The sequence below is a fragment of the Endozoicomonas sp. ALB032 genome (assembly GCF_049310125.1).
Taxonomy (GTDB): domain Bacteria; phylum Pseudomonadota; class Gammaproteobacteria; order Pseudomonadales; family Endozoicomonadaceae; genus Endozoicomonas_A.
This window is the reverse complement of the sequence record NZ_JBLYNW010000001.1, coordinates 3,897,501-4,012,843: the sequence shown is the minus strand read 5'-3', so window position 1 is coordinate 4,012,843 and position 115,343 is coordinate 3,897,501. Positions and strand designations below refer to the sequence as shown.

Genomic DNA, 115,343 nt, shown 5'->3' with positions numbered 1-115,343 from the left:
ATAAGTCACTATGACATCGGCATTAGCGACAATTGCCGCTGCAACAACATGCCGGTCATCCTGATCTGGTAGTTGAACTGAATCAATCAAGTGCTCAAAACCTTCAACCACTGCATCCCGGACATGAGCGTTCATCAGCTGTCGGGTTTTATTGAGGTAATTCTCATCAATGTCTGGACGATTGGCTTTCAGATTGCGAGTCCACTCATCATGAATTTTGTCTGTCCACTTGGCGCGAAAAGTGTCTGTTATCGCCAACCTTAACAACACGTCTCTTAACACCGAAGGATAAAGAACACAGGCATCAAAAACAGCAGTAAATTGAGAAGCCATTAATACTCCGGATCGTTCATCTGGGAGAGGGATGACAACTCATCCAAAGCTGAGAGTCGTTTAGCATCTATAGCTGCTCTGTAATCCATTAAATCCTGATACCGGACTCTGCGATGCCGACCAACCTTGTGGTGAGGGATTTCCCCCTCATCCAGCATTCTGACCAGATAAGGCCGGGAAACATTGAGAATATCAGCGGCTTCCTGAGTGGTCAGTTCCGCATGGATCGGGATGATTTTTACCGCATTGCCCTGTCCAAGTTGCGCCAGAATATCAACCAGCAGGCTCAACGCTCTGGTTGGAATCGACAACGCATGCTTTTCCCCATCCTTAGAGCTGATATCAATTTGCTGAGATTTAGCACCCGTCTCAAGAAAGGCTGAAATTTCCCGGCTGCACTCTTGTGCAATCGCAATCTCTTCAGCAGTAGGCAGAGTCAGTTTGTCTTTTGTAGTCATAGGTATTCCCTGATCGAATATTTACTAAGTTTTTTCCTTAACTGCAGTTTAATCGAAATAAACGAAATAGCAATAAACGAAATATTCGAACAAACCCGAACATTCTGAGAGACATCATGGAAATCCCCCGCACCATCAACGACCCCATCCAGTTCCTGTTCTGGTCTCTGGATGAAATCTACCCCGTAGCCGTGGGTCTCATCTGGGGTATCTGGTTTGACCAGCTGCTTCTGGGCATGCTCCTGGGCTGGATGGCGATTCGTGTCTATCGACGATTTCGGGACCGTCACCCTGACGGCCACCTGAGCCATCGGCTTTACTGGCTGGGCTTTTATTTTGTAAAAGCCAGAACCTTGCCCAACCCTTATGTTCGGGTCTTTTACCCTTCCCGAAAATGACCATTCAAAACTATCTGCGTCGTCTGAAGCAATGGCGTCAGCAGCTCTGTATGGACAGGCTGATGTTGCTGGTACTGGTGCTGACGAATGCACTGCTGCTTTTCCACTGCCTAAGTCGCAAACCGGCTGTTGAGTTGAGCTTGCCGTTTATGGATGGACAGGTTGGAATTCAGTCTGGTGGAGCATCACGGGTCTATTACGAATGGTGGGGGCTGTCTCTGGCTGAATTGTTGGGCAATCTCAATCCGCAGAATCTGTCGTTTGTTGAGTCCAGGCTGCAAAGTCTGCTTTCACCCAATCTGCACCGGCAAGTCCATGAAATATTGAATCGGCAGTTCCACCAGTTACGGGAAGACAATGTTTCCCTGAGCTTTGAGCCATTGCAGCTTGACTTTGATGAAAACACTCATGAGGTCAGAGTGACGGGGAACAGTGCTCTCTCATCGGGCCATCAACGCCTGTCTGGGCAGAAAACCTTTACCTTTCAGTTCAGTCTGACCCGTTATCGCCCTGTGCTTGCTGTTATTCAGATTGAATCTGATCTCAAGTAACCCTTCCTTTATTCAGAGATTCCTCGATGAACAAAACGCTTTTTGTTGCTGTCTGTTTTTACTGTTCATTGACTCTGGCAGCTGCACCAGTCAAGTTGCAGGTATCACCGGGTCAACAGCAACCCGTAACCCTGAGTCGTCTACACCTGAATCGAATTGTCACGCCTTTTGCGGCTCCCCAGATTCGAACCATTGATCAGGCTGATATTCAGATTGAAGGTTCAGTGATCTATCTCTCTTCGCAACAAGAAGAACCTTTTGTCGTGTACATCACCCCTCATGACAATGAGACTCATGCCCTTTCTTTGCTGGTAACGCCACTGGATGTGCCTCCTAAAGAAATTCAGCTGTCACTATCAAAACCATGGCAGCAAAAAATCAACCATAACAAGGCATTAGCAAAACGATTCGAAGAAGCCTCGGACTATCAGCAGGCTATCACGGAAGTGCTTGCTGCGCTGGTGAATATTGCAGTGGAATCAGTACAGTCAATCACCAACAACCCAATACAACGAAACTGATTACTATGACACATCTCCTCAACCACCCAGACCTATCCGGGTATTAGGAACTACCAACCCTCAGGCAGTCACCCTAAATTCAAAACCAGAGGATAAACCAAAGCTTTTGCGCTTACCGGCCGGAAGTCTGCTATCCGGCCAGTTAATCACCGGGCTGGATGTTCCGACAGGGCAAGGCGCAAGACGTGAACCTTATCCTGTCCTTATCCGCATCAAAGCTTCTGCCATTTTGCCCAATCGCTATCGCACTAACGTCAGGGAATGCTTTGTTCTGGCATCGGGCTACGGCGACCTGAGTTCCGAGCGGGCTTATCTTCGCAGTGAAACCCTGTCGTGCATCCTCAAATACAACGATAAGGAAGAAGTGATTGAACGACCTCTAGAAGGTTATATCGCCGGAGAAGATGGCAAAGCCGGATTACGTGGCAGGCTGGTCAGTAAACAGGGGCAGGTTATGGCCAAGGCGGCTATGGCAGGCTTTCTCAGCGGTATCAGTGAGGCCTTTGATACCAAACCCGTCCCAGTCTTGTCTGTAATCCCCAACCAGAACGGCCAGATTCAGTCTCCTTTTCAGTCTGGCTTAAAGGGCAGCCAAGCTCTGCAAAGCTCTTTGATTAAGGGCAGTAACAAAGCATTGGAAAAGCTGGCAGATTTTTACCTGCAGCTGGCTGACCAGATGGTGCCCGTCATTGAAATCAGCGCCGAACGTAAGGTGGACCTGATTCTCACCCGTGGTCTTAAGAACTAATCTTTCGAGGCTTTTTCTATGTGTAAACACGATACCAGAGCATTGCTTCTGATGGTTTCGCTGGTACCTGTTATTCAGGGCTGCTCACTGTTTGGTGTTGGTGAAGCTGAGTATGCCCGCCCGGAACCCGGCAAAGGCGTATGTAAATCGGCAAGACAAGTCTATCAGGATACCGGTTCAACGTCTGCTGAAAACCTGTTTTCTTCAGCTCCCAAAAACTATTCAGAACCCGATCTTCGTTTTGTAACGCCCGAAGCGATACCCAACCGCACACCCGCTCAAATCCTGAAAATCTGGATTGCACCCTGGGTTGACAAGCAGGGCAATTGGCATAGCGGCGGAGTTGTGATGACCGATATCGCACCAAGAGACTGGCAGTCTGCCATTCCCGTCTATTTACCGTCTGATGATTAATGGAGTCATTGACCATGTCTGTACTTCTTGTTGATAGACCACCATTTATTATGAAGCTGCAGAAACTGATGGTGTCGCTGGCACCTCTGATCATTCTTTCTCTACTACCACAGGAGCTGCAGGCGGCCAATCCTGTCAATGTGACAGGTTCCACTGACTTTGCAGAAATTTATGGTCGTTTGGTGGGTTGGATCAAGGGAGACCTGGGGCGAACACTGTCTATCTCTTTTGTCCTGATCGGACTGGCCTACGGCATGGCTCGAAACTCATTAATCGGCTTTGCTACCGGTGTGGGGGCCGCTGTCGGATTGCAGGTCACTCCCACCATTATTAATTCCATTTTCGGGCTTTAACCATGTTCACCTCAAAGGCTTTAGCCATTATCAATCACTGGTTACACCCGCATCACGCTGATGAAAAAATCCTATTACCAATCAATCTTCCAGAAGCTGATCAGCCTATACAACCAGGTTCAGGTTGCGCTGGGTATCAGGTAGGCACAGGAACAATCCTGCATCAGCAACAACAGCTTGTGGAACAGGTAAACGAGCAGCTGAATTTGCCAGCAGGCCTTCAGCGCTTGTTTGACCAGACACTGGATAATCTCACCCACTGGCTCCATCTCTTACCTGCTCACCCTCAGCACCACTGTGAACCAGCAGGCGCGATCCGCCATGCTCTGGAAACGGCCTTCTGGTCCGTCACAGCCATGCAGCAGATTCACAGAGACCACGACTTGTATCCAGATCAACGCAGAGCGAGGGAACCGCTATGGCGGTTAATGGCAGGGATCGCCGGACTTTTATATGACAGTGGGAGAATGACCTCTTGTCTTGTTGTTCAAACATCATCCGCAGAGCAATCAGCAGAGCAATGGCCAGCGTTCCAGCAACCTCTTGGAAGCTGGTTGCAACAACACCGCATTAGCCATTACTCACCCCATTGGAAACAGTGTGATACCGATCCCAGGAAACCATTAGGACCAGAATATACGGCCATCAATCTGTTACTTTTGCCGCTGCTGACTCCTCAGGCATTCCGCAATGACCTGCAACCCGACAACAGTAATGGTGCTCTCTGGCAGACTTTTATCGGTGCGCTTACCGGACAAAAAAGCGGCCATGGCGTATCGCAAATCATCGATGCCGTTGAGCTGGCACGTCTGAAAAGCATCAAATTGCATTTCGAAAATGGGGAGGCGCTTAACCAGATCACAAAACCGTCCAAAACTGAGGATCAGCCAACAGAGGAAAAGGATAATGAACTCGGTTGGCTTGAGCTGGTTATAGGTAACCTCCACGCAGAGGATATCAAATGGGCGAAAGACAGCCTTCTGCTGCCTTGGCCTAATGCGGTCAAATCCAGGGAAACTCCAGAACCAGATATCCTGCTCAAACAATGGAACCAGAGAGGTTGGATCAGACCTGTTGGGAATCAGATTATTTTTCGACGTAATGGCCGACTGGTCATTGCTCTGCAACCTGTCATTTCCGAACAGTGCAAACAATGGTTGCCAACAAAAAACATCACGGGGACACAGCATGATCAGTGATCGCCCATATCTGCAAAACTGGCGACCCATTTATGAGTTGAGTTCTTCTGCCGTATGGTTCTCCGCCATGATTACAGCCTATACCTTGTCGTTTTTCAGTTCACTGCCACTGATTGGTTTTGTCCTGACCTCTGCTTCCTGCGGAGTCATGATGTTCATTCGGCTGAGACAGGCTTTGCCAAGATGGCAACAGCATCGGCGGCTTAAGGGGAAAAAGCTGGCTCTGTTAAAACTAACGGAAAAAAAATGCCATTCATTGCAAACAAAGAATCAGGAGCAAGGCGTCTGGTTAGGCTGGGGCTTTGAATGGCAACGACACCACGGGCAAAGAGCCTGGGACCTATTACGAAGTGATAACCTGCCAACCAAATCAGAAAAAAACATGGGAGCAGGCTGGATTCACGGTATGGAAGAACATGAGGAGCCGTTATATCAGCCTCTTGAACAGACTCAGATGCATACCATGGTGATCGGTGTCCCGGGCAGCGGTAAAACCCGACTCTTTGATTTGTTGGTGACACAAGCCGTATTACGCAATGAGCCCGTTATTATCGTCGACCCAAAAGGCGACCATGATCTTGCTAGCCATACCCTCAGAAGTTGCGAGCTGTCAGGCAATCAATATCGGTTTATGAAGTTCCATCCGGGCTTTCCTGCAAATTCCATTCGTATCAACCTGCTACAGAATTTCAACCGTTCCAGCGAGCTGGCTAGCCGGATTTCTGGATTGATGCCTTCCGGTGGTGATAATGCGCCCTTTCAGGCTTTTGCCCAATTAGAAGAAACCGGAGACTTGTTTCCGCTGCAACTGCTTGGTGAGCTGCCCAATCTGGAATACGTTGCACGATTGGGCGGCGGACGTTTATTGAAAGGCAGAATCCCGATTCTTTGCTCGCCAAAATCCTGAACATCCGATTCCATCTTTCTTATGACAACATCTCAAAAACAAGCCAGTCCATTCGCAATCTGGTGTTTCGGGCTTGGCCTGATATTGCTCTGGCTTGCTTTTTCTGGCCAAAAGATGAACCAGTATCTGTACAAAGAGCAGCAACAATATGCCCAGAGGCTGGGGCGAGAGAATGCTCTATGGATTATGCGAACAGGCGACCAATTATATGCGACAACCATTGTAAAATCCGGCATTCAGCACTTTCTTATGGAACACACGACTACAGATCGAAGCTCGGGTGAAGGGTTGGCAAAGGCCATGGAGCTCTTTCAGGGTGTGGTTAAGAACTTCCTTAGTCTGATACGACAGCTGTTTTATCGGATCTCCGTATTGCTGGCCTGCCTGCCATTCTGGGGCGTGATGTTTATTGCAGTCATTATCGACGGCCTTTTGATCCGAAAAATCCGTTATCACGATTTTCACTATACCAGTCCATTGCAAAACCTCTGGAGCCGACGGGCATCAAAATGGATTCCAGGTTTATTTCTTTATCTAATCATCATCCCTTTGCCGGTTCCAGTATTGCTGATTCCTGCCGCCGCCTGGCTGGCTGCACTATGTCTGGGATGGTGGACAGCCAACTGGCAGAAGAAAGTCTGATGCCCTTTGTTTTGCTATTAGTCGGAATATGTTCAGCGACTGTTTCAGCTGAACAACAATGGTTTAGCCGCCACTCTGAAGGCTGGTTCTGGTATGAGCAGATTGCCGAGCCAGAAACCGACGAAAATGAAGCCAACGATCCAAACGAAAGACACCAGCCACTCACAACCGCATGGATCAGAAATAACATCGGTCTATACCTGGACAAAGCCATCGACCTTCCGAGCAAAGAAAACGTGAGTAACTACCTCTATCTCGACAGGCTGATAAAAGAAAAAGCAGAACGGTTTGCCTATGTTGGTAAACAAATCATCGAAAGCGACCCCATGCTGGATGAAAATGTCCGTCGACCAATCTCTCCGGCAGCGGCAAAAATCAAAGATGATATGGCTCATAAGGCCAGGGAAATTATTTTGAGAAAAGTTGCCCGGATAGCCGGCCTGGTTTTCTACTACCAGGGCAGCTGCAGACTCTGCCATATTCAGGCCAGGACAGTGCAGCTCCTGAGCATGGAATACGACTTTGAACTGATCACCATCTCTACCGATGGACAGTTGATACCAGCATTCCCAAACAGTCGAATAGAAAGGTCGCCACCTGCATCTCTGAACATTGCCACATACCCTGCCCTGTTTCTTATGCAGCCTCCCGACAACATCGTTCTTATACGACAAGGCTCCACATCTTTGACTGCCCTGACGGAACGTATTGTTGATGTTGCCTATCAACAAGGCTGGATCAATAAAAGCGAGTACCAGAAAACCAGAATCACCAATGAAGTCTGGAGTGACAGTTTGCTACCTGAAAATATAAACCTGTTCAATAAAGGTGAACTCAATGAACCACCATACCGTTAAAGAACTCTCACCTGCCGTCCTGAATACAGCACAAGCAACAAAGTACATCGGCCTGTCAAAATCTGAATTGGATAAAGCAAGGATTTCGGGAGAACTTTGCGGGGAAGCTCCCCCAAAATTTTTCAGGGTGGGCAAAAAATTAGTCAGGTATCGGGTAGAAGATCTGGACAACTGGTTGAACAATCAAAAAAGCTATGAAAGTCTGGCTCAGCAATATTCTGACAATGTGTAATGCATCCGACCTATTGACGACCCATCGCAAGGATAAAAAAGGCTCAAAATCTGGAGCCTTTACTCTATCTGGCGCTCCCTGGAGGATTCGAACCTCCGACCTGCCCCTTAGGAGCACCTTATAACCAGTCGCTATAAATATTATAGCGTCCCATTATTAGCTTGAAAGCATTGATATTACTGAGCTATCGCCTATTATAGTGTCTCAGTGCATCTCATAAAGTACCACCAAAGCGCAAGAGAAACCTACACCCATACCTACACCTCTTTTGGGTGAAAAAGTGATATAACAATGAGTAATATAACTGACATGGAAGCCCGAAGCCTGAAGGACGGGCAGACAATTACAGAGAAGCTTGGCCGTAATCGTGGCACTTTTCTCATACGTCGTCGAGGGCAGAGTTATATTGCTTTCTATCGCTACTTTTCTGGAAAAACCAAGCGGGAGATCTCTCTTGGCTCCTATCGCTATTCAACATCAGCGGCTGGTTTCTCTCTCAAAGAGATACGGGAGAGAGCCGTCAACCTGGCCAACATTCGTCAGGCGATATCACCTGCAGACCTTAAATCCCACCTTGAGAAACAAGCTGAAGAACAACAGCAACAAGCACAGGTAGAGGCGCAGAAAGGCTCTTTCGCTGACCTTCTTGATGCTTACGTAGATGATTTACGAAAACGGGGCAAAGACAAAGAGCGGGAATACAGCCGTATTGTCCAGAAAGATATTAAAGATCCCTATCCAAACCTTGCCGGGAAAAAAGCCAAGGATGTTACAGCAGACGACATTGTGACCATCCTGGCCAAAGTCCATAACCGAGGCTCAGAAAATCAAGCCAACTGTGTCAGGGCCATGCTGCATGCAGCCTTCTCTTTTGGATCAAAGAGCGACTATGACCATACCCGGGTCGGAGAGAAGCGGTTCTACCTCACTCACAACCCGGTAGCTATGACCAAGAAAAATACCCAGGTAGAAAAGAGCCGAGTTCGGGTATTAAATAACCGGGAAATCCACCAGCTCTGGCATAACATCAAAGATGCACCTGAAGTGGGTATTGTCATCAGCCTGTGTATTCAATTCCTGATTGCAACCGGTGGCCAACGCCCCAGCCAGTTACTCAGGGCAAAGTGGGTAGACTACGACTTTGAAAGAAACTGCGTATCCTTTGAAAACAAAAAACGGAAAGGTGAAGCACTGATTCACACCATACCTCTGACTCCCCGTGCCCTTGATATCATCGCCGAAGTCAGAGAGTACACATCCCACCTGCCTTGGCCTTTTGCATTTCAAGAAGCAGCCCCTGTCAGAACCGATAGCCTGTCAACGGCACTTGACCGCTGGCATCGCTACCGGACCAGGCTATGTGAACAGAGTGGAGATTTACTGACCGCAAGATACACACCGAGTTGCCTGAGGGATACAGCCAAGTCCCTGATGATAGATGCAGGCATTAACCGAGAAGTACGCAACCTGATCCAGAGCCACCAACTGACTGGAGTCGACTATGAACATTACGATCGTCACGAACACCTGTCAGAAAAACGTGAGGGAATGGAGCGTTATGATGGGCTTCTATCCAACATTCTCACAACTCCAAAGCCCCCAAGATACTAAAGGCCAAATTTGCTCTGCAAATAGGCTAAAACTTTTGAAGATCGCCACTTATAGGCAATAGACCAACAATCTTCACTCTTACCATCAATCACGACAGCTTGATAAATATTGCCTTTGTTTTGGTTTGACTCAGCCATCATCCTAAAAGCGTCAACGGCATCAATCTCAGCAGCGAGCATAAAGGGCGTATACCCTTTCACTGGAGACATTTGGGACGCATTTGGGTTTGCTCCGTTTTCCAATAAAATAGAAACTATCTGAAGCAATTTTGCCCTATTTAACCTATCGATAAGCTTTTTATAACCCGAGACCAGAAGCGCATTGAGAAGATTTCTTTCCCAAGTCCCGTCAGCTTCAAGCAATGAGTTTTTAAAATCAGCTACGTCTCTGTGGTCAACTCCTGAAGCCCCAGCTGCATGCCTGCGAATAGACTCCAAAGTGGCCGAATGATTTTCAAATAGTCGTTTTATATCGAGACCAATACAGTACTCAGGCCTCTCCAGCATAGAAAAATACGTCATACATTGATAAAGAGGTGTCTGCAACACCGTTTGAGCCCTCATATCAGGCTCCGCCCCCATCAAAATAACCTGCCGAACTATGTCAGGATCAGAAGTTTCAACCGCACAGCTTAAAGGTGTCATGCGCTTCTTATCCGTTCTTGCATTAATGGTACTTTTATCGTGCTTTACATCTTTGAGCAATTCATAACAGCTCCTATCACCCGTTTCATTGATTTCAGCGATTGCAGACAGAATAGGTGAATCATTTGAGTCAGAAAGAATATCAGGAGAGGCCCCTTTATTGATCAGTTCCTTAACATATTCTGGTTTATTAATCTCAACAAACCAGTTCAACTGAGACATCTTTTTCTTCCAGGTAGCACCCACTTTTATCTTACGATCAACAGTTTTCAAATAAGGTGTTAGTTCCAGCTCCTCTTGCCCAACAATAAGTGGTCCCAATCGAACATTTGATTCTTCCTCTGAATTATCCTCAGAAAAGTGTGCTGTCTTTGGAAATATCTGTTGGTATTGGTCTGCCCATTGCTGCATCTCCCAATCCTCAACCACACAATTTTTTACCTTATTAAAAGAGTCAGCATCGACCAGCAATTGAAACAAATTAAAAGAAATTGCCTGCTGTTTAAGCTTTTTTAGTAAAGCTTTTTTACCACCAAGTTTGGCTGCAGCCACCAGTGCTTCTTTAATTATTGCTACCTGATTCTCACCAGCACAGTAAATAGACTTGTGAAACGCTTGTTTATAATGCTCTACAGCTGAACACAGATCCCCTGTGAACAAATACCATCTTGCATAATGCCAATCGAACCAGTAACTCGTAATAGATCCAGGGTCAAAATGATTGAGGATGCTTTCAAATTCTTCCAACTTACGTAAAGCAATCTCCTTATCGCCTGCCTGTCGTTTAACAGTCAACGATAAGAGTGCTGCCAACTCAACACCAGCCACTGCCAATGGCCTTAAGTGAAGAACCTTCTGACAATGCTCATCCTTTATCAATCGGACATAATTTAGATTTGTTCGTCCAGCCCACAAATATTCCCTGAGAATTTCAAGCAAATTAATCTCTTTCAATGCTTTAGAAAACCAAACGATACTCCTGGCTATTAACATCCAAACTATGAAACTTTCTAATAACACCTTCTGGTTAGCGCTTGTGACCAATTTGCCAATACGACAAATACTTCCAAGCAACGGCAGCTCATCTCCAGACTTCCATTTTCTTATCTGATCCTTGTCTCGTTTATCAAGCTTTTGAATACGCGCTGACACTTCATCATCACATTGCTCAAGCCACTCAAAAATCATCTCTATAGGCCTTGCACCGGATGCAACCAAAAAATGAGGCCTTGGCCCAGTCCATTGTTCATAGAGCTTTACCAGAAAACAAGCCCCTTTCCATGCAAAGAAATGTTTGGTCAAAATTGGTAATGCCTGATCTCTGGAAATACCATCCAAACCGACTTCAAGCACCAGAGCAACATATTCGTTAAGGAAGCAATTTACCTCTTCTGCGATCATGATCCCAAATCCGGGTGTAACCTTAGCTCCCAACACATTCTTAAAATTATTATCTATAAATCTGTCTTTCAGCCCTGCATCATACTCGCCTTCACGAGCAAACTTATCCAGCGCCCTTTCGGATGCTTTCGCATCCAGCGATACAGCCAGTCCCCTGAGAACCTCCCCCAGGTTTGGGTATGGGCTTTTAAAATTGAATTCTTTATCTTTACTTCCCACTGCAAATAACCTGCCTCTATAGTCAACTCAAACCACGAATACGACTTCTGAAATTGAAATAAGCTCTCACATCACTGGGGGTGCCCGGCACAGCGAGTTTTTTACCTGCTGGTGAAATCACTTTGCCGTGTTTTTTACCACCTTGGTAAATCCAACCGAGCTCCAATAGATCCATAACCAGCTTTTCTATTCTTCTGTCTTTACTGATATGCTTCATACCTTCATCCCTGATGGTGAGCGTCCCTGCCCACGCTACATCAAACGACTACGCCTATTTTTTATCTGCGCCGGAGTTCCTTGTTGCTGCCCGCTGAGCTCTGGACGAGAAACTATCTTTCGATACCCCACCACCATTAGCCTTAGCCTCACTGCTCTGAATTCTTGCAGCAGCTTCAGAAGTCATCGGTGTCTTTTGCTTTGAGTTAGCCATTGTAAAACCTCTATCAGTTCAAATAAAAATTGCTCAAAGGAGCAGGAATCACTCTACTCAAGAAGTCACATACTGTCGGCAAGGCAAATGGTCCAAAAACTTTCAAAAATGCAACGCCCAACATTGAGCCCACAGCACGTAGGGCTTCAGGCAGATTACCTCAAAGGTTTTCCAACTCTGGAAACATGATCAAAGCTGAAAACATGCTCAACCGGGTTTTCATCACACCGGCCCACGAGCCTTCCAGGAAAATGAAAACCACCTCGAGCCACCCGAACCGTCCCATTGCATACAGGGCAGTCACCGCTATAAGAGCTATCCGGCGATGGCTATAAATCCCATCCTGATCCTTCTCCCGACGATATTCCAATAGCCAGTACTCACGACATGTCAGAGTCATCCAGTCCGGGGCCATAGCCACTCGTTTATCAAACATCCGATAAAGAAAGCCAAAGTAGCGGCTGAACAAGGCAATAGCACAAAAAATAATCGTCCTGCAAAACAGAAACAAGGGAAAAAAAGCCAGCCAGATGGACCTGCAAATGATCCGCTGGTACAAACAGGACATGCTGGACCTGTTCTGGGAGTGGCAGCAGTGGAAACTGGAGGCGATCCACATCCAGAGGCTGGAGCAGGAGGCGGAAGGGTTACACCTAATGATGGAGGAGGAAAGAGAAAGGCGGCGGAAAAGGGACAGAGAAAATGGCTGAACAGGGAAGAGTATGTTGCCAAACAACTCAAAGAAAAAGGGATAGAACTCCCTAAGCCACAGCCAAAAACGAAAAAAGACTGGCTCAAAGAGTTACCTAATGGATGGGTGATCCCAGCAAAGGCCAAACAACCATGGTATAAAACCGAGCAGTCAGCAAACACCGCCAGAAAGATTAAAGAAAAACAAGGTCAACTTTTTGAGGTTGATACCTTTGGTGAGGGGTATGCATTGGTTCCTGTTGCAGCCAAAGAAGAAACGGGTAAACTTAAACTAGCACCCAACGGTAAACCATGGATTACCTATAAAGGTGCCCAGTCCCAGGCGGATATTTATAACCGCAGCGATAAATACCCTAATTACCGAGCAGTCGAACTTAATAACAATAAGGGCTTTGCTCTCAGGGAGGTAACCCACCTTGTCGAAGGAAAAGAACCCCAAACCACCAACGTTTCATCTAAGCCTAAGAGCGATGGCGGCGTGGCGGGCGGACAGCCTGAGAAAAGAAATAGTGGGCGAGGAACCTCTGCCGCCGGACGTGTTTCTGAAGCTGTGGCGGGAGAAGCTGAAAAAGAAAGCGGAGGAAAGCAGCAGAGGGATGGACGACCTTCGGCAACTTCTCTCCAACGTAGATTCGCCCAAGCAGGAATAGCAATTCCAGAAATCAGTGATGCTCAGCTTGCGGCAATGGAGTCTGCACGAGGTAAAGACTCTGACTTAGGCTGGCGCGTTGACTCGATTTATGAGCGGGCAGAAGCAATAGCTGATGAGACAGGGTTTTCCCAGCGTATGGCCCTGCGTTATGCCTTGGAAGCTCAGCTAAACGAAGGAACAAATAAGGATATTGAGAGCGAAGAATCCACCCGAGAGGAAGAAATAGAACAGTACCTCACAGAGCAACGCCAGCAAGAACTTCAGGCCGACGAACAACTCAGCGACGATACTAACCAGTTTTACGACGATGTATCTGCCAGCTTTGTTGACCAGCTAACGCTCGACCAGAACGAGCAAAAACAAGACCTTGACGGGTATGAGAAGGTTTTACCTTTTATCAACAGTGCCTCCAAGTTCAGGGCCTCTGCTTATGAAAAAATCCAGCAGCTTTATCTCAAGTGGGCATCCGCCTCGCACCCTACTTTTGAATTCCACTTAACCCCCAAGGATGACCCTAAGCTCGGAGCATTCAAGGAACTGCCCGCCAAACGGGACCGCGACGGTCGTATTATCCGCAAAGCAAAAAAACTGCCGTTTATGGGGGTTACCGGAACCAAACGTTTTTTTGATTCTACGGATCAGGCCCAACAATGCGCCGAAAAACCAACCACAACTGCCAAGACAGGCGATTCACTAGAAAATAAACTTTGCGTTCAACTGGACAAGCTCAAGGGAAAAAATCAATAGACCACTACTCCCACCAAAGACATACGACACCCAGATAATTTGAGATTATTTCCGTGTTCCGTGCAGCTTAAATACTGGCTAACCCTTTCTAATTGTGGCCTTTTCAAGCATTGGCTACCATTCAAAACAGTGAGCAAAAGCTGATCGATGCAAATGAATTATGACAAAGGTCGGTTACCATACTCGTTGTCCGGCTGGTAGTCCTGTAATAGAAAAACCAGCATCACAATCCAACCAATCACTGGAATTAAATAGATCAACTGCCACCAACCTGAACGATCTGTGTCTTGAAGCCTGCGAGCGGTAATGGCAATGCCGGGAACCAGTACAGTCAAACAATACAAAGCAGAAAACAGCCCGGCCCCACCAAAGGCGTCCAATCCCCCTGCTACCAGATAGAACAACAAATAGAACAAGTAATACATCCAGTAGGCATTTCTGGAGGCTCTACCATTAAATTCTGCGTACTTACGGAATGCGTCGATAAAATATTCCATCATCTTTCTCACTATGGACAGGAATATGTACGAAATTTTATCAAAAAAATGTCGTTCAAAATGATCGCCCGTCAAAGGCATATACATATTTTCATACAGGTAATTTTATCTACGATTCCAATGTCGTAAGATGACACGTTAGAATCATCCCTACCAGTCAGAAACAACGATAAGACCAATTCGCCTCAATGGGCTGCGGGCAATCAGGAAGACAGTGATATGGCAGCAAAACCAGGTGCTCAACCTTCAAACTTCCAGTTTCTGGCAGAGCATGACTCGCTTTTTCTGGAGCTGGCAACAGCAGCCGAGCGCTCTTTCTCAAGCGATCCCAACACCACTTTGATCAAACTTCGCCAGCTGGGTGAAGCCCTGGCTCAGCATATTGCCTCACTTTGTGGTATCACATCAGAGGAGCCCCTGAGCCAGAATGACCTGCTCTACCGCCTTAACAGGGAGCTTAGTCTTGCCCCGAAAGTACGGGAGATGTTTCATATCCTCCGGAAGGAAGGGAACAAAGCAACGCATCAGTTCCAGACCAGTCACCGGGAAGCGATCAGTGGCTTACGGGTGGCCCGTGAGCTGGCAATCTGGTTTCATCGTTCCCTGACAAAAAACGCCCGCTTTAATCCAGGCCCGTTCCTTCCTCCGCCTGATCCCAGTCGACAACTGCGTGAACTGCATGAACAGATTGAGAAGCTGAAAGCTGATCTCAGTGCTGCAAACGTTGAGCTGGAATCCAGCCAGCAATACAAAGAACTGGATCTGAAAGAAAAGGAAGAATATAAGGCTCTTGCCTTTGAGATGGACAAAGAAGCCCGGCAGCTTCAGGAGCAGGTCAAACAACACGACCAGGCTCTGGAAGATTTGCGTAAATCTTACGAAGCAAAACTGGCCGAGGCTGACGCCAGAGTCAAAGCGTTAACTGAGAAGGAACAGGCTGACGAACGGCAAACTATTGCCTTCCAGACAGCCACCGCTGGTCAGCAGGTCAATCTTGATGAAGAAATGACCCGAATCCTCATAGATAACATGCTTACCGAAGCCGGTTGGAAGACTGATACACAGGAACTGACCTGGCAGAAAGGTGCACGGCCCGAACACAATCAGTTCAAGGCCATCGCCGAGTGGCCAACAGTAAAAGAGAATGGCAAAAGAGGTTGGGCTGATTACGTTTTATTCCATGGTTTGACGCCCATTGCCGTGGTGGAAGCCAAACGTGAGAACGTCAATGTCTCCGGTAAAATACCTCAGGCAGAAGGCTACAGTCGTGGTTTACAAATCGAACCTCCCCTGAAAGCAGCCTTTGAACTGGCGGGTCGCAGTGAACCCTGGTCCGATGGTATGGGCGGACAGTTCATTGTGCCATTCGTATACTCCTGCAATGGTCGCCCCTATGTCCCCCAAGTAAAGGAACAATCTGGCATCTGGTTTCGTGATGTTCGTATGCCAAGCAATATCAAGCGTGCACTGCCTCAGTTCCACACGCCACAAGGGTTAAAGGATCTTCTGGATCGAAGCCGTGAAACCGCAGAAAAAGCACTGCAAAATGAAAGCTACGATTACCTGAACCTGCGGGATTACCAGCAAAGGGCCATTGAAGCGGTTGAGTACACCTTGTCGAAAGACATTCGTACCGCACTACTGGCCATGGCCACCGGAACGGGTAAAACCCGCACGGTTCTTGGCCTTATGTACCGCTTCCTCAAAACAGAGCGTTTCAAGCGCATTCTCTTCCTGGTAGACAGAACCGCCCTTGGCAAGCAGGCCAACGATACCTTTATGGAAGCCAAGCTGGAGCAGAACCAGTCGCTTACCCAGATCTACGACGTGCTGGCGATGAAGAACGTACAGGTTGAACCGGAAACCCGCGTCCAGACCGCCACCGTACAGGCCATGGTGCAGCGAATCTTTGCCTCCGACAATCCGCCGCCAATAGATCAGTACGATTGCATCATTATTGATGAAGCACACAGGGGTTATACCCTCGACCAGGAAATGACCGAAGGGGAGATGACCACGCGAGATGCAGCCCAGTACCTATCCAGTTACCGACGAGTGCTGGACTACTTCGATGCTGTCAAAATCGGTCTGACGGCGACCCCGGCAGCCCATACCAAAGATATTTTCGGCCCACCCGTCTACACGTACTCTTACAGGGAGGCGGTCGCCGACGATTGGCTGATTGATTACGAGCCACCCATTCGCTACATCACCCAACTGGCACAGAAAGGCATCCGCTTTGAAGAGGGCGAAACCATCTCTGTGATCAATACCCAGACTGGCGAAGTGGAGCAGGAAGACCTGAAAGATGAGCTGAATTTCGAGATCGAAGCCTTCAACCGGCGGGTCATTAACCAGAACTTTAACAGGGTAATCTGCGATGAACTGGTAAAAGAGCTGGATCCCCTGGGAGAAGAGAAGACCATGATCTTCTGTGCCACGGACAGACATGCCGATATGGTCAAAAGGCTGCTTGACGAGGCCTTTGAAAGAGAGTTGGGCACTACCTACAACGAAGCTGCCGTGAAAAAAATCACGGGTGAAAGCAACAATCCGACAGAGTTGATCAAACAGTTCAAAAATGAGCGCTACCCGAATATCGCTATCACTGTCGATCTGCTAACCACTGGCATTGATGTGCCGAAAATATGTAACCTGGTATTTATGCGTCGGGTGAAGTCTCGCATACTGTTTGAACAGATGATTGGCCGTGCTACCCGTCGCTGCGACGAGATTGGTAAAACCGTCTTCCGCATCTATGATCCCGTAGATATCTTTGCAGCCTTTGATCGGGAAAATAAAAATGCCAACAGCATGAAGCCGCTGGTGAAGGAACCCAACATCACGATTGAGCAACTGGTTGAGGAACTCACTGATCCCGCCAGACTGGAACAATCACTTAATATCTCCGGCGATACTGAACAGGAAACACAGGCAGACTCCAATCTCAGTCAGCTCAGTCAAAAACTGATGCGTGTGCTGCGCAAGGCGGAACATAAATCTGAGTACAACCAATCACTCAAAGAGAAACTCCAACAACTGGAAGAACTCTGGGGCGTAGAACCGAAAAAACTACACACCCATCTGCATCAGCTGGGCCCAAAACAGGCAGCAGAATTTATCCGCAAACATACTGGTCTGATTAACCAGATTAATGATGTAAAGGCACTGTCAGGCAGCGACTATCGACCTGTGATCTCTGAACATCAGGATGAAGTCCGCGAGCGGATGCAAAGCTACGGCACCCGCCAGCGCCCGGAAGACTACATAGACAGCTTCAACGACTTTATCATCAATCAGCTGAATGAATCCGCTGCCCTGAGTGTGGTGGTCAACCGGCCAAAAGACCTTACCCGTGAACAGCTTAAAGAGGTGAAAATGCTGCTGGACGCTGCCGGTTATAACGAAGCGGGCCTGCAGGCCGCCGTGCGTGAGCAGAGCCACAGGGACATTGCGGCCAGCATCATCGGTCATATTCGCCGTGCCGCCCTGGGTGAAGCTTTAATGCCCTTTGAGCAGCGAGTCGCCCTGGCAATGGATCGCATCTATACCAGCCACAAATGGAACACCAACCAGCGCAAATGGCTGGAGCGGCTGGCCAAGCAGCTGGTCTTTGAAGTGGTGGTAGACCGACAGTTTATCAATGAACGTTTTGCCCAGCAGGGTGGGGTCAAACAGTTCAATAAAGTACTGGATGACCAGCTCGATAATGTGTTGGACCTGTTGGGTGAGAGTCTATGGGAGCCAGCACAGGCAGCAAATAGTTGACACTTTAAGCAGGCAACAACCACTGCAAAGAGGTAAACTTAGCCACCCTGTTTCACAGCTCTCACTCAACGAGAGCTGTTTTGCTTTAACGATAGAGAAGTTAGATGACCAGCGATAATATCGTCCAGAAGCTCTGGAACCTCTGTGATGTCCTGCGGGATGATGGCATTAATTACTCGGACTACGTCACCGAGCTGGTTCTGCTGCTGTTTATCAAGATGGTCCATGAGAATACCGAAGCCGGTACGCTGGAACGCCACCCATTGCCAATAGGTTGCCGCTGGACCGATCTGAACAATAAATCCGGCATCAATCTGATGAACGACTACCGTCAGATTCTGCTGACCCTCTCTACCGGTAAGCGCACGGTAGCCGATGCCAATGATCCTGGCAAAACCACCGAGATTCGGGTTCATCATGACCCTTTAATTACCGCCATTTATGCCGATGCCCAGACTCGTCTGCGAGAGCCTCGCCACCTGGAGCAGTTAATTAAATCCCTTGATCGGATCAACTGGTTTGATGCCCAAAAAGACGGTCTCGGTAATCTCTATGAAGGTTTGTTACAGAAAAACGCCAATGAAACCAAATCTGGTGCGGGCCAGTACTTTACCCCTCGCCCGTTGATCGACTCTATGGTGCGTTGCATCAAACCTCAGTCCGGTGAACTGGTTCAGGACCCGGCAGCAGGCACCGCTGGCTTTTTGATTGCCGCTGACCGTTACATCAAGGAACAGACCGACGATCTGTTTGACCTTACGCCAGCCCAACAGCGCTTCCAGAAAAATGATGCCTTTGTCGGTATCGAACTGGTGCCCTCCACCCGTCGACTGGCACTGATGAATTGTCTTTTGCACGGCATGGAAGGGGATGACGACGGTGTCGTACATCTGGGCAACGCCCTTGGTCAGGTAGGTACGGAAGTTAGCGCGGCGGATATTATTCTTGCCAATCCACCCTTTGGTACCAGCAAAGGCGGCGAAGCTTCCATTACCCGCACCGACCTCACCTACCCGACCAGCAATAAACAACTGGCTTTCCTGCAGCATATTTATCGCAACCTAAAACCCGGTGGCCGTGCGGCTGTAGTGTTGCCAGATAACGTGCTGTTTGAAGCAGGCGTGGGTACAGAGATTCGCCGTGATTTGATGAACAAATGTAACCTGCACACCATCCTACGACTACCGACGGGTATTTTTTACGCTCAGGGCGTAAAGACCAATGTGCTGTTCTTTACCAAAGGCAGTACTGCTGATCCACGAGCCACTGAGAACTGCACCGAGAATGTCTGGGTTTACGATCTGCGGACCAATATGCCCAGCTTTGGCAAGCGAACTCCCTTTGGCTCAACACATTTGGCACCGTTTGAAAAGGTTTACGGTGACAATCCCGATGGCAGCAGCCCGCGTACCGAAGGCGATTACAGTTTCAATGCTGATAAGATCGACCAGGTGGCGACAACGGGTGAAAACGATGGGGTTAGCGATAAGCTGGCCCATAGCCGCTGGCGTAGTTTTTCTCGTCAGTGGGTTAGTGAGCATAAATCCGACTCTCTTGATATCAGTTGGCTGAAAGATGCGGATAGTATTGATGCTGCCAATTTGCCGGAACCGGGTGTGCTTGCGGGTGAAGCGATGAGTGAACTGGTGCAGGCATTAGGAGAGTTGGATAGCCTGATGCGGGAGTTGGGTGAAGGTGATGTGGCGGATGGGCAGAAGGCGTTGTTGGCGGAAGTTATGAGTGGTATTAACCAATGAGTTCTTCAATGCTCCCCGATGGTTGGATAGCCTGTGAGTTATCTGATTTAGGTAATGTTGTTACTGGAAAAACACCTAGTACCAAGGTGAAGGATAACTTTGGTGGCAATATTCCATTCATCAAACCTGGTGACTTAGATCATGGCGGCGTCATAAAACAAACTGCGAACACCTTAAGTGAAGCGGGCCTACAGTCTGTTCCAGCAATACCCGCAAACTCTATACCTGTTACTTGTATTGGTAATCTAGGTAAGGTTGGTATCACAACTCAATTATCAGCCACTAACCAGCAAATAAATACCTTAATTCCACATGCGGATTTGAATACAAAATATCTGTATTACCAAGCATGCACCATAAAGCCGTGGTTGGAATCTGAATCATCTGCTACAACGGTAGCGATCATCAATAAAGGGCGTTTTTCAAAAGCTCCAATCAGCCTGGCTCCATTAACCGAACAAAAAATCATCGCCCAAAAACTCGATACCCTGCTGGCACAGATAGAAAGCACCAAAGCCCGCCTTGAACGCACCCGCGAAACCCTGAAGCGTTTCCGGCAATCGGTACTAATTGCGGCGGTGAGTGGGAAGTTGACAAAAGCATGGCGAAGTAATCATCCCGAATTCACTACCGAAAAAATGCTCACCAATCATGTGCCACTGAAGAAGCCAGCCCGCTGGAAATCCCGCTCTGAGCAATTCATCATGGGCGTTTGCGCTACTTCTGTTGGTTTACCTCAAGAAAATATTGTACCAACTTGGGAATGGGTGCCTATTGTTGACGTGGCAGCCATGGAGTCAGGTCATACACCAAGTCGTTCAAAGCCTGAGTATTGGGGCGGTGATGTTTGTTGGATAGGTATCAAAGATGCCCGCAACAATCATGCCGGTACAATCCAAAATACTGAGCAAAAAACCAACGATCTTGGGTTGGCCAATTCGGCAAGCAGACTCTTGCCGAAAAACACTGTCTGCATTAGTAGAACCGCTTCAGTGGGCTATGTTGTCAAAATGGGAAAGTCGATGGCAACAAGTCAGGATTTTGTGAATTGGGTTCCTGCTGCTGTTATAAATCCAGACTGGCTTAAATGGCTCTTTGTTGCCGAAAAGGAATCGTTGTTCAAATTTGGCAAAGGCTCAACACACACTACGATTTATTTTCCTGAATGGTTGGCTATGCACATTGCCTTGCCACCACTCGAAGAACAAACCGAAATCGTCCGCCGTGTAGAACACCTCTTCACCCACGCCAACACCATCGAAAAACAAACCGAATCAGCACTGGCAAAGGTAAACAACCTCACCCAATCCATCCTCGCCAAAGCCTTCCGTGGCGAACTCACCGCCCAATGGCGTGCCGAGAACCCGGAACTGATCAGCGGCGAAAACTCCGCCGAGGCACTACTGGCAAAAATCAAGGCAGAACGTGCTACATTGACAACAAAAAAGGGCGGCAAGCCCCGAACCCCAAAAGCTTGGAAAACCGCCGGAGCATAAACCGTCCATGAAGATCGACAAACTCTACTTAACCCATTTTCGCTGCTTTGAGCAGGCCGAGCTTGAGCTTGGCGAGCGCATGTCCTGATCATTGGCGACAATGCCAAGGGTAAAACTACGATTCTTGATGCACTCTCTGTGGCGATGGGCGGGTTTATTCTGGGCGTTCCTAATAGTTACATGGGTGAAACCAAAAAAGCATTTGACCGGAACTTACATGCAGGCGATGTACAGCGTTATTTTTTACGCAACCGCGAAAAAATCACCACGGAATTTCGGGAAAATTGCTCGGTAGAAGCCTACAGAACTGTTGGTAAGCATACCAGCCTCCACTGGCGGCGACTGTTAAAAAAGGCAGAGGGTCACACCAACAACGATCATTGCCGAAAACTCAAGGATGAAGCCAGCCGACTTTACAACACCCAGGCACAGGCTGACGATAACACCCAGTCAGAGAATCTGCCAGTCTTGATTTATTACGGTACGGGGCGACTATGGGCCGGGCAAAAGACCCAAAAGTCAAATCAGCTCAAGAGTGCCAATATCGCCTTTGGTTACTATTATGCGCTGAAACCCGATGCCCAGAATAAAACATTAATGCCCTGGCTGGAGCATGCTGATCGCATCGCTTATCAGGAGCGGACAGAAAGCAGTGGCCTGGCGGCTGTGTTGGACACGATTATCAAGATGATTCCGGGAGCCAGCAACAGCTATTACTCACCGAACTATAGTGAACTGGTCGTTGAGTTTGAAGATAAAGTTTTTCCGTACTCTGACCTGAGTGATGGTCAGCGCAATATCATTACCCTGGCGGGTGACCTGGCCATGCGATGCGCCCACCATATGGATTGTACAAATAACCCCGGCCAGGATGCCGACCAATGGAATCGAGGCGTTGAGGATATTGTTACTGAAGTAATGGGGGTTGATAATCCACGCAGTGATCTCTGCCAAAAAATGATGGAGACGGCTTAACGAACTTCATGACGAGCATAATCGGCTGGTTGACGAGTTTAAAGGCAGAATGACTGCATCAATCGTGCTAATAGTCTCAAAGAAGTCAAGATTGACTTTTATAATTTCCTGAAGTAGGAATACGCTTTGAAAACTAATAGGAAATAAATATGAGTAAAAACAACACCATTCTAATTTCATCAGCACTATTGATCATTTCAGCATGGCTTGGGTCCGGCATCCTATTGTATAAAACCCCAAATCATGCAGAACTTGGTGACATGTTTGGAGTCATTAACTCACTCTTTTCAGGGCTTGGACTTGCGGGTTTAATCTACACACTTTTACTTCAGAGAGAAAGTCTTGAGACCCAGAGAAATGAGCTGAAAAAGCAAGAGTCAGAACTCAAAAATCAAAGTGAGGAATTAGAGAAACAAAGATTCGAGAGTAGTTTTATACAAATACTTCAGATCCATAACAACCTTACCCGTTCTCTGCGAATATTCGATGAAAAAAGTGACAAATTCATCCATGGCGTTGATTGCTTCTCATATCTGTTACAAGAACTATACGCCACGAGTCCTGACTTTACAGGAGTGACCTCTGGAATTTACCCAAGAGATAAAGAATCCTTCCAAGAAGCTTATAATAAACTGAGAAATAAATATGATAATAATTTCAGCCATTACCTCCGTTCAATCTACCACTTACTTAAATTTATAGACAGTTCAAGCATTGATGAAAAAAGCAAGCCTCCATTCTATAAAATGGTCCGGGGACGACTGACCTCAGACGAACTCAGGGTTATTTTTTATAATTGCATCTACCATGAAAAAGATGACTTTAATAACCTGATCGCAAATACCGCACTCTTGAAATATATACCTAACAAAGAGTGGAGTGCCGAGTCAGAAAAGTACAACCTGAAACCAGAGTCCTTTGGCTGAAGATACGCCGAATAAGTCACTCATCGGGTTAAGAGCCACGGGATGAACTTAACCCCATCACCATCGGGCCATAAGCCCGAACCAGTCAATTCAGACCGGCTGGGCATTTTTCTCAGCCAACTTCCCCAGCCAGTTTTTGGGCGACGAAGTGCTCTCAAGGCAAAACTCAACCTCTGGCTTGCCCCTCATTTGTCCATAGACTTTAGAAAAAGATTGAAGCTCTAATATTGATACTGACTGTTGGCTACCATCAGCGAACAGCAGATTAATGTCTGATCGACCTGCCGCTTTGTAGACAACCGCAGCCTGATGGTTTTCAGCCATTAATTTCTTCAACAGCCCTTTCATATTGCCACTGTCAGAACCATTACCCACCAGCAGAATGGCTTTTTCAACTACTGGCTCATTATGGTCAGATACCTGCCACTTCCCTTCTATGATCTTTTGTCCGTAGTTCATTTTGCGAATCTCACTGCTCAGCTGACTATGGGCTGCTGCATTTTCTTGGGTACTCCTCCCCTCCCGATAGGCTGAAACAATACCTGCAGCGCCCTCTGACGTGAAATTCGCGACATCCAGAGTTTCACCCTGTTGGTGATTTTTATTCCTGCCCATAACCCTCACCTTATTACTTTTCTAGCAGTTTATAACAATGCTGCAGTCAGATAATCACAATTTTAAGCTACTGTTGACGGCCTTTGCTAACTTTTCTGAAGCAAACAGTTGATACCCCGTCAGTTCTGGGTGCTTTTGGTCCTCACGGGGGACAACATAGTACTTGTATGTCTGGTTTTTTTGCTTTGGTTTCTTAGGCAGGGCCTGTTTCTTGAGCACCGCTGCTTTGTGTGGGAATTGTAGCCTGAGTTCTTTTATCCACTGTTTGGCTTCATTGATCTGTGTTGTAAAACCTTTGGCTAAGGTGGCTTCCGTGAAGCGTGCTTCGGTAGGTTGCTGGTCACGGGGGTCAACAACTTGAATGCCTTCTTGGTACTTGGCTACCTGTGTTTCGCCTGATTCAGTGTCGGTGGTTGACTGAGAAATTTGGAAGGCTGTGGCGTTGGATTCGGCGGCGGTATTACGTAGATCGCGGGCGGCATTAACTGCATCCTCAAAAGCATCCAAAGCAAGGGCTGTAGCCTGCTCATCGGTGAATGCTCTGAAGATCACAGCATCAAAAAAAATATTAACCGCCAAACTGAAAGGCTCATAGTCCTGTTGGCCCCGAGTGAAGGTTTTATATGCCTGTCGGAGTATTTCAGGGCTTTGGCTATTGTAATACTGTACTAGGAGCCTGACCGAGAACAGCGCAACCAGACCAACAGAAGTTTTCCCAAATCTTAAAATGAGCAAAAAATATCCAATTATTAGTGGGATTTTGCTCATTTTTGCATATTTATGCCTTCTCACAGCCTCTATGCTGCCTTTTTAGCCTCTTTCAAATCTTCAAGACGGATTGACCTCGTGGAAGCCGCTTTTACAAATTTTTTGATATTATGCGCAGTGCATACCAGTGAAAATTCCGCTGAAACTTTTTCTTTGCCGCGGAGACTGAACCCTCGGAAACCAGATTCTTTTATCTGTCCAAATGGTGGCTCCGCAATAACTTTACGACGCTCATATATGGCTTTCGCACCGGCTGTCTCCATTTTCTTATTCATAGCCTGACGTGCTTTTTCAAACTTATCGGTACGGATAACCCTGCCAGCCTCTTTCTTTGAATCACTGCAATTCCGACGATAAGGGCATTCCCTGCATACCGTCTTGTTTGCCCGGTAGCTTTTTCTTTTGCTTTTGCTGGCCGGGTTCGTTACCAGCTTTTCCCCTGCCGGACAGATAAATACATCAGCTTCGGAATCATACGCAAAATCCGCTTTGACAAACTTCCTGTCAGAGCTTTCAAGGTCGTCAGCGGCAGGCTTCTCCGCCTTGTCGGTTGCGATATAGGCATCAATCTCATGTCGCTCGACTGTATGTAAGTTTGACCCTGAAAAGTAACCATTATCCATACTCCACTTATCTACAGCCGCGCCATCAGTGGCTCCTGATAATGCCCTCAGCGCCGGCTCCACTTCCTGTACATCGTTGGCGTGTTGGCTGACATGCTGGCCAACAATGATCTGGTTATCGGAATCAACTGTAATTTGAGCATTGTAGCTGTACTCACAATACCCCTTCTTGCTCATCACGCGGGCATCGTGATCTGCAAAACTGATCTGCTTTTTGTCGTCTATTGGTTTGTCTGGATTTAAAGCTTTTTCACGTTCTTCAAGTGCTTTCTTGGCCTCTTTGATTTTTTTCAGGCGCTCTTCTTTAAACTGGAGGTCTTCAGGAATGCTGTAACCATTGGTTGCTTTGTAGGCGTCATCTTCTTCCTGATCACACTGACTGGCTTTTTTGATCAGCTCATCCACTTCGGCACTGAGTTCTGCCTCTTTCGCTTTGAGCCTCCCGTAGCTCATGGCCTTGTGTTTTGAGCTGTTGGCTTTGAACTTGGAGCCGTCCAGGCTGATATGACCCAGTGATGCCATTTTGAGTTCAATGGCCAGTTTGACTGACTGTTTGAAGCAGTCATGGAAAAACGACAGATTATCCTTACGAAAGTCACCAAGAACCCTGAAATTCGGGCAGTTCATTTGTGAGATATACATGAACGCCAAGTCTTGTCGACACCGTCGCTCAATCTCACGGGAACTGAAAACACCATGGCTGTATGCGTAGATCAGAATAGCGACAATGAGCTTTGGAGGGTATGCGTGCTGACCAAGGTGGTGATATTTTTTTTCGACTTCAGACGTATTAATGTTCTGAAAAATGCTTTCATAAATAAAACAATCATGATCTTTGGGAAGCAAATCGAAAACGTTGGTTGGGAACAGCAGATGCTGATCAAACTCAACAGGACTGTCCTTAAACTTTGGTGGTGGTGACATTTGGCATAATCAGAGTTGGTTTAAGGCTTATCATAACAGATAAGCCTATTCTCGGTCAGGCTCCTAGCTCGTCTGCCCGTCCCTCAGTTAGTTGTTTTTGCTCCTGTCGTTGCCAAAGATTCCTTGCAAAATCTTCTCGCACTGTTCCACTTCGTAATCGAGGTCCACGATCTCCCCGCTTCTCTCTTTGCGTAGCTTGTCTAGTCTGGCCTTTTGTTTCAGTAGGTCTATCCGGCCTTGGTGCTTCGGTTCCCGCATCGGTGTCGGTGGTAGGTCCTTCTTCATTCTGTATCTCCTTTAATGCGTAGCCGCCTTCGACCTGAACAGGTTCGTACAGTTTACCTGTCCGTTCAGTATAGCTGCGCCCTTGGGCCTGAGCCGCTTGTACTATAGGCCACGGCTTGCCGCTTGGGGTGTAGACCAGTTCAGGGGAATCTGGTTGTTCTTGAGCTGGTTCCTGTAATTCGGGTTGTGATGATTCAACATTGATATCTGCTACTGATCCCGATCAACCCAAACAAAGTGGCGGTTATCCAAAACGGTCTCTCCCTGCCATCGGTAGGCTGCCAGACGGCCTCCTTTCTTCGCAACACTATAATCAACACAGGCCACGTAGTCAGTTAACTTTTGGGGTAAACCAGATAGCCAGTAGTGACCGATAAAGACTGGAACTGAATCATGGTAATGAAAACGTCCAGTCTCAACAGGTACCTCTGGTAAAGACCCCAAACCCGGACCAATAGCCACATCAGCGAGGGTTTTAGCCTTTTTATCCCACCAGCGAATACGTGTAGCTATGCGCTCTTTTCCGTCTTTATCTTTAAAGCTGGTACCATCTGGCAGATCAATTTCAACGCCCTTTAACAGGTACTCAATGGCAGTGTAGAGCGAATGTGTTTTATTGGATGCCAATGCATAAGCTTCAGGTAGTAGACAATTTCTGTCATCCAGCCAAGGTTTAGCCAGCTCCAGACTTTCCTGATGCCAGCAGGCATGAACTAGCCGAATATCTCCAAGATCGAGAAATACCGGAAGGGTCTTAAACCACTCAATAACCTCTCTATGCTGTGGTGATCCCAGCGGGAATTCATCCAGAAAAGCCTGATGAGCTTTCTGGTTGCCAGGTTTGGCATGTGACCGAAGGTATTCCCCTTCCTTTGATGGATCTGGAGTGGCGTAGCAGATCGCATTGAATTCATGATTACCCATCACCGCCAGCGCCGCGCCAGACGCTACCATTGAACGACAGATTTCGATTGTTCGCTGCTCCTGAGTACCACGATCGATAAAATCTCCAAGAAATACGGCTTTCCTCTCTGAGTGGGTAAATACCCCATCCGTCCTTTTATATCCCATTTTTTGCAACAGGGCTTCAAGCTCTTCGGCCTGTCCATGAATGTCAGCGATTATATCGTACATGTTTCTCCCAGAGCGGCTGTTCACTGCTATCAGATAAGTTTTAGCCGGATATACGTGTCATTATGATAAATGAAACCCAACACTTCTGATCAGCATTAATTTTATATTCATCAGGATAAGGTAGAGGGCACCTTCTGCATAGCAATCTTCACCCTCAACAATAGCCGGACTGATGGTAAGCAGAAACAGAAGCCGATAAAATCAACCTCCAATAAATAAAAAGAATGGAGGCAAGCCATGATGGAAGGAATTTCATTCAGCTTTCTGCCATTTAACTGGAGTGGCGTATCCGGTGTATCTGATATACTAATGACCCTGCTAACTTTGGTACTACTCTTAAGTCTGCGTCAGGGAGCCCATTCTATTCGTGAAACAGCCTTGAGCAGACATGCCGAACTACTGCGCTGGGCCATGGAAGAGATGGAAAAGGTCAAGCCTGATATCAATACACTTAGATCCATTTACCCTGAACAAAATACACTGGCCAACCAAGGGCAATGGCAACGATCAGCCCAAAAGGTTTCCGTGACTCTCCAGCGTCTCAGTTATATGGCAGAACATAAACTGATTCCTAAAAAGCACTTTCGGGAAATGTGGGGGCCAACTGTTCTGGAATGCTGGTACTTGCTCGAGAACTGTACTAAAGACAAAAGAGTGAGCAACGGAGAACCAGCTGAGTTGGTAAAGGGTGCCTATTCTCGCAAAGATTTTGAGTCATACGCCCTCTATTGTGAGCAAGAACTGCCAACTCCTTTAACCAACCGACTGGCAGAGCTCTACAAGGCACTAACACCGATAGTCGATAGCCCACTTAACCATGACAGGTTACTATAAGTTATGAGACACATTGAAAGCCGAAGTATGCAATGACCAGAGAAAACAAGGAAAAAACAGCTATAAACAGGGTAGTTACAGATACCCACAAGGCTCGCTCGGCAAGGCTCAAGCGTATCTACCAGCAAAAGAAAGCAGAACTGGGTCTTACACAGGAACGTTTGCAAGAACTGGCCGGGTTTAAAAACCAGAGTATTGTTTCCCAATACATGAATGCTAAGGTATCCCTGAATACCGATGCCATTATCCGTTTTTCCCGGGCATTGCAATGTAAACCGGAAGATATCGAACCCGATATTGACTTGTATTACGATGAAGCCGAAAAAGCATCTGCTTACAAAGAGCTGCGTTTCCCTCAGGATGGACAAAAGACAGGACTACCTGTGATTGGCACTGTGTCTGGACAATTAGCGACGAAAACGATTGTGAGCGTCGAGGGCTGCACTCATCAATCAGTCGCTATCGAACTGGATGCACCAACAGAAGCATGGCCAGAATCCCGAGGCTACGCAATTGTGGACCCGACTGAAACCATTGTTGGTGCTGAAAAAATTGCAGTGATGTTTCGAATGCGCTCCGGTTATCACCTATTTAATCTTGTTAGCCTACACGACGATCACCTTGTTGTTCGCTCTGGAAGCAGTCAGATTGAACTTATAAAAAACCAGCTTAGCTTTCTCGGAAAAGTCCTTAAAACAATGAAATAAAAGCGATGAAATAACATTACTTCACAATAAATGCTGGAACGACTTGAATCAATATAAGCATTGATTATATTATTCAATAGAGCATTGCATATTAGTGCTTTGCTTCAGCAGGTTATTAACTATCAATGTAACCCTAATTACGAGGGTTTATTGGTGTTATTAAAGATGGATGATTTCGTATGTGAATATAAGCATTGCTTATTTTCGAATACAATACAGAGTGAAAAAGATAAAAAGCCCAAGAGGCAAGGAGCTCATTTTGAGCAAAAAAAGTAAGACTGACTCCAACGATAACAAACCAGAAAGCGTGGCTATGCCTACAACCTTATCCGAGAAGGTTGATCCCTGGATCCCCGGCCATGTGGTCGACCGTATCACCAACGATGGTCGAGCTACCCGTTATCGAAGAATGCAAGACCCAGAAAGTGGCTTCCCGAAAGGGATAAAACTATCCCCCAGAAAAAGAGTATGGAGGCTGTCGTCCATTCTGGCATGGATGGAAGCCCAAGAATTGAAAGCAGCGAATGATGCAGCCTATGGGGAGAGCAAATAATGGATATTGTAGTGACTGGCACCGAATTTCAACACAACGTCCAAAATCTGAGTGTATATTTTTTGATGAACTACCATCCTTTGTGGGTACCTGAAGGCCATGAGACCGGTTTAAACAGTGTTTTTTTTCGATGTGATCTTAACACGTTCGCCAATGAGCCTGACGGGGGCCCTCATATAGAGACGATCTTCATCGAAGGGACAAAAGAGTCCATTAGTCTTGGGGCTAATGTTGTTCTTACGCCTAAATTACTAGACCACGCTTTATGTGATTTATTTGATAATTATTGGACTGAGCACGACGCTGCAAGCTCCCCCGTTATTCTGCGACATGGAGGTGCTAAATGAGAACTGGCATAGCCCACGCAAATCTGGATATGGCAGAAGCGTTTTTGAACCACCTGGCAGGTCGGGAGGCCTGCCACCAGTTCAGAGTCATCCACAAAAATGGCAGCGCCCAAAATATCTGCGGTACCTTTGCTGAAAGCAAAGACCAGTTGATGCGGGCAAACCAACAGGGTGGAGACATTTTTGTTATGGTCAACGAGACTGATGGCAAAGGCGGTAAGGACGCCAATGTGGTTGGCGTGAACGCTGTGTTTCTTGATCTTGACGGTGCGCCTCTGGCGCCCGTTAAGAAAGAAGGAGTGTTACCACCACATATGATCATCGAAACCAGCCCTGACAAGTACCATGCTTACTGGAAAGTGGAGAATTTCCCAGTCGATCAATTTAAACCAGTGCAGAAAGCCATTGCCAGACGTTTTGATGGAGATTCTTCAGTCTGTAACCTTAGTCGTGTAATGCGAGTTCCGGGCTTCCTCCACCATAAAGGTGACCCGTTTCTGAGCAGTGTGTTAGAGGCATTCGACCACAAGGCTTACACATTGGATAAGGTCATCGAGGGGTTAGGACTTAGCATCAATGAAGTCAACCAATATAAGCCTTCCAGCCGGGTGCTGGTTGCTCTCAATGTGTCACTGGGCGACGGCGAAAGAACAGCGGCATTGACCAGCCTGATTGGTGCCTGGATACGGCAGGGATTCAACAACCAGCGGATATTGACAGGGCTTCGGTTATGGAACAGTCAAAACAGTCCACCTTTGTCTGATGAAAAACTGGTAAAGACGCTGAAGAGTATTCGTTCATCGGATGATGAAAAAATAGCGGCAAATGACCCGATTCTGTACGAGTACAATGCCCGCTATTCTGTTGTTCGCGTCGGCGGCAAGACAGTGGTATTAGATCGTGGGGCGTCGGGCATTGAGGTCGCTTGCATGAGCTTTGAGGACTTCAACAAAGCCCAAATGAACCGGTTTACCAGAGATGGCAAAAGTGCCTCTCAATATTGGTTGAAACACCCTAAACGAAGTCAATATGAGCAGGTTGTTTTTGCCCCAGGAAAAGCGGCCAACGACGATGTATTCAATCTATGGCAGGGCTTGAGCTGTGAACCCATTGAAGGTGATTGCAACCTTTACCTGAACCATATACGCGACAATATATGTAACGGTGATGAGCAGATATACGATTACATCCTTGACTGGATGGCTCACCTTGTCCAAAACCCTGAGATACTGATTGGCATAGCCATTGTTCTCAGGGGCAGGCAAGGCACCGGTAAAGGCGTATTTGCCTCTTGGTTTGGCAAGCTGTTTGGCAGACACTACAAGCAGATTACCTCTACTGAGCAAATACTGGGTAGGTTCAACGCTATTCTTGCGGATAGTATCCTGGTATTTCTGGATGAAGTTTACTGGCCCGGTAAAAAAGAGTTGCAAGGCTCTTTGAAAACCCTGATTACCGAAAAGCGCCGGATAGTTGAGTTCAAGAATAAAGATGCGACCCCCATGGATAACTACAACCGGGTGATCATGGCCACCAATAATGACTGGGCAGTGCCTGCTGGAGCAGAAGAGCGACGGTTTCTGGTACTTGATGTCGGTAACCAGCACCAACAGGACGCTGCTTATTTTGAAGCCATTGCAAAGCAGATGAATAACGGTGGCCTTGAAGCCCTGCACCATCTGCTGGTAACCCGGGATATCTCTTCAAAGAACCTCCGGGATGTCCCTAAAACCGATGCATTGCTCGCCCAGAAAGAGCAAAGTATGGAGCCTGCTGAAAGTTGGTGGTATACCTGCCTCCATGATGGACAGCTTTACCCTCATAATCAGGAATGGCCAGAACATACCGATAAAAAACAGCTCTACGAGGCTTTTAAAAACTCAGCAGGGTCTAAAGCTGAATATACCGCGAATAATGCCTTCTACCGTAAGTTGAAAGAGATGTCACCAAACATCAATACAGACTGCAAAATACGGGAGAATGGTAAACAGTTCAGGGTCGTCAGACTTTCAGACTTACAAACCAGCCGTGCTGATTTTGAAGCTTTTCTCAAGCAGCCTGTGGAGTGGGGCGAGTAGGTTCAACCTACTCACTCATCTATCAACCTATTCAAAGCCTGCCAGGTGATCCGGGTTTCCGGATTAGGCAGGTTTTTTTTGCTTTGCCCTTGGCTCCGACTGTCGGAGGAAAAAGTAGTTTTTATCGGTATATTTATTTTTAATATTTTATAGGTAAAAACATGGATACCTGTCCCAGACCAGAATTTTCAATACTTCCGGATGTGGCAGGTTTCAAAATCAATCTTGAAAGCCTGTCCCAAAATTCCGGAAATTTTTTTCAGTTTCCATTCCTGAGAAATCGCAAAAACCTGACTTCCATCTGAACCACAGGGTTTAGGATTCCGAGATAAAAAGGCATCCATCCCCCTTTCATAGGCCCCCTCTTCTTAAACGGCTATGGCAGGAATTAAACTTTCTCCCGGGACTCCTGGCAAAGTGCAGACATTATTAGTTGGTGGGGTTCGGGGAAAATGACAAAGGTCAGAGATCAAAGCCCATAGAGATCTGCCAGTTGCCGAATAGCTTTTAACCGGTCGGAAACGGTATCGGCCACATGGTATGTTTCCATCAGCATCAGTGCCAGTTTGTCCCGGGTCATATCATGACGTTTCTGAAGCCTTTCCCGCTGCCTGCGTATCCCCTCTTTCACCGCTGGATGCACTAACAGCTTGGCCGCTGTTGAGTGGGGGTTGGCAGTACGATAACCTGCCTTCTTCACAGCCTCAGCCACCGAAGAAGGGTTGTTGATATATTCCTCGACAAATGTCCTTTGTCGTGCGTTGAGTGCCATCTGTCATCCATCCCTGAACTAGAAAAACCTCTACTTATATTTTACCAGATTCGATGACATCAGCCCTAAGTACAACAACGAGGCCGGGCCCGAGAGCCCGGGAAAGGTCTGTAATGACCCTGAGGTTAAGCAAAACAAACAGCTTCAACGAGACTGGACTTTGAGAGCCCAGAAAACCCATCGTTCTAAGACTCTGCCACGCGATGGAGTGAAGTTCAACGAGGCTGGGCTTCAAGAGCCCAGAAAACCCACGCTTCTTCCAGACGGTATAATTCATTTCATAACTTCAACGAGGCTGGACTTCGAGAGCCCAGAAAACCGCGACTTCGAGCTAGAGGGCAATGAAGAGGCGATGCTTCAACGAGGCTGGGCTTCGAAAGCCTAGAAAAAAAGCCGACGCGGGCGGCGTGAAATCAAAATTCCAGCTTCAACGGGGCTGGACTTCAAGAGTCCAGAAAACCACAACGCTCACCTAGCAACGCGTGCCTATATGAAACTGCAATATGGCTGGGCCTCGAGAGCCCAGAAAGCCCAAACTCGAAAGGCGTTTTCTGTAATAACAATATCGCTTCAACGAGGCTGGACTTCGAGAGCCCAGAAAACCCGCCACCTTTGCTACCAGAGACTCTACAGGCCATTTTCGCTAACCTAAAAAAATAAACAACCAAGCCCCGTACAGGCAAAGGCCAAACAAAATAAATCCATTGTTAAAGGACAAATTACCTGATCGCTAACCCACCGAGGTCTATTTGAGCACACGGGGTTAGCGCAAATGTCCCATCACTGAAGGTTTAAATACACTAAACCCTTTATCACCAAGCGGCATCCGACGACTACTGTATAGCTCGTATAGACCAGCCACAGGCACATCGGCGCCTCTCATCTCTTTGCCCATATGACTGTTCAGTGTTTTCACCGCAATCAAACTGATGGGCTCAAACCACAGGGACCAATGGAAAAACTGCTTTCTGCCATATCCAGTAAAAGCAGAAGTTCTCAGTTTTCTACCTGTTGCCATACACGGGAACAGGGGTAACGCCTCAAAGGCCAACCAAACTGCCAGCATAACCCCTTTTGCTTTGGATTTGCTGGGCGCCTCCTGCTGATAAGCGTGGGTTCTTTCACCTGCAGGGTTCCACCCCATTGAGTGAACTTTATCCCGGTATGCCCACGGCTCGAAGAGAGCCTCATTCATTTTTTCTGCGATACTTTCTTCCTGCCCTAAGGTTTGAACTAACTCACGGACCATTCGAAGAAAGCGCTGCTGTCCAGCCGTCATATGAAACGGTGTCGTCTTAATCGCATTCTTTACCGACTGGGTAATCTGGTCACTGCCAAAAGCAGGCATAAATTCAATCAGATCATCACCATATGTGCCATCAGATGTATCTGACAAACACTCTAAAACCCACCTTTGATACTCTTCAGGTGGCAACTTGATATCGTCACCCAACGTCAGGACTCGAGAGTTCAGGCGATACTCGAGAGCCCTCATCAAAATGGTCTCCAGCGTTTCGGCCCCATCAGGCATATGCAGCTCAGCAGTTCTGGACACCTTAACCCAGGAAAGTTTTGGCAACCTCTCAGGCATCATTCGCGTTATCACTCTCAATAAACCACAGGCTGCCATTACCCCCATGGGAGAGCGCCCATCCAGACCAGGCAATGAAAGTTTGCTCATTCTTCTGCCTCCTTCCGGGAACGCGCCCAGTCTCCTAAACGAACAATGGCTTCAAGATAAGCCAGCGTCCACCAGTCGAATCGATGCACCTGGAACCAGAAGTTATCTATCCAGCCGCTACTGATATTTTGTAAATTATGCTGTGAGCTAATCAAGAACGATTCCTCAAACAGATCCAGCGGATATCTGTCATCAAAATCATCTTGAATAACAGGAGGCAGTGGTCGACATCGCCCATGATGGGTCCCAACCAAATACTCCACTAACCCTCTGTCTACTAGCGCAATATGCTGGTTGCGTTGCAGAACCGCGACCGATAGTACTTCATGGCGGAATCCTTTTGGCAGAGCTGATCGCTCATGGGCTTTTTGCACAGCCTCTCGGTCACTGGGGTTGGTGCCTGATTTTGCCAGCACTTCGCCTTGCCCTGCAGCTAAGCTATCGCCGCCATGCAAAAGCGTTTGGAACCTGCGGTCAGCCTTACCAATATCATGATACTTACCCGCCTGTGCTACAGTCTCCGCAAGCCGATCCGGAAGACCACACTTCTCAGCCAGTCGCTGTATTTCACGTTCAACACCGAGCAGGTGATCCTCAAGGGCAATGGGTCGGGTATGGGAAGTCTTATCCCAAGTATCCGAAACCAGCAGTTCTCTACCTAATGTTAAAATAACACCGTCACCGGATGGATGAAGGTGAATCTGGAAGGGTTGATTGAGGAAATATTTCAAAGGCAAGCTTTCAGCGATGACCGGGTCCACCGTTTGTGATAAATCTTCCAGAATAGCATCAACATCATCCCGCAGTGACTCTGCACCACACTCTCCTTTTATGGCAACACAGAGCTGAGACAGCTGGGTAGATAGCTCCTCTGATATTTCTAGCCACTGGCTTAGCACATTCGGCTGTAATCGTAATGACAGCTGTCCTTTCTTCTGTTCTCTGAAACGCTCAAGTTGAATTTGTTCTGCCAGGTCCTTAACTGAAACATGCTTATTTTTTTTCCCTTCTGGTAACCAGCCAAACTCATCAGTACCTCCACGCCCAGAAGGAATGACCAGTGTATCACCTGGTCTTATCTGTTCAGCGGTGACCCAGCGACATCCACCCTCTTCGTATTTTATGACAGTAGCTTTCGACTGATGGAGCTGCGTTGAGTCTTGTGCAGCCTCTTCATAATCAACATCGCCAAAAGATTGATAGGTGTCACCGGTCAACCAACTGCGAGCGGCGGCCACTGGAACAGCTAATGACTCCCTCCCTGTAGGAGGAAGCCATGAAAGCAGTACATCGACGTCTTTCAGGTCATCACCTGCAGACGGAGGTAAATCGACTCTCCAGATAAGATAAACATCACGACTTGGCTTCTGAACACCCCTTAAGTAAGGCTCAATATCAGGCTCGGGCTCAGGACGGGGGGCAGTTTGCATCCAGAGATCAACCAGGGCAGGCATCAAAACGGGTGCATGGTTTATGGGTGCCGTGGGTGGTGGATTAGCCGGATCACTTTTCAACCCAGCAAGCGCCTCGTTACCCATATTGACCGATGCACTGGCGCCTTTTCCGGAAGCTACTTTTTTTAACCATTTAAACGTGTCGCCTCTAGCCTGCTGATAAACAGGGTCAAGCCTGCCCTTGGGATATTTTCTCAGGATAATCATCGCCTCGGTATCTATCAGCTTGCCCAGGCGATCCAGACGACCAAAACGTTGCTGCAATGCCTCAAGAGAGGCACACTCGGTAACAAGAGCATCAAAGCTAATATCCGCTCCGACTTCCACAGTCTGGGTGGCAATCACATACAATGGTTTCTCACGATGCTTCCGCGATGTATCGCCCGCTTTTAGCTGCCCTCCTATTTTCTCAAGCAAGCGATCTCTGTCGTAGGGACGAATACGCCCAGTCAACAGAACTACATCCTTTGTTCTATTAAGTTCTTCAAAAATCGCTCTGGCACTGTCCACACGATTAACAATGACTCCAATGATTTTATGTCGCTTTTTTTTCGCCAACAGTTTTACCTGTTGTATTGCAACACGATTAAAATCTTCATAATCGGCAGAAATCAAACGAGCCACTTTGTTATTTGTCAGACGTTCAGATAAAACCGGATGGGAGAAATCTTCATCATCCAGCAGAAACTCAGCCTGAGTTCCTAATGTGGCGGACATGACGGTAAAATTGAAAGGCACCCGGATAGTTTTTTGCTGTTTTCGGAGTTTTGGGATAATTTCCAGTGTATCGACAAATGGCTGAATCAGGTGCGCCTCATCAATTATGAATGTGCTGTCGTTGGCCACCAGCCCGGCATGTATTGGCCACTGCCAGGGTGAAACTCCGTAGCCCCTGAACAATAACCGGGAACCAACCTGATCGAGAGTCGTCAAACAAATTACTGGCTGGCAGGGTGATTCTACCCATCTGTTGTCGATAAACATCCCTCCCCTCATAACAGCAGTCATCAGAGGAGACTCGCCACCATATTTCAAAAGTTTATCTGCCACACTTTTAACTGCCGGTTTTGACCGCTGTTCAATCAAGACTCTCACCAGCTGTTCCGCATGGGTATGAGCATCGTCGACCACCAGCCTTCTATCTACTACAAAGAAGATCCTTCTACCTACCGTTCTACGTTCAGGAGGCAGTAGAGCCTGCTCTGCCAAGACAAATACAGCCACATCAAGCGTTGATGTTTTTCCAGATGCTGTGGGCAGATTTATGCTTGCTGGAAGACCATTCTCCAACCAGTACTGCAACAGCCTTATTTGCCACGGGAAGGGGCTTTTTTCCTGACCATGTACCGCTTGATAAAACTGTGTAAACCGCTCTTTTATATCCATAACCGCCTCCCTATCACCTTGGCAAACCTTCAGGGGCAAAAAGACCGAGTCCGAAGAAACGCTTAGCTCCCAACACTATTGGCCCGTATACAGGACGGTCAAACTCCAGCGAGATATGGAAGAAGGGTCTGAAAGGCTCTCCTTTTTTTCTAATTACTTTAAATGCTTCGCTGGAAGGCACTCCGCTCAAGCAGCTTTGCTTTGAAATATGAATATTTACCGGATCAGGAAGCCCCATATTTCTACATGCCTGACACAGGATATCTGTCTTGGTATTCCCAGCTGACTTTCTTGGGTGTCGGTCAAATACGACAGGGGTTACGGACTCCCAATATTTCGATGCTTGCACCCACCTTGAGGGCTGTAGTGTTTTTCTAGGATCATTCGCCCCCGAACTAACATCAAAACATTGACCGTTAAAATTAAGTTTCTTCAGCTTGAATAAAGTTTCCAGAATTTTTTGTCTGTCACAGAAATCAATACCTTTGGGTAAAGCCACTGCGAAACCGGGAACCTGACCATTGGCATGTTCATGTAATCCCACAAAAGGTAGAGGTAGAAAAGCAAGATGCTGACCTTTTCCATGGCCATGAAGGATATCTGGTGCGCTGTCTCCAACGAGTGACAATAATGCTTTCCTGATACTGCTGGATAAAATCAATGTGGACTCAACGCTCTGTGCTGATTTTCCATGCAAGGTAAAAACATAAAAATCTCTGGCATCCCAATAAGGGTTAGCTAATGGTTCGGGTTCAACTGCAACACATTTATTTACTGACTTGTAGAATTGGCCATTAGCTGGCCTTGCTCTTGGGTCCAGCCCTAATTCGAAAATATCCTCCTGCTCCTGAAAGCGACCCTTGGTAGGAACCCTTAAGAAAATATTTCCGTCAATTGAGGGAATATAATTTGGCTCCGGCTTATCAGTTGAAATCCAGGAGCATACAGCTGATTTAGAAGTTCCAAGATAGGACAAATGCTCTACCAGATAATTCAATGCATCATAAATGGCTTTGTCTGGCTTTGCGCCCCAAATAAATTGAATTAGTGGCACCTCAGGAATGGCACAGGGAAACGTTCGAGGCTGTTTAAGTCGATGTTCTTTCAAAGTTGACTGATCATTTACTGGCACAAAAGCCGTTGAAACGGATCGAAATTGTGCTTCCGAGCAAACAATAGAGGGAGGCTTTTGTTCTTCTAACCAGCATAAGGCCTTTTTCGTTTCTTCCTTACCGCCAAGATGAAAATGCGTGGCCTGTAAAGCCGAATATAAACGCCCCGGGTGCGGAGGCCATTCAGCCTTATCCCGATCGCTATAATCGCCTGCGTAATATCGACCAGCTAATAGTTCTACGGCAATATTTAACATCTCAACCCCCCTCTACATCAGAGAGAGCTCGGCTTTTAGAAATCAGCTTTTCCAATTTATCCGATGCTTTCAACTCTACCGGCGCAGCATTCCAACGGACACCTACTTTCTTCAATTTTTTAACTGCGTAATTCAATGCATCCAGTGTATCTTTTGAATCAAGCGGCAGGGACTCTTTTTCTTTTGCTGTCTTACCAATGATAGTAACCACAGGCTCATCCGATGGTATGAGTAAACATCTTGAACGGAGGTCATAACCCTGATCATATTGCAATGCCAGACCATGTAACCCTAAAAGGGCTAGCACCATTCTACAAATGTGATCTCGCTCTTCGGAAAGCTCACCCGTATCAAGATCCGGGAAACGCATCTTCCGAATCTGGGTCAGGGAAAGGACCGCTGTTTGTTCAATCTGTTCACAGGTAACACCACCCAGCTCAGAAACCGTAGGTGGAATATTACCATGGCCTATGGCCGATGGTTTTCCATCACCTGTATTTGACCGACTTGAAATTGGTACTGGCTTTTGATTTTTCTTCTCCGCCTCTTCTTCATCAAGAGTCCAGAGACTTTCTGTATCCTCCGCTTTATAAATAGTGGCTGCATCTTTATTGATAGCAACGGGATCGATTCGCCCTCCAACCCTTTTCCCCCCAATAACACCGATTGCGTTAATTTCAGATGTCAGGCATCGCTGCAACCTTACTCCCAATCCGTTGTTCCGGTTATGTGAATCCCAGCCTCCTAATAACAACGTAACAGGATGTTGCTCAAAAAGAGCAGTAGCATTTACAAAGTCACTGGAAGTTATTAATTGACCTAACTCTGTTTGTCTAAAAGGCACATCGTTTAAGAGACTATCACGAACTATCGCATCATAAAGCCGATGCGGTAATTCAAGAACACTAATATTTTTATTAATGGATTCAAAAGTAATCTGAATATCTGGTAATCCCAAACTCCCTGACTTCATTTTCTGTAAGATTGCATCTTCTATCCTGTTGGCCTGCGAAGCTACTGAATCGAGAAGAGTACACTGCAATTCTTTTCCATTTGATATTCTTTTCTCTGACGCATATTCACTCTTCTTGTCATCAGAGCGATGCTTATAAGTAGGTGGAAAAACTTTATCCTCAGCACCACCCGCAGGCTCAAGGAACAGCTTCATTCTCACAGCTGATGCCTTATTCATCAATGCTGCATCGATAGAATCGAAAAGTTTGTTTTTGGACATCATGTCCTCCTTTTAATAATGTTCTGTTTATTCTGTTTAACATTTTAAGTCCACATATCAAAATATTAGTCATAATATCTGGCCATTGTTAATATGAATTCGAAAAATAAAAAATATTTTTTTATTTCTTTTAAGAATATAAGTGAGCGAAAAACCGACGATAAAACAGCGTTGAGGCGAACTAAAAAATCCATTCTGAAACACACATTAATCTGAGCAATAGGGCTAGCGCTATTGAGTGTTGCGAAATGCTATTGCAATGGCTTCACCATACCAATTTTGAAAATAAAGATAAGATCCAGATTTCCGAGAATTATGAATACCTCAAAATAACAGGCTCACGGCCCAATGAACTTTACAAAACTGCAAACTCTCAAGCTCAAGAAACACCCAAAGCTCAATGAAAAGTGGTTACAGGATGTCATCTACAACTTCCCAGAGATTCTGGGAATTGGTGATGTATTCGTTAGAGACAGAGAAAGAGTTCAGCCGTGCGCAGGGAGGCTTGACTTACTGCTCGAAGATAACAACGGCAATGGCCGTTATGAAGTAGAAGTCCAGTTGGGTGCTACCGACCCATCCCATATGATTCGTACTATGGAGTACTGGGATATCGAAAGAAAAAGGCATCCCCAATATGATCACACCGCAATTCTTATTGCTGAAGATATTACCAGTCGATTTTTAAATGTCATCAGCCTGTTAAACGGCGCGATACCAATCATGGCCCTTCAAGTCTCAGCAATAGAAACCCCTGAAGGTGTTGGATTGTTGTTTACTAAAGTACTGGATACGACCGCATATTACGGCGTAGCCAGTGAAGATGAAAACATAGGTGACTCCGCTAACCGACAATACTGGGAAAATGAAAAAGCCAACCCTGAAACAACTGCTATTGCAGATGATGTATTAAGAATTGCCCAGACCATCAACCCAGATATTACGATGAACTATACAAGGAGGTACATCAGCTTCAACTTGAATGGCTATTCCAAAATTTTTGGTACCTGCACCCCTCTGCGGAACAATATGACCCTGAGTATCAGACTTCCACAAACCAGTGAAGTGGATCAGCTTTTGGCAAACTCAAACCTGGACCTACTGGAATACGATAAAAGGAAAGGCTACCGACTCAAAGTCACCAAAGAGTCTCTGGAAGCAAATCGCCCGATGATAACAGACTTACTGAGGGATGCTTTTGAATTCAAAAGCTGATCTTAGCAACGGATGACAGGAAGACATTTAAAGGCAGTTGTAACTGTATGTCTCAGGAAATCCCAGATAAAGCAAAATAGAAACCTACACCCATACCTACACCCAGCGGCAAAAACCAAGGAAGAAAAAATAGCTATAAGGAGGTAAGTACTTGAAAAATATGGCGCTCCCTGGAGGATTCGAACCTCCGACCTGCCCCTTAGGAGGGGGCCGCGCTATCCAGCTGTGCCAAGGGAGCATAGAAAAGCCAGCGGGCAGATCGTTCCGGCTGGCTGACTTTCATTTTAACGAATCGATGAAATTTTTCCAAGAATTAAAGTCGTTCTGAGCACTGTCTTAAGATAAATCCCTGTCGGCGAAATCAGTCAGTTGCTTTTGTCGTTCAGATGACTCTGGTCACTCAGTGCTGATTCAAGTTTACTCTCGAAAGCGAGCAGTTTATCTGCCACTCTGGCACTGTCCACCCTTAGCTCACCCGCAAGGTAAGCTTTTCTCAGAGCCAGTAACCGTGCCTCATTACGACAATTGGGTAAACTGCTGCGAGTCTCGGTTTCGTTCTTTCGGCTATCGTCCATGATTCCTCCTGATTGCTAAGCACCTGATAGTCTCACAAGATATTTTCAGCTTCCAGTGCCAAAACATGGCTTTTTTACCATTCAGGTTTCATGCCAGATTCATTTACTTATGCATCGTCAGATACTTACCAGAATCAAGCCGAAAACGATGAATCCGGTGCCCCACCATTTTTGTGTCGACCCCCTCTCTCCTAGCAGAAAAACACCCATCAAAACACCTACAGGAATGCTGGTTTGTCGCAAAGCCACAATCAGACTGACATTGTCAGCAAATGCCATGGCGGCCAGTACAATGCTGTAAGTAGAGAACATAGCCACTCCTGTAAAAAACAGAGTGCCCCGATGAGATGCAAACAACTGTGCGATTTCCCTTCGCTGCTTCTGAAAAGGAAATGTGAAAAGCACCAGCCAGAGGCAGGTTGTGATGGCCTGAAGAATCAAATAGAGCAGAGCACTTTTGAAGGCCACCCCTTCGACGGGCCACAGTACTCTCATCAACATAAGAGCCTGACTGTCGACCACAGAATATCCCGTAATACCTACAGCAGCCATTACTGCAAAGGCCGTTGCAGAATTGAGGTAATGAGACCAGCTTATATCACTCCAGTGCCACAATGGCAGGATGATACAGCCTGAAACAATCAGGCTGAATGCCAGCCATTTATCCGATGAGAACTCCGCTCCCCAACCTAATAAACCGATAACCGGTGGAACCAGAAGAACAGGCAGGGCTCGGGAGACCGGATACATCAACGACATATCACCAAAACGGTATGATTGGCCCAAACCCAGGTAGTAGATGGCCTGAAACAGACCACTCAGAATCAACAAATGCCAAATTTCCCGGGAAATTTCTCCCAACCAGTCGATATAGAAAAGCAACAGAGGCACAAAAGCCAGCATCCCCATTATTACGGACAGGGTAAAGCTGGCTCCTGAAGGCCTGACTTTTTTGCCAAGACAATTCCAGCCGGCGTGCATGAAAGATGAAACGAGTACGAGAATAATTGCCAGGTTGTCCAAACGTATACTCCTTAGCTGGCATGGTCAGAAAATATCCTTAACGGACACCGTAAAATAGGTGCAGGCTCGCGGTTTTGGCAGATTCACAGGAAGATTGAAAGATTTTTATACATTTTTCAGATTTTTGAATCCTTAAAAGATCAATATCCGTATGAATTATTTCACTCATCTGTGAAATGATTCAAACTATAACTCTACACACAATGATTTGGGCTAGTTTCTAACAACAAGGAAAGCGAGGACAGGAACGTGAGACGCGCACTGGCTGCAAACCTGAAAAATACTCTAAAAAATATGGTTAAATTAATACCCACTCTGCTACTGGCAGGGTATATCTCGACTGCCGGTGCTGCTGTTGTCTCCTACGACGACCCTTGGGAGCGAGCGAATCGTGCAATCTTTTCATTCAATCATACGCTGGACGACTATACCCTGAGGCCAGTGGCCAGAGGGTATGATGCAGTGACTCCCAAACCTATTCAGCAGTTGGTCACTAACTTCTTCTCAAACCTCGGCGAGATCCGTAATGCTGCCAATGCTTTGTTACAGTTTAAAGGCGGTGAGGCATTGGCTTCAGTTAGTCGCTTCGGCATTAACTCTACGATAGGTATGCTGGGACTGGTTGATGTCGCCACCCCACTGGGGATTGAACAGCAATATGAAGACTTTGGCCTGACGCTTGCTCACTGGGGCAGTCCGTCGGGCCCTTATATTGTACTGCCGTTTCTCGGGCCCAGAACACTCAGATCCGGTATCGGCTTATTGCCAGACTCCATGTTGAACCTTCAGGGACAATTTGAGCCAGAACGGAATCAATGGGTTGTAAGAGGAGTGGACATTGTCAGCACCCGTTCCTCCCTGCTCAGCGCTGAAGATTTGATTGTGGGTGATAGCTATACCTTTGTTCGGGATGCCTATCTGCAACGCCGTGAATACCTGATTACAGGTCAGCTGCCAGAAGACGACTTCTGACAGGTAGTACCTCTTCAAATGCCTTGAATCAGGCTCCTAACCCACTGATTCGAGGCATAATTGGCCAATTCTGCCTCGATATAATCCGACGATCAGACCAGAAAAAACGGAACCTCAGCTCCGGATAGATTTCCTTGCTTTACCTTCCCTCAGCTTGCAGCAAGGCCGGGTTGAGAGTATGTTTCATCACAGACAAATCAATAATGGTTTAAGGTCAGATGCACTCTGTTTTCCTTGACGTAGATTTTCCTGACAAAGGTTTGGACAGATCTCTCCAGCAGGCAGGATTATAAATATGACCAGCAGGACCATCCTGGTCATTGATGATGACACAATTGTCAGAGAAAGCATCGTAGCCTATCTCGAAGACAGCGGATTCAATATTCTTCAGGCAGAAAATGGTGAGCAGGGGCTGGCTGTATTCAAAGAGACCTCCCCGGATCTGATTCTCTGTGACCTTCGGATGCCGAAGATGGATGGACTGGCAGTGCTTCGAAACGTCCGGGAGATGTCTCCGGATACACCCTTTATTGTGGTTTCCGGTGCCGGTGTCATGACCGATGTCGTTCAGGCATTACGCCTGGGTGCCAGTGATTACATCATCAAGCCTATCGTCGATCTGGAAGTTCTTGAGTACGCCATTAACCGTGCTCTTGAAAATGCTCAGCTGATACTTGAAAACCGCCGCTACCGTGAAAGCCTTGAAGAGGCCATTCACTCACTGGAAAACAACCTGCACCTGCTGCAGGAGGACCAGAAGGCCGGTCGCCAGGTTCAGATGAAGATGCTGCCTCAGGAACCCCTGATTTTTGAAAATTTCAAGGTCGACCACCGGATCATCCCGTCTCTCTACCTCAGTGGCGACTTTGTTGACTACTTCGTCCTGAACGAGCACAGTTTTGCCTTCTACCTGGCTGATGTCTCCGGCCATGGTGCTTCTTCGGCCTTTATCACGGTATTACTGAAACACATGTCCATGAACCTGCTCAAGGAATATCAGTCTCATGGTGGACGGGTCAGGGTCAAACCTTCCCATGTGCTCAACTTCCTCAACCGTAGCCTTCTCGAAACCGGCCTGGGTAAACATGTTGCGGTCTTTGGCGGTGTTGTCGACACCCGTGATAAAAAGCTGACTTATGCCTTTGGCGGTCACTACCCTCTGCCCATTCTTTCCACGCCGGAAGAGACCCGCTGTATTGAAGGCCGGGGGTTGCCCGTAGGGCTATTTGAAGACGCTACTTTTGAAGATGTCACCATTGACTTGCCCGAGCAATTTACCTTGACTATCCTGTCCGACGGTATTCTGGAGGTACTGCCACAGCAGACACTTCAGGAGAAGGAAGACTACTTGTTGTCTGTTATTAAAGAGGGAGCCGTCACCGTATCGGCGCTGACAGAAAAGCTGGGGCTAGAAACCATGAAAGCCATTCCAGATGACGTTGCCCTGCTGATCCTGGCTCGAGACTGAATGACTACTGGAAAGATACTGTTCGCAAAAAGCGATGGCACTTATATTCTGAAACTGGTGGGAGAAGTACGGCTAACCCTCTGTGCTTCTCTTGAAAAGATGCTTAGCAAGCCTGATTTCACCTCTGTCATTATTGACCTGACCGACACTGACACCATCGACAGCACCTCTCTGGGCCTCCTGGCCAAATTGTCGATTCAAACCAAAAAAAATCTGGGGCTGGTGCCAGTTATTATTTCTACTAAAGATGACATCACCCGAATTCTCCTGAGTATGGGGTTTGACAGAGTGTTTGTGATAGTCAGGGAGCTGGAAGGCTATGAAAAACTGAACCTGAATCTGAACATGCATGACATTGCCTGCGATGGAAATCTGGAGCAGTCCAGTCAGGCCAGGAAAGTTCTGGACGCCCATAAGGTATTAATGAGTCTGAGCGAAGAAAACCGGGAAACCTTCAGTGGACTGGTGAAGCAGCTTGAGCAGATTCAAACCAATGGCCCTGATGAAGACAAAAATCAAGACGAAAATAAACATCGAGATAAAAACAAAAATCAAGATGATGAAGATGAACAGGAAGACAAAAACAGGAGCTGAAGATCAATTCCAAAGAGAAGGTTTCAGCTCAACGTCGCTTACCACTGGGACTTTTTTACTATCTCAGGCCGCATCCTGTGCTCTTTCCCTCAGACTTTCAACCTGCTTGACTGCTTCAAGCAGCACCTCTGGCCCCGCGCCATTTTTATGAGCATTTTCGCTGATATAACGACGGAACTTACGAGCTCCAGGCTGCCCCTGGTAAAGACCCAGCATATGACGGGTTATGTGACTCAGGAATGCGCCCTTTGCCAGCTCGGATTCAATGTAGGGCAGCATTCTCTCAACAACCTGATGACGCTCGATCACCGGTTTGCCGGTACCATATAGACGATTATCGACTTCAGCCATCAGATAGGGATTATGATAAGCCTCCCTGCCCAACATAACACCATCCACATGTTCCATATGCTGTTCAATCTCGGCAAAGGTTCCTATGCCGCCATTGATGGTAATTTCCAGTTGCGGGAAATCTTTTTTCAGCTGATAAACCAACTCAGGCTTTAGAGGAGGAATATCACGATTTTCCTTGGGAGACAGACCCTCAAGAATTGCGATACGCGCGTGCACAATAAATGTTTCGCAACCGGCTTCAGCCACTTTTCCGACAAAATCCACCAGCTCCTCGTAAGAATCACGACCGTTTATGCCAACCCTGTGCTTCACTGTTACCGGAATATCCACCGCCTGTTTCATGGCTTTGACCCCTTCCGCAACTGTCTCGGGTTCTGCCATGAGGCAGGCACCAATGCGACCATTCTGAACCCTGTCACTGGGACAACCCACGTTCAGGTTGATCTCCTGGTATCCGGACTGTTCTGCGTACTGGGCTGACCGGGCAAGATGTTGAGGGTCATGACCACCCACCTGAAGGGCCAGTGGATACTCTTCAGGATTGTGCCTGAGAAAACGGTCTTTATCGCCAAATACCAGAGCCCCGGTGGTCACCATTTCGGTATAAAGCAGAGAGTGCTCCGACAGCAAACGGTGAAAGTAACGGCAATGTCTGTCCGTTAATGCCATCATGGGAGCAACGGAAAACTTACGGTCCAGGGGTTTGGGCTGAGTCACTGGCATAATGATTTTCAAAATTAGAGAACGGATAATGATATAACAGAAAGCCCATTTCGGCAGTAAAGATCACTCACTATCGACTGTGGGATAGCATCACCCGCATAAGTAATTTGCCCCGCTCATTCCAGAGCATCCCCATTTTCAACTGAAGAATTTGTCAGCGTTAACCGCGAGAGCCTGCATCCAGATGATGCCGTCAAAAAAATACCACACGTCAAAAGAGTGACAGTCGAAAAGAAATCCGATACCTTAGTCTTTACAGCTGAAGAACACAGACAGAATGTTTCAGGGCTGCAAATCTCAATAGCTTTAAGGCTTAACAGGAATACTTTCAGATCGGAGAAAATAAAAATACTGCGTTCATCGACAACTGATTAAACAATTTACCGCTTTAAATCTTTCCCGTTTTAAAGTCTTAAAAAACAGCATCGTAAAGGAAGACGATCATGTATAATCCAGGACTCGACAACAAACGGTTATTTGAGGACGCTACCCACCCTGGTGGCGAAATAGACGACATCCGTTATCCGGAATACCTTATTTCCCTCCAATCAGACAGCAATCAGGAACCTCTGGCCTGTAATGGCTACACCTCCGATCCCCTCTACCAGGCAAATAAGTACCTGCCGCAGGTTTGACAACGCCAAATACTCTGGAAAACGAGGCAGTATCGTTTTCCAGAGATGCACGAAAAAATCAACCTCCTACTCTTCCTCTCTTCCAATTCAACAAAACCAGCCTGGACAACAAACCGAAAGCTTTGGGTTATACCGGTAGCTCAAGTGTCGATACATAAGTACTCAGCCATACGAAATCGAATATTTCTGGCTTATTGGGCAGGTGCTCTGCAAGGCGCAACGACGGGAACATAGCAAGCTATGTGACCAGAGTTGCAACACAGCACGACTGCATGGATGCAGGAGCTAGAGCAACGCAGGAGCAGTTGCCGCAAGTGCCTGAACAATAAGTCAAAAAATATGATTTCGTATGATTGAGTACTTATACTGAGAAAATCGTCAAACACTGGGCTCAGGCCTTTAATATCGAGTTGCTGAAGGATTGAAATTGCCAGGGAAGGCAGGATGCACATTTTAAGCAGCGTTTATCATGGATTGTCCGGATTTGCCCGAACGGTCAAGGATAATGTGGTTTCCCGCTTCCAGGGAAAAAAGACCGAAGTAGTCAAACATCCTGTTCGTAAAATGACCGGAAAAAAAACCAGTGGCTCTGATTACCGGCAACGCCCTGTTATCAGTAAAGGCTACCTTCTGGCCAAAAAGCTTTCCGATCAGTCACTGTCTGCCCACATGGTCTCCGGTGTTGAACTCCCTCCCCGCTTTCCATACGTTGAAACACCGAAAGAAAACCAAACTTTTCCTGAACCTTCGTCACGAGCCAGAAGAATCCTGACAGCCCTTATGCCGGGCAATAACGCAGTGCCAGAAGACTCAAACATATCTTTCAAGCAAGCCAAAAGGTTGCAAATCCGAAGGTTGCGTAAGGGTCTGCAAACCATTAGAAGAGAAACCGGGATGGATGTCTCAATTCGCGACTTTGATCATCAGGCAGCCAAGCTCACAGATTTTCTAACAGGTAATGGCGCCACTCCAGATTATCAAGACATAAAATTCTTCTGCGACACTGTCATAAGCGTCATGGAAAAAGCAGACTCACTGCCTCATCTTATCAAACTGGCGGTGACCGAATACATGTTTGTGCTTTCAGATCTGGGACAGGCTGCTCAGCTCAAGACACTGGAAAAAAGGCAGCAACTGGCTAAGCGATTCTTACCAGGCCAGGATGGCTTCAGAGCTCACTGTCTGCGGCGAAACGTAGATCCGGACTCGGTCCTGAACCTGCACGACCTCAAACAGTTTCAGGGAAAACTGATGGGTTGGCAGGACCGACTAGGGCACCGCCATCAGGGGCTGGTTGAAAGTCTGGAACTCAGTAGCATGGAAGCATTGACCGAGAGACTGAAAGCGGAGCTGGAGATTTTCATCGATAAGATTGAGGGTGTTGCTCCCGAACCCGAAAAAACAGCAACGAAATTCAACCATGATCAGATGCAGGCAGAAGTCATGAGACTTTATGCCCAACACGGTGTCGGGGATTTACCCGACCGACAACCAAACCCTATGTTGACATCTGCAGCTGAGCAACATCCTGTTTTGCAAAGTGCGACCCAATATCAGGTTCAACCTTCCGGAAAACTTCAAAACCATTCTGTGACGCCACTTGAAAAAGCCCGGTTACATCATTGGGTATTTGAGCAGCAATTAGCCGATGTAAGAGCCAACCATGAGCTGGATACACCGGAGCAGGTGTTCAATATCCCCACCTATCCTCTGCCGACACTGGTATTGAGAAACAGCAGGGGAGCACGAATAGACTCAGACTTTATGAAAAAGCCTGAGCTTGATGAAACGGCCTTTACAATGCATGTCGTTCATTGTGAAACGGAGGATGTCAGACAAATCGATCAGGCTCTTCTGAATACTCCGGGATTTGCAAGCAAAGAAGTTCTGGATCGGTTCAAGGAAACGATGAATAGCTTCACACGCCAGTGCTATCAATATGCCATTGGTACCTCACTACCGAGTAAAGTCTTCTCGGAAAATGACACTCATCTCATCAATGACTCCCGTCAGCGCATCAACAGTGCCATGGAAACTCTACTGGCAAACCCCGAGGCCGACACGACAACTGCCTTTCACTACCTGAGGATGCAGGAAGCGGTTCTGGAAAACTTCCTTAAGATGAACGGCGTGAGCTGACGCTGTTAAATCTTCATGGCGTAAAGCAGATTGCCGTGATATAAGACGCGTTTCAGCCGCCTGAGCCAGCATCCACTAAAGCGACTTGACACCCTATGTCTTCACAAATAAAAGCCTGCCTTTATGCTCTGGCCACTGCCCTGATGTGGTCCACCGTTGCTACCGCCTTCAAGCTCACTCTCGACCATCTTGATCCATGGCAAATGGTATTCTGGTCGGTGTTAACTTCGACCCTGCTTCTGGGTGGTTTTGTCATTGCCCAGGGCAAGTGGCCCCAACTGATCCAACAGGGCAGAGAGCACTTTGGACTTTACATCCTGCTAGGTTTTCTTAACCCTTTCCTCTACCACATCGTCCTGTTTGGCGGCTATGACCTGTTGCCCGCCCAGCAGGCTCAGGCACTGAATTACAGCTGGCCTCTGGCGCTCACATTGCTGGCTGTGCCGCTGCTGGGTAACAAGCTGAGTTTCAAGGATGGCATCTGTTGTCTCTTAGCCTATCTTGGCGTATTAATTATCAGTACCCGGGGTGAGCTGGAAAATCTCAACTTTGGTAACCCAGAGGGCGTAATTCTGATGCTTTCCAGCACCCTGATCTGGGCCTTGTACTGGATTTTAAACGCCAGAAATAAGGGTGACTCACAGGTTGGCCTGCTGTTGTGCTTTCTGTTCGGATTACCCTGGATCACGGTGGCTGTTTTCTGGCAGTCCAGTGTCTGGCCTATTCCTGTGGAAGGTCTCAGCGGGGCTTTGTATATAGGACTGGTCGAGATGGGATTTGCCTATATTTTCTGGCTCAAAGCCCTCAAGCTGGCAAAAAACACCTCAGTCATCAGCAACATCAGCTATCTCAGCCCTTTCCTTTCACTGATATTCATCGCCAATGTTCTGGATGAGAGCATTCATATTTCCACCTATGTGGGGCTGCTGATGATTGTTTCAGCCGTTGTATTTCAACAAAGAAAACCAGCGTCTGAAAAGCCTTCAGAAGCTCCTGTAGCGAGCAACCATTGATGGCCAGAAACAGTTATTTTCAATTCAAACAATTCAGGGTAGAACAGGGCCAGACTGCCATGAAGATTACCACCGACGCCTGCATTCTTGGCGCCAGAGCAGAGGTGGAAAACAGTCAATCCATTCTTGATATTGGTGCCGGAACCGGCCTGCTCAGCTTAATGGCAGCCCAAAGATCCACAGCCTGCATTGATGCGGTTGAACTGGACGATCAGGCGGCTATTCAGTCCCGGGAAAATTTCTCAGCCAGCCCATGGAAGAGTCGTCTGAAGTTACATCATTGCGCCATTCAATCGTTTATGCCTGAAAAACGCTATGACTGTATACTCAGCAACCCTCCCTTTTTTGAGAATGCCTTTAAAGCCCCCTGCAACAGGCGATCACTGGCACGTCACACAGACAGTTTGAGTTTTCTGGAACTGGCTGAAAATATTGACAGACTGATGTCTGAGGATGGCAAAGCCTGGATTCTGTTGCCGGTTGAATCCAGCCCAGTGTTTTTGGAAGCGCTCCACCAAGCCACAAACTTGAAGCTGGAGCGAACCCTGGCTATTCGCTCTTCTGACACCCATAAAAATCATCGTCACCTGCTGGTTCTGGGGCATTCCGGATCAAGACATAAGCTTGAGCAGATGACGATATACAGCGAGCACCCAGCGTACACAACTGAGACTATAGATCTTCTCAGGCCCTATTATTTAAAGCTTTAACTGCTTACTTCCTGTCGCGTCTGCAACAATATACAAACACTAGGAGCCTGACAGAAAATAGACTGCCCTACTGCGGCGGCAGCAAATTGGTCTGAAAATCCGCTTTTGTTCGTCAAATAGCTCGCTATTCTCCTCACAAAACCGAATTTCCATCCTCAATTTTCTGCCGTCCTCGCTACGGGCGCTATTCTCTGTCAGGCTCCTAGAGAGAAGGGCTTCGTCCCTCCGGAGTTTTGAAATGGCTGAAATATTGAATCACGAAGGAAAACCAGCTTTCGTTGTTATGCCTTACAATGAATATCTGGCGATGTTAGAAGGGATGAAAGACATCGAAGACTCTGAAGCCTTCAGAGAGGCGAAAGCAGATCTCCTCAACGGAGAGGATGAGATTTTGCCTGATCAGGTCACAAACAGGCTCATGAACGGTGACAACCCCGTTACCGTCTGGAGGGAGTACAGAGAGCTTAGCCAGAAAGGGCTACATGAAAAGTCAGGCGTATCGGCTTCCATGATCAGTCAGATCGAGATTGGACAAAAAACCGGGTCTATAAAAACTATAAGGAAGCTATCAGAGGCTTTAAATATCGATGTAGACGACATTGTCGCTTATCAGAAAATGGATAAGCAATCCTGAAAAAAACGACACCTATAGGTCAGGTGCCGTTTTTTTTGTTTGTTCTTTGAACAGGGCTAGCAGCCTGTCGGACTTAAGACTGTCCTACTGCGGTTGCAATAAATTGGTCTAAAAATCTCTGTTTCTTCGTCAAATAGCTCGCTATTCTCCTCAGAAACAGAGATTTTTATCCTCAATTTCTTGCAATCCTCGCTACGGACGCTTAAGTCCGACAGGCTGCTAGAAAGTATTTCTATTGTTTTGGGAATCTTTTTCAGAGCTCTGGGATGGATCCTCTGATTCACTCGTATCTGGCTCTCCAAAGGCTTCCCATTTATTACCAAAGCCTGGTGGCGGTGGCACTGGACTGGATACAGGTGATCCCGTATCAGTCGGCCACGGAGCCAATTTAAACACCGCTGAAGGAGCCTGTTGTTCTTGTAAATCCGAAAGAAATGGGTCAGTAGATGGTATTGAAGCGACTCCCGTAAAACGGTTATTCACTGCCGGTTGTATAAGGGGAGGAGTCTGACCAAAAGGAGGAATGGGCATATACTCCGGGTGCTCAGCCGTACCTTTTTCTGTTCTGGTCACTGATTCTTCCAGTTGCTTAAAGCTATTGACACCGTATCTGGCCTGGGCCTCTTTCGTCAACACATCCAGGTTGTAGCCCGGGTGTTCACCCAGTCCCAACTCTTCACCATAACTGGAGAGGAAATCGACCACCCGGCTTGTGCTGTCAGCATCCTTGGTTGCAAACCTTCTCAGTTTTGACAGTGTTTCCTGGAAACTTCTCAGGTGGTGATATTCCCACATTTTTTCTGAATCAAAACTGCCAACGCCATTTTCTTTATCGATATCAACCCTGATTTTATCAATCTCAGACTGAACGTCACCGGCAAACAGAGACCAGTCATTGTGCATGAGTCGAACAGCTTCCAGTACCAGGCGGTCTTTATAGACGGGCTCACCCTGTGGCCAGTTTTCTTTGGCTGCACACATATAATAATCCAACCCTGGTAAACGCTTGGAGTAACCCGCTTCTGCTGTGGCAAATTGAAGCTTGTCAGTACCCCAGATCATCTGTCTGTTACGCTGGGCTCTGACCAGGGTATTGTGTTCTGAATGCTCATCAGGATTATCAACAAAGGCAATAATGTCTTTGTAAACTCTGTTTCTGTACTTATCACTGATCTCTCTGATCCGGGAATCAATATCCAGACGATCCTGAGTCACACTGGCGATATTATTGGTGACACCCTGAACAAGATTGAAGGCATTACTTTTCTGTAAGCCCTGAGTTTTCACGTGAACCCTGATGGCATCGCGAAGGGCAGCCTCAGTATCAAACTGGCCACCCAGCTCCTTATACTTGAGCTCTGTAGCCATATGCCTGAGGTAAGCCAGACGGGATTGCGATTTATCCAGATTTTCCTTCAGTTGTTTGACTTCAGTACTCTCTTCCTCAGTCACCTCGGTAGGGCGTCTCAGCATTTTGTCATTAAGCGCAACTCTTGCCTTGGCAAAGGCTTCAAGATCGATTTCAAACTGTTTATCAGCTTCTTTTAGTGCGTTTGATTCAACCTTAACCAGGAAATCAACAGTCGTTTTGCTACCTTCAGAGCCAACCTCTCGAGACTTCACCTCAAAGCCAGCTTGCTTCTTGAGAAATTCTGACTGATCAGGGCTTAGAGGAATACCTTCTTGACTCTTTGCCTTGATACGGTTCCCCATCAAGGCTTCCTCAGCCCTGATCTGGACAACCCTTCTGGCAGTAATACGAACTCTGGGGATACGATCTGAGATACCGTGGGCAAGACGTTTGGCATGGAAGGCCGCTATTTTCATTCCCTGAACGAAACGGCCCCAGTTTTTAACCAGCACTTTTTTAGGGTGCAATGCCTTGACTTGCTGTGACACTTCACTCTTGAAATGTGCAAGCCGGGGTACCAAGGACTCTATACGTGTTCTTAAACTCATCCTGACCTCTCCATGGTCAAACGCGGTCATAACTTTTCGTTAGTATAGGAAAAAATTAGAATGAATAACGCCGATATTAGTAGAAGTCAGAATAACAACATTATAAATTCAGAATCACCACAGAAGAGAGGCGGGTGCCGTAGATTCGGCATCCGCAAAACAGAACAACTAAATGTATGCTCGATTGAGTCTTGCTTCAGCCCACTTCTGGAGCCAGGTGCATACTAACACCACTCCCCAGTAAATCAGCGCAACACTGAGGTAACTTTCGAAAAAGCGGAAGCTACTGGCGGCCTCCATCTGGGCACGGGCCATGATCTCAACAACCCCCAGAGTAAAGGCAAGTGATGTGCTCTTGAGCAGATCAATCCCATTGTTCATCAATCCGGGAAAAGCCACCCTTGCCGCCTGAGGAATAACAATTCTTCTCATGCCCTCGGCCCGGGTCATACCGACACTCAAAGCAGCTTCCATCTGCCCCGCATGGACACTAATAATCGCTGCCCTCATGCTTTCTGACATATAGGCAGCAAAATGCAGACCCAGACCGATGATCACAGCCACTATGGCAGGCATACCTGCAAGAGCAGGTACCAACTGTGGCAGGCCATAGTAGAACAGGAAGAGCTGAACCAGCAGCGGCGATCCCCTGAAAAAAGAGATATACAGGTCAGCCAGATGGTGAAGATAAAAGGGCCGGGCAATTTTTACCAGAGCCAGAACAAGACCCAGAGACAGAGATAACACCAGACCACCCAGTGTCATAAAAAACGTCGTATCCAGATTCACGGCAACTGTCGGAAGCATTCCGACAGTGTATTCAAAATCCATCATTCAAATGCCTGTAGCTGACTTCGGAACAAACGGGCCAGTATTCCAGAGAACAGTAATGGATGAAAGGTTTACCCTGCAGGTTTAACAGTAATGTCTCCACCGAACCATTTACCGGAAATAGAAGCCAGAGTTCCGTCTTCAGCCATGACAGCCAGAGCAGAGTTCACTTGATCCCTCAGAGCCAGACCCTCTTGATCATTGACGAAGGGCATAGCATTTTTCAGGATCTCAATCGGCTCACCGGCTAACTTCAGAGGCAAATCAGACTTATCAATCAGGGCCATTACGCTGACACGATCCATAACAAAAGCATCAGAACGTTTAAGCACAACATCTTGCTCAATGCCGGTATCGTAGGTTACCACATTGATTTTGTTCTCTGGATCATTCTGACGCAGGATCGCTTCAAAGTTAGAGCCCAGATTCACAGCAACTCTCTTGCCTGCCAGATCATCAACTGACTTAATATCATTGTTGTCTTCGTGGACCACTATCTGGGCACCGTCGTAAACATAAGGCTCGGAGAAAGCATAACGTTCGGCGCGGGCTTCAGTCAGCGTAATCTGGTTGGAAATAGTGTCCAGCTGACCTGCTTCCAGCATGCCAAACAGACCAGAGAATGGTGCCGTAACAAACTCAACATCTTTATTCAGGCGACTAGCGATCTCCTTCCAGAGATCAACTTCAAAGCCTTTCAGTTCACCCTGCTCCATAAAAGTGAACGGGTAATAGGTGCCAGACATACCGACTTTAACGACAGAAGACTTAACTTCATCATTGCCTGCCTGTGTCTGTGCAGACTGATCATCAGAGCAGCCAGCCAGCACCACAGACATAGCCAGAGTGACGGTGGTTATAGCTTTTTTAAATGTAAGACCGAACATGAGTGTCTCCCTAAGAACAGCTGTGGGCAATGTGCTCAACCACTCATTTAATCTAATGAAATGTGGTCCTGAAGGCTGCTTGCCCATAATCAGGAGCGCAGATTATCAGCGTCACCAATTATAACTGAAATAACATTTTCATCAGTTTTTATGTGAAAATGTTATATAAATATTTTTGCGATCAGCGCTTGAAAGCCTGATAGATTGAGAAACCCTTTTTTACGACAAGTGTTTTACAATCTCCGAAAGCCTGTTTGATGATCGGCTCATAGCGGAGGAAGCTGTTCGCCACAATTCTCAGCTCCCCTCCTTTCTTTAGCAGGTCAACAGACCGGGCAAGAAACTGTTCCGTTACTGCATAATGAGTCTTGACACCCTGATGAAATGGAGGATTGGAAACGATCAGGTCAAACTCACCAGTGATTTCAGATAAACCGTCGCTGGCGATCACGTTAAAGTGCCTTACGTTATTTTCCTGCAGGGTACGGGTTGAACTTTCCAGAGCCAGAGCATCGGAGTCTACCAGAGTATAATGTCCGTCGGGGTTCAATTGCCCCAGAAAGCCGGCTACCACTCCGGCACCACAGCCAAAATCGAGAACACGTTCGGCCGCGCAGTGATCAAAGGTATCCAGAAGTGCTGCAGTACCCACATCAACACGTCCATGACTGAATACACCAGGTAGAGAGAATAACGGCATAAATGTATCACGAACTTTAAGTTCATAGGCACTGTAATAATCCGGCCTGGAGAATTCAACGCCATTGTGCAGATAGCCTGAAGCTTCAATTAAACTGCAATGACGGGCATTATCCATGTTTTTGACTTCAGAAAAGTTCTGCCTGAGTCGCTTGCGCCAGGATTTTATGCCTTCACTGTTTTCGCCCGTCAGCCAGACGACAGCGTCTTCTTTTAACAAAGGTGCAATCATCGCCAGCCAGAAATCCATCAGAGGTTTGCTTTTCTGCAGAAAAATCAGCACGCCATCAAAGTGGCCTGCTGTCGATTCGACCACAGAGCCATAGTGAAGAGTCATCTGACTGCTTGCAGACCAGTCCTCTTTAACGGCCCTGTAGACTGAAAAGTCTCGAGCCAGCCCGTAAACTTCTTCTGCAATGCCTTCCTGAAGAATTTCTCTTCCCAGACCATCAGCAGGCATACCCAGCACGAGCATCTTATCGCAGCTCAGCCATTCACTGTTACGAACCACCAACTGGCTTGGGTTAGAGAGAACTCGAGCGTTCATAGCATCCTTCAATCAAGCAAATAAAATCACAGCACAGAATAATATTCTATTAATGAGAAAACGTCATAAAAACTATGACTTATTGATGGGCCATCAACTGGCCAAGAGGCTGGCTTTCCAGACTTGATTGACTTGTGCACGTACATTTTCTGAAACTACCGATTTACATGATCTTCTGTGGCTTTTAGCATTTGAGCCAGATTTTTTTGTGCTCACTGGAGACCCCTAATGCCCGAGCCACAGGGAGAGCTTATGCTCAGAACCCTCGCCATGCCTGCAGACACCAACCCCAACGGCGACATTTTCGGTGGCTGGCTAATGTCACAAATGGATATTGCCGGTGGTATCGCTGCCAATCAGAGAAGTCACAGCCGAATTTCTACTGTAGCCGTTGAATCTATGTCATTTCACCATCCGGTCAATGTCGGTGATGTAGTCTGTTGTTATGCTGAGGTCATTCACGTTGGCACCACTTCTATGCGGATCAAGCTGGAGGTCTGGATCACGAATATGCCTTTTCATCAGCAACGCATCAAGGTGACGGAAGGCGTCTTTACTTTTGTAGCCATTGATGAACAGGGTCGCCCTCAACCTGTGGATAGAGAAAAATAACGGAATATAAATGCTAAAACAAAAAACCATTCTGGTCGGCGTTGCCGGTGCCTCTGCTTCCGGTAAAAGTCTGCTGGCCAGCACTCTGGTCGAAGAACTACAGTCTCAGCACGTTTGTGTCATCTCCGAAGATTCTTACTACAAGGATCAGACGCACATGGCCATGAAGCAAAGGGTTCAGACTAACTATGACCATCCCGAGTCCATGGACCATGACTTGATGCTGGAGCATATGAAGCTACTAATAGAAGGTCAGACAGTGGATGTGCCGCTATACGATTACACAGAGCACAACCGTAAAAAGGAAACCCGCACAGTCCCTCCTGCCCGGGTGGTTCTGATTGAAGGCATTCTGTTGTTTACCCGTCCGGATATCCGTGAAACCTTTGATCTTCGTTTCTACATGGACACGCCACTGGACATCTGTCTGATAAGACGACTGAAGCGAGATATTCTCGAACGGGGCCGTGATGTTGATTCGGTCATCAGACAATATCTGGAAACGGTTCGCCCGATGTTCCTGCAATTCATTGAGCCTGCCCGCCAGCATGCTGACCTGATCATTCCCCACGGTGGCAAGAACAGAATTGCCATTGACCTTATCAAAACCAAGATTCAGGATCTGATTGATTAATTCATGCCTGTCTACACTCTGTTTTCAGGTCTGCTATTTTATAAGTCAGATCCTGATTTCAGGCAGGGCATAGCCCTTCTGCCGACACTCGTGGGCGAGACCGTCCAGGCGGTAAACCAGCCATGAGCGAAAAAAAACGTTTCGCAAATTCAACCTTTGACCTGAGTACCTGTTTTTGTATAATCGACCGGTATAGGCGTAGAAAGTGCGCGCGCTTTCCGGGTCACCGGTATCTCCTCATAGGTAGCCTCCAAAATCCTGCCGCTTGTACACTCTCCCTTGTCATCAATCTGTCGAAGACTAAATCCTTAACCGTAAATTAGTCTTTAACCTGTAAAAAGGTCTAACGGGAAAGTTATGCGTGTTGAAGCTGATATCAAGCTGGGTTTTAAAGATGTTCTGTTCAGACCCAAGCGTTCAACCCTGAAGAGCCGCTCCCAGGTAAGCCTGGAACGCACCTTCAAATTTGTTCACACCACCCGGGAATGGACTGGTGTCCCTGTCATTGCTGCCAATATGGACACAGTCGGCACTTTCTCCATTGCCCTCGCTCTGGCCGAACACAAGATGCTGACTGCAGTGCACAAGCATTACACCATTGAAGAATGGGGTGCATTTCTGGACAATGCACCCGCAGGTATTGAAAACCATATCATGGTAAGCAGTGGCACATCCGATGCCGACTTCACCAAACTCAACGATATCCTGGCGCTGAACGACAATCTTCGTTTTATCTGTATTGATGTTGCCAATGGCTACTCCGAACACTTTGTTCAATATGTTTCCAAGGTTCGTAACCAGCACCCTGATAAGGTCATCATTGCCGGTAACGTAGTCACCGGTGAAATGGTCGAAGAGCTGATTCTCAAGGGTGCAGACATTGTCAAGGTAGGCATCGGACCAGGCTCTGTATGCACTACCCGTGTCAAAACTGGCGTGGGCTACCCACAACTGTCTGCAACGATAGAATGCGCTGATGCAGCTCACGGTGTTGGTGGTCAGATTATCTCCGACGGTGGTTGTGCCTGTGCAGGCGACGTTTCCAAAGCCTTCGGCGGTGGCGCTGACTTTGTCATGATTGGCGGCATGTTTGCTGGTCACGACGAGTCCGCTGGTGAAGAGGTGGAAGTAGATGGCGAGAAATTCAAACTGTTCTACGGAATGAGTTCCGAGACTGCCATGGACAAGCACTCTGGCGGCGTTGCCAACTATCGCGCCTCTGAAGGTAAAACCGTTAAGGTGCCTTACCGTGGCCCCGTTGAAAATACTGTCCAGGACATCCTGGGTGGCGTTCGCTCAACATGTACTTACGTAGGCGCAGCCACCCTGAAAGAACTGACCAAGCGAACCACCTTTATTCGCGTTCAGGAACAGGAAAACAGAATCTTTAACTAGGAGCCTGTCGGACTTAAGACTGTCCTACTGCGGTTGCAATAAATTGGTCTAAAAATCTCTGTTTCTTCGTCAAATAGCTCGCTATTCTCCTCAGAAACAGAGATTTTTATCCTCAATTTCTTGCAATCCTCGCTACGGACGCTTAAGTCCGACAGGCTGCTAGACTTCTATGGCCTTCCCCCTTTCGGGCAAGGCCACCCCCACCTTATGCTCCTTCTACAACCCCGATCCAATTGCTTGCCGGGAAAGGTTTAGTAGGCCGCCACGATCCCCCTCGAAGTAAACTCATCCCGGATCAGATCAAGCTGCTCTTTAGTAGGAGGAGTCACCTTTTCCAATTCATAAGTGTCGTTCAACAAATTCCATTTATGGACCCCAAGACTGTGATAAGGCAGTATTTCAACCTTCTCAATGTTTTTCATGGGCTCGATAAACTCAGCCAGCATAGCAGCGTACTGAGGGTCGACTGTGTAACCATCGACTACGACATAACGAATCCAGACAGGCTTTTTAATCTCTGCCAGATATTCAGCAAAGTGCCGGGTATGACTGCCGGTGACATAGGTCAGCTTATGATGCATCTCTTCATCCATGTGCTTAATATCCAACAACACCAGGTCGGTATTATTTAACAGACGAGTAACATCATCGTTAATGTGCTTGGCAAAGCCATTGGTATCCAGACAGGTATGAATCCCTTCCTGACGGCACGCTTCAAACAGGTCAGCAACAAATTCAGCCTGTAAAACAGGCTCACCGCCGGTGACGGTCAGGCCCCCTGAAAGAAAGCTTTTAACTTTTTTGATTTCCCGAAATACCTCTTGGTGGCTTTTCAGCTCCCCGCCTTCACGAAGATCCCAGGTGTCCCGGTTGTGGCAATAGCGGCATCGCATCAGACAACCCTGCATAAAGACCACATAACGAATACCCGGGCCATCTACGGTTCCAAATGAATCCATAGAGTGAACACGCCCAATTGCCATAACTGACCTCATCTCAAAGATGACAAATAGCGAAAATGCAGACCTGCAGCAAGTCATCCCGGATAACGGATTTTAAGAATAAAAAGCCGTAAAAAGAAGGCCGACACAGAGCCGACCTCTTTCACTCAGCACCCAAAAAGTTTACAGGGTTGATGTAAAGGTCCTGGCAATAACATCTCTCTGTTGCTCAGGAGTCAGAGAGTTGAAACGAACAGCATAGCCAGACACGCGAATCGTTAGCGAAGGGTACTTGTCTGGATTGACCACAGCATCCTCCAACATTTCACGATTCAGAACGTTCACATTCAGGTGCTGACCTCCCTCCCGATCAACTTCATGATGGAAATAACCGTCCATCAGACCGACCAGGTTACGACGACGACCGTCTTCATCTTTACCCAGTGCTTTTGGCACTATTGAAAAGGTGTAAGAAATACCGTCTTTAGCATAAGAGAATGGCAGTTTAGCGACGGAACTCAGAGACGCTATCGCACCAGTTGTGTCACGGCCATGCATTGGGTTGGCACCTGGGCCAAAGGGCTGGCCTGCACGACGACCGTCTGGTGTATTACCGGTCTTCTTGCCATACACAACATTGGAAGTAATGGTCAGGATTGACTGGGTTGGAATGGCATTACGATAAGTTTTGTGTGCAGCCACCTTCTTCATGAAGGTTTCTACCAACTCACAGGCAATCGTATCAACATGCTCTTCGTTGTTACCAAACTTGGGATAATCGCCTTCGATCTCGAAGTCTACCGCCAGACCGTCTTCATCACGAACAGGCCTGACCCTGGCATACTTGATCGCAGACAGAGAGTCGGCAGCAACAGACAAACCGGCAATACCTGTGGCCATCGTACGCACAACATCACGGTCATGAAGAGCCATTTGAGAGGCTTCATAGGAATACTTGTCATGCATATAGTGTATGGCATTCAGAGCCGTCACGTACTGGGTTGCCAGCCAATCCATCAGATGATCCATGCTGGCGTAAACAGCGTCATAATCCAGAACGTCGTCGGTAATTGGAGCTACCTTGGGACCAATCTGAACCTTCAGTTTTTCATCCACACCACCATTGATGGCGTACAGCAATGTTTTGGCCAGGTTGGCACGAGCACCAAAAAACTGCATCTGCTTGCCTACAACCATTGGCGATACACAGCAGGCAATGGCGTAATCATCACTGTCCATATCCGGACGCATCAGGTCATCATTCTCGTACTGAATGGAGCTGGTATCAATGGACACCCTGGCACAGAATTCCTTGAAGCCCTGAGGCAAGCCCTCGGACCAGAGCACCGTGATGTTAGGCTCGGGTGATGGGCCCATGGTGTAAAGAGTATGCAAGAAACGGAAGCTGTTTTTGGTAACCAGTGTGCGACCATCAAGGCCCATACCACCAATAGACTCTGTCGCCCAGATTGGATCGCCGGAGAAAAGCTCATCGTACTCTGGCGTACGCAGGAAACGAACCATACGAAGCTTCATTACAAAGTGGTCGATCAATTCCTGGGCATCAACTTCATTGATCCTGCCTGCCTCCAGGTCACGCTGGATATAAACGTCCAGGAAAGTCGCTGTGCGACCCAGAGACATGGCCGCACCATTCTGGGATTTCACCGCCGCAAGATAACCGAAGTAGGTCCACTGAACTGCCTGCTGAGCCGTTACTGCTGGTTGACTGATATCGCAATCATAACTGGCAGCCATCTCTTTTATCTGCATCAAGGCACGGATCTGCTCCATAATTTCTTCACGCAGTTGAATGGTTTGCTCAAGATTCTCTCCCGATTCCAGCACGGAATCCAGTTCTCCATGCTGTACTTTCTTGTCTGCAACCAGACGATCAATACCATACAGAGCTATGCGACGATAATCTCCTATAATTCGTCCACGACCATAGGCATCTGGCAGACCGGTGATAAGACCGGACTTGCGACAATTGCGAATAGAAGGCGTGTACACATCAAATACACCGGCATTGTGGGTTTTTCGGTATTCAGTGAAGATCTTTTTCACCATGGGGTCCAGAACCTTCCCGTACACTTCACAGGAAGTTTCCACCATGCGGATACCACCATTGGCAATCATACCCCTCTTCAGAGGCTTGTCAGTCTGCAGACCAACGATCTTCTCCAGACCTTTCTGAATATAACCGGCTTCGTGCGAGGTAATTGTTGAAGGCAGGTCATGATCGAAATCGATTGGGGCATGTGTACGGTTTTCTTCCTTGATCCCTTCCATGACATCACCCCAGAGACGCCTGGTAGCTTCAGTGGCGTCGGCGAGGAAATCATCACCCCCTTCATAAGGGGTATAGTTCTTCTGGATGAAATCCCGGACATTGACGTTTTCGGTCCATTCACCCCGGGCAAACCCTGCCCATCCTGCTGGTAGGTCTTTGGCTTGAGTGCTCATTGATAGCAGCTCCTCGTGTTTGAATATCCGTGAAGAACATCCTGTCACACTTACAGAGCGCATCTTCACAGAAAAAATATCAGTCTGGCCAAACAGAAAGGAAATGCATACCTGTGTCGAGCAATACCAGAAGCCACTCACGATCTCTCGGTATAATGACAACCATCTTACAAAGCAGTGCAGTATGACTGCCCTTCTGTTCGATAAAACTGTCGCTCATTGAGTTACAAAATATATTAACTAATTACTTTCTACTATCGTGTCCAATACCTATCAGGACAGCTATCGAACTTTAACCTCCAAGATAACCATTTACTCGACTTACGACTTACACGACCAACTATACGACTGCAAACAACTTGATGACTGACAAGGTAGCACAACCCTGCATAGAGTAAATCGACCAAAATATAACAACAGAATGCAAAGAAAAACAAAATCACCCACACAAGATTCTTTCAAAATTTATCCATATATAGGCTTTGGAACCATATAATCAAATCAACTTTAAAGCAGTTATTTTTTGGAAATAGCCGTTAATTTGAACCCATTTAATTAATTAGTTATTAACATTTTTTCAAAATGCAAAAATATTATTTAAATAAACAACCTTAAAAACCACCGACTGCTATTCTTCCCTCCTAACATCGACGCGCCATAGTAATGATTCCATATCAACATTGGCCACGAGCATGTCCATAAGTTACTAATGCATCGTTAACAAAACGACCCAACTCTCCGTTCCCGGTTCCTAGGTAATGACTTTTTTATTTAGGTATTGTTACCTATACATGGGTTTGTGGAGTTTTAATATCATCAAGTTATAAATAGACAAATTAATCTTTCCGGGACGAATCTCCTCTGGAGACAGTAATGAGCAAATATATTTACGCCACTGTTTATGAGCAATTTACCGGCTTAAAACCGCCCGAGCCAAAATCGCATAAACCTCGTAGAAGAAGGGGCTATGGTCATCCGTACAGAATGCGCTTAAATATGCAGGAATCGGAAGACAATATTCAGGAGTCAACGTCCGGCGACTGCAATCATATCCGCGATGATGAGCTTGATTTTCAGCAAGAGTCAGGCAGACAACCTTTGAATCAACCGTACCGACATCAAAACTATTCACTCACAACCACGCCTCAAAAACCTGTTGAATGTCAAAGTTTCGTTGAAGAGCAGAAGTCGGCTTGCTCTCCGAAAGTGACCTATAAAAAACGTCGTCACTATGAATCAGCTATTGGCAATTAAAGCTTGGATTCGGCTGGCTTAGTAAAGACTTCCAGCTACCCGGAGTTACATTGCAATCAAATTGCCTGTAATATTTTGCGGGCAATTTTTCTGTTGGCTGTTGTTTCGAATTATTGTTTAGTATCACTCTAAATCTGATAAATTTTCATAAATTCATCAAAAGGGTCTGGACTTCAGATAATGCTCATAATCGGGAATCTTTCTTTCGTGACTCTGACTCATCATTTTTGAAGAAAACATAAACTCAGCAGAGCCCTGATTACAGGCCACTGGAATATTCCAGACTGCTGCAATTCTCAGCAACGCTTTCACATCCGGATCATGGGGTTGCGACTCGAAAGGATCCCAGAAGAACACCAACAGATCCAGTTTACTTTCGGAGATCAATGCACCGATCTGCTGATCGCCTCCCAGCGGACCACTGATGAGCTTCCTGATGGGCAGAGACAGCGTCTTTTCCAGAAGACTGCCGGTTGTGCCCGTAGCAAATAACTGATGATTGATCAGCTCATCACGATGACGCAGGGCCCATTCTACCAGCTCTTCCTTCTTTTTATCGTGAGCTACCAGTGCAATGTTCTTTTTTGCTGGCACGACATGTGTTTTATATTCCATCGAGAATATTCCAACCCTGAAAGAAAGATGACTGAAGTATTTAACTGCTGACACTATTGCTGTCAAACAATATCCTTGCATGTGATCGAAAAAGTCAGGATTAGGGCAAAGAACAGACAGAAATGGAGGGAACAGAGTCTTATAAAAAGACATACGTTATTATTGATCGCCTTCAGAAGATAGCACTTGTAGGTGCAGAAATTTCTGTTAGATTGTCGCGTTTGCCCGAGAGCTATACCCTAATCATTCATGAGCACTATAACCCTGGCCCCCATGGAAGGTGTCGTCGACTATCTGCTACGGGAGCTGCTGACCGAGGCCGGTGGCATTGATCTGTGTGTAACAGAATTTATCCGTATCACCGACACCCGGCTGCCGACACAAACGTTTCACCGGATCTGTCCGGAACTCAGGCACGGCTGTCGTACACGAAGCGGAACACCTGTACACATTCAGTTTCTTGGCAACAATCCGGAAATGATGGCCCACAACGCGGCCAAGGCTGCCCGACTAGGCGCACTAGGGGTCGACATCAACTTCGGCTGTCCTGCCAAAACGGTAAATCGCCACAAGGGTGGCGCAGTTCTTCTGAAGGAACCTGAGCTTATTCATGAGATTGTCGCAAGAGTTCGTAAAGAGGTTCCTGATGAGGTGCCCGTCACTGCCAAAATGAGACTGGGCTATCTGGATGGTGACCTTGCCCTGGACAATGCCCTGGCCATAGAAAGTGCCGGTGCCAACTCTCTGGTGGTTCATGCCAGAACCAAACTTCAGGGTTATAAGCCTCCTGCTCACTGGCAGGAGCTGGTTCAACTACGAGAGGCCCTATCCATTCCCCTGGTAGCCAATGGCGATATTTTTAACGTTGAGGATGCCCAACGGTGTCGGGAAATATCCGGCTGTCAGGACATTATGATTGGCCGGGGTATCCTTCGCGATCCTGATCTGCCTGCTGCCATTGTCGCCAGCCAGCATAGCCAGGATCTTGAAGAACGCTGGACTCGCACTCTTTCACTGATCCAGAGGTTTACCGAAAAAGTGGTTTCTGCCCCTGATAATCCAGAGCAGGAGCACCCTTATTTCATCAACAATCCCAGACGCTATCTGGATGGCAGGCTTAAGCAGTGGTTAAGCATAATGAGTAAAAGCTCTGACAACGCCCGTGAACTGTTTGAAAAAGTGAAGCGGGAAACCTGCCTGCAAACCCTCTCCCATATTATCAGGGAAGCCAAATGAGCCGTAAATCTGATTCTGCAATCCTGCCTGTCACCCATGCAGACCTGGAATGGAAAGAAAACGGTCAGCCTGCATCCACTGCATTTGATGACATTTATTTTTCTACCGCTTCGGGCCTCAGGGAAACCCGGCACGTATTTATTGAGGGCAATGATCTGCCAAAGCGCTTCGCCGCTTTGCACCAGAACAAAAGTTTTACGCTTGGAGAAACCGGTTTTGGGACAGGCCTCAACTTTCTCTGTGCCTGGGCCTGTTTCGATGAAGAAGCGCCTCAGTCGGCAAGACTTCATTTTGTATCAACCGAAAAGTATCCCCTGTCCCGTAAAGATCTTCAGAAAGCACTCTCCCTGTGGCCAGAACTGGAAAAGTACACGACACCACTGATTGAATGCTACATGCCCGCCATAGAAGGGCATCAGCATTTCAGCTTTGCTGATGGAAGAGTCAAACTGACACTCTGCATCGGCGATGTGCTAAACACACTGCCTGAGCTGGAAGGTCGGGTTGATGCCTGGTTTCTTGATGGCTTCAGCCCCGCGAAAAACCCTCTGATGTGGCAGCCAGAACTGTTCACAGTTATGGCAGCTAAAAGCCATGCAGGCACCACCTACGCAACCTTTACGGCCGCCAGAGCCGTCAGAGACGGACTCAGTCAGGCGGGCTTCAGTGTCGAAAAAAGCGAGGGCTTCGGGCACAAACGGGATATGATCAAAGGCAGGCTGAAACAAACAGCCAAAGATCAGAAGACCAGGCCGATATGGTTTGTGAATCCCGACCAGCGTAATACTGATGGACCAGTTCAGAGTGCCATCGTCGTTGGCGGAGGACTCGCTGGCTGCAGCACAGCAAGAGCATTGGCTGAAAGAGGATGGCAGGTCACTCTGATCGAGCAACATCAGGCTCTGGCCATGGAGGCATCCGGCAATCCTCAGGGTATTCTTTACACCAAGCTCTCGGCCAGTAAAACGCCTCTCAGTCGATTTATCACCCAGGGCTACCTCTACTCCATTCATTTATTGAACACTTTTGCCAGTGTCCAACCGGAGCTCTGGCAACAATCCGGTGTCGTACAGCTGGCTATCAATGAGAAAGTTCGAAAACGTCAACAAGACCTGGCACAACTCTTTCCCACTGACTTTCTCAGGGCCCTCTCCAGCCAGGAGCTATCCGGGATCGCTGGCCTGCCGCTGGATCATGATGGCCTTTACTTCCCGAGTGCAGGATGGGTAAACCCTGCCCTTTTCTGCCAGACTCTGGCGAACCACGACAATATCAAACTATTTTCTGACAGGAGACTAGAGTCTCTTGAATATGGATCTGATGGCTGGAGTTTAACCCTTCAGGCTGACGGCACTTCCCGGATAATGAAGTCCCGTAATGTCATCATTGCCTGTGCCAGAGCGTCCAGCCAATTGCCCGCCCTGAACTTTATTCCACTAAAGAACATCAGAGGGCAAATCACCGAGATAAGCTGTACTGACGACAGTGCCCTGCTAAAAACAACCGTCTGCGGCGAAGGCTATGCAGCTCCTGCCGTCCATGGTCGTCATACCATTGGAGCCACTTTCGACTTTCACAGTGACTCGGCTGAGGTGTTACAAGAAGATCATGAGAAAAACCTGGCCATGCAAAAGAAATGTGCGCCCGCACTCTTCCGGGCATTGGGAGGAGAACAGGCCAACATTTCAGGAGGCAGAGCCAGCTTTCGTTGCACGACGCCTGATTATATGCCTGCTGTGGGTGGGATTGTTGACCAGGAAGACTTTCTGAATGAGTTTGCCATGCTGCGCAAAAACATGAAGCACCCATTCACTCATCCTCCTGAATACCTGAATGGTCTGTATATCAATGCCGGTCATGGCTCCAGAGGATTGATTACAGCACCTCTGTCGGGAGAATTATTGGCTGCACAGATGAATGGAGAGTGCTCACCTGTCGCTTCTGATCTTCTGGAACATTTGAACCCAACCCGGTTTCTGGTAAGGGCAATGAGTCGAAATCAGATTTAATACCAATCGTGCTTTCTAACTCCCTATTGCACTGAAGATTTGAGCCATTGTTTCAAACAAGTAATATCCGATAGCAAGCATCGGTATAGCGAATCATCAAAAGGACATCTACTCAGGGCGAAGCAACAAAAGCACATCTATCATTCGACCACAGGTGTTAACAACACCTTGAAGTAATCATTCATACAGTTGCGTCCGGACAGCTCTCCCCTCTGTGAGACTGTCCGGTTTTTTTTGCCCAGTAACTTTTGCCTTGTAACTATTCACTACCACAAAGGAAACGCAATTCACTTTATCCATGCAATGAGGGAGGCATGCAGATTCCAGTCCCCCCGATACCACAGTATCCCTGAGGGTTCTTGGCCAGATATTGCTGATGGTAAGGCTCGGCATAGTAAAAGGCCGGAGCATCAACAATTTCCGTAGTAATACTGCCTCTACCACTTTCATTCAACGCTGTCTGGTATTGGGCCATGGATTCACGAGCCTTCTCACCCTGCTCATCGGTAGTGGTATAAATCACAGAGCGGTACTGAGTGCCCCGATCATTGCCCTGCCGCATACCCTGGGTAGGATCATGAGACTCCCAAAACAGTTTCAGCAAAGCGTCCAGACTGATAACGCCCGGATCGAAAGCAATCATGACCACCTCCGCATGGCCTGTGCCACCAGTGCACACTTCTTCATAAGTCGGGTTAGGGGTATAACCTCCCGCATACCCTACTGCCGTTGACCAGACACCTTCCTGCTTCCAGAACAGCCTTTCAGCCCCCCAGAAACAGCCCATACCGACATAAATCACCTCCAGAGCACCGGGAAATGGGGGAACAATAGCATGACCATTTACAAAGTGCTCTGCAGGCACTTCAATCGCGCGATCACGCCCTTTCAAAGCGCTTTCCTCACTGGGCAGTTGATGTTTTTCAAACAGCATTCTAATCCCTCCAATTCCTGACAATCATAATGGCTTTATGGAGCCTCAGATCTGAAAATCAATACTGCCGTGGAGCAAAGTTCGCAGAACCAACCTTACTCGAGCACCCTCAGAGCCGGATCAAACCGTACATCGCAGCAGTTTGCCCGCCAGCATGAGCACCTGTCACTCTGCCCACTGCCCCGAAACTGAGCTGACTCATAGACGGGAACTTAAGGTGGAAACGACAGGAATATTATCTCATGGCCGGGGGCTTATTCGCACCTTCCCTTACTCATAGAGGGTGTCGCAAAACTCCAACAGCTCGTTCCCATACTCTGAGGTCGTCATTCCCGCGAAGGCGGGAATCCAGCGCCAACGGTGGGTCTCTGCCTTCTCGGGGATGACAAGGCCAGGGGAGCACCGGGCAGTCCGGTTCTGGTGGTGAGTCAGTGTGGATTCCCGCCTTCGCGGGAATGACGAGAATGACGGGAGTCAACTCGTTCCCACGCTGGAGAGAGTTTTGCGACACCCTCCATACAGAGGGAACTTATTCCAGCACTATTAGTCAAAGTACTTATGACCGGCATTGTCGCTTGTTTTTCACTGAATCAGAAACTTGAAATTTTCGCGGAAAACAAAATGAAAGCACTATTACGTCATACTGTTACCGGGAATAGCAATTTTTGAAGCTTAATCTTAACAACCTGAAAGAGGTAATACTCATGAATTTAACACCTGAAACTCCTGACTGTTTTAATCAGTCTCGAATGAATGAAATGATTTCTCTTCAGGGCGGACTTGTATCAGATGGAACTACTTCCAATGTAACTGCCCAAGAAGATGATAATCCCCTCTGCGGAATATGCCTGCAAAGTTTATTCGGCCAACATACTGTTACGATGCTGCATAAAAATAATCGTTATTACCACTGTTCCGAAAGACCTGGCAGGCATTTCTTCCATAATAAGTGTCTGCGTGATTACCGTTCATCTTCTCCTGTATTGGACATTAGATGTCCTTCCTGTCGCACACCTGCCCCTATTGACCAAGACATCTCTTTCTCGCCCGTTGCCCATGCCGTCGAGGTCGGCCGGGAAGAACAAGCACTCGAACTGATCGCCGATGGTGTCGACCCAAACGTTCTTCATTCAGAGGCGGGCATAGCAGCTATTCATATTGCCGCAAAAAACGGTAACCTGGAATTGATCCCTTCACTGCTAAACTCTGGGGCAAATATTAATCTGCAAGATGAAAAAGGGATGACGCCTCTACACCATGCTGTATGTAACAGCAATATTCAGACATTAAAGATAATTCTGGACCTCAAAGCAGATATGAATCTCCAGAACAAAGATGGTGATACAGCTCTTCACATGGCTGCCGAGGATCCTGAAAACCCTGATTTATTTGACATCTTAATCGATAATGGCGCCTCCTTCGATAAAACAGCTACAGATGGCAAAAATGTCATGCACGCAGCTGCACAATCAGGGCATGAGCGGGCACTGAAAAAACTGATAGCCAAACACGCAGATGTTAATGCGGTTGATCTGGATGGATGCACACCTCTTTTCTGTGCAACTTATGATTCTCGCTACTACAATAAGGAAGTTTTGAAGGAAAATGCGCCTGAACTTGCCAGGATACTCCTTTCGGCAGGAGCCAGAATTGACCTTTTTACTAATGCGGGGCATTCCGCTTTTGATGCAATTTCGGACGACCCTCTTTCTCTGGAGTTGCTCAAGGAATTGCTTCCGGCTGGCATGGCTGCCTTTGCCGATGTCAATCTGCCAGTTTGTTCTACTAGAGAAACGCTTCTTTTTTTCGCACTTTTGGCAAAAGATAAAGAAGCGGTTCAAAAACTTATTGCCAGAGGGGCCAAAGCTGATGCCAGCATTCCCGGCTTTGGCACTTTCAGGTTTAAAGCTCTGTTAGAACATCTGGGCGAACAAAAACAGGAATTTATTGAAATTCTTAATCAAGCAGGCAGCACTCAAAGCGAAGACGGCTAATAACAGAGTTTGAAACTATTCATTAGGTATTAGTCAGACTAACCAGGCGACCCTATCAGAAACTCAATAACGCCATGAATCAGAGCATGCAGACCCATCACTGAAGCATCATCAGAGCAGGATCAAGCCGGACATCGAACCAGTTTGCCCGCCAGTCAAGGTGAGCACCTGTCACTCTGCCCGTTGCACCAATAGCACCAATCACATCTCCCCTCTTTACCTTCTGCCCGTCAACCACCTTTAACTGGCTCAGGTGCAGGTAGCTGGTAGTGATGCCGTAACCATGGTCGATAACGATTGTGCCACCGGAAAAGTACAAATCGGACTCGGCCAGCCGGACAATACCATTGGCTGGCGCCATGACCGGAGCCCCCTCGGGACCGGCAATATCGAGTCCAAAATGCGGTCGCCTCGGCTCACCGTTAAACACTCTCTGACTGCCATAGACACCACTGACAGGCCCCTCTGCCGGACGTGTAAAGCCTGCAAAAAAATCTTTCTGGACGGAATCAAACTGTCTGGCTGATTTAACCTGCTGGTTTTCATCGGATATTCGACCCAACACTTTTTCCGCCGGGCTGACGTATTTGCGGGCAATACCATTAATTCGCTGAATTTTATAGTCTCGCTTTGACAACCTGAGTTTCAGTTGCTCTTTTTTACCACCCGGAGCGACCAGCCGTACTGTTTGCAGAAGCCGGGCATCCCGTCCAAACCCGATGATAAATTGGCCCCGTTCCGACACTCTGACGGACCTGTCTTTATAGATGACTTCAGTTCCCGGCTTCACCTGCCCTACATAAAAGCCCCCCTGAATCAGTTTGGACTTAAGGGAAACGACATCCTGGGCCATGGCCAGTGGCAACACCCAAAAGGAAAACAGTAACAGAATTAAACGCATATGGACTCCATGTCTTATAAGCATCACTATTTTATCGCCACCACTTTTCAAACGTTACAGCAAACTGGTAGATTGATATAAGGCTATCCGGCTCAGGAGATCTCATCCAGCCTGCATTACCCGACAAAGTAACTGCAAAACAGGATATGAGATTTTCGATATAAAAAGAATAACAGCAGGTACCCTTCCATGAACATGGATTACATTATTCTGGCTCTGTCGCTTTTTCTCCCCACCGTTTACGGTTTTGCTTTACTAATGTCCCTGGCTTTTGAACCTGAAACCTGATCGTCAGGGTGCTTATGTCCATTTAATTCGCTTGCCAGTTGCTGAACGAGTCGTTCAGCAAACTGTGTTACACGACTCCAGTCTGTAAACTCATGATCTCAAAACGAAAAAAATCAGCATGATGGTGGCCATATCGGATAGAACTGCCAAGCATCAAGGCATCGTACTGCTGCAAACGAATCCCGGTTGTCAGCCCTTCAAGATCAACCAAATCCACGCCGTGACCGGCATGACTCACTATGGAGCGCATCCTTTCGATGATTTTCTGTGTCTGACCTTCCCTGGATGCAAACAGAGTCAAAAAACAGCGGAAAACAAGCCCCTTTCAAATACGCTGCACCCACCAATGGACAGGAAATTTCAGAGAGGAATTCATACAGACCACTGGCAGAAAAGACATTCTCATCGTATGTTGTAATCAGCCTCGGAAAAAACAGATGACTTTCGGCCAATTTGGGAGTTATCCATTTTTTGTCATAACTCAAAAAAGAAAGAGTACTGATGAAGGACATAGCCCTCCTTAAAAATCATCCTGCTGCCCTTTTCGGAATGTTTCTATGGGGGCTGGCCGTGGCCCTGATCTTTGCCAAAGTCGCGCTGGAACCGGGTCAGCACACAGTGCTGGACAGCTACCTGCTGGGCGCTGACCGATGGATCGACCGGGTAAAGCTCTATTCGGGACCGGGAGGATTCATTTATACACCTACTTTTGCCCTACTGTTTGTTCCTGTCACCAAACTGCCTGTTTTTCTCGCTGACCTGCTCTGGCGTTTATTTATCATGGGTCTCTATGCCTGGGCCAGCCTGAGACTGCTGAGACACTTTCAGGAATACTCACAGGAGACACTCTTTAACCGATTTGGATTATTCAGCCTGATTGCCGTTCCCATTGCTTTTTCAGGTTTTCGAAATGGCCAGGTGAATGTGATCCTTATTGCGGCCATGATGCTGGTGATCAGCCAGATCATAGAGAAGCGCTGGAATTCGGCAGCCCTGGTTCTGGCCCTGATCATGAGTCTGAAACCCACCTTTATTGTCTTTTTCCTGCTGGTGACCACTTTGTTCAGACCTTTCTGGCTAAGAGTGCCACTGATGCTGCTGGCATTTCTTGCACTGCCTCTGATATTTGGCGGGCTCGATTACGGACTTGAACAGTACAACAACTTTCTTGAGATGGCCGAGTCTGCAGTTGACCGTGGAGTAACAACACCTAACTGGGCCAGTTTCTTTAACATTCCCATGCAGCTTTTCAACTACTCAGTACCCGAAGCCTTGCAGAACATAATAAAAATCATTCTGGCTGCCACCACCTGGGCCGTTTGTTTTTATGCCATTGTCCGTCATGGCACCAGAAATGGCCTGATCTATTTATTGAGTTTTGCAGCCTGCTATCACGTTATGTTCAACCCCAGAAGCGTCAATACCGATTATATTATTCTTGGTTCCGTTCTGGCCTTCTGGTTTACTGCTGCCGCCTTTCAATGGAGAGATAAAGCACTGACATGGATAATCGGCTTAATCGCCCTGGGTGTACTGTTAGCATTTGATATTTCAAGAACGCTGGTCACAGATACCACCAGCTGGTTCAACCCTTTAATGGCTGCCGTTTTCGTCGGCGTTCTGATCTGGCAATTGAGCAGAAAAAGGGTTTTTGCCCCATGAGTTCAAAAAAGGAAAAGGCCGCTAAACGGCCTTTTTCCTGAAGAAAATTTGATTTAACCTTTATAAAGTTTGGGATTAAGCACGTCCCTCAGCCAGTCACCCAACAGGTTAATCACCAGAACCAGAGTGACCAGGATCACACCGGGGATGACCGTAATCCACCAGCTGCCAGAGAAAATATACTCAAAGCCGCTGGAGATCAGTGAACCCAATGAAGGCTCCGACACTGGCATCCCCAGTCCCAGAAAAGAGAGGGCAGCTTCACTGATAATGGCGTTGGCAATCTGAACGGTTGAGATCACCAGAATAGGAGACAGGCAGTTTGGCAGAATATGACGGAACATAATGCGTCCGGAGCCAAAGCCCATGACCCTGGCAGCCTCGACATACTCCTTCTTTTTCTCAGCCAGAACCGACGCACGTATCGTACGTGCGTACTGTGGCCATTCGGCAATACCAATCACCAGAATCAACATCCACATCGCCAGCTTGCTGTATAACTCTGACCCAAAGGATGCCTGGAAAACAGCCAACACGACAATGGCCACCATCATGGTTGAGAAGGACAACTGAATATCCGCCATCCGCATCAGGAAGTTGTCAACCCGCCCCCCGACATAGCCGGCTGTCAAGCCAATCACAATGCCCAGCAGCGCCTGCAGTATCACTGCAAAGAAACCGATGGTAATGGAGATTCTGGCACCATACAGAATGGTACTCAGCATATCCCGGCCCTGAGAGTCTGTTCCCAGAAGGAATCGCTCATCGCCGTCTTCACTCCAGGACGGCGCCATCTCGGAGTCCATAATATCAATGGTCGAAAGATCATAGGGATTCGTCGGAGCGATAACCGGTGCCAGCAGGGCGGCGGCAACCATAACAGCCAATATAAAAGCAGCCACCATGGCCAGACGATCATTGACAAAACTGTACCAGACATTGGACTGACGAATCTTCTGCCAGATAGAAGGCACCTTTTCTGCCTCTGCTTCATTCATGGGCAACTCACTCATTGGCTGCCTCCTGCCAGTTTTACAGTTGGGTTAATAAGGCCATAGATCAGATCGACCAGGGTATTCACCACCACAAAGATGCCGCCAACAACGATCAGATAAGCAACAATCAAGGGTGTATCGACACGGTTTACCGCTTCCAGAAACATGAAGCCCATGCCGGGCCACTGGAAGACGGTCTCCGTCAGAATTGTATAGGCGACCATGGTTCCAATCTGGACCCCCCCTACCGTAATAACAGGCAACATGGTGTTCTTCAAAGCGTGCAGGAAGTAAACACGCGCTTTCTGCAGACCTTTCGCCTTAGCAAACTTCACATACTCACTGTGCAGGGTTTCCACCATCTCGGAACGAATCAAACGAATAAAGAGCGGCAGCATGATGCTGGCCAGAGAAATAGACGGCAGAATCAGATGTAGCCAGCCACTTTTGGTCAGGAAGCCAGTTTCCCAACTGCCGAAAACGTGGGTTAAATCACCCCGTCCATAGGAAGGCAGCCACCCCAGCTCTATGGAAAACAGATAAATACTAAATATAGCGGTCAGGAAAACAGGGACAGAAATACCCAGAATACTGACTCCGAGAATCAATCTGGACAAAAAACTGTTCGGGCGAATAGCACTGTAAACACCTGCGGGAATGGAGATCAAAATAATCAGCAGGGTAGCACTGAATACCAGCTCAAGCGTCGCTGGTAACTTATTCATAATGACTTCCAGGGCGGGCTCTTTAAAGAAGTAAGAGGTTCCCAGGTCTCCCTGAACGGCTTTGGACATAAAGCGCCCATATTGCACCAGGAATGGATCGTTCAGGCCCAGCTCATCACGCAGCACCTCTCTTTCAGCTTCTGATACGGACTGGCCCACCATCTCCCTGAGAGGATCACCCAGATTATCCTGGATGGAAAAACTGATCAGGCTGATGACAAACATCACCACCAGACCCTGCATCAGTCTCCTGAATAAAAATAACAACATAAAAAATCCTGCAGCGTTTTATAGTTGCGAAAATGCCGCTCTACTCAGATGACGACACAGACTGACCAGAGAAAATTATCGATCAGAAAAAATAAAAAAAGGGCCAGCATAAACCGGCCCTGTGGGGATTACTTCTCACTAACGACCAGGTCAGCCAGGTATGGGAAGTTCATGATGTTCACCACTTCTTCGGCTTTCACACCTTTACGGGCACCCCAGGCCAGGTTCTCCCAGTGCAGAGGAACGTAAGCCGCTTCCTGATAAAGCTCCTTCTCAACTTCCTGCAGCAGTTTGGCGCGCTTGTCCAGGTTTGTTTCAGTCCCTGCCGCTTTAACCAGCTTATCGATGGACTCGTTGCAGTAGTTACCACTGTTGTACTGACCCCAGCCTGTAGTGTCATCCTTGCAGGCAGTCGTATATTCAGTCATGTTGGCTGAATCTTCGGTATCAGAGTGCCAGCCGATCATCATGATGTCAGCGGCACGCTCATCAAATTCTGGCCAGTACTGCGCCTTGGGCATGGTTTTCAGGTCAACCTTGATGTTAATACGCTCCAACATGCTGGCCACGGTCTGGGCAATCTTGGCATCGTTGATGTAACGGTTATTTGGCGCCATCATGGTGACAGAGAAGCCATCTTCATAGCCTGCTTCTTTCATCAGTTGTTTGGCTTTCTTCAGGTCATAACGTGGTGCCAGCTCATCAACATAGCCAACGTAACCTTCAGGTCCCTGCTGACCGGCAGCCTCGCCAAAGCCCTTCATAATCTTTTTAACAATGCCTTCGTTGTTGACAGCATAAACGATGGCCTGACGAACTCGCTTATCCTTGAATGCTTCAACACGATCCTGGTTCAGCTGGAAAGAGATTAGACGGGAACCGGTCAGAGTGATCAATTCAGCATCGTCAGAACGCTTGATACGCTCATGATCATTAGGTGGTACCGGATAGATAAAGTCCACACCACCGGACAGCAGAGCAGCAACACGTGTCGCATTTTCCTTGATCGGCGTCAGTGTAATCTTGTCCACGTTACCCGGAGACTGTTTGTCCCAATAGCCATCAAAACGCTCATATTCAAGCTTCACGCCCTGCTGACGCTCACTGACGACGTAAGGTCCGGTACCGGAAATGTGACGGGAAGCGAAGCTATCACCGTGCTTGACAATCAGCCCCTTATCACGGCCTTTATCATCTTTACCGCTATAGAACTGGCTGTCCATCGGGAAGATGTAAGTGGCAGAGTTCAGAACCAGTGGATAAGGCTTCCTGGTGACCAGATCAAAGGTGTAGTCGTCGATCACTTTCAGCTCGGCGAAAGGAGCGAAAATGGCTTTGTAGTCCGCACTGTCGACCATACGATCGTAGGTCCACTTGACGTCCCTGGCTGTCAATGTGTTGCCAGAATGGAACTTAACCCCCTTTCTCAGGGTAAAGCGCATGGTCAGGTCATCAATACGCTCCCACTTCTCAGCCAGACGAGGCTCAAAGCTCAAGTCCTGATTCCAGCGAATCAGTGGATCAAAGGACATATGTGCCATCTGCAGGGTACCGCCCGACAGCTGCTCATAAGGGTCCAGAGATACAGGGTCAGCGTCGTAAGCAACCTTCAACGAAGCGGCCTGTACACTCACGGCCAATGTAGAAGCCAGAGCAACTCCAGCCAGTGACTTGATCATTTTTTTCATTATTTTACCCTCTGGGCAGGTCAACAAACGTTTTTATACTTTTGTAAGAAACAACTTTTTCTGGAACAAAAAATAAAACTGATTCTGCGCTCATGGCAAAGAACACGGGCTTTAACGCGCTGGCCAATCAGTCATCACACCAGTGCAACGGGTGCCTGTTGTAATTCCTTCAGACCCCGATGGGAGAGATGATCCATTTTCGGCATCAAATCAATCAGATTCCGGGTATATTCGTGCTCGGGCGATTTGAACAGCTTTTCGGTCTCATCCACTTCCACCAGCGTTCCATGCTTCATAACCCCAACCCGGTCGCACATCTGGCGGATCACCGTCAGATCGTGACTGATGAACAGCATGGTCAGGCCCAGCTCTTCCTGCAGATCTTTCAGCAAATTGAGAATCTGCGCCTGAACCGATACATCCAGCGCAGATGTAGGTTCATCACAAATCAGGAAGCGGGGACGGGTCGCCAATGCTCTGGCAATGGAAATACGCTGGCGCTGACCACCGGAAAACTCATGAGGAAACTTGATTCCGGCTCTACTGCCCAGGCCAACATGGTCCAGCAAGTCAGCAGTGATCTGTCGAATCTGCTGCTCAGACTGAGCCAGGCCATGAAAACGAATGGGCTCGGCAATAATATCGTTAACATTCATACGGGCATTCAGACTGGAATAGGGATTCTGGAATACCATCTGAATCTGTCGTCTTAAAGGCTTACGGGCCTTTTCGTTCAGCCGGGTAATATCATTACCTGCGAAAAAGACCTGCCCGGAGTCAGGTTGATAAAGACCCGCAATCACACGGGCAATGGTTGACTTGCCCGAGCCCGATTCACCCACCAGACCAAAGGTTTCACCGTCACGCACTTTGAATGAAACATTATTGGATGCTGTCACATAACGACGGTTCTTTTTCAAGAAAGCTGACTGGGTTTCAAATTTGAGCATGACATTTTCAACGCTCAGAAGATTCTCATCTTTTATAGAGCCAAAGGATTCACGCTGACCCAGCCAGTGATTTTTGACATCAATGCTGCGGCTTTCGACTTTCTCAATGTATTCAACCTGCGGAAAACGATGCAGTTTGACATCGGTTCTTGGCACAGCACTGATCAGACTCTGTGTATAGGGGTGTTCAGGATTTTTCAGAATCTTGCCAGGTTCACCAATCTCTACCAGTTCTCCCATATACATTACGGCAACGCGGTCTGTAACGTTTGCAATGACACCCATATCATGGGTTACCAATACACATCCGACTTCCCGCTCTTTACAGAGTTCACGAATCAAATCAAGAATCTGGTTTTGAATGGAAACATCCAGGGCAGTAGTGGGTTCATCAGCAATAATCAATTCGGGCTCGCCGGCCAAAGCAATTGCAATAACTACCCGTTGACGCATACCACCGGAAAATTGATGGGGATATTGTTTGATTCTGATTTCCGGCTCGGGAATACCCACGGCCTTCAGCAAATCGATTGCTTTAATGAAAGCTTCAGCCGGATTTAATCCGAGATTTTCGATAATGGTTTCGACTAACTGGGTTTCAATCGTCAGAAGCGGGTTTAATGAAGTCATTGGATCCTGAAAAATAAATCCAATTCTTTTGCCACGCACTTTACGAATGGCTTCACCAGAGAGACCTGAAATAATTTCACCATTCAACCTGATTTCACCACCCGCGACGCGACCGGGAGCACTGAGCAAATCAATAATGGCATTACCAACCGTGGACTTACCGGCTCCAGACTCCCCCACGAGGCCCAGAATCTCACCTTTGGCAACTGTAAAAGACATTCCCTTTACAGCCACTGCAACACCGTGACGTGAAGGAAATTCAATACGCAGGTCATTGACCTCCAATAAGGACATGCTCCCCCCCTCAAATTCAATGTGAAAACACAGTCGCTTCTTGATAACCGTTCCAATAAACGAAAAACTTTTAAAAGCTATTGTCCTGCTAATCGTTTATCAGCGGATTCTTTTATTGATGACTGTTTTTTCATCTAATTCTTATTCGTGCTTTGCCAATCCTTTCACTCTTGAATTAAACGGACTTACGGCCATAGAAACAAGAAAGATCCAATCAAAGCTTCGCGACCTGAAAGGTGCACATTCGCCTTTTGGCAAACACTCTATTTATACAGTCGCGCAACGACCAAGGCGGAAATTGTGCGAATCCGGGGTCCACCGGACGACGCTGCAATTGTATAATAAAGAGGCAACCGAGACGGTCCAACTCCGCTATTGGCGGAGTTAAAACAGGCAAACCCATACAACACATTCGGGTAAACTGGAGGGGACTATAACCAGATAGTTAGAAAATAGGAAGCCTCATTAATTAATGACAGCTATTAAAACGGCATAATTTCGGTGATTACTTATATAGCTAAGTACTAATATGAAAAATATTATTAAGCGGTTCTCATACCCCCTGATACAAATCTGTTACGACAAATCTGCATGTAAACACCGTAAGGACGAGCCATCAGCATTAAAGCACCGGTCTGACCCAGACAGGCAGTAATAATCTGTTCCATTGTTGCACCTGTGGCAGCAACCAGAACAACATAAACCGGAATCTGGAAAGAGACAAACGCCACTATATCAAGAACAGTATCTCCAACTTTTCTTGATTTGAAGATATGGCTGTAACTCATTATCCAGTCACGATAGATTCCGTAAGGACGGGCAACCAGCATATTAACCGGAATACTCATCAAACGAGACTGCAGGGATTGTTCAATAGTCAACCCGGCCACCAGAATCTCAACCAGTAATCCAACAACCAATCCAAAACTGATCAGAGCAAATGTATCTGCCAGTGTTTCGCGTTTAATTGACATATCACTCCCCCTGAATGCAGACAATAGAAAACCTCTGACGTAAGTCACATCAGAAAAAGTCTGAAAAAATTAATAGATTGTCAGACACAGGCCGCTTGGTTTCGAGCGGTTAAGACACCTGTTTGACGCGGCATAATTTATACCTGACAAGAACAATTTACAACAGTGAAAAACTTTGTTTTATTATATAAAAACAAAATATATTTTGGTTAATAAATCATTTAACAAAATAATAAGCCAACCTGACCCATCAGAACAAAAAGTCTTACTAACGAAAAATTAACTTCTTAACCGAATTTCAAATTTCTGGTGAGTTTTTGATCAAGGCATACAGCGAGACTGGACCAGATAGCAAAAAACCCCACCTTTCAACGAAAGTGCAGGGTTTCAATTTCCTTTGGACTTGTGGAGTTCAGTGTCAGGCTGACTTAGCCAGGGGCAATAGAGGGAATTCTTTCAGTACCGAGTATTGAGTACCTTCAGCCGTGGTTTCGCTCTTCATCAATACCGCTTCATTAACCGTCATGCGGTAACTGGGCATATTGAAAAAATGGCTGTGAGTTACATGATGATGCTGCTTGAAACGAGCCAGTGTGACATGGGGTCGGAAGTTGCGCATTTCACGACGCATTCCGCACATAAGAGCGCCTTCTTCGCAAATTCGGGACAACGCATTCAACTGCTGGCCTGAATGTATATTCAAGGCCAGTGCCCGGGGTCTGTGTGCATCAGGGAAAAATTCGAAACACCCGGTCATACAGTCGAATCCGTGCACATTTGCCAGGGCATCTTCGATATAACTGGAAAACTGCTCAAGACTCTGTTCGCCACATTCACCCAGAAAGCGCAGTGTTATGTGCTGCTGCTGAGGCACCATCCAGCGAAGTTTGTGCTGAAGCACATCACCGGCGCGGTGGCGCGCTTTTTTGTGCAGTATCGCTGCAAGCTCCAGCGGAATCCTGACAGCGATGAATGCACGGATGTTTTTTTGATCTTTTGTTTTCATCAGACACTTCAATTATCACCGCTATTTGCCAGCATTATGCCTTGGTCCGGGTCAGATAGCGACGATAATCAGTTAAAATACGATTAAGGATTTGCTAGCCTGTCAGCTAATGCTTTCAGGGTTTGACGATTGGGCTTGAGACCGGTGGGTATCTGCTCAGCCGGGAGCAAGCGAATCATATCAGGAATCTTGAATCGGCTAATAATGCCTGCAAGCTTTTGTTTTGTAAATACCTCATTCAGAGAGCCCGACTCGGTTTGCACAAATGCAAAAGGCCTCTGCCCATAATCATCATCGCTTACAGACACCACAACCGCCATAATGATGTCGTCAATGCTGAGCAAGGCCTTTTCAATTTCCTCCGGATGGATGTTCTCCCCGCCAGAAATCAACATATTATCTATACGACCAATAACCATTATTTGATCACCGGAATACCGACCAATGTCGCCTGTGTGATACCAACCTCGCTCATCGACAATCGGAATAATTCTGCCGTCGTCAAAATAGCCCGCAGATAAGGTTTTGCCTCTGACCAGAATCTCTCCGGAAGCAACGATTTGCAGCTCCCGATAAGGTAGAGGCTCACCTGAGGTTACTCCCGAGCGGGTAAATTTCGGGGTTCCGGTACAAACCTGGGCACTCATCTCTGTCATACCATAAGTGGTTAGAATATTAATACCTTTCTCCTGAACCTGAGATACCAGTTCAGGAGACGCAAACCCTCCACCCAAAAGAATGTATTTCAGCTTACTGTTATCCAGCAGATCGGCTCCTCTTACCAACAGTCTGCGCAACTGGGTATTGACCAGAGATACATGGGTGATTCTGTATTCCAACAGCAATTGCTCTAATGACATTTTTTGCGTATCTATCACTATCTCGGCACCTGCGAGCAGGCAACGAACCACAATGCCAAAGCCGCCAACATGGAACAGTGGCAGAGACAACAGCCAGCCGTCATGCTCTGTCAGAGGCGTACAGGATTGAGAGCCTTTGGCACTGTAAACATGATTGGAGAAAGTATGACTGACGGCTTTGGGCACACCGGTAGTGCCTGACGTAGCAATCAGATCAAACAGAGCTTCTGGCTCGATGACCAAACGGGAATCCGCTGCTTCAGGCTGGTCAGAGAAGCTGGGCCATTCCAGGCCCGTTATTGCTCCAAACCCTTCATGAAGGGTCCACTGGGCACCGATCTTCTGGCAATACTGCCTCTTCTGCACGTCCGGCATTTGCGGATTGACCGGGCAAAAGACCCACCGGCCTCTCAGGCAGGCTATGATCATTATGACCGCATCCCATGCACAGGTTATCGGTACCAGAATCCGATCGTCTCTCCTGACACCCTGACTATAAAATGCATCAAGGAGTGTTTCTGCCTTTGCGTCCAGCTCAGCCCGGGATACAGGCTGACCATTCACTCTGGCAGCGACCCTTTGAGGATCTTTGAGTGTCCAGTCTCTCAGAGGGCAGAACGATAACTCCATACATTCTCCATGGCATTGAGTAAATCTAAAGACATTCGTCGACCGTACTCAGGCAACCGGCAAAATCCGGGGTTCTGAAAAGCAGAGAGCGTATCAAGGCCAGGACTTTCCATCGGGTCACACTGCAGACTGAGTTGCTCGATCAGAGTCAACCCCAAAGTACTTTCGAAGGATGAGCTGAAAACGACTCTGGCCTTTTTTTCCCTGGCCCAGTCAGCCAGAGTCAAACATCTGGACACACCACCCACCAGGGTTGGTTTTAATACGACAGCCCTGAGTCCGTCTTCAGCTCTGAGTCTATTCATTTCCGGCAGCATCGTGCCGAGTGCCGACTCCTGCAATGTTTCGTCCAGCGCGTACCCGACACCGGTTTTTTGGAATAATTGCGGAAATTCTTCATAATACTGTGTAGGTTCTTCGATGTAGCTGACTCTGCTGGCTGGCACCTGCCCGGCAAACTCTAAAGCCTCATCGAAAGACCACCGTTGATTGGCATCCAACCTCAGTTTTACATCGTCCGGAATCCGATCAAGAATTTGATTAACCGCATCCACATCCTGCCCAATGCTATTGCCCCCGACCTTTAACTTGAACTCATCGGGCCAGTTCCCGGACCAGTCATCCAGACGTTTGAGCGTCAATGCATCGGCTCCCATAAGCAAGGGTGATTCAGAGACCCTCTCTTGACTCCAATGCTCTTTGCCGAGACTGAACTGAATGCTCTCGATGGCAAAAGCAACCGACGGATATAGAAGACTCTGATCAATCACCCCCCGGGAACAATAGTATTCTGCCGCTTCTTTCAGCTGCTCCTGAGCTTCAAAGACAGTTTCCCGGCTAAAACCTGGTAGTGGCGAAGCTTCGCCGTAATGCACCTGCCCATTCTGATCGACCATCTCAAGAATGAGACCTTCACGGATTGTCAGTGTCATCGTTTTTAACGAAAGAGGCTTGCTCAGGGGTTGTCGATATCGATATAGGTTGCAGGACTGAAAGAGAGCAGATGTCATAATGTACTCAGATCACAAAAGTAGCTGCCTTATAATCGCTGCCATAGCTTCTGGCTGCTCCCGGTGGATATTATGGCCTGCTGCTTTGATCTCATGAACACTATGAACACACCCCATCTCAAGTAAACGGTGTGCGATGTTCTGAAATTTCAGGTCACGTTCGCCACAAAAATAATGTGACGCTTGTGAAGAGCGATTGAGTACCCCGCAGAAATCTGGCTGCCGGGACAGACTGAACGCTTCAAGCGCCCATGCCAGAGATGCCCCATTCGCGCCGACTTTGTCGGGAGATAAGCCTTCAATTTGATGACTTGAACAACGATGCTGCATCAGTCGTTCCCGCTCACGACTGTTCAGATCGGCAAAAACTGGCTGGTGATACCAGCGCTGCAGAACTTCATTGAGTGGATCATTGCGAAACTGTTCTGCCCAATCCTGATCATTCTTCCAGCGAGCCTGACGCTCAGCGTCGTCTTCCAAACCAGGATGGGACGACTCCAACAGCAGCCGGTCAATAGCCTCTCCTGCCTGAGCAAGGTGGCTCATGGCCAGTCGCCCGCCCAGTGAATAGCCCAACACACTGTAATGTTCGAGTCCCAATTGATAAAGCGTTCCCCGCAGCAGATCACTGAAGGCTTCAAAAGCATTATCCTGGCTGACTTTGACATCACGACTTTTGCCATGCCCGGGTAAATCAACGGCTATCAGATACAGATCAGTTTCCAGGTGTCTGGCGAACTCCTCCCAGTCCCCGGAGTCTCCGAGAAAACCATGCAACAAAACCAGCGGCACACCTTCACGGATACCCCAGGTTCGATAAGCAAGGTTGGTTGCGTTCATGACAACATCTCCAGCTGGCTCAGCGCCTGCTTTATCTGCTCAGCAGCCTGACCGGGTCGCGTCATCACTTCAATGACTGATGCACCCGGCTTTTGCCTCACTTGTTTCAGCAAAGCTGCCAGCGTCTCTCGACTGTCCGGCTGATGGTAGGGCAATCCAAACATTTCCGCGGCCTGACGGGCATTCAAGCCATGAGGGCTGACAAAATATTTCTGCGCGGCTTCGGGTCGATCCTCAACCGGCAACAGGTTGAAAATACCACCGCCATCATTATTGATGACCAACAGAGCAAAGGGTGAATTCAACTGCCTCAGTAATTGCAGGGAATTTAAATCGTGGAGAAATGATAGATCACCGACGACAGCCACCATAAATTTCTTTTCGCCCGCAGCACAACCTGCTGCCGTTGCCACCAATCCATCAATACCACTGGCACCACGGTTAGCATATACCTGCCCGGCCGGAGCAAGGGAGAACATATCCAATAGTCGAATGGGCAAACTGCTTCCAACAAAAAGACAGCTGTCGTCAGACAACAGTTTGGTCAGATACGCCCCCAGCCAACGTTCAGTCAATGACCCCGGGGCCGAGTCCAGCCTGGCTACCAGAGTATGAACCGATTGCGATAACTGTTCGATCTGACCTCCCCATAATGGATCAGAGCCCTGGGTATCAGAAAGTTCAGTCAACATACGACAGCAGTCTGCAACAGGCCCGACCAGTCGATAGGTCTGGCAGTGACCGGTATCCATTCGGCGAAATGCCTGGCCAACCATCCAGAAATGCTGCCAGTCACCGGAAGAAATGAACTTATCCAGTCTCTTTGAAACCAGATGAGCACCCACCTGAAGAATACGATCAGCCTGACTCAACAGCGCTTTTCCGGCTTTGCTGGCCAGAAGCAGATCAGGATGGGAAACAGCCAACGAATGGCCATAAAGCTGAGATTGAATGTCGGCCAGAAGAGGCCAGCCCAATGCCCGGGCCAACCCTGCAACCGTTTCGGCAGACTCTTGCTCATTAATACGGCCCGCTACGATCAAACCTTTGCCCGTCGAAAAATCTGACCAGGCAACAGGACTTTTGTTGAGTGATATATTCATCCCAGTGTCGTAGACAGTGTGAGGCGATCTGGCTGAGCACCAGAACGACAGTCGACTCAGATAACCTGAAAAATCATGGGCCTTGCCTTCCGGATACAAAGGCTCCCGAAACATGCAGTTGATATGCATGGGAAGCCCCTGCTGGCAGGAACGGGCAAAGGCCTGATCAATACTGGTTAATAGCCAGCTGGGGGGAATATTCTCATCAGGTGTTGGCAACTTAAGAACAGCTCCGGGATAACCGGCATAAATATCCTGCTGCTCAATGGCCTGATTGGCACCGCAGTCAATAAGCTCGGGAGGTCGATCAGCCGTGACTATAACCAGAGGAACACCAAACTGCCTGGCTTCTATGATGGCTGGATAAAGGTTTGCAACTGCTGTCCCGGAAGTTGTGATCACTGCAACGGGTTTCCGCGTACTTTTAGCCAGTCCCAGAGCAAAGAAACCCAAACCGCGTTCGTCAAAATGGACATGCTTTTCAAACTGACTGTATTCTGCTGCCACCAGCGTCAGTGGCGCAGAGCGGGAGCCTGGTGCAATACATACCTGCTCTACACCCAACCGGCTGAGCTCTTCCAGAATCAGTGCTGACCAGAGAAAATTCAGGCTAGGATGTCTGGTGGGAAAGGTCATTAGATCTTCCAATTTGGTTAGATGCATCCAGCACAGGGGCTTCAGGGTCCAGCAGTGACAGAAGGGTTCCGATCTTGCTATCCAGCTCGTGCCACTCATCCTGAGCATCTGAGCCATTGACTATCCCGGCACCTGAAAACACCCTGAGCCGTTTCTCTTCCAGCAAAGCACTGCGAATCGATACCGTGAACTCACTGCGCTTTTTACCGAGCACACCGCAAGCTCCGGCGTAGAGTCCTCTGCTGTAGACTTCACGTTCTTCAATGAAGTGTCTTGCCATCTCCCTGGGTTCACCACCCACCGCAGGCGTAGGATGCAAGAGAGAAAGAAGCTGACTGTCACTGACTTCGTCTTTGAGCACGCCCCTTATTACCTGCCTTAGATGCTGAATCGTTTTTAGTTTGACCACAGAATGACTGCGGTCAAATTCCAGATCACAGCAGATGGATTCCAGACGCCTGCGGATATCATCCAGCACGAGACGATTCTCATGAACGTTCTTAGAGTCATTGAGCAGACACAACTCAAGTTTGAAATCTTCATGGCGACTGCTGCCCCGCCGGGTCGTCCCTGCCAGGGCTTCAGTCTGAACAACGCGATCAACCCGGCGAAACAAACGCTCCGGAGAGCAACCAAAGAAAAGTGAACCCTGATCGGATTCAAAAGCAAAAACGTAAGATCTCGGGTTCGCCAATTGCCAGTGATAGAGCAGCATCCAGGGGTTCAGCTGACCTTCCAGAAGGCGCAATTGTGCCTCTCTGGAAAGCACCACTTTTTGCAAGGCTCCTGACTCAAAACCCTCAAGGGCATGCCCAATCAAAGAAGTCCAGTGTGCCTGATCGGGTATGAATTTCGGGTCTCCCAATAAATATTGAGTACCTACTTCTTCAAGTGCCCAGTTGACTTGCGCCAGATAGCCGAGGACCCTCTCAATACTGGTGCCCCATAACAGCTCATCATGCCCCGGCAGATGACAGGCCAAAGAACAGCCTTTTCGGGTCTGAACCACTTCGATCACCGGAAAAAAGAATTCGCCATACCCAAATTCAGGCCAGATCATCTTCTGACTGTCCGAAAAAGACAGGTATCCGAGGCAACGCGTTGTTTTATCCAACATTGCGTTCACCTGTTGAAAGCAAGTGTTCACCTCAGCCTGATCTTTGACTTTAAACCGCCAGGCTTTGCCAAGACCCGCTACCTTGTAGTCACTTTCGCGATCCTGCCAGTAGCTTTTTCCCGGTAGTGTCTGACCTGACAGCCAGTTGAATAAATTAATCATGGGAAGGGGCTGTTCTATCCGTACCAGAGTCTGCTCCGGTGCACCGGATAGCCGCAGCTGCCTCAGCCTCTCAGTCAGCTCTGCTACCTGACTTCGAACTTCTTCTATCAACACCCTACTCCCAGGCGCTAAGGCCAAATTCGGATGTTAATTGTACGTATCAGAATCAATCCCATCAGGATGGTATTTACCGAAGTATCATGCTCTCGTCATTCCCGCGAAGGCGGGTGTCGCAAAACCCTCTCCAGCGAGGGAACGAGTTGACTCCCGTCATTCCCGACTTCATTCTCGTCATTCCCGACTTCATTCTCGTCATTCCCGACTTCATTCTCGTCATTCCCGCGAAGGCGGGAATCCACACTGACTCACCACCAGAACCATCCTGCCCGGTGCCCCCCTGGCCTTGTCATCCCTGAGAAGGCGGAGTCCCACTGTTGGGGCTGGATTCCCGCTTTCGCGGGAATGACGACTTCCTTAACAACTCGTTCCCACGCTGGAGCATGGGAACCAGAGTTTTGCGACAGTCTCCTTCGCGGGAATGACGACCTCAGAGCATGGGAACGATCTGTTGGAGTTTTACGAGACCCTCACTCTGCGTGGGAATGCATACCTCCATCGAAAGCCTCAACAAAAGCATAACCAAAAGCCGAATGAAAATGATATTATAGAACCCGACATAAATACTCTGGAACTGGATCGAGTATGGCAACCAATGGCGAATCTGCCAAAAGATGGCTGGAAGAAAATCAAGATAAGGTTTCTGTTGAACGTATACGACAAATTCGAGATAACATCTCAAACAAACTACAGGATCTCGATGAATCCGACGAGGCCTATCCCGGTCTTCTGGAAGCTCTGGATGTGATGGATAATCATCTGCTTCAGCAAGAAGGTGACTCACCTGCACCAGAAAGTGAATCTGCCAGCCTGGACTTGGGCCCGCTGGTTCCTCAATCCGACCTTCAAACCCCTCAACTCAGCGCCCAAGAGAAAAAGTTGAAGTTTCAGCAGTTGCTGAAAACCGGGAAAGTTTAACGCTCAGACCTTCACAACCTCTGTTATCACAGCTGCCGAAGTTAAAAAACACCTTACACAAGACTGTGGCACCGCACTGATCTCTTTTGGTGCCACGCTGAAAGCCCTGGCATTTTTTCACTCAAACGCTCAGTATGAAACTTTCAGCCGCTTGCACTCCGCTACCACCAGATCATAACTCCAGACCCGATCTTTGGGAGCAGGTTCTTCATGTTCAATCAACTTGTGACACATCTGCATGGGGTTCAACCCTTTCTTCTTCAGTCGCTCCAGGGTTTGTTTCAACTCGGCATCATGAGGATCAATCTCATCACTCTGCTGATGACGCTTTTTGACAGCCACTTGCAATTGCTTCATGGCATCCTCCCACTGTGAACTCAGGATTTGTTAATGGAAAAAGACACCTCTTACTCTATACCCGATGGATCAATTCTGCGTACTGCAAAGCAGCAGTTAAGACAATGAAGGTTCTTCATCATCAACACGGGAAACAGAACGAGTCCTGCTCGCCACTTTTTCAAAACGATCTACCATATTCCTCGAGGGCTGACGCCCCTGAAAGCTGAACAAAATACAAGCCACCATAGAAATCACGAACCCTGGTATTATCTCATAAAGATCGAACAGGCCACCGGTTAACTGTTTCCATATCAGCACGGTGACAGCACCAGTAACGATGCCCGCCATGGCTCCCAGCCCGGTCATTCTTTTCCAGTAAAGCGACAGAAGCAGGGCCGGACCGAAAGCCGCCCCCAGGCCAGCCCAGGCATAAGACACCATTGCAAGAACACTGCTGTCGGGATTCATCGCCAACCAAGTGGCGATCACCGCAATGCCAACGACCGCCAGTCGACCCACCAGCAAAACTTCCCGGGCATTGGCGTCAACTTTGAAAAGATCCCGATAAAAGTCTTCAGCAAAAGCCGTAGAACAAACCAGCAACTGAGAATCGGCAGTGCTCATGATGGCCGCCAGAATGGCCGCCAGTAAGATGCCAGCAATCACCGGATGAAAAAGTGTATTCACCATCAACATAAAGATGGCTTCCGGATCATCCAGCTGAATACCGGATCGCTGGGTATAAACAATTCCCGCCAGACCTACCATTAAAGCGCCCAACATACAGATGCCGGTCCAGCTCACAGCAATTCTTCTGGCCAAAGGCAGCTGATCTGAAGATTGCACCGCCTTAAATCGGGCCAGGATATGAGGTTGACCAAAATAACCCAACCCCCAACCCAGTAAAGAAACAATGGTAATGAGTGAGAGCGCCTGACCTTCACTGGTAGTAAAAAGGTTCAGAAGCTCCGGATTCAGCGCACCGATTTCCACAAACACCTGATCCACCCCGCCACTGACCTCCAATGCTGCAATGGGCACAATCAGCAAAGCGGCTGCCATGAGCAAACCCTGAATCAGATCCGTCCAGCAAACCGCCAGAAAACCTCCAAACAGGGTGTAAGAGATCACCGACAACATTCCAATGACTACTGCCCATCCATAATCAATGCCAAAAACAGATTCAAAAAGCTTGCCCCCGGCCACCAGACCAGAGCTGGTATAAAACAGGAAGAAAACAAGGATGAAGGCTGCCGATACAGGTTGCAGAAACCCTTTACGATCTTCAAAACGACTGGCGAAATATTCTGGCAACGTCAGTGAGTCATCGGCAACTACGCTATATACTCTCAAGCGTCGGGCAACAATCAACCAGTTCAGCCAGGTCCCCCCCAACAAGCCTGCAGCCAGCCAAAACGCTTCCAGACCTGCGGCAAAAGCATAGCCCGGCAATCCCAGCAGCAACCAGCCACTCATATCCGACGCCCCAGCGCTGAGGGCGGCAGACCATGGACCCAGTGAACGCCCCCCAAGAAAATAATCTGCCGAACTGAGCGTTCTCTGCCAGGCGATGTAGCCGACCCCCAGCATCACGGTAAAATAAACCAGAAAGGTCAGGATTATCTGCAGGTTTCCTTCGGGCATAATTGATTCCATGATTGTTGTTGGTGCTTTTTTTTAATCAAGGTAGTTCATTTATGAATTTTCGGTAATATTCAGGCATTTTTTATAGTCAGATGAATTAATCGACTATTTTTCCCAACTCACCAACCTTAACCATCTACTTAACTCAGATTTCCTTTCGAATTAAGATTATCTGGCTATCCTTATCTCCCATATCCAGTCTTTATGAACTGCCGGCATCTTGATACTGGCTTCTGTCTGGAGCCAACTGTCCTGAGTTCAACCCATGGCAATGCACCCCATGATCCAACTTAAAGACTGCGACCGAGTATGGATTAACGTCAATCTGGCGACTTTTGATCCTGCCGTATCGGATCCTTATGGCTTGAAACACCATTGTGCCCTGGGTATTCACAGTGGAAAAATCGCACGCATCGAACCCATGTCCGAGGTTACCGCTACGCGGCTGCCCTATGACGTGATCGATGGTCATAATGGCTGGCTGACCCCCGGCCTCATTGACTGCCATACTCACCTGGTTTTCGGCGGCCATAGAGCACAGGAATTTGAACTGAGACTGAAAGGCGTGCCCTATGAACAGATTGCCGCCCAGGGCGGAGGTATTCTTGCCACTGCCAGGGCCACCCGGGTGCGCTCCAAAGAGCAACTGATCAAATCGGCCTTACCACGCATCAAGGCATTAACCACCGAAGGCGTGACACTGATCGAAATCAAATCAGGCTACGGCCTGAACCTGACGGATGAAATCAAGATGCTGGAAGTGGCCAAAGAGCTGCGCAATCGCCACTCCGTAAAAATTATCAATACTTTGCTGGTTGCCAATGCATTGCCTCCGGAGTATGCGGGCAGAACCGATGAATACGTTGACATGATCTGCCAAGAACTCATCCCGGAATTAGCTGAAAAAAAACTCGCAGAAGCCGTGGATGTAAATTGTGAAAATGTTGCCTTCACCATGACCCACAGAGCCAGAATTTTTCAGTCGGCAATAGACCACGGCCTACCGACAAAATGCCACACCGAACAGTTCAAAGAAAATGGGGGAGCTTCTCTGGCGGCACAAATGAATGCACTCTCCTGCGATCACCTGCAACATATCTCTGAGCAGGGTATTGTCGATATGGCCGAATCCGGATCTATTGCAGTGCTGCTTCCCGGGTCTTATTACTTTATGCGTTCTCAGACTGTTCCCCCGGTTGAACTGCTAAGGCAATATCAAGTCCCGATTGCTCTTGCCACAGATACCAACCCAGGGACCTCACCTCTTGCCTCAATAAGAATGATGATGAATATGGGTTGTATCTTTTTTGAACTCACACCCGCAGAAGCTCTGGCAGGGGTCACTGTTAATGCTGCTCGTGCTCTGGGTATTGCCGACCACTATGGCAGCCTCGAAGAAGGTAAAGTGGCAGACTTTTGTCTGTGGGATATTGATCATCCTAATGAACTGGCTTACCAGCTGGGGCACTGTCCTTTGCGGCAGCGGGTTGTTGATGGGGTGATTACTGATGTTAGTGACTGATGGACTCAAACAGGGAGAGTTCCCACTCACAATTTTGTGGAACTGAAGGAAGCCGAGCAGAAAGATTATGACCCTAGCAGCCTGTCGGACTTAAGACTGTCCTACTGCGGTTGCAATAAATTGGTCTAAAAATCCCTGTTTCTTCGTCAAATAGCTCGCTATTCTCCTCAGAAACAGAGATTTTTATCCTCAATTTCTTGCAATCCTCGCTACGGACGCTTAAGTCCGACAGGCTGCTAGTGAATAGCTATACCAACCAATAGATTCATTACTGAAAAATCTCACACTGAGTGTAAATCCACCTGCCAAAAAGACAACTATGTGCTGACCGTCTGGACTGTTCATCGGCTGACTCGATACGAATGCCCGGAAAGTAAGATTCTTGAGCCAAAAGAAAGCTTACGCCGTGGCTCGCCTACGTAAAGTCAGGAAAAATTTATCCCGGTCTGGATTGATGTCGATATTGCACGGGCAAAAAATCACTTTCTGGTTAACGCACTGTGGGTATCATATGCAATCCCGTTCAAACTAATACGAGAAAAGCTACTCGTAGAGCTCAAATTCGAACGACATCTGTCCGTAATTAAAATGACATCTGAATCAGGACTTGTTGGGAATATCACTGATATATCCCGATACTTTTCGGTAGTAGTCATCAGCGCTGACAGGGACAACCGGAGATTATACAGTTATTGCCTTTTAGCGAGACTTAGTTGCTATTGGCAAGATAGCATTTACCAGGGCATTAGAGATAAAAGACTGGGGACCTGTTTTAGCAAATTATGAGGTCAACTTGTAAAAAAAATCGACACCTTACATAAAAAGCTTTGCTAGACTGTTTCTCCAAGCCATTCAGTCGAAGAGCATCAAGTTGACCGTTCTATATCGTTAAGACTTATAGGGATTAGTGTTTTTATAATCCTGCATGCTTGAAAGTGAGCTTTGCTTACTCGGGCTGTGTTGTTTGTCTATTGCCAAAGAAAGACGTTTTTCTGCATTTTTGTGTTGTTTGTCGTTTATTGCCTCACTGTATGTGAGAGGGTGATGTCTTGCACCTAAAGATGATCAACTGAAAAATCCGGAAAAAAATTGGACGGGCGGTAGCCTTTCTTTTAAATTTATCAATCAATTAGTTCTTCGTGAAACAATGAACAGTTAATTATCAAATGAAAACAAGTATGTTGCAAGCCCTGCCTATAGCAAAAAGATCAAATCCATCATAACTTAATGCAAGCTAACTTGTATCCTATACACTTTTAACTTGTCGTTTGCCTTACCGGCTCTGAAAGATTTTTTTATTTCATAAATAAACTTAAATGCCTAATGTAATCCCGTGTTAATAATAACTACACCCTGCTAGAAAAGAGGTCGCATGTTCAAAAATGTTTGTTATGAAGTATCCGAAACTTACCGAAAAAAAAATCTGGTTATTAATCTCGCATGGGATGACATAAAAGTACGTTACGCAAGATCAGTAATAGGTCCTTTCTGGTTAGTAATGACCACAGCAATCAGTGCATTGGGTTTGGGTTATGTCTGGAGCATACTCTTCAATCAAGATAAAGCGACGTTTATTCCAGCGCTCTGTATAGGCTTGGTTATCTGGCAGTTTCTTTCGTCGTGTATATTGGAAACACCTAACTGTTTTATAGTAAACGCTCCAATAATCAGAAATACCATTAACCCGATATTGATATATCCTCTGGTGGCAATTATTAGAAATTTGATTATTCTGGCACATAACTTTCTGATTATATTTATTGTGTTTTATCTCTATCCACCGGAGCTGAATTATAACACCTTTCTGATCATTCCTGGCCTCATTTTGGTTATTGGCAACCTGATCTGGATCTCTATACTTCTCGGTTTTTTTGGCGCCAGGTATCGTGATCTCTCGCCAGCCATTACATCTATGATGACCATTCTTTTCTTTATAAGCCCGGTTATCTTCAAGCCAGATCAATTAGGTCTTAAAGCGATTGTTATGTGGTTAAATCCGTTTACTTATCTGATCAGTGCAATCCGTGATCCTCTTACCGGTCATGCGAGCCCATTATTTTCATATGTTGTGATGACAGGCACCTTACTAATCGGTTTTATAATTACGGCAATTATGATTGAAAGATACAGATACCGAATCCCATATTGGCTTTAGGAAGCATGAATGACCTATCTCAAGTTGGATAATGTTTCACTGGAATACCCCCTTTACAATACAGAAAACACTTCAATCAAACATCACCTGCTGCATATGGCTACAGGTGGCAGGATAGCTGTTGACTCACAAAAAAAAACAGTGGTCAAGGCGCTATCGAATATCAGTATGGACATTAAGAGTGGTGATCGCATTGGCATTGTTGGTCATAACGGAGCGGGGAAATCAACATTACTTCGATGTATCACCGGAATTTATCAGCCAACCTCCGGTACTATAGAACGACAAGGAACAGTTGCTGCCTTGATGGAGATTGGAGCAGGTATGGAGCCTGAACTTTCGGGCTATAACAATATCAAACGTCTGCTGCAGCTTCAGGATGTCTCGGATGACCACGCCCAGTCACTGACTGAAAGCATTGCTGAATTTACAGAGCTTCAGGATTTTTTGTCATTGCCCGTTCGAACCTATTCTTCAGGAATGTTGATGCGACTAATGTTTTCAGTATCGACTGTGAGTGCACCAGATATTTTAGTGATGGATGAATTTTTTAGTGTGGGGGATGATAACTTTAGGAAGAAAGCAGAACTAAGACTAACTGAGCATATTAACAATTCTGCTATTTTAATCTTTGCGTCTCACAATATGGAATTATTAAAAAAATTTTGTAATAGTTTTATCAGGCTTGACTGCGGAGTTATAGATACTTCTTATTTATGCTAAAACTTGGAGTCGTTTCATCATTCGATATAATGTGTGGGAATGCAACCTATGCCAGAGCCATAGTTGATGGAATTAGTAAATTCTATGATGTAGTGCCCATAGAAATACCTGTAAGTTTGCAAAAAAAACATAACTCAAAAACCATAAAGAAAGTGTTTGATAAATTAGAGCTACTGGATGCTGCCAATCTCCAGCTTGAACTGAGTCTTTTTGGTCCAACTCCAAAATCAGCCACAGTCCTTATCAAAAAATTAATATCATCAAATAAAATAAAATCAATTACGATGCATCGAGTAGAAGAAGAAATGCCAAGCATTATCAAGACGTTGTATCAAAGCTATAAAATAAATGGTTTTAAAAATTTATTTAACAACATATTAATGAGCTATGTACAAAAAAAAATCTATAAAAGCTACAAGAAAATAATAACTACTGCTTATGAAAAAAATGTAGTATTTATTGTCCATACAAAAAGGGAAAAGATGAGAATAATCAGAATACATAGTAAAGCTAGAGTGGTTGTGCACCCGATTTTATGGCCAGAAGATATAAAAACCAAAAAAAATATCAAACTTGACGACAGGTTTAATAACAATAACAAGGTGATAGGCGTTTTTGGTTTTATTTCACACTACAAAAATTTTCTGCAAGTGGTAAGGGTTGCTAAAAATGAGAATTATAATTTGGTGATGGCCGGATCAACTCACCCAACAAATCAAAGCTATGGAAAATTAAATGATAAAAACAATGCAGCGTTATTAGTGTCAAATGAATTATATAATGGAGATAATCGCTACAAAAGTTATTACATTTGTACCGCACCCGATGATGATATATTTTTAGCATTAATAGAAAATGTTGACTTAGTCGTTATTCCCTATTTGGAAACAGGCCAGTCAGGAAGTGGGATCGCAAGCCTTGCTATTCAATATGGGAAAAAGGTTATATTTTCAGATACAGCTCTAGTTGCGGAGTTGAGCTGCTTTTTAAATAAAAAACCACTATTGTTTGATGTTAATTCTGATGCCAGTATGGCATCTGCCATAAAGGATGCATTGCAATTTCAAAATGAACATGAGATCAAATTTGAAGGTTACAGTTTCTCTACTAACATCAAAACCTATATTAATTCTCTCAGTACAAATGAGGTAGCCATATGACCAGAGTGTTAATCACTGGTGTGACTGGTATGGTTGGTTCTCATCTGCTTGATTATTTAATTGATCAAACAGACTGGACAATATACGGCATGTTACGTTGGAGGTCTTCGTTAGATAATATAAGTCATCATGTAAGACGCATTAATAGTGGTGATCGTATAAATCTGGTATACGCAGACCTCCGGGACAGCATGTCCATAGATCATGCGGTTCAAAGTGCACTACCGGACTACGTATTTCATTTGGCTGCTCAGAGTTATCCAAAAACTTCATTTGATAGCCCATTAGAAACAATGGACACCAATATTCAAGGTACTGAAAGATTGCTGGGTGCGCTGAGAAGACACTGTAAAGAAGCTATCATTCATGTTTGCTCAAGTTCAGAAGTATTTGGGCGTGTGTCGAGTGATAAACTACCTATCAATGAAGAGTGTACGTTTCACCCTGCATCCCCCTACGCTATTTCGAAAGTTGGTACCGATCTCATTGGACGTTATTATGCTGAAGCTTATGGAATGTGCGTGATGACAACCCGAATGTTTACGCATACCGGTCCGAGAAGAGGTGACGTCTTTGCCGAGAGCAGCTTTGCCAAACAAATAGCAATGATTGAAGCCGGTTTGATTGAACCGGTTGTAAAAACTGGAAATTTGGACTCACTAAGAACATGGGCAGATGTAAGAGATGCTGTTCGTGCTTACTACATGATGCTGACCATAAAACCAACACCAGGTGAATATTATAATATCGGTGGAGATTTTACACTTTCAGTAAGAGATATGCTTACAAAGCTTATTGAACTATCGAAGTATTCATCCATTGAAGTGAAAACAGACCCAGAAAGATTAAGACCAATTGATGCAGACCTACAAGTTCCTGACATTAATAAATTCAGAAATCATACTGGATGGCAGCCAACAATAAAATTTGAAAAAACAATGGTAGACTTACTTAACTATTGGCGAGACCAGGTCAAGCTTAAAAAAGACTTCTTAACAAGGTGAAAAAATTGAAGCATATATTGGTGCTAACATCTATACATGGTGAACAGCCTGCTTTAGATGAAATTCGTACTGGTGTTGAAAAGAATAATTGGCAATGTGTTATAGCAGGTGACACGATATCGAAGCCAATACAGGGTAGTGATTCATTACTCTTTTACTCTATCATTGATCAGCTATCCAGTAACTTCTCTTATGCAAAGCTTGCCCCAACTAGAAATTATTGTAGAAAGAATCTCGCTTACCTCAAAGCAATGGAAATGGGGGCAGATGTTATCGTTGAAACTGATGATGATAACATACCTTACCACGAGTTCTTTCTGGAGCGTGAACATACATTTGATGTTAAAACGGTTAATACTAATGGATTTATTAATATCTATAGATATTTCACCGAGGATAAGAAGATATGGCCAAGAGGATTTAGTTTAGAAGATTTAAAGAATGATCTATCGCCTTATGAGGTACTCCCAGTTGAAAAAAAATATTGCCCAATACAAAGCGGTTTAGTAGACGGTGAGCCTGATGTAGATGCTATCTTCAGACTAATTTTTGACCTTCCATTTAAGTTTGAACATAAGCAAAGAAAGATAGCACTTGAAAAGAATTCTTGGTGTTCATTCAATACACAGAACACAACTTTCTTTAAAGAATATTTTCCATTAATGTATCAGCCTGCAACACCAATGTTTAGGGAGGCAGATATAATAAGATCACTTGTTATTCAAAGAATTCTTTGGGAAAACGGCTTATCAATTCTTTACCATTCTCCAAACTTATATCAAAAAAGAAACCCTCATAACTTGATCAATGATATGAGGGAGGAGGTGAGAATATATAGCTTTGTTAAGGATATGACAGATACTCTAAAAAATATTAAATTACAATCAGGCTGTAACAACTTCCATTACAACATGATTTTATGTTATGAAAGCCTTATATCTTACGGGGTTGTAACGAAGGAAGAATTAGAACTTGTTAACTCTTGGTTTGATGACTTAATGCTAACAAATTAAGATATAACGGAAAGGTAATATGAGTTCTTCTGGCTGCATGAAATACACTATAGGTATGTTAATTCAATATGAAAAACAATATCTACTTGGCAATATAACGTTCCCTGAAGTGCAAAACTATTTTGAATATAGAAAATATTGTGACATCAAAAAAGATATTGATATCAGAATAGTTACTAAGCATGGTGAGGTTTTGTCTACAGACTTGAAAGAAGTAATTGGTCATTATAAAAAGTACAATTTTGATTTTATATTATTTTTAGAACAATACCCTATTTTTGATACATACATAGTCTCTTTAAATTGGCTTCCTCAAAGATTTTTAACAGGGGAATTATTTAGAACAATTTCGGATCAATATATACACGGCTCTTCAATAACTAAATTAATTAAAAATATAGACATTTATGGAAAGTTTTATTTTCCTAATAAACAGCACAGAAAACTAATTAGAACTGCATCAAGCTTTTATACGTTCAACCCTAACGTTCAGTGTTTAACACCCAAAATAGTCTCCTTAGCTTCGCCTAAAATATTTTATCTTGCTGCTTCAGACCCATTGATCAGGCATAAGGATTTAATTTATTATCTGGACAGAAATTATGAGTGCGCATTCTTTGGTCCGAAAGAGAAATGGATAGGAATAAATAATTATAAAGGTAAAATATCTCATTCTATGATATATGAAACTATAAATAGAATGGGCATTGTGCTAGCAATACACAACCCCATCCATTGCGCGTATTCTTTTTACACGAATAGAATTTTTGAAGCAATCATTGGAGGTGCAGTTGTTATTACAGATGAGTTTGATAACATCAAAGAGATATTTGGAGATAGTCTCTTCTACATAAATAATGATAATAATATCCATACCGCATTAGAAATAATAAAAATTGCTGAACACATTAGAAAAAACCCACAAATAATGAGAAATAAAATATTAGAATCCCAGAGAATTTTTCACGAAGTTTTCCTAAAAAAAGATTGGATTATTGACGCATGTGAAAATATTTTGAGAGAAAAAAATGAATATATAAAAACCATTACTGAAAGTAAAAAAAATATTGATGTGCTTTACATATGTAAAGAATCAAGCACTAGCTATTATAACATTAAGTCTGTTGTTGACCAAATCAAAAATCAATATTTTAAAAATTTAATTTTGATTATTTGTTGTACTATTGATACTGAGAATAAAATCATAGAACTGAATAAAAAAAACAACTGTCTAGATGGAGTTAATTTTAAATTCAGCACAGTAAAAGCCATTAATGACATAGACATAAATCATACTGGTCATTTATTTGTAGAGTCATTAAGGAATATTGAATCAGAATATTTTACTGTTATAGACTTTTGTACCAAATGGCATAAAGATCACCTAGGAAGATTAATATGGGAAATGGAAAACTCAGAAAAAGATGTTTTGTGTGCATACTCAGAATGTTACATCAGTGATAGAAATTACTCGGACAGTTCGTTGGGTGTTAACCACAGCTTACCAATCACTCTATCTGATATTTTCTCAATTGTTGATAATAGCAACTTTATCAATACAGCCACTGAGAAAGAATTAACTTACTTTGAAAGAAACATTGAGATTAAATTCTTAAAAGGATGCCAGCTGTTTCATTACAATACAATAGAACTAATTAGAAAAGAGCCTAACACTGATCACTTCAAATACGTTGATTCATATGAGCATATCTTGATTTTATACCTAATAATAATTAACACTTCGATAGATAAATTATTATTCGTTCGATATACGACATGTGGAAAAGTAATACCCTCTTGGGCTAAAAAAGAATTAACAAATAAAATTAGAAGTTCACTAAATCCAGAGCCATATATAAGATCAGTATATTCTGGAACATTCAATTGTAATGCTTGTGGTATTTATGAAAGGGTTCTGGACGATAATAGGTTTTGGGAGTTATATTCTAAGCACAATACTAATTTTAATAACCCCCCTATTTCAAATAATATTTATTATGCACTACAAAGAAAGTCGATACTTAGCTTAATAAAACTAGGATTGACTTATATCACTAAAAGGCTAATTCGTCGCATTATTCAATGATACGAAATTCAGGTAGTAATTTGATCAAGAAGAATGTATTGATATGTGGTGAGTTCTCATATACTCCACTAGGCAGACACACTCTAGCATTCATTGAAACATTAAAAGATTTTGAAAATATAGAAATATATTTAAATGTTGTAGTGAGTTCAGATTCGGAAAAACTATTAAAAAAACTGCTACATAATCGTAGTTGTAAAATCCAAAAAATCAGTGCAATAAAAAAAATTCATTTTGCTATCTATACACATCTAATTCCAGACTTTAATGATTCAAACTACTATCACTCCCTAAAATTCGAAAAAATCAAAGCAGTTGTTAATATAGTTTACTGTGTTTTTGACGGAACTGTTCCTCCACTACACTGGATATCCTTTGTAAATGATAATTTTGATTTATGTGTAACACCTTCTAAGTTTATAGCTAACACACTAACCAAATATGGTCTAAGTATTTGTTGCTTCAGCCTTCATTGCCCTATCATTAACGACGATTATCTGCAACATTACCCAGAGTTAGATCACAACAAAAAATTTAGATTCGGCTTCATTGGCACCATTGACTTTAAAAAAAACCTACCATTGCTAATATCTTCTTTTTCTAATGAGTTTTTGCAGCATGAAAACATAGAGCTTTACATTCACATTACAGGAACACCTGACATTATCATGAAAGATGATATTCAATCATCTTTAGAAATAGCACTACATAAAAATAGAAATATAATTGTAACCTATGGGCACGTTTCACAAAAGAAAATTGAAGAAACTTTTGTTTCATTTGATGCATACGTTTTTCCCCAAAAAATCACCGGTTACTTTACGACTATTGCAGAAGCTCTTAGCATAGGTATTCCTGTTATCACATCTTATATACCACCGCTAATTGAGATAACAGATTACATAGAATCAGAAAACAATGTTTTTTGGTTGAAAAGTAATAAGTTTGCTCCAGCTTTCGCAAATTTTTCGAATTATATGTTACTAGGCGCTTGCTTCGAGTGTTCGCAAACTGATCTACAAACTAAAATGAGAGAACTATATTCAAACAGAGTATATTTATTCAACAAAGATTTAATAGCACAAAGAAAAGAAGCTGGAAAAAAACTTTCAGCTGATAAGCTAAAAGATAAGTGGCGGGCACTAATTATTCCTGACATTTTTCAAATCTCAGATGAAGGACATGGCATTGTCGATGGCACTCTCTGCATCAATAGTCACTTGCATTTAAAATACCAACAGATTTATTCAAAAAACGAAGTACCGACGACAAACAAACAATCATCAGACGACACACAAAATAAAAAACCTTACTGGTATGAAGACCTACCTGAGTATCAGGTTATTGAAGAGTTTTCTAGATATCATCAGCATCTTGTGCGATCACTTATAACTAATAAAAGAATGCACATAGCTCCAGAGTATTCAAAGCAAAGGAATCTATTATTTCACTTAAATAGAACATTTTCATTAGCATACGAAATACTCACATCCAAAAGTGAGATAAAAAAGACAGTTAAAACAATCATTCTAAAAATCAATAATATTTTTTAACAGCTCTATTGTCATTATTTTTATTAGATTAACTGAGGCATTATTTATGGAATTATCAGAGAAAATTCTAATAACTGGCTGTGAAGGGCTAGTCGGTTCGACAATCTCTACATTATTGTTGAACAAACAATATCAAAACCTTTTCCCAGTTGGGAGAGGACATTGTGACTTAGTAAACTCGTTAGACACTATCGAATTATTTAAGTCCTATAAGCCTGATTATGTTTTTCATTGTGCAGCAAAAGTCTATGGCATCATGGGCAATATGTGTAACAAAGCCAAATCCTTTTATGAAAACATTATGATCAACACTAATGTAATCCAGGGAGCACATTTGGCTGGTACTAAAAAAATAACCGTTATGGGAACAGGATGCGTCTATCCTTACCCGTCCCCTTCCTTACCATTGAAGGAAGATATAATTTTTAATGGTCGCCCGCACGAAAGTGAAGACAGTTATGCCCAAGCCAAGCGGGCAATGCTTGCAATGTGTGAATCTTATCAAGAGAGTTACGACTTGGATTGGGCATACGTAGTTTCTTGCAATTTATTTGGCCCTAATGACAAGTTTGATGCAGAGTTTGGTCATGTTGTACCTGCGCTAATCAAAAAGTTCTACGATGCAAAAGTACAAGGTAAATGCGCCGAGGTTTGGGGTGATGGCTCAGCAGAGCGTGACTTTCTGTATGTTAAGGATGCAGCAAAAGCAGCTATTGACATTATGCAAAATCTAACAGGCCCGGTTAATATTGGCAGTGGTTCTGTGTATTCAATAAAACAAATTGTTGAACACATTGCTGATATTGCAAACATGCAGAATTCGTATCAATGGGACAAAAATAAACCCAATGGTCAGGATTATAGGAGCTATGATTTGTCAAAAATGGAAAGTGTAGGATTTAAGCCAGAATGGAGTCTGAGAAAAGGCCTGGAAGAAACATGGAACTGGTATTGCGAAAATCAGGACCGAGCAAGGAAATCTTAAATATCATGGAATTATAAACTTCCTAAACCCGCTTTTTTTTTTACTGCTGACATAAGTAATAGTCCGTTCTTCTATTATCAATCTATCACGATTGGTATCTTCGTAGTGGTAATGTCGATATGACCAAATTAGTAAGATCGAGAGCACCGTTAAGATTAGGTATAGCCGGTGGAGGAACAGATGTAAGCCCTTATGCAGATGTCCATACCGGTTATATTCTTAATGCCACCATTGAACGTTATGCCTACTGCACCATTGAAGAAATAGAAGATAGTAAAGTCAATTTCGTTGCAACAGATCGAAGCATTGATATATCAATACCGCGAGACTTCTTTCCATTCTGTATGGATGGAACTCTGGATTTGCATAAAGCGGTATATAATCGCACCATCGGTGAATTTAATAACAACCGCCCTATTAATGTAAAAATTACTACCTACTGCGATGCTCCTGTTGGTTCCGGACTTGGTGCTTCATCAACTTTGGTAGTCGCCATGATCAAGTGTTTTGATGAATATTTTGGCATTGGACTTGATGACTATCAAATCGCCCATCTGGCTTTTTCTATAGAGCGAGGCGACTGTAATTTACATGGCGGTCGACAGGATCAATACTCTGCTACCTTTGGTGGTTTCAATTTTATGGAGTTTTATGCAGACAACAGAGTGTTGGTAAATCCATTACGGATCAAAGAATGGATTGTATGCGAACTTGAAGCATCACTAATCCTCTATTATACCGGCAAGTCCAGATTAAGCGGATCGATTATTGATCAACAGGTTGAGAAGATTCAAAGTGGTGAAACAAAATCCATTGAAGCCATGCACAGCATCAAAGAATCTGCGTTGACCATGAAGGAAGCCTTACTTAAAGGTGATTTCAATCAGTTTGTAGACCATTTAAATTTAAGCTGGGAAAGTAAGAAACAAACGGCTCAGTCAATATCCAACCCAATGATTGATTCCGTATTTCAATCAGCCATGGAAGCTGGGGCTCTCGGTGGAAAGATTTCTGGTGCAGGAGGTGGAGGATTTATAATGTTCTTTGTAAAACCTGAACGAAAAAATGCAGTCATTCAAGTGTTAAAGGAAAATGGCGGCTGGACCAGTAACTGCCAGTTTTGTTATGAAGGCTCACAATGCTGGACGATTAATCAATGAGTATCAATTACATTACACATAGCCTGGCTCAACATTACTCCCTGATTGCTCAAATGCAGGATGATGAAACGCTTATCAATTCGCTTAATATGGCAGTTGCTAAAGTCATTCATTGTTTTGAGAATAATCAAAAAGTAATGTTTGCAGGCAATGGTGGCAGCGCTGCTGATGCACAACATATGTCTGCTGAATTTGTATCACGCTTTATGTTTAACCGCCCGGGCCTACCTTCAATCGCGCTGACCACGGATACGTCTGCGTTAACCGCTATTGGTAATGATTATGGGTTTGATGTTATTTTCTCACGTCAAATTGAAGCCGTTGGTAGCTCAGGTGATGTGTTCATTGCCTATTCAACCTCTGGAACATCACCCAATATCCTACAAGCACTTGATGTTGCCCGTACTCGTGATATTAGCTGCATTGGCCTTACGGGTGCCAAGCCAGAAAGTATGGCAATGGTTGAACGATGTGATATTACTTTGCGAGTCCCTCATGATTTAACACCTCGTATTCAGGAGGGACATTTGCTATTAGGACATATTTTATGTGGTGCAGTGGAAGATACGCTGTTCAATAAAGAGTAATCATTATGATTTCTGAAGCAATTATACTCGCTGGGGGCTTAGGTACACGTTTACGATCGGAGATTGGGGATATTCCAAAACCAATGGCTCTGATTTCCGGCAAGCCCTTTCTTGAAATTTTGATCCATAAATTAGAGTCTGGTGGAATAAAGCACATTATCTTGTCATTAGGTTATAAGGCTCAGTCCATCATTGAGCACTTTCAAAACAAACAATTGACCTCTTCACTCTCTTTCGTTGTTGAAGATAAACTATTAGGTACTGGCGGCGCCATTAAGCTGGCTACTAAAAAAATGTCGACAGATTTTGCATTGGTGATGAACGGTGACACTTATCTGGATATAGATATTAATGCCGCTTCTCTATTCTTTGATAAATACAAATCACCGGTTATTTTTGGTTATGATATTGATGATACACACCGTTATGCCCGTATAGAGTCTGAAGGCACTCTGATAACAAAAATTGCTGAGAAATCTGGTACTGGCCCCGGTACTATCAGCGCTGGTGTTTATATACTACCCAAAAAAGCACTGGACCGTTTCCCTTCGGGTAAAGCATTTTCTATTGAGTATGATTACTTTGAATCTTTAACCAGAGAAGATAATTTTCGACTGTTCCATTCACAACAATATTTTATTGACATTGGCACACCAGAGACTTACAAGTTGGCACAAGTTGAACTGAGGAATCAGCTCCCGGAACTGTTTAAAACTTGAATTGCATTTTTTGATGATAGAGTTTATGAAAGTACTTCATTTTTTTAAAACCTATTATCCTGATAGTTATGGCGGCATTGAAAATCTTATTTTTCAGCTGGCAAGTAACGGTGATAAGCAGGGTATTCAATCAGAGGTATTGTCATTAAGCTCAAATGGGGGTGCACGAAATGAAAGAATTGATAACCATCTGGCACATCGCTCTAAGCTTGATTTTTATCTGGCGTCGACGGGTTTTTCATATTCTGTGTTCAACGACTTCAGAGAATTGGCTGATAACGCAGATATAATACACTATCATTTTCCCTGGCCATTCATGGATGTTGTTCACTTTTTCAACAGGATAAAAAAACCTACCGTAGTCACTTACCATTCAGACATTGTTAAACAAAAATATCTATATTATCTCTATAAACCGTTGATGTATTTATTTCTGAAGAGTGTAGATCGGGTTGTCGCTACCTCTTCAAATTATTTAAAAACCAGCTGTGTGCTAAAAAATATAAAAAAGAAAGTTGACGTTATTCCACTTGGCATAAATGATCATGCTTCCGCCCCTGCTCCACCCCTCCTAAAACTTAAGTGGCAACAAACTATCCCCTCACCTTTTTTCCTTTTTATTGGCTCCTTTCGCTATTACAAAGGCCTCCATATTCTTTTGGAATCCATGAAAGGTGTTGATTTACCGGTTGTGCTTGTTGGCATCGGTAAGCTTGAGAAGGAACTCAAGAGGCAAGCACACAGGCTAGATCTGCGGAACATTTATTTTTTAGGAGCATTGTCTGATGAAGATAAATGTGCACTGTTAGAATTATGTTTAGGTGTTGTGTTTCCATCCCATCTTAGGTCAGAGGCTTTTGGCATCACTCTGGTTGAAGGTGCAATGTATGGCAAGCCACTGATCTCAAGCGAAATCGGCACAGGCACTACATATATCAATATTGACAATGAGACAGGTCTTGTCGTACCACCCTCCAATTCCACCGCCTTAAAAGCGGCAATGCTCACTCTCTGGAATAACCCTCAGTTAGCTACCCACCTCGGCACTAATGCCAGAGCCCGTTATGAACAGTTTTTTACCGTTGATAAAATGGTGAGGGGTTATGCCGAACTGTACAAAAGTGTATTGGCTCGATAGCAAGATAGGCCTACAAATAGCTACGACTGCAAACTTGTTCGTCAAACGTTTGTTTTTTTGCTTTACCTGTTTTTTTTCTAATCATAGTAGCCCTTTGTTCAAAGGCCGACCGACAGGGCAGACCTCTGATTTGCTATGCAACGCTTAGCTGGGCAGTCTGGACAGGATGAGCTTTAAGGATTCTTTGATTTCCACATTGTCGGCTTTCAGTGCAGCAATCTCTTTGCCTTGCTGATCAAAACGTTTGTCTACCTGATCAAAACGTTTGTCTACCTGTTCAAAACGTTTATCTACCTCTTCAAAACGTTTATCTACCTCTTCAAAACGTTTGTCTACCTGCTCGAAACATTCGTCTATCTGAGCGAACCCTTGATGCATTTCAGCACGGGTTTTACTGGCGTAGCTGACAATCCCCGTCAGGGTGTCTCGGATATGGTCAAGCTCTGTTTCGGTCGTTTGTTTAGCGTTTAAACTCATGCTGTGCTCCTGAAAAGTGAATGAGAGGGACAGCATAGCAGACAAAACAAATCAGTGAGCTGGAAATATGAATAAAAAAATTAGAACTGGATTTAGCCATATAACACCATAGTAATATGGTACCCACGATTTTTGACAACAGTTAAAAGTAGAGGTTTAAACTAACCTTTATTTAAAAATTTAAATCGTGACTATTTTAATCACTGGTGCCACTGGTTTTATAGGAAAATCACTGGTCAACAAACTCAAAACTATGACTCTACCCTACCGTTGTTGTATCAGAGATCGAACAGCATTTTCTGATTTATCCCCTGAGAAAAATATAGTCACTGTTGGAAATATTGATGGTAAAACTGACTGGCGCTTGCCATTACGCAATATCAAGATTGTCATCCATCTTGCCGCTCGTGCGCATATTACGGTTGTTTCCTCCAGCGATCCGCTCAATGAATACAAGAAGATAAATACTGACGGTACATTGAACCTCGCTCGACAAGCTGCCAAAGCGGGCGTTCAACGTTTTATTTTTATTAGCACCATAAAAGTCAACGGTGAAACCACATCCGGTTTACCTGCTTTTAACGCGACGTCAAAGCTCGCTCCACAAGACCCTTATGCCATTTCAAAATGTGAGGCTGAAATTGGCTTAAAGCGTATTATTAATGAGACAGGTATGGATCTGGTCATTATCCGTTCGCCTCTGGTTTATGGCCCTGGTGTCAAGGCCAATTTTTTCAGCCTGATGAAGCTCGCTGATAGCTCTTTGCCTTTACCTTTTGGCGCTATAAACAACAGCCGAAGTATGCTGTACGTTGGCAATCTGGCTGATTTTATCGTCAGATGCATTGACCATCCGGCAGCAGCAAACCAAACATTTCTGATTTCAGATAATAACGATCTCTCGTTAGCTATGCTCGTGAGGCTATTACGAACTTCACTCGGACGATCTGTTCATTTATTGCCGATTCCTTCCTGTATGCTCCGTGCTGTTGCAATTCTTGTTGGTAAACGAGAGCTGACAAGCAAGCTGATTGGTGATTTACAGGTTGATCCCGCAAAAGCAATCCATCTTTTAGACTGGGGACCCCCTTATTCTGTCGAACAGGGTATTCAGGCCACCGTTGCGGCCTACTCCCAAGGTAAAGATAAAGAATAAAGTGTACCGTTTTTTCGATTGCCTGCTGGCTTCAATAGGTTTGATTCTTGGATCACCTCTGCTTCTGGTGATTTATATTATGGGTCTTTTCGATACTGGCTCTCCTTTGTTCAGCCAAGAGCGAGTTGGGCGCTATAAAAAGCCGTTTGTTCTTTTGAAGTTCCGTACCATGCAAGTAGGTACTTTCTCTGTTCCCAGTCATCTTGTCTGCTCGTCATCCATTACACCGCTGGGTCGTTTCCTACGCAAAACCAAGCTGGATGAACTACCACAGCTCTGGAATGTTCTGCTCGGCGATATGAGTCTGGTAGGACCAAGACCAAATCTTTTTAATCAGGAAGAACTGATTGAAGCTCGTGAACAACTAGGGGTTTATGATGTGCGGCCAGGCGTTACCGGGCTTGCACAAGTCAGCCAGATTGATACGTCTACCCCTGAACTTCTTGCCAGAACAGACAGCCAAATGATCCAGACCTTAACGAGGCTGTCGCAAAACTCTGGTTCCCGCCTTCACCCCCGTCATTCCGAACTTCACCCCCGTCATTCCCAACTTCATTCTCGTCATTCCCGATTTCATTCTCGTCATTCCCGCGAAGGCGGGAATCCACACTGACTCACCACCAGAACCATACTGCCCGGTGCTCCCCTGGCCTTGTCATCCCCGAGAAGGCAGAGATCCACCGTTGGCGCTGGATTCCCGCCTTCGCGGGAATGACGAACTCAGAGCATAGGAACGAGCTGTTGGAGTTTTGCGACACCCTCAGAGCGTGGGAACGAGTTGTTAGAGTTTTGCGACGCCCTCCTTCGCGGGAATGACCACCTCAGAGCATGGGAACGAGCTGTTGGAGTTTTGCGACACCCTCTAACCCTCTGGGATTATTTTAAATATATTTTGATGACTGCAACGGGAAGAGGTCAGGGAGATAGAGTGCGCTTTGCAGGGAAAAGTCATGAAAACCCCTGAAATTATTTATCTCTAGATTATATTTTTTTCTTTTCAATGCGTCCATGCTCTTATAACTACACATCAGGATAAGACCCCAGCATGAATGCTCACAATTTGATTTCACAACTCCCTATTATCAGTGACCCACGCTAAGCCACAAGCTCACAGACACCCTTTTTCTGACCATCTGTGCTGACATTGTCGGCGCAGAAGACTGGGACCATCGGCACAAAGCGGTTCCAGAAGTATTTTATTGACTGGATGCTGGCGGTCAAAGGCACTCAAGCTTAAAAAAGGCCTTCGATCATCACTTCTCTTTGGAGAAGCTAAACCAATGGCAGAGTGACACATCGAGAATAGGCTTCACTGGTAACTCGATGTTGCGATGAGAGAAGACGAGTGTCGCATCCGAAGAAATGACGGAGAAGAAATTCTAGCAGGCTTTAGACATATTGCAGTCAATCTACTGAACAACACGAAAACCTTCAAAGCAGGTCTGAAGAGAAAACAAAAGAAAGCAGCTATGAGTACACGCTATCTGGCTGAAGTTCCTGCTGGGCAGGCTCTTTCATGATTTTGCCGTGAACTGACACCGAAACCAGTGCGGGAGTGCTCTGGACATACTGATTGATCCAGATCAGGGCATGACCCTGTTTGATATTGGAGCCATTCGCCACAAGCTAAAGCAACTAACCGGTGTAAAAGTTGACATCCTGACCCCTGGCTCACTTTCAGACTCAATCAGAGAAGAAATACTTACCAAGGCAGAGCGTATATGAAATGGAAAAATGTGCTAACGCTCGTAGAATACTTTTCTCATCTTTAATTGACCAACTGAACGAATAATCTATATATATCGGCCTAGAGTGTTCTTCGTGTTTTTACTCGACGTTTTTAATGCATGGTGAAAGATGCAGGAATTGTCCCGAAATAATATCGACATTGTGAATTCGGTATCCGTTCATCCTGAGCTTATCTAAGGGTGACTGGCACAATATATAAAACTGGATTAACGCACTTCGGCAGACTCTGGCTGAGCGTAGTTTTGATATTCAGAAATGTGAAAATTACTTTGTGAGAATTTTCTGATCTCAGGTTGTTGGACTGAACCTGGCTTTCCTGTTGTACACACCTTAAGGTAAGACTATATTAGTATTACCTTAAGGTGGAGATAGAAAACCATGAGAGCATCCACAAAAGGACAAGTTACCATCCCTCGGGAAGTAAGAGAGGCACTCGGGATTTTGCCGGGTAGTGAAATAGAATTTATTGAGGAAAATGGCAGATTCTATCTGGAAAAAAGAGATCAACCAAAAACAAAGAAAAAATTCGCCCGGTTCAGGGGAATCGCATCAGCCCAAATGAGCACTGAAGAAATTATGGGACTTACGAGAGGCGAGCCGTGAATAGCATTCTGGTCGATTCCTGTGTTCTTCTCGACTTGTTGACTAACGATAAAAATTGGGCTGATTGGTCAGAGAAAATTCTCGAGCAATACAGTCAAAGTAATAGCTTGTTCATAAACTCAATAGTATACACAGAGATATCCATTGGTTTTAAAACAATAGAAGAAGTCGATGAAACATTGACTGAAATGGGTATCAAAGTTTTGGAAATCCCTCGAGAAGCATTGTTCTTGGCAGGTAAAGTTTATCTTCAATATAGAAAGAACAAAGGCAAAAAACATCACCATTGCCTGACTTCTTTATTGGAGTCCATGCGTTGATCTCAAATTTTCAACTAATAACGCGGGATAATGGTAAGTTCTCAAGCTATTTTCCCAGCCTGAAACTGATAACTCCCGGTAATAATTAATAAGCTTATCTTAGGAAAAAGTCCTGCAAGCACCCGAAACCATTGGGCTCAATGCCATGGAAAAATCATGAAAACTGCTGAAATCATTGACCTGTAGCTTACATTTGCTTTCTTTTTAATACGGCTATGGTCTTATATCTACACATCAGGATAAAGCCTCAGCATGAATGCTCACGACTTGATTTCACAACTCTCTATTATCAGTGACCCTCACCAAGCTTGGAAAGTTGGCCATAATCTAAATAATCGTCCTTACTCATGATTCGATCCTGAATGAGAAAATAAACATTATATTGCAAGACAATAGCTCATATCGTCTACAGATTTAAATGCAGACAAGCTGATTGGTGATTTACAGGGTCGATCCTGCAAAGGCAATCCACCTTTTAGGCTGGCAACCGCCCTATCCTGTCGAACAGGGTATTCGGGCTACCGTTTTGGCCTATTCTCCAGGTAAAAAATGAAGTGTATCGTTTCCTCGATTGCCTGCTGGCTCTACTCGGTCTAATTCTCAGCTCGCCTTTACTTCTGGTAATTTATATTATGGGTCTTCTTGATACCGGCTCTCCCCTGTTCAGCCAGGAACGGGTTGGCCGTTATAAAAAGCCGTTTGTGCTTGTGAAGTTCCGTACCATGCAAGTGGATACTTTCTCTGTTGCCAGTCATCTTGTCCCTTCCTCATCCATTACGCCACTGGGTCGATTCCTGCGTAAAACCAAGCTGGATGAACTGCCACAGCTATGGAATGTTCTGGTTGGCGATATGAGTCTGGTAGGTCCACGGCCTAATCTTTTTAATCAGCAAGAGTTGATTGAAGCCCGTGAACAACTCGGGGTGTATAATGTGTTGCCTGGCCTTACCGGACTTGCGCAAGTCAGACAGATTGATATGTCCACCCCTGAACTGCTTGCCAGAACAGACAGCCAGATGATCCGATCCTTAACTCTTCGGGATTATTTTAAATATATTTTGATGACTGCGACGGGGAAAGGTCAGGGAGACCGGGTGCGATGAGTAGTAATAACAAAAACCCCGGTCAATCTCTCAACCGGGGTTCTGCTTTATTCAATGCCTGGCGATGACCTACTCTCACATGGGGAAACCCCACACTACCATCGGCGATGCGTCGTTTCACTACCGAGTTCGGGATGGGATCGGGTGGTTCCAACACTCTATGGTCACCAGGCAAAACTGGTCGAGCCGTTGGCTCTCGAGCTGGAAGCTTTAAGCTGAAGGCTTGAAGCTGTTTCTCGAAAACCAAGGCTCTGGAATCCAAATCTCTTTTAAGCTGTGTCGTCTATTCTTGCTCAACACTCTCGTTCACTGTGTACGGCTTCAAGCTTCAAGCTTCCAGCTTTTGCTGGCAGCTTCGCTGCGCAAATCGCTTTGGCGTTATATGGTCAAGCCTCTCGAGTCATTAGTACGGGTTAGCTCAACGCCTCACAACGCTTACACACCCCGCCTATCAACGTCATAGTCTTTAACGTCTCTTATGGGCCTTGCGGCCAGGGAAGTCTCATCTTGAAGGGGGCTTCCCGCTTAGATGCTTTCAGCGGTTATCCCGTCCGAACTTAGCTACCGGGCAATGCGTCTGGCGACACAACCCGAACACCAGTGGTTCGTCCACTCCGGTCCTCTCGTACTAGGAGCAGCTCTCCTCAAACTTCCAACGTCCACGGCAGATAGGGACCGAACTGTCTCACGACGTTCTAAACCCAGCTCGCGTACCACTTTAAATGGCGAACAGCCATACCCTTGGGACCGACTTCAGCCCCAGGATGTGATGAGCCGACATCGAGGTGCCAAACACCGCCGTCGATGTGAACTCTTGGGCGGTATCAGCCTGTTATCCCCGGAGTACCTTTTATCCGTTGAGCGATGGCCCTTCCATTCAGAACCACCGGATCACTATGACCTACTTTCGTACCTGCTCGAGATGTACCTCTCGCAGTCAAGCTGGCTTGTACCATTACACTAACCGCACGATGTCCGACCGTGCTTAGCCAACCTTCGTGCTCCTCCGTTACTCTTTGGGAGGAGACCGCCCCAGTCAAACTACCCACCACACAATGTCCCCGATCCTGCTAAAGGACCTGGGTTAGAACCTCAATATTGCCAGGGTGGTATTTCAAGGTTGGCTCCATGCAGACTGGCGTCCACACTTCAAAGCCTCCCACCTATCCTACACAAGCAACATCAAGATCCACTGTGAAGCTGTAGTAAAGGTTCACGGGGTCTTTCCGTCTAGCCGCGGATACACTGCATCTTAACAGCGATTTCAATTTCACTGAGTCCTGGGTGGAGACAGCGTGGCCATCGTTACGCCATTCGTGCAGGTCGGAACTTACCCGACAAGGAATTTCGCTACCTTAGGACCGTTATAGTTACGGCCGCCGTTTACCGGGGCTTCGATCAACCGCTTCTCTTGCGATAACAGCATCAATTAACCTTCCGGCACCGGGCAGGCGTCACACCGTATACGTCCACTTACGTGTTAGCACAGTGCTGTGTTTTTAATAAACAGTCGCAGCCACCTGGTATCTTCGACCAGCCTCAGCTTACGGGGCAAGCCCGATCACCAAAGCCGGCGCACCTTCTCCCGAAGTTACGGTGCCATTTTGCCTAGTTCCTTCACCCAGGTTCTCTCAAGCGCCTTGGTATTCTCTACCTGACCACCTGTGTCGGTTTCGGGTACGGTCCCTTTTGACCTGATGCTTAGAAGGTTTTCCTGGAAGCCTGGCATCAACCACTTCCCCACCTTGGTGGGTTCGTCATCAGTTCTCGGCTTTGTGAACCCGGATTTGCCTGAGTCCACAGCCTACGACCTTAAACAGGGACAACCATCGCCCTGCTGGCCTAGCCTTCTCCGTCACTCCATCGCAGTCAAAAGGGGTACAGGAATATTAACCTGTTTCCCATCGATTACGTCTTTCGACCTCACCTTAGGGGCCGACTCACCCTGCGCCGATTAGCGTTGCGCAGGAACCCTTGGTCTTCCGGCGAGGGAGCCTCTCACTCCCTTTATCGTTACTCATGTCAGCATTCGCACTTCTGATACCTCCAGCCCACCTTCCGGTGAACCTTCAACGGCTTACAGAACGCTCCTCTACCGGTTCAGTTGTCAGTTTGCAGTTGTCGGTTGTCAGTTTGAACTGAGTTATTTAAAACTCTTGTGCAAACTAACCAACATCTTACTGACTTGATTGTATTCGGTTTTGAGGTCTTGCCATTGCTGATCGTCAATGTAATTGAGATCAAGGCAGTACCTTAACCAAACTCTCATTTCGTCAGATGATCCGATAGCCATCAATATGAACCTTCGAAACTCTGCTTTTGAGATGATCAGTTTCCCATGTCCTTCAGCAATATTTGCACAGATTCCTTTACTGGCTCTGCGCATCTGATCAGCAAGTTCATGCATTTGTTCAATTCTCGGAAATTCCAGCGAGAGCTTGTGAACTTTCAAAGAAAGCTTATAGGCCCGTTGAAATACTTCTAAATCTTCAAATCGCTGCATACTTACTTCTCATACTGCCAACTGACAACTGTAAACTGACAACTGAACCCCGTAGCTTCGGTGAATAGTTTGAGCCCCGTTACATCTTCCGCGCGAGCCGACTCGACCAGTGAGCTATTACGCTTTCTTTAAAGGGTGGCTGCTTCTAAGCCAACCTCCTGGCTGTCTGGGCCTTCTCACATCGTTTCCCACTTAACTATTACTTTGGGACCTTAGCTGACGGTCTGGGTTGTTTCCCTTTCCACGACGGACGTTAGCACCCGCCGTGTGTCTCCCGTGATTGCACTCATCGGTATTCGGAGTTTGCATGGGGTTGGTAAGCCGGGATGGCCCCCTAGCCCAAACAGTGCTCTACCCCCGATGGTGAGACACGAGGCGCTACCTAAATAGCTTTCGAGGAGAACCAGCTATCTCCGGGCTTGATTAGCCTTTCACTCCTATCCACAAGTCATCCCCTGGCTTTTCAACGACAGTGGGTTCGGTCCTCCAATCAGTGTTACCTGATCTTCAACCTGCTCATGGATAGATCGCCCGGTTTCGGGTCTATTCACTGCGACTGGACGCCCTGTTAAGACTCGCTTTCGCTACG

Annotated in this window: 104 protein-coding genes, 1 tRNA gene, 2 rRNA genes and 2 pseudogenes (2 of these 109 cut by a window edge); 61 read left to right on the top strand and 48 right to left on the bottom strand. The window is 46.1% G+C overall.

Translation table 11 applies throughout. The annotated features are described in order from the left end of the window. Both ACO6VG_RS15360 and ACO6VG_RS15355 read right to left on the bottom strand, forming a co-directional pair. Positions 1–333: the 5' portion of a PIN domain-containing protein gene (locus ACO6VG_RS15360; protein ID WP_422137535.1), read on the bottom strand. 240 nt of this gene lie to the left of the window's left edge; only the first 333 of its 573 coding nucleotides appear in the window; it begins with the start codon at positions 331–333; the stop codon falls past the left edge of the window. Then, the gene (locus tag ACO6VG_RS15355; protein ID WP_422474601.1) at positions 333–791 is read right to left on the bottom strand and encodes a helix-turn-helix domain-containing protein; all 459 of its coding nucleotides are present in this window, start codon (positions 789–791) and stop codon (positions 333–335) included. The genes ACO6VG_RS15360 and ACO6VG_RS15355 overlap by 1 nt, the downstream gene beginning before the upstream one ends. A gap of 116 nt (positions 792–907) precedes the next feature. Here ACO6VG_RS15355 and traL point away from each other — a divergent pair, with 116 nt between their 5' ends. The 12 genes and pseudogenes from traL (at position 908) to ACO6VG_RS15295 (ending at position 9,224) form a co-directional block, all read left to right on the top strand. Continuing rightward, a complete protein-coding gene (gene traL / locus ACO6VG_RS15350) occupies positions 908–1,189 on the top strand; it encodes a type IV conjugative transfer system protein TraL (RefSeq protein ID WP_422137534.1) in 282 nt (93 codons plus the stop codon). Continuing rightward, positions 1,186–1,740: a TraE/TraK family type IV conjugative transfer system protein gene (locus tag ACO6VG_RS15345; RefSeq protein WP_422137533.1), complete on the top strand. Its 555-nt coding sequence runs from the start codon at positions 1,186–1,188 to the stop codon at positions 1,738–1,740. Before traL ends, ACO6VG_RS15345 begins: the two co-directional genes overlap by 4 nt. Before the next feature lie 26 nt (positions 1,741–1,766). Continuing rightward, the gene (locus ACO6VG_RS15340) at positions 1,767–2,261 is read left to right on the top strand and encodes a hypothetical protein (protein ID WP_422474599.1); all 495 of its coding nucleotides are present in this window, start codon (positions 1,767–1,769) and stop codon (positions 2,259–2,261) included. A 106-nt stretch (positions 2,262–2,367) separates the two neighbouring features. Then, a pseudogene (locus tag ACO6VG_RS15335) lies at positions 2,368–3,009 on the top strand (TraB/VirB10 family protein); the annotation flags it as partial. An 18-nt stretch (positions 3,010–3,027) separates the two neighbouring features. Further along, positions 3,028–3,423 carry a TraV family lipoprotein gene (locus tag ACO6VG_RS15330; protein ID WP_422474597.1) on the top strand — a complete coding sequence of 132 codons (396 nt, stop codon included), beginning with the start codon at positions 3,028–3,030 and terminating at the stop codon, positions 3,421–3,423. A 14-nt stretch (positions 3,424–3,437) separates the two neighbouring features. Next, the gene (traA, locus tag ACO6VG_RS15325) at positions 3,438–3,776 is read left to right on the top strand and encodes a TraA family conjugative transfer protein (RefSeq protein WP_422474595.1); all 339 of its coding nucleotides are present in this window, start codon (positions 3,438–3,440) and stop codon (positions 3,774–3,776) included. A 2-nt stretch (positions 3,777–3,778) separates the two neighbouring features. After that, positions 3,779–4,975 carry a TraI domain-containing protein gene (locus ACO6VG_RS15320; RefSeq protein WP_422474593.1) on the top strand — a complete coding sequence of 399 codons (1,197 nt, stop codon included), beginning with the start codon at positions 3,779–3,781 and terminating at the stop codon, positions 4,973–4,975. Further along, positions 4,965–5,882, top strand: coding sequence for a helicase HerA domain-containing protein (locus tag ACO6VG_RS15315; protein WP_422474591.1), 918 nt, complete (start codon positions 4,965–4,967; stop codon positions 5,880–5,882). Before ACO6VG_RS15320 ends, ACO6VG_RS15315 begins: the two co-directional genes overlap by 11 nt. 21 nt (positions 5,883–5,903) lie before the next feature. Continuing rightward, the gene (locus ACO6VG_RS15310) at positions 5,904–6,524 is read left to right on the top strand and encodes a DUF4400 domain-containing protein (RefSeq protein WP_422474589.1); all 621 of its coding nucleotides are present in this window, start codon (positions 5,904–5,906) and stop codon (positions 6,522–6,524) included. After that, complete coding sequence (gene traF, locus ACO6VG_RS15305) at positions 6,482–7,381, top strand: conjugal transfer protein TraF (RefSeq protein ID WP_422474587.1); 900 nt, start codon at positions 6,482–6,484, stop codon at positions 7,379–7,381. The genes ACO6VG_RS15310 and traF overlap by 43 nt, the downstream gene beginning before the upstream one ends. Beyond that, positions 7,362–7,613, top strand: coding sequence for a helix-turn-helix transcriptional regulator (locus ACO6VG_RS15300; protein ID WP_422133088.1), 252 nt, complete (start codon positions 7,362–7,364; stop codon positions 7,611–7,613). Before traF ends, ACO6VG_RS15300 begins: the two co-directional genes overlap by 20 nt. A gap of 291 nt (positions 7,614–7,904) precedes the next feature. Continuing rightward, positions 7,905–9,224 carry a tyrosine-type recombinase/integrase gene (locus tag ACO6VG_RS15295; protein ID WP_422474585.1) on the top strand — a complete coding sequence of 440 codons (1,320 nt, stop codon included), beginning with the start codon at positions 7,905–7,907 and terminating at the stop codon, positions 9,222–9,224. Here the strand turns inward: ACO6VG_RS15295 and ACO6VG_RS15290 are convergent. From ACO6VG_RS15290 to ACO6VG_RS15275, 4 genes are all read right to left on the bottom strand, one after another. After that, positions 9,221–11,488: a hypothetical protein gene (locus ACO6VG_RS15290; protein ID WP_422474583.1), complete on the bottom strand. Its 2,268-nt coding sequence runs from the start codon at positions 11,486–11,488 to the stop codon at positions 9,221–9,223. The genes ACO6VG_RS15295 and ACO6VG_RS15290 overlap by 4 nt on opposite strands. Before the next feature lie 22 nt (positions 11,489–11,510). Then, positions 11,511–11,705 (bottom strand): hypothetical protein, encoded by a 195-nt coding sequence (locus tag ACO6VG_RS15285; protein ID WP_422474581.1) that lies wholly within the window; start codon positions 11,703–11,705, stop codon positions 11,511–11,513. Between the two features lie 54 nt (positions 11,706–11,759). Beyond that, positions 11,760–11,918: a hypothetical protein gene (locus ACO6VG_RS15280; protein ID WP_422474579.1), complete on the bottom strand. Its 159-nt coding sequence runs from the start codon at positions 11,916–11,918 to the stop codon at positions 11,760–11,762. A gap of 160 nt (positions 11,919–12,078) precedes the next feature. Continuing rightward, positions 12,079–12,486: a hypothetical protein gene (locus ACO6VG_RS15275; protein ID WP_422474577.1), complete on the bottom strand. Its 408-nt coding sequence runs from the start codon at positions 12,484–12,486 to the stop codon at positions 12,079–12,081. A gap of 27 nt (positions 12,487–12,513) precedes the next feature. On the opposite strand from ACO6VG_RS15275, the gene ACO6VG_RS15270 reads away from it, so the two are divergent. Next, entirely contained in the window at positions 12,514–14,028 is a 1,515-nt protein-coding gene (locus ACO6VG_RS15270) for a hypothetical protein (protein ID WP_422474575.1), read from the top strand. A gap of 158 nt (positions 14,029–14,186) precedes the next feature. Here ACO6VG_RS15270 and ACO6VG_RS15265 read toward each other — a convergent pair whose 3' ends face one another. Beyond that, positions 14,187–14,606 (bottom strand): DUF805 domain-containing protein, encoded by a 420-nt coding sequence (locus tag ACO6VG_RS15265; RefSeq protein ID WP_422474573.1) that lies wholly within the window; start codon positions 14,604–14,606, stop codon positions 14,187–14,189. Between the two features lie 138 nt (positions 14,607–14,744). On the opposite strand from ACO6VG_RS15265, the gene hsdR reads away from it, so the two are divergent. The 5 genes from hsdR (at position 14,745) to ACO6VG_RS15240 (ending at position 23,447) form a co-directional block, all read left to right on the top strand. After that, positions 14,745–18,293 carry a type I restriction-modification system endonuclease gene (hsdR, locus tag ACO6VG_RS15260; RefSeq protein WP_422474571.1) on the top strand — a complete coding sequence of 1,183 codons (3,549 nt, stop codon included), beginning with the start codon at positions 14,745–14,747 and terminating at the stop codon, positions 18,291–18,293. A gap of 104 nt (positions 18,294–18,397) precedes the next feature. Continuing rightward, positions 18,398–20,050 (top strand): N-6 DNA methylase, encoded by a 1,653-nt coding sequence (locus ACO6VG_RS15255; RefSeq protein WP_422474569.1) that lies wholly within the window; start codon positions 18,398–18,400, stop codon positions 20,048–20,050. Further along, positions 20,047–21,546 (top strand): restriction endonuclease subunit S, encoded by a 1,500-nt coding sequence (locus ACO6VG_RS15250; protein WP_422474567.1) that lies wholly within the window; start codon positions 20,047–20,049, stop codon positions 21,544–21,546. Before ACO6VG_RS15255 ends, ACO6VG_RS15250 begins: the two co-directional genes overlap by 4 nt. An 84-nt stretch (positions 21,547–21,630) precedes the next feature. Next, positions 21,631–22,521, top strand: coding sequence for an AAA family ATPase (locus ACO6VG_RS15245; RefSeq protein ID WP_422476295.1), 891 nt, complete (start codon positions 21,631–21,633; stop codon positions 22,519–22,521). 149 nt (positions 22,522–22,670) lie between these two features. After that, entirely contained in the window at positions 22,671–23,447 is a 777-nt protein-coding gene (locus tag ACO6VG_RS15240) for a putative phage abortive infection protein (protein WP_317142482.1), read from the top strand. Between the two features lie 90 nt (positions 23,448–23,537). Here the strand turns inward: ACO6VG_RS15240 and ACO6VG_RS15235 are convergent, their stop codons facing one another. From ACO6VG_RS15235 to ACO6VG_RS15215, 5 genes are all read right to left on the bottom strand, one after another. Next, on the bottom strand, positions 23,538–24,062 hold the full coding sequence (locus ACO6VG_RS15235; RefSeq protein ID WP_422474565.1) for a hypothetical protein: 525 nt from the start codon (positions 24,060–24,062) through the stop codon (positions 23,538–23,540). A gap of 54 nt (positions 24,063–24,116) precedes the next feature. Further along, positions 24,117–24,797, bottom strand: coding sequence for a hypothetical protein (locus tag ACO6VG_RS15230; protein WP_422474563.1), 681 nt, complete (start codon positions 24,795–24,797; stop codon positions 24,117–24,119). 62 nt (positions 24,798–24,859) lie between these two features. Next, positions 24,860–26,377: an IS1182 family transposase gene (locus ACO6VG_RS15225; RefSeq protein WP_422132798.1), complete on the bottom strand. Its 1,518-nt coding sequence runs from the start codon at positions 26,375–26,377 to the stop codon at positions 24,860–24,862. An 87-nt stretch (positions 26,378–26,464) separates the two neighbouring features. After that, positions 26,465–26,662 carry a hypothetical protein gene (locus ACO6VG_RS15220; protein WP_422474561.1) on the bottom strand — a complete coding sequence of 66 codons (198 nt, stop codon included), beginning with the start codon at positions 26,660–26,662 and terminating at the stop codon, positions 26,465–26,467. A 210-nt stretch (positions 26,663–26,872) separates the two neighbouring features. Beyond that, positions 26,873–27,796 carry a metallophosphoesterase gene (locus ACO6VG_RS15215; RefSeq protein WP_422474559.1) on the bottom strand — a complete coding sequence of 308 codons (924 nt, stop codon included), beginning with the start codon at positions 27,794–27,796 and terminating at the stop codon, positions 26,873–26,875. A 237-nt stretch (positions 27,797–28,033) separates the two neighbouring features. Between ACO6VG_RS15215 and ACO6VG_RS15210 the strand changes: the two genes are divergently transcribed. The 5 genes from ACO6VG_RS15210 (at position 28,034) to ACO6VG_RS15190 (ending at position 32,315) form a co-directional block, all read left to right on the top strand. Then, positions 28,034–28,630, top strand: coding sequence for a hypothetical protein (locus tag ACO6VG_RS15210; RefSeq protein WP_422474556.1), 597 nt, complete (start codon positions 28,034–28,036; stop codon positions 28,628–28,630). Positions 28,631–28,662: 32 nt separating this feature from the next. After that, on the top strand, positions 28,663–29,337 hold the full coding sequence (locus ACO6VG_RS15205) for a helix-turn-helix domain-containing protein (RefSeq protein WP_422474554.1): 675 nt from the start codon (positions 28,663–28,665) through the stop codon (positions 29,335–29,337). Positions 29,338–29,596: 259 nt separating this feature from the next. Further along, entirely contained in the window at positions 29,597–29,890 is a 294-nt protein-coding gene (locus tag ACO6VG_RS15200; protein ID WP_422474551.1) for a helix-turn-helix transcriptional regulator, read from the top strand. Next, on the top strand, positions 29,890–30,237 hold the full coding sequence (locus ACO6VG_RS15195) for a hypothetical protein (protein ID WP_422474549.1): 348 nt from the start codon (positions 29,890–29,892) through the stop codon (positions 30,235–30,237). Before ACO6VG_RS15200 ends, ACO6VG_RS15195 begins: the two co-directional genes overlap by 1 nt. Continuing rightward, on the top strand, positions 30,234–32,315 hold the full coding sequence (locus tag ACO6VG_RS15190; RefSeq protein ID WP_422474547.1) for a DUF5906 domain-containing protein: 2,082 nt from the start codon (positions 30,234–30,236) through the stop codon (positions 32,313–32,315). Before ACO6VG_RS15195 ends, ACO6VG_RS15190 begins: the two co-directional genes overlap by 4 nt. A gap of 469 nt (positions 32,316–32,784) precedes the next feature. Here ACO6VG_RS15190 and ACO6VG_RS15185 read toward each other — a convergent pair whose 3' ends face one another. From ACO6VG_RS15185 to cas7g, 5 genes are all read right to left on the bottom strand, one after another. Continuing rightward, positions 32,785–33,087 carry a terminase small subunit gene (locus tag ACO6VG_RS15185; protein WP_422474545.1) on the bottom strand — a complete coding sequence of 101 codons (303 nt, stop codon included), beginning with the start codon at positions 33,085–33,087 and terminating at the stop codon, positions 32,785–32,787. A gap of 763 nt (positions 33,088–33,850) precedes the next feature. Then, on the bottom strand, positions 33,851–34,768 hold the full coding sequence (locus ACO6VG_RS15180) for a type I-G CRISPR-associated protein, Cas3-extension family (protein ID WP_422474543.1): 918 nt from the start codon (positions 34,766–34,768) through the stop codon (positions 33,851–33,853). Next, a complete protein-coding gene (cas3g, locus tag ACO6VG_RS15175; protein ID WP_422474541.1) occupies positions 34,765–37,608 on the bottom strand; it encodes a type I-G CRISPR-associated helicase/endonuclease Cas3g in 2,844 nt (947 codons plus the stop codon). The genes ACO6VG_RS15180 and cas3g overlap by 4 nt, the downstream gene beginning before the upstream one ends. Positions 37,609–37,621: 13 nt before the next feature. Then, positions 37,622–38,977: a type I-G CRISPR-associated protein Csb2 gene (csb2, locus tag ACO6VG_RS15170; RefSeq protein WP_422474539.1), complete on the bottom strand. Its 1,356-nt coding sequence runs from the start codon at positions 38,975–38,977 to the stop codon at positions 37,622–37,624. A gap of 1 nt (position 38,978) precedes the next feature. Further along, positions 38,979–40,211 carry a type I-G CRISPR-associated RAMP protein Csb1/Cas7g gene (gene cas7g, locus ACO6VG_RS15165; RefSeq protein WP_422474537.1) on the bottom strand — a complete coding sequence of 411 codons (1,233 nt, stop codon included), beginning with the start codon at positions 40,209–40,211 and terminating at the stop codon, positions 38,979–38,981. Positions 40,212–40,559: 348 nt separating this feature from the next. Between cas7g and ACO6VG_RS15160 the strand changes: the two genes are divergently transcribed. After that, entirely contained in the window at positions 40,560–41,426 is an 867-nt protein-coding gene (locus ACO6VG_RS15160) for a hypothetical protein (protein ID WP_422474535.1), read from the top strand. A 161-nt stretch (positions 41,427–41,587) separates the two neighbouring features. Here ACO6VG_RS15160 and ACO6VG_RS15155 read toward each other — a convergent pair. The 3 genes from ACO6VG_RS15155 to ACO6VG_RS15145 form a co-directional block, all read right to left on the bottom strand. Next, positions 41,588–41,664: transfer RNA gene (locus ACO6VG_RS15155), tRNA-Arg, on the bottom strand. Positions 41,665–41,791: 127 nt separating this feature from the next. Next, positions 41,792–42,001 (bottom strand): hypothetical protein, encoded by a 210-nt coding sequence (locus ACO6VG_RS15150; protein ID WP_422133087.1) that lies wholly within the window; start codon positions 41,999–42,001, stop codon positions 41,792–41,794. A gap of 117 nt (positions 42,002–42,118) precedes the next feature. Continuing rightward, positions 42,119–43,024, bottom strand: a complete 906-nt coding sequence (locus ACO6VG_RS15145; protein ID WP_422133086.1) for a multidrug DMT transporter permease — start codon at positions 43,022–43,024, stop codon at positions 42,119–42,121. Positions 43,025–43,273: 249 nt separating this feature from the next. Between ACO6VG_RS15145 and ACO6VG_RS15140 the strand changes: the two genes are divergently transcribed. From ACO6VG_RS15140 to ACO6VG_RS15130, 3 genes are all read left to right on the top strand, one after another. Then, positions 43,274–43,996, top strand: coding sequence for an MlaA family lipoprotein (locus ACO6VG_RS15140; RefSeq protein ID WP_422474533.1), 723 nt, complete (start codon positions 43,274–43,276; stop codon positions 43,994–43,996). Between the two features lie 295 nt (positions 43,997–44,291). Beyond that, positions 44,292–45,464: a response regulator gene (locus ACO6VG_RS15135; RefSeq protein WP_422133084.1), complete on the top strand. Its 1,173-nt coding sequence runs from the start codon at positions 44,292–44,294 to the stop codon at positions 45,462–45,464. Further along, complete coding sequence (locus ACO6VG_RS15130; protein WP_422133083.1) at positions 45,465–46,058, top strand: STAS domain-containing protein; 594 nt, start codon at positions 45,465–45,467, stop codon at positions 46,056–46,058. 63 nt (positions 46,059–46,121) lie between these two features. Here ACO6VG_RS15130 and dusA read toward each other — a convergent pair whose 3' ends face one another. After that, positions 46,122–47,135: a tRNA dihydrouridine(20/20a) synthase DusA gene (gene dusA / locus ACO6VG_RS15125; protein WP_422133082.1), complete on the bottom strand. Its 1,014-nt coding sequence runs from the start codon at positions 47,133–47,135 to the stop codon at positions 46,122–46,124. A 443-nt stretch (positions 47,136–47,578) separates the two neighbouring features. On the opposite strand from dusA, the gene ACO6VG_RS15120 reads away from it, so the two are divergent. From ACO6VG_RS15120 to ACO6VG_RS15100, 5 genes are all read left to right on the top strand, one after another. After that, positions 47,579–47,770, top strand: coding sequence for a hypothetical protein (locus ACO6VG_RS15120; protein WP_422137524.1), 192 nt, complete (start codon positions 47,579–47,581; stop codon positions 47,768–47,770). 444 nt (positions 47,771–48,214) lie between these two features. Then, positions 48,215–49,909, top strand: coding sequence for a hypothetical protein (locus ACO6VG_RS15115; protein WP_422474531.1), 1,695 nt, complete (start codon positions 48,215–48,217; stop codon positions 49,907–49,909). A 95-nt stretch (positions 49,910–50,004) separates the two neighbouring features. Beyond that, positions 50,005–50,922, top strand: a complete 918-nt coding sequence (locus tag ACO6VG_RS15110; protein WP_422409438.1) for a DMT family transporter — start codon at positions 50,005–50,007, stop codon at positions 50,920–50,922. Next, positions 50,922–51,632: a tRNA1(Val) (adenine(37)-N6)-methyltransferase gene (locus ACO6VG_RS15105; RefSeq protein WP_422133078.1), complete on the top strand. Its 711-nt coding sequence runs from the start codon at positions 50,922–50,924 to the stop codon at positions 51,630–51,632. The genes ACO6VG_RS15110 and ACO6VG_RS15105 overlap by 1 nt, the downstream gene beginning before the upstream one ends. A gap of 238 nt (positions 51,633–51,870) precedes the next feature. Continuing rightward, positions 51,871–52,266, top strand: a complete 396-nt coding sequence (locus ACO6VG_RS15100) for a helix-turn-helix domain-containing protein (protein ID WP_422474528.1) — start codon at positions 51,871–51,873, stop codon at positions 52,264–52,266. Between the two features lie 219 nt (positions 52,267–52,485). On the opposite strand, the gene ACO6VG_RS15095 is transcribed toward ACO6VG_RS15100, so the two are convergent. The 4 genes from ACO6VG_RS15095 to ACO6VG_RS15080 all read right to left on the bottom strand — a co-directional run bounded on the left by ACO6VG_RS15095 (position 52,486) and on the right by ACO6VG_RS15080 (position 57,189). Continuing rightward, a complete protein-coding gene (locus tag ACO6VG_RS15095) occupies positions 52,486–54,225 on the bottom strand; it encodes a hypothetical protein (RefSeq protein ID WP_422133076.1) in 1,740 nt (579 codons plus the stop codon). A gap of 168 nt (positions 54,226–54,393) precedes the next feature. After that, entirely contained in the window at positions 54,394–55,059 is a 666-nt protein-coding gene (locus ACO6VG_RS15090; protein WP_422133075.1) for an amino acid ABC transporter permease, read from the bottom strand. A gap of 68 nt (positions 55,060–55,127) precedes the next feature. Beyond that, positions 55,128–55,943, bottom strand: coding sequence for an amino acid ABC transporter substrate-binding protein (locus ACO6VG_RS15085; protein ID WP_422133074.1), 816 nt, complete (start codon positions 55,941–55,943; stop codon positions 55,128–55,130). A 181-nt stretch (positions 55,944–56,124) separates the two neighbouring features. Further along, entirely contained in the window at positions 56,125–57,189 is a 1,065-nt protein-coding gene (locus ACO6VG_RS15080) for a methyltransferase (protein WP_422133073.1), read from the bottom strand. Between the two features lie 228 nt (positions 57,190–57,417). Here ACO6VG_RS15080 and yciA point away from each other — a divergent pair, with 228 nt between their 5' ends. The 3 genes from yciA (at position 57,418) to ACO6VG_RS15065 (ending at position 59,830) form a co-directional block, all read left to right on the top strand. Continuing rightward, positions 57,418–57,801: an acyl-CoA thioester hydrolase YciA gene (yciA, locus tag ACO6VG_RS15075; RefSeq protein WP_422133072.1), complete on the top strand. Its 384-nt coding sequence runs from the start codon at positions 57,418–57,420 to the stop codon at positions 57,799–57,801. Positions 57,802–57,811: 10 nt separating this feature from the next. Next, positions 57,812–58,435 carry a uridine kinase gene (gene udk / locus ACO6VG_RS15070; protein WP_422133071.1) on the top strand — a complete coding sequence of 208 codons (624 nt, stop codon included), beginning with the start codon at positions 57,812–57,814 and terminating at the stop codon, positions 58,433–58,435. A gap of 357 nt (positions 58,436–58,792) precedes the next feature. After that, positions 58,793–59,830, top strand: coding sequence for a GMP reductase (locus tag ACO6VG_RS15065; protein ID WP_422474526.1), 1,038 nt, complete (start codon positions 58,793–58,795; stop codon positions 59,828–59,830). A 251-nt stretch (positions 59,831–60,081) separates the two neighbouring features. Here the strand turns inward: ACO6VG_RS15065 and pflA are convergent, their stop codons facing one another. Both pflA and pflB read right to left on the bottom strand, forming a co-directional pair. Next, positions 60,082–60,813 carry a pyruvate formate-lyase-activating protein gene (gene pflA / locus ACO6VG_RS15060; RefSeq protein ID WP_422133069.1) on the bottom strand — a complete coding sequence of 244 codons (732 nt, stop codon included), beginning with the start codon at positions 60,811–60,813 and terminating at the stop codon, positions 60,082–60,084. Positions 60,814–60,954: 141 nt separating this feature from the next. Then, positions 60,955–63,237 carry a formate C-acetyltransferase gene (pflB, locus tag ACO6VG_RS15055; RefSeq protein ID WP_422474524.1) on the bottom strand — a complete coding sequence of 761 codons (2,283 nt, stop codon included), beginning with the start codon at positions 63,235–63,237 and terminating at the stop codon, positions 60,955–60,957. 873 nt (positions 63,238–64,110) lie between these two features. On the opposite strand from pflB, the gene ACO6VG_RS15050 reads away from it, so the two are divergent. Further along, positions 64,111–64,491, top strand: a complete 381-nt coding sequence (locus tag ACO6VG_RS15050; RefSeq protein ID WP_422133067.1) for a hypothetical protein — start codon at positions 64,111–64,113, stop codon at positions 64,489–64,491. A 156-nt stretch (positions 64,492–64,647) separates the two neighbouring features. Here the strand turns inward: ACO6VG_RS15050 and ACO6VG_RS15045 are convergent, their stop codons facing one another. Further along, entirely contained in the window at positions 64,648–65,106 is a 459-nt protein-coding gene (locus ACO6VG_RS15045) for a methylglyoxal synthase (protein WP_422133066.1), read from the bottom strand. Positions 65,107–65,355: 249 nt separating this feature from the next. On the opposite strand from ACO6VG_RS15045, the gene ACO6VG_RS15040 reads away from it, so the two are divergent. Then, positions 65,356–66,342 carry a tRNA dihydrouridine synthase gene (locus ACO6VG_RS15040; protein WP_422133065.1) on the top strand — a complete coding sequence of 329 codons (987 nt, stop codon included), beginning with the start codon at positions 65,356–65,358 and terminating at the stop codon, positions 66,340–66,342. Further along, positions 66,339–68,351 (top strand): bifunctional tRNA (5-methylaminomethyl-2-thiouridine)(34)-methyltransferase MnmD/FAD-dependent 5-carboxymethylaminomethyl-2-thiouridine(34) oxidoreductase MnmC, encoded by a 2,013-nt coding sequence (gene mnmC, locus ACO6VG_RS15035; protein ID WP_422474522.1) that lies wholly within the window; start codon positions 66,339–66,341, stop codon positions 68,349–68,351. The genes ACO6VG_RS15040 and mnmC overlap by 4 nt, the downstream gene beginning before the upstream one ends. A 292-nt stretch (positions 68,352–68,643) precedes the next feature. On the opposite strand, the gene msrA is transcribed toward mnmC, so the two are convergent. Together msrA and ACO6VG_RS15025 are read right to left on the bottom strand one after the other, a co-directional pair. Next, entirely contained in the window at positions 68,644–69,285 is a 642-nt protein-coding gene (msrA, locus tag ACO6VG_RS15030; RefSeq protein ID WP_422137513.1) for a peptide-methionine (S)-S-oxide reductase MsrA, read from the bottom strand. Positions 69,286–69,559: 274 nt separating this feature from the next. Beyond that, positions 69,560–69,763, bottom strand: a complete 204-nt coding sequence (locus ACO6VG_RS15025; protein WP_422474520.1) for a hypothetical protein — start codon at positions 69,761–69,763, stop codon at positions 69,560–69,562. 187 nt (positions 69,764–69,950) lie between these two features. Between ACO6VG_RS15025 and ACO6VG_RS15020 the strand changes: the two genes are divergently transcribed. Next, positions 69,951–71,279, top strand: coding sequence for an ankyrin repeat domain-containing protein (locus tag ACO6VG_RS15020; RefSeq protein WP_422474518.1), 1,329 nt, complete (start codon positions 69,951–69,953; stop codon positions 71,277–71,279). 97 nt (positions 71,280–71,376) lie between these two features. Here the strand turns inward: ACO6VG_RS15020 and ACO6VG_RS15015 are convergent, their stop codons facing one another. After that, positions 71,377–72,180 carry a M23 family metallopeptidase gene (locus tag ACO6VG_RS15015; protein WP_422133060.1) on the bottom strand — a complete coding sequence of 268 codons (804 nt, stop codon included), beginning with the start codon at positions 72,178–72,180 and terminating at the stop codon, positions 71,377–71,379. Positions 72,181–72,535: 355 nt separating this feature from the next. Beyond that, positions 72,536–72,769 (bottom strand): flavodoxin domain-containing protein, encoded by a 234-nt coding sequence (locus ACO6VG_RS15010; protein ID WP_422133059.1) that lies wholly within the window; start codon positions 72,767–72,769, stop codon positions 72,536–72,538. 200 nt (positions 72,770–72,969) lie between these two features. On the opposite strand from ACO6VG_RS15010, the gene ACO6VG_RS15005 reads away from it, so the two are divergent. After that, positions 72,970–74,130 (top strand): glycosyltransferase family 87 protein, encoded by a 1,161-nt coding sequence (locus ACO6VG_RS15005; protein ID WP_422474516.1) that lies wholly within the window; start codon positions 72,970–72,972, stop codon positions 74,128–74,130. 53 nt (positions 74,131–74,183) lie between these two features. Here the strand turns inward: ACO6VG_RS15005 and ACO6VG_RS15000 are convergent, their stop codons facing one another. The 11 genes from ACO6VG_RS15000 to ACO6VG_RS14950 form a co-directional block, all read right to left on the bottom strand. After that, positions 74,184–75,143: an ABC transporter permease gene (locus ACO6VG_RS15000; RefSeq protein ID WP_422474514.1), complete on the bottom strand. Its 960-nt coding sequence runs from the start codon at positions 75,141–75,143 to the stop codon at positions 74,184–74,186. Beyond that, entirely contained in the window at positions 75,140–76,120 is a 981-nt protein-coding gene (locus ACO6VG_RS14995) for an ABC transporter permease (RefSeq protein ID WP_422133056.1), read from the bottom strand. The genes ACO6VG_RS15000 and ACO6VG_RS14995 overlap by 4 nt, the downstream gene beginning before the upstream one ends. Positions 76,121–76,248: 128 nt before the next feature. Beyond that, positions 76,249–77,808 (bottom strand): ABC transporter substrate-binding protein, encoded by a 1,560-nt coding sequence (locus ACO6VG_RS14990; protein ID WP_422474512.1) that lies wholly within the window; start codon positions 77,806–77,808, stop codon positions 76,249–76,251. A gap of 134 nt (positions 77,809–77,942) precedes the next feature. Then, a complete protein-coding gene (locus ACO6VG_RS14985) occupies positions 77,943–79,682 on the bottom strand; it encodes a dipeptide ABC transporter ATP-binding protein (RefSeq protein WP_422474510.1) in 1,740 nt (579 codons plus the stop codon). Between the two features lie 542 nt (positions 79,683–80,224). After that, positions 80,225–80,656, bottom strand: coding sequence for an L-alanine exporter AlaE (gene alaE, locus ACO6VG_RS14980; RefSeq protein ID WP_422133053.1), 432 nt, complete (start codon positions 80,654–80,656; stop codon positions 80,225–80,227). 418 nt (positions 80,657–81,074) lie between these two features. Next, positions 81,075–81,662, bottom strand: a complete 588-nt coding sequence (gene thpR / locus ACO6VG_RS14975) for an RNA 2',3'-cyclic phosphodiesterase (protein ID WP_422133052.1) — start codon at positions 81,660–81,662, stop codon at positions 81,075–81,077. 83 nt (positions 81,663–81,745) lie between these two features. Next, a complete protein-coding gene (gene menE / locus ACO6VG_RS14970; protein ID WP_422474507.1) occupies positions 81,746–83,152 on the bottom strand; it encodes an o-succinylbenzoate--CoA ligase in 1,407 nt (468 codons plus the stop codon). After that, positions 83,128–84,162, bottom strand: a complete 1,035-nt coding sequence (menC, locus tag ACO6VG_RS14965) for an o-succinylbenzoate synthase (RefSeq protein WP_422474505.1) — start codon at positions 84,160–84,162, stop codon at positions 83,128–83,130. Before menC ends, menE begins: the two co-directional genes overlap by 25 nt. Positions 84,163–84,174: 12 nt before the next feature. Further along, positions 84,175–85,002 carry a 2-succinyl-6-hydroxy-2,4-cyclohexadiene-1-carboxylate synthase gene (gene menH, locus ACO6VG_RS14960; protein WP_422474503.1) on the bottom strand — a complete coding sequence of 276 codons (828 nt, stop codon included), beginning with the start codon at positions 85,000–85,002 and terminating at the stop codon, positions 84,175–84,177. Continuing rightward, a complete protein-coding gene (gene menD, locus ACO6VG_RS14955) occupies positions 84,999–86,741 on the bottom strand; it encodes a 2-succinyl-5-enolpyruvyl-6-hydroxy-3-cyclohexene-1-carboxylic-acid synthase (RefSeq protein WP_422474501.1) in 1,743 nt (580 codons plus the stop codon). Before menD ends, menH begins: the two co-directional genes overlap by 4 nt. Beyond that, on the bottom strand, positions 86,716–88,131 hold the full coding sequence (locus ACO6VG_RS14950; RefSeq protein ID WP_422474499.1) for an isochorismate synthase: 1,416 nt from the start codon (positions 88,129–88,131) through the stop codon (positions 86,716–86,718). Before ACO6VG_RS14950 ends, menD begins: the two co-directional genes overlap by 26 nt. Positions 88,132–88,280: 149 nt before the next feature. On the opposite strand from ACO6VG_RS14950, the gene ACO6VG_RS14945 reads away from it, so the two are divergent. Both ACO6VG_RS14945 and ACO6VG_RS14940 read left to right on the top strand, forming a co-directional pair. Then, entirely contained in the window at positions 88,281–88,436 is a 156-nt protein-coding gene (locus ACO6VG_RS14945; protein WP_422442269.1) for a hypothetical protein, read from the top strand. A 286-nt stretch (positions 88,437–88,722) separates the two neighbouring features. Beyond that, positions 88,723–89,055 (top strand): hypothetical protein, encoded by a 333-nt coding sequence (locus ACO6VG_RS14940; protein ID WP_422409404.1) that lies wholly within the window; start codon positions 88,723–88,725, stop codon positions 89,053–89,055. 129 nt (positions 89,056–89,184) lie between these two features. Here ACO6VG_RS14940 and ACO6VG_RS14935 read toward each other — a convergent pair whose 3' ends face one another. After that, complete coding sequence (locus tag ACO6VG_RS14935; protein ID WP_422137503.1) at positions 89,185–89,412, bottom strand: hypothetical protein; 228 nt, start codon at positions 89,410–89,412, stop codon at positions 89,185–89,187. Positions 89,413–89,508: 96 nt separating this feature from the next. Then, positions 89,509–91,038, bottom strand: coding sequence for a sodium/proline symporter PutP (gene putP / locus ACO6VG_RS14930; protein ID WP_422474497.1), 1,530 nt, complete (start codon positions 91,036–91,038; stop codon positions 89,509–89,511). A 280-nt stretch (positions 91,039–91,318) separates the two neighbouring features. Here putP and hutI point away from each other — a divergent pair, with 280 nt between their 5' ends. The 13 genes from hutI to ACO6VG_RS14865 all read left to right on the top strand — a co-directional run bounded on the left by hutI (position 91,319) and on the right by ACO6VG_RS14865 (position 106,843). After that, positions 91,319–92,560 carry an imidazolonepropionase gene (gene hutI / locus ACO6VG_RS14925; RefSeq protein ID WP_422474494.1) on the top strand — a complete coding sequence of 414 codons (1,242 nt, stop codon included), beginning with the start codon at positions 91,319–91,321 and terminating at the stop codon, positions 92,558–92,560. 1,372 nt (positions 92,561–93,932) lie between these two features. Further along, the gene (locus ACO6VG_RS14920) at positions 93,933–94,715 is read left to right on the top strand and encodes an ABC transporter permease (RefSeq protein ID WP_422474492.1); all 783 of its coding nucleotides are present in this window, start codon (positions 93,933–93,935) and stop codon (positions 94,713–94,715) included. Between the two features lie 9 nt (positions 94,716–94,724). Continuing rightward, positions 94,725–95,438, top strand: coding sequence for an ABC transporter ATP-binding protein (locus tag ACO6VG_RS14915; protein WP_422474490.1), 714 nt, complete (start codon positions 94,725–94,727; stop codon positions 95,436–95,438). Beyond that, positions 95,432–96,598, top strand: coding sequence for a hypothetical protein (locus tag ACO6VG_RS14910; protein ID WP_422474488.1), 1,167 nt, complete (start codon positions 95,432–95,434; stop codon positions 96,596–96,598). Before ACO6VG_RS14915 ends, ACO6VG_RS14910 begins: the two co-directional genes overlap by 7 nt. Next, positions 96,595–97,602 carry a GDP-mannose 4,6-dehydratase gene (locus ACO6VG_RS14905; protein ID WP_422474487.1) on the top strand — a complete coding sequence of 336 codons (1,008 nt, stop codon included), beginning with the start codon at positions 96,595–96,597 and terminating at the stop codon, positions 97,600–97,602. Before ACO6VG_RS14910 ends, ACO6VG_RS14905 begins: the two co-directional genes overlap by 4 nt. A 5-nt stretch (positions 97,603–97,607) precedes the next feature. Next, positions 97,608–98,615 carry an STELLO glycosyltransferase family protein gene (locus tag ACO6VG_RS14900; protein WP_422474485.1) on the top strand — a complete coding sequence of 336 codons (1,008 nt, stop codon included), beginning with the start codon at positions 97,608–97,610 and terminating at the stop codon, positions 98,613–98,615. Positions 98,616–98,634: 19 nt separating this feature from the next. Then, positions 98,635–100,701 carry a glycosyltransferase family protein gene (locus ACO6VG_RS14895; protein ID WP_422474483.1) on the top strand — a complete coding sequence of 689 codons (2,067 nt, stop codon included), beginning with the start codon at positions 98,635–98,637 and terminating at the stop codon, positions 100,699–100,701. 20 nt (positions 100,702–100,721) lie between these two features. After that, complete coding sequence (locus ACO6VG_RS14890; protein WP_422474481.1) at positions 100,722–102,254, top strand: glycosyltransferase; 1,533 nt, start codon at positions 100,722–100,724, stop codon at positions 102,252–102,254. A gap of 46 nt (positions 102,255–102,300) precedes the next feature. Then, positions 102,301–103,239: an NAD-dependent epimerase/dehydratase family protein gene (locus ACO6VG_RS14885; protein WP_422474479.1), complete on the top strand. Its 939-nt coding sequence runs from the start codon at positions 102,301–102,303 to the stop codon at positions 103,237–103,239. Positions 103,240–103,358: 119 nt separating this feature from the next. Further along, complete coding sequence (locus ACO6VG_RS14880; RefSeq protein ID WP_422137490.1) at positions 103,359–104,399, top strand: GHMP kinase; 1,041 nt, start codon at positions 103,359–103,361, stop codon at positions 104,397–104,399. Further along, positions 104,396–104,986, top strand: a complete 591-nt coding sequence (locus tag ACO6VG_RS14875; protein ID WP_422137489.1) for a D-sedoheptulose-7-phosphate isomerase — start codon at positions 104,396–104,398, stop codon at positions 104,984–104,986. The genes ACO6VG_RS14880 and ACO6VG_RS14875 overlap by 4 nt, the downstream gene beginning before the upstream one ends. 5 nt (positions 104,987–104,991) lie before the next feature. Then, a complete protein-coding gene (locus tag ACO6VG_RS14870) occupies positions 104,992–105,705 on the top strand; it encodes a sugar phosphate nucleotidyltransferase (protein ID WP_422137488.1) in 714 nt (237 codons plus the stop codon). 25 nt (positions 105,706–105,730) lie between these two features. Beyond that, entirely contained in the window at positions 105,731–106,843 is a 1,113-nt protein-coding gene (locus tag ACO6VG_RS14865; protein WP_422474477.1) for a glycosyltransferase family 4 protein, read from the top strand. Positions 106,844–106,987: 144 nt separating this feature from the next. Here ACO6VG_RS14865 and ACO6VG_RS14860 read toward each other — a convergent pair whose 3' ends face one another. Beyond that, positions 106,988–107,320: a hypothetical protein gene (locus ACO6VG_RS14860; protein WP_422474475.1), complete on the bottom strand. Its 333-nt coding sequence runs from the start codon at positions 107,318–107,320 to the stop codon at positions 106,988–106,990. A 187-nt stretch (positions 107,321–107,507) separates the two neighbouring features. On the opposite strand from ACO6VG_RS14860, the gene ACO6VG_RS14855 reads away from it, so the two are divergent. The 6 genes and pseudogenes from ACO6VG_RS14855 (at position 107,508) to ACO6VG_RS14830 (ending at position 112,251) form a co-directional block, all read left to right on the top strand. Continuing rightward, positions 107,508–108,476, top strand: coding sequence for a UDP-glucose 4-epimerase family protein (locus tag ACO6VG_RS14855; RefSeq protein WP_422474473.1), 969 nt, complete (start codon positions 107,508–107,510; stop codon positions 108,474–108,476). A gap of 1 nt (position 108,477) precedes the next feature. Next, positions 108,478–109,089: a sugar transferase gene (locus ACO6VG_RS14850; protein WP_422474471.1), complete on the top strand. Its 612-nt coding sequence runs from the start codon at positions 108,478–108,480 to the stop codon at positions 109,087–109,089. Between the two features lie 679 nt (positions 109,090–109,768). Continuing rightward, positions 109,769–109,996 (top strand): annotated as a pseudogene (locus tag ACO6VG_RS14845) (transposase); the annotation flags it as partial. A 607-nt stretch (positions 109,997–110,603) separates the two neighbouring features. After that, positions 110,604–110,828 carry an AbrB/MazE/SpoVT family DNA-binding domain-containing protein gene (locus ACO6VG_RS14840; protein ID WP_317142558.1) on the top strand — a complete coding sequence of 75 codons (225 nt, stop codon included), beginning with the start codon at positions 110,604–110,606 and terminating at the stop codon, positions 110,826–110,828. Continuing rightward, entirely contained in the window at positions 110,825–111,148 is a 324-nt protein-coding gene (locus ACO6VG_RS14835) for a type II toxin-antitoxin system VapC family toxin (protein WP_422474468.1), read from the top strand. The genes ACO6VG_RS14840 and ACO6VG_RS14835 overlap by 4 nt, the downstream gene beginning before the upstream one ends. A gap of 554 nt (positions 111,149–111,702) precedes the next feature. Then, the gene (locus ACO6VG_RS14830) at positions 111,703–112,251 is read left to right on the top strand and encodes a sugar transferase (protein WP_422133013.1); all 549 of its coding nucleotides are present in this window, start codon (positions 111,703–111,705) and stop codon (positions 112,249–112,251) included. Between the two features lie 56 nt (positions 112,252–112,307). Here the strand turns inward: ACO6VG_RS14830 and rrf are convergent. Then, positions 112,308–112,423: ribosomal RNA gene (gene rrf, locus ACO6VG_RS14825) — 5S ribosomal RNA — on the bottom strand. 210 nt (positions 112,424–112,633) lie between these two features. After that, positions 112,634–115,343 (bottom strand): 23S ribosomal RNA (locus ACO6VG_RS14820) (it continues 772 nt past the right edge of the window).

Coding starts and splice junctions, on each gene's coding strand:
- traA (WP_422474595.1), top strand. CDS start 3,438: ATGTCTGTACTTCTTGTTGATAGACCACCATTTATTATGAAGCTGCAG.
- cas3g (WP_422474541.1), bottom strand. CDS start 37,608: ATGGATATAAAAGAGCGGTTTACACAGTTTTATCAAGCGGTACATGGT.
- ACO6VG_RS15310 (WP_422474589.1), top strand. CDS start 5,904: ATGACAACATCTCAAAAACAAGCCAGTCCATTCGCAATCTGGTGTTTC.
- ACO6VG_RS15330 (WP_422474597.1), top strand. CDS start 3,028: ATGTGTAAACACGATACCAGAGCATTGCTTCTGATGGTTTCGCTGGTA.
- ACO6VG_RS15210 (WP_422474556.1), top strand. CDS start 28,034: ATGATGGAAGGAATTTCATTCAGCTTTCTGCCATTTAACTGGAGTGGC.
- menH (WP_422474503.1), bottom strand. CDS start 85,002: ATGAACGCAACCAACCTTGCTTATCGAACCTGGGGTATCCGTGAAGGT.
- traL (WP_422137534.1), top strand. CDS start 908: ATGGAAATCCCCCGCACCATCAACGACCCCATCCAGTTCCTGTTCTGG.
- thpR (WP_422133052.1), bottom strand. CDS start 81,662: ATGAAAACAAAAGATCAAAAAAACATCCGTGCATTCATCGCTGTCAGG.
- ACO6VG_RS15065 (WP_422474526.1), top strand. CDS start 58,793: ATGCGTGTTGAAGCTGATATCAAGCTGGGTTTTAAAGATGTTCTGTTC.
- ACO6VG_RS14840 (WP_317142558.1), top strand. CDS start 110,604: ATGAGAGCATCCACAAAAGGACAAGTTACCATCCCTCGGGAAGTAAGA.
- ACO6VG_RS14875 (WP_422137489.1), top strand. CDS start 104,396: ATGAGTATCAATTACATTACACATAGCCTGGCTCAACATTACTCCCTG.
- ACO6VG_RS15195 (WP_422474549.1), top strand. CDS start 29,890: ATGGATATTGTAGTGACTGGCACCGAATTTCAACACAACGTCCAAAAT.
- ACO6VG_RS15135 (WP_422133084.1), top strand. CDS start 44,292: ATGACCAGCAGGACCATCCTGGTCATTGATGATGACACAATTGTCAGA.
- ACO6VG_RS14860 (WP_422474475.1), bottom strand. CDS start 107,320: ATGAGTTTAAACGCTAAACAAACGACCGAAACAGAGCTTGACCATATC.
- menC (WP_422474505.1), bottom strand. CDS start 84,162: ATGACATCTGCTCTCTTTCAGTCCTGCAACCTATATCGATATCGACAA.
- ACO6VG_RS15185 (WP_422474545.1), bottom strand. CDS start 33,087: ATGGCACTCAACGCACGACAAAGGACATTTGTCGAGGAATATATCAAC.
- ACO6VG_RS14905 (WP_422474487.1), top strand. CDS start 96,595: ATGACCAGAGTGTTAATCACTGGTGTGACTGGTATGGTTGGTTCTCAT.
- ACO6VG_RS14865 (WP_422474477.1), top strand. CDS start 105,731: ATGAAAGTACTTCATTTTTTTAAAACCTATTATCCTGATAGTTATGGC.
- menE (WP_422474507.1), bottom strand. CDS start 83,152: ATGGAGTTATCGTTCTGCCCTCTGAGAGACTGGACACTCAAAGATCCT.
- ACO6VG_RS15090 (WP_422133075.1), bottom strand. CDS start 55,059: ATGATGGATTTTGAATACACTGTCGGAATGCTTCCGACAGTTGCCGTG.
- ACO6VG_RS15255 (WP_422474569.1), top strand. CDS start 18,398: ATGACCAGCGATAATATCGTCCAGAAGCTCTGGAACCTCTGTGATGTC.
- ACO6VG_RS15240 (WP_317142482.1), top strand. CDS start 22,671: ATGAGTAAAAACAACACCATTCTAATTTCATCAGCACTATTGATCATT.
- ACO6VG_RS14990 (WP_422474512.1), bottom strand. CDS start 77,808: ATGAAAAAAATGATCAAGTCACTGGCTGGAGTTGCTCTGGCTTCTACA.
- ACO6VG_RS15235 (WP_422474565.1), bottom strand. CDS start 24,062: ATGGGCAGGAATAAAAATCACCAACAGGGTGAAACTCTGGATGTCGCG.
- ACO6VG_RS15215 (WP_422474559.1), bottom strand. CDS start 27,796: ATGTACGATATAATCGCTGACATTCATGGACAGGCCGAAGAGCTTGAA.
- yciA (WP_422133072.1), top strand. CDS start 57,418: ATGCCCGAGCCACAGGGAGAGCTTATGCTCAGAACCCTCGCCATGCCT.
- ACO6VG_RS14895 (WP_422474483.1), top strand. CDS start 98,635: ATGAGTTCTTCTGGCTGCATGAAATACACTATAGGTATGTTAATTCAA.
- hutI (WP_422474494.1), top strand. CDS start 91,319: ATGATCCAACTTAAAGACTGCGACCGAGTATGGATTAACGTCAATCTG.
- ACO6VG_RS15100 (WP_422474528.1), top strand. CDS start 51,871: ATGGCTGAAATATTGAATCACGAAGGAAAACCAGCTTTCGTTGTTATG.
- traF (WP_422474587.1), top strand. CDS start 6,482: ATGTCTGGGATGGTGGACAGCCAACTGGCAGAAGAAAGTCTGATGCCC.
- ACO6VG_RS15225 (WP_422132798.1), bottom strand. CDS start 26,377: ATGTCACCACCACCAAAGTTTAAGGACAGTCCTGTTGAGTTTGATCAG.
- ACO6VG_RS15115 (WP_422474531.1), top strand. CDS start 48,215: ATGCACATTTTAAGCAGCGTTTATCATGGATTGTCCGGATTTGCCCGA.
- mnmC (WP_422474522.1), top strand. CDS start 66,339: ATGAGCCGTAAATCTGATTCTGCAATCCTGCCTGTCACCCATGCAGAC.
- ACO6VG_RS14940 (WP_422409404.1), top strand. CDS start 88,723: ATGGCAACCAATGGCGAATCTGCCAAAAGATGGCTGGAAGAAAATCAA.
- ACO6VG_RS15050 (WP_422133067.1), top strand. CDS start 64,111: ATGAGCAAATATATTTACGCCACTGTTTATGAGCAATTTACCGGCTTA.
- ACO6VG_RS15150 (WP_422133087.1), bottom strand. CDS start 42,001: ATGGACGATAGCCGAAAGAACGAAACCGAGACTCGCAGCAGTTTACCC.
- ACO6VG_RS15295 (WP_422474585.1), top strand. CDS start 7,905: ATGAGTAATATAACTGACATGGAAGCCCGAAGCCTGAAGGACGGGCAG.
- ACO6VG_RS15190 (WP_422474547.1), top strand. CDS start 30,234: ATGAGAACTGGCATAGCCCACGCAAATCTGGATATGGCAGAAGCGTTT.
- alaE (WP_422133053.1), bottom strand. CDS start 80,656: ATGTCAATTAAACGCGAAACACTGGCAGATACATTTGCTCTGATCAGT.
- ACO6VG_RS15280 (WP_422474579.1), bottom strand. CDS start 11,918: ATGGCTAACTCAAAGCAAAAGACACCGATGACTTCTGAAGCTGCTGCA.
- udk (WP_422133071.1), top strand. CDS start 57,812: ATGCTAAAACAAAAAACCATTCTGGTCGGCGTTGCCGGTGCCTCTGCT.
- ACO6VG_RS14920 (WP_422474492.1), top strand. CDS start 93,933: ATGTTCAAAAATGTTTGTTATGAAGTATCCGAAACTTACCGAAAAAAA.
- ACO6VG_RS14870 (WP_422137488.1), top strand. CDS start 104,992: ATGATTTCTGAAGCAATTATACTCGCTGGGGGCTTAGGTACACGTTTA.
- ACO6VG_RS15120 (WP_422137524.1), top strand. CDS start 47,579: ATGTATAATCCAGGACTCGACAACAAACGGTTATTTGAGGACGCTACC.
- csb2 (WP_422474539.1), bottom strand. CDS start 38,977: ATGTTAAATATTGCCGTAGAACTATTAGCTGGTCGATATTACGCAGGC.
- ACO6VG_RS15345 (WP_422137533.1), top strand. CDS start 1,186: ATGACCATTCAAAACTATCTGCGTCGTCTGAAGCAATGGCGTCAGCAG.
- putP (WP_422474497.1), bottom strand. CDS start 91,038: ATGCCCGAAGGAAACCTGCAGATAATCCTGACCTTTCTGGTTTATTTT.
- ACO6VG_RS15300 (WP_422133088.1), top strand. CDS start 7,362: ATGAACCACCATACCGTTAAAGAACTCTCACCTGCCGTCCTGAATACA.
- ACO6VG_RS15040 (WP_422133065.1), top strand. CDS start 65,356: ATGAGCACTATAACCCTGGCCCCCATGGAAGGTGTCGTCGACTATCTG.
- ACO6VG_RS15320 (WP_422474593.1), top strand. CDS start 3,779: ATGTTCACCTCAAAGGCTTTAGCCATTATCAATCACTGGTTACACCCG.
- ACO6VG_RS14915 (WP_422474490.1), top strand. CDS start 94,725: ATGACCTATCTCAAGTTGGATAATGTTTCACTGGAATACCCCCTTTAC.
- ACO6VG_RS15080 (WP_422133073.1), bottom strand. CDS start 57,189: ATGAACGCTCGAGTTCTCTCTAACCCAAGCCAGTTGGTGGTTCGTAAC.
- pflA (WP_422133069.1), bottom strand. CDS start 60,813: ATGGCAATTGGGCGTGTTCACTCTATGGATTCATTTGGAACCGTAGAT.
- ACO6VG_RS15015 (WP_422133060.1), bottom strand. CDS start 72,180: ATGCGTTTAATTCTGTTACTGTTTTCCTTTTGGGTGTTGCCACTGGCC.
- ACO6VG_RS15340 (WP_422474599.1), top strand. CDS start 1,767: ATGAACAAAACGCTTTTTGTTGCTGTCTGTTTTTACTGTTCATTGACT.
- ACO6VG_RS15130 (WP_422133083.1), top strand. CDS start 45,465: ATGACTACTGGAAAGATACTGTTCGCAAAAAGCGATGGCACTTATATT.
- menD (WP_422474501.1), bottom strand. CDS start 86,741: ATGACCTTTCCCACCAGACATCCTAGCCTGAATTTTCTCTGGTCAGCA.
- ACO6VG_RS14935 (WP_422137503.1), bottom strand. CDS start 89,412: ATGAAGCAATTGCAAGTGGCTGTCAAAAAGCGTCATCAGCAGAGTGAT.
- ACO6VG_RS15220 (WP_422474561.1), bottom strand. CDS start 26,662: ATGAAGAAGGACCTACCACCGACACCGATGCGGGAACCGAAGCACCAA.
- ACO6VG_RS14995 (WP_422133056.1), bottom strand. CDS start 76,120: ATGTTGTTATTTTTATTCAGGAGACTGATGCAGGGTCTGGTGGTGATG.
- ACO6VG_RS15005 (WP_422474516.1), top strand. CDS start 72,970: ATGAAGGACATAGCCCTCCTTAAAAATCATCCTGCTGCCCTTTTCGGA.
- msrA (WP_422137513.1), bottom strand. CDS start 69,285: ATGCTGTTTGAAAAACATCAACTGCCCAGTGAGGAAAGCGCTTTGAAA.
- ACO6VG_RS15110 (WP_422409438.1), top strand. CDS start 50,005: ATGTCTTCACAAATAAAAGCCTGCCTTTATGCTCTGGCCACTGCCCTG.
- ACO6VG_RS14880 (WP_422137490.1), top strand. CDS start 103,359: ATGACCAAATTAGTAAGATCGAGAGCACCGTTAAGATTAGGTATAGCC.
- ACO6VG_RS15160 (WP_422474535.1), top strand. CDS start 40,560: ATGAACTTTACAAAACTGCAAACTCTCAAGCTCAAGAAACACCCAAAG.
- ACO6VG_RS15085 (WP_422133074.1), bottom strand. CDS start 55,943: ATGTTCGGTCTTACATTTAAAAAAGCTATAACCACCGTCACTCTGGCT.
- ACO6VG_RS15180 (WP_422474543.1), bottom strand. CDS start 34,768: ATGAGCAAACTTTCATTGCCTGGTCTGGATGGGCGCTCTCCCATGGGG.
- ACO6VG_RS15250 (WP_422474567.1), top strand. CDS start 20,047: ATGAGTTCTTCAATGCTCCCCGATGGTTGGATAGCCTGTGAGTTATCT.
- ACO6VG_RS15265 (WP_422474573.1), bottom strand. CDS start 14,606: ATGCCTTTGACGGGCGATCATTTTGAACGACATTTTTTTGATAAAATT.
- ACO6VG_RS14985 (WP_422474510.1), bottom strand. CDS start 79,682: ATGTCCTTATTGGAGGTCAATGACCTGCGTATTGAATTTCCTTCACGT.
- ACO6VG_RS15045 (WP_422133066.1), bottom strand. CDS start 65,106: ATGGAATATAAAACACATGTCGTGCCAGCAAAAAAGAACATTGCACTG.
- pflB (WP_422474524.1), bottom strand. CDS start 63,237: ATGAGCACTCAAGCCAAAGACCTACCAGCAGGATGGGCAGGGTTTGCC.
- ACO6VG_RS15000 (WP_422474514.1), bottom strand. CDS start 75,143: ATGAGTGAGTTGCCCATGAATGAAGCAGAGGCAGAAAAGGTGCCTTCT.
- ACO6VG_RS14885 (WP_422474479.1), top strand. CDS start 102,301: ATGGAATTATCAGAGAAAATTCTAATAACTGGCTGTGAAGGGCTAGTC.
- ACO6VG_RS14910 (WP_422474488.1), top strand. CDS start 95,432: ATGCTAAAACTTGGAGTCGTTTCATCATTCGATATAATGTGTGGGAAT.
- ACO6VG_RS15315 (WP_422474591.1), top strand. CDS start 4,965: ATGATCAGTGATCGCCCATATCTGCAAAACTGGCGACCCATTTATGAG.
- ACO6VG_RS15285 (WP_422474581.1), bottom strand. CDS start 11,705: ATGAAGCATATCAGTAAAGACAGAAGAATAGAAAAGCTGGTTATGGAT.
- ACO6VG_RS15205 (WP_422474554.1), top strand. CDS start 28,663: ATGACCAGAGAAAACAAGGAAAAAACAGCTATAAACAGGGTAGTTACA.
- ACO6VG_RS15355 (WP_422474601.1), bottom strand. CDS start 791: ATGACTACAAAAGACAAACTGACTCTGCCTACTGCTGAAGAGATTGCG.
- ACO6VG_RS15095 (WP_422133076.1), bottom strand. CDS start 54,225: ATGAGTTTAAGAACACGTATAGAGTCCTTGGTACCCCGGCTTGCACAT.
- cas7g (WP_422474537.1), bottom strand. CDS start 40,211: ATGTCCAAAAACAAACTTTTCGATTCTATCGATGCAGCATTGATGAAT.
- hsdR (WP_422474571.1), top strand. CDS start 14,745: ATGGCAGCAAAACCAGGTGCTCAACCTTCAAACTTCCAGTTTCTGGCA.
- ACO6VG_RS15275 (WP_422474577.1), bottom strand. CDS start 12,486: ATGTCCTGTTTGTACCAGCGGATCATTTGCAGGTCCATCTGGCTGGCT.
- ACO6VG_RS15105 (WP_422133078.1), top strand. CDS start 50,922: ATGGCCAGAAACAGTTATTTTCAATTCAAACAATTCAGGGTAGAACAG.
- dusA (WP_422133082.1), bottom strand. CDS start 47,135: ATGCCAGTGACTCAGCCCAAACCCCTGGACCGTAAGTTTTCCGTTGCT.